Here is a 114,760-nt window from a genome sequence, read left to right on the forward strand (position 1 = left end):
CGCCGCCGTCACCGGCGCCGCGGAGAAGCAGGCGCCACAGGACCACGTGGTGCCGAAGCCGAGCCACGCCACCACCGGCAGGCCGGTGCGCCCGTAGCGCTCCCGCGAGCGGTGCCACGCCAGGCGCAGCGCATCGAAGACGGCCGCGGCGCCCGAGCCCTCCGACTCGTGGATGGTGAACACCGGCCGCTCGGCCAGCGACCGCCGGGAGCGGGACCAGCTCCAGATGCGCGCCGACGCGCCGGGCACCGCCGGCACGCGCTGAGCGCCGGACAGCGCGGGGTCCGCCACCGCGTACTCCACCGCGCCGGTGCTCCCTCGTCCGGCCGCGTAGACCACGATGCGGTCCTCGTCCTCCCTCCTGGCCGGCACGCGCACCGTGAACCGCCCGTCGGCGTCCGTCACGCCCAGGTCCAGCAGCCACTCGCCCCGGAAGGAGGCGACGAGGAAGCCCCTCGCCGGCACCAGCTCCGCCTCCGGCGTCCAGCCCTGGTACGCGGCATCGGGCCCGCGGCGCGCGTAGCGCACGCTGCCGCTCAACGTCGTCCCCGGCCCGCCACACCAGCCGCGTTGCCCTTCCTCCACGCAGCCCGCCTCGCACTCGCGCGGACGCCAGCGTCCATCCGTGCACACCTCCAGGAGCGAGCCCGAGCAGCGCGTGACGCCGTCCACGCAGGCCGCGCCCTCCACGCAGCGCGCCGCACCGTCCTCCTCCACGCACGACTCCCCCACGCCGCAGTCCTCGCGCAGGAGCACGTCGAGCACGCACCGCTCCACCACGCGCGTGCCCAGACACCGGCCGCCTTCGGGCAGCGAGGAGCAGTCGAGCGCGGCGCGCATCAGCTCGTTCGTGGCGCCGGCACAGACCCGCTCGCGACAGGCGTCATCGTCCTTCACACACGCGGCATCACACGGCGCGTCCCCCTGCCCGCATGCCACCAGCAGCAGGCCCAGGCACAGCCATGACACATTGAAACGCAACGTCGTGGGCCCCTCCGGCCACCGCCGCGCCCGCGACGGATTCCGGGCAGGACAGCATGCGTCACGTGCCGGACCGCAGGAGCGGGGAGCCCACGGGTCCCCTGCCCGCTTGCTGGGTATTCAGAACCACGGACCTCCCCAGACCCGGGGGGCTGGGGCCCTCTGTCAGCCAGGGATGACAGGCTGCATGAGTCCCGCGCGGTCCAGTAGCTCGTGAACCCGCTTGCCCAGCGCCACGTGCGCGGGGTTGCTCGCTGTGATGCGTTCGGGGGTGAGGACCACCAGCGTCCCCCGCTCCTCTACGGGCTCGATGCGCGCGGGCGCGGGTAGAGGAGGCACCACCCCCCGCCGCCGCGACAGGTACGTCACCCAGCCTACGAATGTGCCGGTATCGCCCTCCCCTGAAAGCAGGTCCCGGTGATCGCGTGACGTCGCCATGGCCCAATCAGGCTCCCAGGCCAGGGCCATGCCGCGCACCACATGGGCCAGTACGGTCGCGGTGAGTACCCGGTCCGCGTTCGGCCCGCCCCAGGGCAGGGTCAATACGCAGTGATTCGGGCTGCTGCCCGCGTAATCACCACAGGTGATTCGCAGGGCCGCACGATCCCTATCGGGCCCGCCGTTGTCGAACCAGAAGGTGAAACCCAAGTCTTCAAAGACGGGCCCTCCCTTCTCGCGGTTGACGCCGCGTCGGAACAGTTCGGTGAGAGTGGGCAGGTCGGGCGGCATGAGCGAGTGCTTGCGCGCATCCTTCTGGGACCTGGTGGGCTTGTACCACTGAGCCAGGAAGGGGTCGGCCGGAGCCAACAGGGTGAGAAAGTGCGCCGTGCGCTGGGCGCATTCCTCAGCCGACTCCTTGCGCGGCCCCCAATAAGCACCCGCGTAGTAGGTTTCCGGGTAGGGCTTGGAACTCACGCCGTGCGCTCCTTATTTCGCGGGGGTGTGGACGACCTTGAATTCCCCCAACCTGGCTCCTGTCAAGAGCTTCTCAATCGCCTTCGCTGCATCGGCTTCGGCCACATGCCACTCGATGCGGAGCCCCATGCCCCGAACCCTCTCGGACTGCCGCCTCGCCTGTTCAATGAGCGCCTTGGCTCCCGAGTTCTGGAACCACCTCTTGGGTTCCAAGCCGTCAAAGAACTTCGCATAGCCGGGGCCCTTGGCCTTCAGTAGGACGCCGTCCTTGAAGCCGTCGAACTTCACACCGCCGGCCTGCGTGCTCATGCCTCCAACCCAGTAGGCTTCATCGGCCGGGTGCCCCGAAATCTGCTCCTGGTAGCGCCGGGCACGTGGCTTCAAGGATTCCTTCGCCGGTCCCCACTGGCCCGGGCCGTTGGAGGGCGCGGAGCCCTGGGTTGCCGTGTTGGCGCGGTGGAGAATGACGGCGGCTCCCGGCCCGCCGCCCAGCACCGCCGCCGCCCGGCCCACGGGCACCGCGACGCGCTCCAGCACCAGTGCGCCTTCCGCCGAGAGTGACAGCACCGGCACGGTGGCCTCCGCGCCCGCCAGGGCCCCCGTCAGCGTGCGCGTGGTGGCCGAAGCGGCGCCCCAGGTAGCAATGAGGTTTGTCAGCAGGCGGGAGACTTCCCTCACCTGCTCGCCCTCCGTCATGTACCGGAAGCGCTCCAGGTACTCGGGCGAGGAGGCCACCAGGGCGGCCAGTCCCGAGGGCAACTGGCGCAACGCGGCCCAGGTGTCAGCAGGGTGCGTGGTGAGAAGCTGGCCCACGGCCAGCCCCACGAATGCCTCCTCGGCACCGTCCAGCGTGCGGCTGATGACGTCCGCGTCATCGTAGACCTCCGCCAACAAGCGCCCGTCAGATTCCCGCAGCCCGTCATCCAGCAGGCGGAAGGCCCCGCCCTGGCCGGAGTAGAAGCGACCCATCTCGAAGGGGCCGGCGCGCAGGGCGCCCTCCTTCCACTCCACCGGTCCGACGCGCTGCTGCTGGGTGCGCCCGCTGCGCGTCCAGGCAAGGCAGCCATCCGGGCGCAGCACGGCCACCAGCGAGAAGCGCTCCACCCGGCGCAGGAGTTCCCCGCGTGAGGCCGCGCCGCCCTCCAGCACCTCTCGCAAGAGGTGCCCGGCGGCCATGCGCGGCGGGAAGGTGCCCAGCGTCACCGGGCGTTGCGCCAGCAGCCGCCCCGCATCCCCGGGCGTCAGGGGCTCGTCTCGCGGCGGCAGTGCTTCCGTGTCCTCCAGGCCCGCGCGCACCAGCAACGCCTCGAAGGCGTCCATGTCCAGCAGGCCCAGCTCCACCGCGCGCCGTGTCCGCTCCTCCGCACGGAAGGTGAGCACCACCGTGCTGGGCAGGCGGGAGGCCCTTCGGTGGCGGCTGCGCGCCTTTTCACCTGTCACCGCGCTGGCCTGTGATGAAGCGGGCGCGGGGTGTCCATTCTCCGCCAGCCCCGGCGAGGCGGCGCGCTGGTGCAGAATCAGCGTTCCAGCAGGGAGTGAAGGCGCGTGCAGCGAAGCGCATCCAGTGGCCAGGAGCACCACACCCAACAGCAGGGCCTCAGCGCGCATCGTCCAGCCCCAGGCCAAACGGCGGAGAGGGAAACCGTGTAGCGCTGGCGTTGGCGGGGTCGGCCGAAAAGGGCGTGCTCCACGTCCACCTCCACCTCGGCGCCCATGAGGCGCGCGCCCAGCACGTCCGAGGTGAAGGCTTCCACATAGAAGGGTGCCGCCCAGCCGGTGAGGAAGGCGCCCGCCGGGTGGTAATCGGGATTCATCCGGTTGGAGTAGCGGCGCACCAGGTGCGCGGAGAGGAGGCTGTAGCGCTCCAATGCACCCACCCAGACGCCCAGCGGCGCGTGGTCGGAGCCCAGCTTGAGAGCACGCACCACCTGCCCGAAGTCCGAGAGGCTGTCCCAGTCCTCCCGCCGCACCCAGCCGCCGTTACCGCCCCACAGCCGCAAGCGCAGCGGCGCGCCCACGTTGACACCGAAGTCCTCGTCCCGCTCCACCACCAGCAGGGGCGCCACCTGCAAGTACCCGGCGTCTTCGCCCGAGCCCCGCCGGGGCAGCAGTGCCAGCGTGCTGGCCTCCAGTCGCATCAAGTGGCCCCACCGGGGAGTGGGCGCAGAGACAAGCAGGGGCGTCGCGGCGCCAGACGGCGCGGTCTCGACCGGTCCACTCGTACTCCCGTCCTGGAGCAGCACGCTCGCCGCTGCTCGGCCCGGTTGCAGCAAGAATGGCAACCCCAGCAGCACGGCCCCACAACGCTTCATGCGCATACACGTCCCCTGGGCAAGCCCCCGAGCAGGGAGAAGAGGACGGATGCTCCCCCGCCGGTCCGACGCCAAGGCACCGAGGGCGGGGGCGTTGCCCCCTTCCAGCTCGCGCGCTGCCGCCTACGGCGCGGGCCCGGCCAGGGCGTGACGGGCGGACGGTGCTACCGCGGTCGCGGCGGGCGCCGGGGTTGGAGCCTCACGCCCGCTGCTTCCCGGGGGCCTTTGAGGGCGCCGTTACGCCTCACAGCTTCCGGGGGAAGGCTCGGTGGAAATGTCGTCCGGATGCAGGACACGCCGCGCGCCGTACTCCTCGGCGGCCAACGCTTCTCCGGCTTCCTCCAGCGCCGCTTGCAGCTCCGCCGCCGCTCTTGCGTGGCCGTAATCGTCGCGCTCGTGCAGCAGCTTGCGCATCCGGTCCTCCGCTTCCGCTGCGGAAGCGAAGCGCTCTGCGGGGTTGCGACGTAGCAGCTTGAGAAAGAGGGCCCGCACCGGCTCGGACAGGTTCTCGGCTGCCTTGGCCACGTCCGCGGGCGTGAAGGTGGCGGCCCGCAGCACGATTTCGCCCATGTCGGGTTCTGCCCAGACATCTTGCGCCCGCCCGATGGCATGCCCAAGTCGCTCCCGTTCCGCTTCCGGAAGGCGCGCCCACACCTCGCGCGGTAGCAGGTCCGGTGGATTGAGCAGGTGGCGGCCGGTGGCGAACTCCAGCAGCACCAACCCCAACACGAACAAGTCGGAGCGCGCGTCCTCGGGCTCTCCCAGCAGTGCTTCCGGGGACGTGTAATAGGCGTCCCCTCTGGGACGCGGCACGCGCACGGTGCGCCGCCCCGGAAGGTGCGCGGAGGCCAACCCGAAGTCCATCAGCTTCGCCTTGCCGCTGAGCTTCACGCGGATGCGGGTGGGGTCGATGGCCCGGTGGACGATGTGCAGCGGCTGGCCCTTCGTGTCTCGGCGGCCATGCGCGTGGGCCAGCGCGCTCGCCACCTGCGCGCCCACATGGAGCATGAAGGATTCCGAGAAGTAGCGCCCGCGCCCATGCGCCAGGGTGAGAAGACTTTCCAGGGAGCGACCGCTGACGGCCTCCATGATGACGTGCAGGGCCCCTCTGACCTCGTGCAGTCCGTGGACGCGGGCGATATTCGGATGCTGGAGGAAGGTGGCCAACTGCACTTCCTCCTCGAGCCGCTTCCGCGCCTCCTGCGTGGCGCGGGTGAGAACCGGGAGCGCCAGCGTCTTGACAATGACCCGGCCCAGGTCCTTCCCGCTCCTGTCACGTTTCAGGGCCAGGACGATGCGCTCGCCATGGCTGCCCGGCCCCAGGTCTTGAACCAGCTCGTAGGCGATGCCATCACGGCGAAAAAGGACATTGCCCGGCGGGAACGCCGGGGGGCGCGAGAACACCATTCGGGAAGCCTCCACCTTGCGCGCGGGAGCGGGGCACCGCGTGACAATGACGGAAAAGGTAGCGCGGGGTTGGGTCGCGAATGAAGGACGTTCAAGGTCAGATGCCGAGCCTGTTGCAACAAGACTGCAAGAAGCCCCATGGCCTACCTTGATGGTGGGTTTTGCAAAGCGCCTTTACGTGAAGTGCACATGCTCACCGCATGAAGTCACGCTGGCTTGAATCGCTTGGCGACACGAGGCGCCATGGCGCACAGGGACGAACGACCCATGGGACTCCGGCTGCCGCACGTACCACCCCAACAAGCGGCGCGCGTGAGTTGAACAGGGCCGCCGCTCCGGGTGCGGCGGAAGCACGCTCGTGGCGGGCGCCGTCTGGTACGGTCCAACACAGGAGGTCATCCCCGAGTGTCACAACTTCCCGGGCTGGGTCTGGCGCTGCTATCCCTCGTGGCGTGGACTGCGGCGGCGCAGCCGCCTTCCGAGCGCACGGTACGTGTGCGCCGTGTCCCGCTGACCGGAGCGCCCGTTGACGTGCGCGTGGCTCCCGGCATCCCCACCACGCTCAACTTCGACGCGGACATCAACCCGGGGACGGTGGAGCTGGGCGACTCGGGGCATGTGAGAGTGCTCGACGTGGGCGCGAGGTCCATCACGCTGACTCCCGGGACCGAGCTGGGCGAAGCGGTGGCGTTGCGCGTGCGCTTCGCGGACGCCTGCCTCCCCCTGGAGCCCGTCCTCTCGCTGCGCGCGGACGCGGCGGAGGTGGACGCGCAGGTCACGGCCTACCGGGACGCACGCGCCCCGGAATGGCTGCGCGCGCAAGTGGCCGAATTGGAAGCGCGCAATGCCACATGTCAGGCGGAACTGGCCGCCCTGCGCGAGCGCGGCAGGGCCACCAGCCCGGCCGCCCTGGTGCTTTCGGGCCAGCTCGAGAAAGGTGTCCAGGTGGACCGGCCGAGGTGCGAGCCGGCCATCCTCGAGGGCGGGTTGGCGTGCGACACGGAGCGGCGCCACCTCGCGGCGACGTGGGTGGTGGTGTCCGTGCGGCTGCGAAACCCGCCGGGGCAGCCGGTGTGGCGGCCCGGCGCGGCGTGGCTGGTGAGCGAATCCACCCGGGAGCGTTTCCCGGCGCGAATGGTGGCCCTGGAGCCCGAGGCGCCGGCGCCGGGCACGGAGGGAACGGTCGCGCTTGAATTCGCGCGCCCGCCCCGGCGCCCCGGGGAAGTCTTCCGGGTGGAAGCGCGGGAGGCGGAAGGCACCCGGCACCTGTCCGTCAGGGGCGTGAAGGTGCAAGATGCGGACCGGCCCGCACCGAAGAAGGACGAACCATGACTGCGGCGCAACCCTTCGGCTTCCTCAAACCCGGCGCACGCATTGACTCGTTCCGTGTCGTCAAGGCGCTCGGGGAGGGCGCGAACGGGTTGGTGCTGCTGGTGAAGCGGCGCGGCCGGCAATTCGCCCTCAAGCTGGCCCGGCACCGGGAGGTCAGCGACGACGCCGCGAAGACCAGCCAGCGCATGACGCGGGAACTGGGCTGCCTCATCCATCTGGAGCACCCCAACATCATCCGCGCCCGGGCCTGGGGCCGCTTCCCCGACCTGATTGGGGATTACTCCTACCTCGTGCTGGACTACGTGGACGGCTGGACGCTGGCCGAGTGGCTGGAGAAGACACGGCCCACCTTCAAGCAGGTGGCGCGCGTGTTCATGAAGCTGGCGGACGCGCTGGACTACATGCACCGCCAGGGCGTATTCCACCGGGACATCTCCCTGTCCAACGTCCTCATCCGCAAGGACGACGGGGAGCCCTTCATCGTGGACTTCGGCGCGGGCGACTTCGCCAACGCGCGGGATTTGACCGAGGGGCCCCTGCCCCCGGGCACCAACCGCTTCCGCGCACCCGAGGCCGTGACTTTCTGGAACGACCACCGGCTGGACTTCAGCGCGCGCTACCCCTTCCAAGCGAAGGATGACCAATACGCGCTCGCGGTGTGTCTGTACGACGCGCTGACGGACGCGGAAGCAGCGAAGGAGCCGGAGCAGCGCGCCGCGCGGCGCATCACCATCAACAGCCCCGCCATGGGCCCACCTCCCGCGCCCCGGGCGGTGAACCCGCGCGTCCCCGAAGCCCTCAGCGCCCTGGTGAGCCGGGCGGTGGAGCACGACACCGCGAAGCGGCTGCCCACGCTGGAATCCCTGCGCAGCGGGCTGGAAGCCATGGCCGACAACGGAGGTGAGGAATGGGAGGCGCCGGTCTTCGCGCCCGCTATACCGGCGCCAAGCGCACCCCCGGAGGATGAGGGCGCACGAGCGAGGGCCCGGAGGCAGCGTGCGGTAGCGGCGGCGGGCGCGGTGGTGGTGGGGGCCGCCGCGACACTCGCATGGCTGCGTGACGCACCCACGCCGCGTGAAGCGTCCGCGCCCGGCCTCTTGGTGCCCGCTGGCGGTCCTCCCGCGCGAGCGCCCGACGCGCCACCTCCTTTCCCCGCTGCGCCGCCCGCTGGTGAAGTACCGTCGTCGGCCCCCGTGGCCCCTGCAAAGAAGGAAGCTCCCACCGTGAGTGTTCCCAAGCCGCCTCCGCGTCCGCCCGCCCCGAAGCAGTCCAAGCCCGCTCCCCGCCCCACCTTCACTCCCGAGTTCCTGGCCAAGTGCGCCGGACTCGGACTGGCAGCCAAGATGCAGTTGGGTTGCCCGGCGGCCCAGGTGCAGCCGGAGCGGGAGCGTTGCCCCCAGGAAGCTCGGGAGTGGATGGCCAAGATGGGGGCGGACCATGACCTCGGCTTCGACCTGGCGCCCGACGTGAACCAGCCCGGGACGAGCAGCGGGCGGGGCGTGTACCGCACCGGGAGATACGTGGGCCGATTCATGGAGGACGTGGGCGACTTCAAGGAGGGGTGGCAGGTCGAGGGGTACATCTGGACGGAGGGAGAGAGGGTGGTTGGCCGGTACACCACGGTGTTTCCTCCGGACGGAGCCAGGGCTGGCACCGGCGACCTGTTGCCGCGCGAGGTTCCCGTCTGCATCGTCCCTGGCAACCGATACGACTACGGCTGGGAGAAGAGTGAGGGGTCCAAACCCGGGGCCGTGGTGCTCCGGACCACGGACGCGGCCCGGTTCATCTGGGATGAGTGGCCACAGCCCTGACGGAAGCAGGAGAGGGAGGCGCCACGCGATGCGAGGCGGTCTGCCCGCTCTTCGTGCGTCCCACGGCATGGGCCGACCTCTCACTCCGGTCATCCGCCGTGCTCCAGGCGAGCATTACCGGCCGGGCCCCTGTCCCCTTCGCGGGCTTGCCGTGGCTGTGCTCCAGGCCCGCTGGCCCGTGCCCCGGTGCGAATGCCCGCGTGCATGGAAGGCAGCAGCGCGGGCGCGACATGTGGTGGGGCAAGTGGCCCGGTCTCAAGACGACGACAGCTTTCCTGGCCCGCCGCGTGAACACCGTGCTGACGACTTGCAGGGTTGTGCGGTCCTGCTGGAGCCAATACGTTGCACGGGATGGGAGACTCCTTTCAGATCATCGTCGACAAGGACGTGTCCGCGGAGGACGCGCCGCGCCTCGCGGGGCAGGTGCGCGAGTGGCTTGTCGCGCGGCGCATCATCGAGCCCGAGCTGACGGACTCCGCGTTGGGGAGCCCAGGCCATCGGCCGGGGGCCGCTCACACGGAAGCGTTGAAGACGCCCGACTCCAGCGCATTCCTGGGCCTGGCGACGAATGGCCTCGCAATCGACGTGGGACGGACCGTCTTCTTCACCATCGGTGGTGAGCTGACATGCCGGGCCTGCGGGGCACAAGTAGAGCCCGAGGACGAGTGGACCGAGGCAGTGGACGCCTGGTACGAGGGTGATGACGGCGTGATGTTCGCCTGCCCTGAATGTCGGCAGCCTGAGCGATTGACGGAATGGAGCGGAAGATTCCCATGGGGCTTCGGCAAGCTGGGATTCAAGTTCTGGAACTGGCCGCCGCTGTCAGAGCGCTTCGTTCAAGAAGTCGCGGAGAAGCTGGGGCACCGGATTGTCGTGGTGCGCGGAAAGCTGTGAGCGGCGCGGCGAAATGCCCCGACGCGACGGGCCGCCCGGGTACTGTCGCGGAGCAGGACTGAAGTCGCTGCGGGTCCGCTGCATGCGCTCCGAGCGGGTGTCACGGCTCGGGGCGCCGACGGGCGCGCAAGCGGGCTCCTGGCGAACGCAACGGCGCGGGCTGCTCTCCGCGCGCCGGACGGCCCCACGCGGTGCCGCCGCACTCCGGGCGAGCGCACCACTGGCTGGTGCGGCCTGGGGTGTTCTTCACCCGACATGGGTCACTCAGCCGCGCCTGATTGCCTGCCCATGCAGGCACCCGTTCGAGACGCAACGACGACGCGAAGAGTCAATGTCTGGCAGCCAGTGAAAGCCCTGGGGTGCATTCGCGAGGACCCGCCTGGTTGCTACAGTCGGCGGGCTTCTCTCCGGGCAGGCAGGAGCCCATCCATGACCAGGACCGACACGAATGCCTCGCGGGTGGACCCGAGGCTGGACCTCCCGAGTCTCGCGGTGCACGCGCTATGGGCCGCGTGGCTGGTAGCCACCGTCGTGCTCTGGGGCGGTGCGTCCGTGCCGGCGCGCGTGGGGGCCATGGCGCTCGGCTGGGCGGTGATGTTCTGGAACTACGCCGTGCTCCACAACCACATGCATGTGCCCATCGCGAAGCCGAAGGCGCTCAAGTGGCTGGTGTCCCGCACGCTGGGGCTGGCGTGTGGCTTCGCGTACCGCGGCTACTACCTCCACCACTTCAACCACCACCGCTACAACGACGGCGAGGGTGACTGGGGACGGCGCCACCCGGGCGAGGGGGCGCTGCGCTACTGCGTGCGCTGGGCCCTCACCCCGTGGCTCTGGCCCTTCGACACCGTCGTCAAGGTGTGGAGCGCGTGCAAGACGCGCGGGCAGAAGGTGGAGCTGCTCCTCGACTTCGCCGTGGTGGACGGCACGCTGCTGGCGCTGACGCTCTGGCAGCCGTCGCTCGGCCTGTCGCTGCTGGGCACGCTCATCGTCACCCAGGCCTGCATCCACTACCTCAACCTCGCGGCGCACCTGGGCTCGGACGCGCGGGAGCGCTCGCGGCTCGCGGTGACGTCCACCTCGCGCTTCTACAATCGCTGGTTCTTCAACGCCGGCTACCACCAGGCCCACCACCTGAAGCCGCAGACGCCGTGGCGCGCGCTGCCCGAGGTCACCGCGGCGCTCGACGGCCAGGGACAGCTCCCCGCCGAGCTCCAGACGGACGTGTCGCCCATCAGCCCCGTGTGGGCCGCCCAGGTGGTCTCCCGCATGGGCGCCGCGCCCCGGCCCAGCCCCGGGGCGGGCGCGTAGCCAGCGGCCCTATCGCTTCACCCGCGCGAGGAACGCCGCGAGCAGCTCGCGCCGCTCCGCCTCGTCCGTCACGCGGTCGAGCGTGGGGAAGAGGTACGTCTCCTCCCGCAGTTCGTGGTGGTGGGAGAGGTGCTTGAACGTGGTCTCCGCGTCCAGCAGCCGCAGCACTCCGCGACGGAGCCCCGTGGAGCCCGGCTGGAGTGAGGCGAGCTCCGAGCGGAAGCGCGCGAGGAACTCCAGCAGCCGCTGATGCTCACTGGTGAAGAGGTCCGGGGAGGCGCCGCGGATGCGCTCCGCCCGCGAGAAGACAGGGAGCAGGAGCGCCTCCTCCGCCTCCAGGTGGAGGCGCTGCGCCGCCTCGAAGCGGTCGAGCCGCTCCGCCGCCAGCGGCAGCTCGAGGTCGAGCAGCGCGTCCTGGTGCTGGAGGAACAGCTCCTCCAATTCGCGGTGGAGTGCGGCCAGGCTGGCGAAGTCGGAGAAGGGCGGGCTCATGGGGGAACCACGCCGCACCTTCGCCGGAGGCTCGCGGCGCCGCAACCCCGGCGGCTCCGCCGACCGCCAGCCCGGCGCACAGCGTGGAGAACCCGTGCTCATGCCTGGAGGAACAGCAGGGACGCATCCTGGCGTACCGCGCGCTGCCTCCCCGCCATCAGGTGCCACGCCGTGAGGGCCACCACGCCCGTGGCGAAGAGGCCCAGGTACAGGCTGCCCAGGAGCGGGTAGCTGGCCGTGGTGAAGTTGGCGATCTGCTTCGTCCCCAGCAGCACGGGCATGAAGGGCTCCACCTTCACGGGCGCCGTCGGCGACAACTCATGTCCGAAGACGTAGAGCTTGTAGGCGAAGCGCCCCAGCCCGAAGAGGGACACGTAGGCGGTGAGGACGGCCAGGTCCATCAGCGAGCGCACGTTGCCGAGCGCCGCCACGCGCAGCGCCAGCAGCACCAGGCCCCCCACCGCGAAGGGAAGCCAGTCCAGGTCTGACAGCGCCGCGCGGTCGATGGGGCGCATGCCGATGTAGTGGTTGAGGGTGTTGATTTCCTGGATGTGCTGCCCGTCCCCGCCGCCCTCCAGCTTGTAGGACCAGATGTCCATGAAGAGCCCATCCGGGTACTGCGGGGCGCTCAGGTCGATTCTCCACAGCGGCGCCGTGAAGGTGAGCAGCAGCGGGACGACGAGCAGCGCGAGCGCCACCCGGGCCCGGGGGAAGAGCGGCTGGTCGAGGAAGGCGTAGAACTTCCTGAGAGGTTGTCGCATCGCGTTCTCCTCACCACGGGTCATACGAGGTCACTCCGCTGGAAGCGGCGCAGCGCATGGGCCCAGGCCCCGAGCCCCACCGCCACGGGCCAGAGCGTCCCCACCGCGAAGAGCCCCGCGCCGCCCAGGCGGTGGGCGAGGAAGAAGCCCACCGGCCCGAGCACCGCCAGGTCCGGCGTCACGCCCGACAGCAGCGCCATGCGCGCCGCCTGCACCGGGTTGAGGGCGGCCAGCAGGAACACCGTCCGGGGGTCCAGCCGCCACTGGAGCATCAGCCCCACCAGCCCGAAGTCGATGAGCGCCACGCCCAGGGCCCACAGCGTGAGCAGCCATATCATCGCCCGCGCCTGACTTCGCACCAGCGTGCTCACCGCGATGCCCAGCCCCACGAAGGCCAGCAGCAGCGCGGCGCTCACCGCCACCGCCCTCAACAGGAAGCCCCAAGGCACCTCCTGCCCGAAGGCGAGCCGGCCCAGCACGGCCATGCCCAGCATCAGCACCACCAGCGGCACCACCAGCGCCGCGTAGCGCACCGCGCTCACCGCGATGAAGAAGGCCCCACGGCGCACGGGCAGGCTGAAGAGGAGCTCCAGCGTGCCGTCCTCGCGTGCCCGGTTCACCACCTGCCCCGTCGCGGTGAGCGCCAGCAGCGGCAGCAACAGCACCAGCGCGTGACAGAAGGACAGCAGCACCCGCCCCATGCCGGAGAAGCCCAGGAGCGACGACTCCCTCAGTCCCACCAGCACGAAGGCCCCGGCCAGCAGCGCGTACACCGCGCCGCAGAACACCATCCACCGCGAGCGCAGCACCTCCGCCAGGTCCAGCCGGGCCACCGAGGCCACCTCTCGCGCGAGTGAAGTCATGGCGTGCCCTCCCGCCCTTCCCGCATGCCGGTCATTCCAGCCAGCACCTCGGCGGGAGCACGAGCCCCCGGCGCCCCCGCCTCCACCGCGCCCACCCCGTAACCCATGGGCGTGGGGCTCACCTGCACGAAGGCCACCCGCGCGCCCGGAATCCACCGGTCCTCCCGCACGTGGCGGAACCAGGCCGCGTGCACCGCCGGCCGGGCCTCCGCCTCGTAGCGCAGCAGGCACCCCGGGTCGTCGAAGTTCAGCACCCGTCCGTCCGCGAGCTGGAGCTGGGCCGCGAAGGCCGGCTCGCCCACGTGCATCCGGCAGTGCGCGCAGGCCTCGCGGTCCCACGCCACGGGCACCGGCCCCTCGGGCAGCCGCTCCGTCCAGGCGAGCGCGAGCCCCAGCCCGCCCCCGGCCCCCAACACCACCGCCCCGCGCGCCAGCCACCGCCACGGGCTCCTAGTTGCCGCCATGGGGCACCTCCACCGTCTCCAAATCACGCACCAGCAGGTCGCTCATCCGGGGCCCCAGCTCGCGCGCCAGCTCGGGGACCAGCTCCCGCTTCTCCGCCTGCGACAGGGTGCGCACCCACCAGCCGCGCAGGCCCGTGCGGAAGCCGCGCGCCTGGAGCCAGCCCGCGGCCTCCAGGGACGTGGTGGCCACCTCCACCACCGCCAGCCCCCGCCCCCCGAGGAAGTCGCCCGCGGGCCCGTCGTACGTGACGCGTCCTTCCTCGAGCGACACCACGTGGCCGGCCAGGTGCCGCAGCTCCTCCAGCCGGTGTGAGCACAGGACGAGCGTCCTGCCCGGAGCCAGCTCGTCGCACAGCGCGAAGAAGCGCTCACGCGCCCTCGCGTCGAGGCTGGCCGTGGGCTCGTCCATCACCAGCAGGCTGGCGTCCGCCGCGAGCGCGAGGGCGATGAGGAGCTTCTGCTTCATGCCCCCCGACAGCGCGCGGAAGGGACGGCCCCGCAGCGCCTCCACGTCCAGGTCCAGCCGCTCGGCGAGGCGGACGATGGCCGCGGGGGCCAGCTCCCGCGTCCGCGCCACCAGGGACACCACGTCCTCCACCGAGGCACCGAGCTGCGGCGCCACCTGCGGCACGTAGGCCAGCCGGCGGGCCACCTCGCGGCGGTCGTCGAAGGGCGAGCGTCCGTCGAGCCGCACCTCGCCCTCGCACTCCACCAGTCCCAGCAGCGAGCGCAACAGGGTGGACTTCCCGCTGCCGTTGGGTCCGATGAGGGCCACGCGCCGCCCGGCCGGCACCGACAGGTCGATGCCCTTGAGCACCTCCGCCGCGCCGAAGCGCTTGCGCACCGCTCTCAGCTCAATCCGCATGACCCGGCTCCAATTCGAGAGGCGCCATGCGCGGCGCCGCGTCCCGCATCACCGGCTTCGGCGAGAAGAGGGGCAGCAACTCGCCCGCGGCACGCACCAGCGACAGCGTGGGCGAGCCCCGGAAGAAGGCGAGGTCCGGGTAGCGGGCCACCAGGTCGCCGGACAGGCTGCGCAGCTCGTAGGGCACGTCCCCCACGCCGTCGGCGTCCAGGTCGTAGCCCGCGTAGTCGTCGAAGTCGTTTCCGCGCCACTCCACCGCCAGCGCGTCGCCGCCGCCCTCCACCTGCACCTGCGCGTGGTTGTCCCGGAAGCTGTTGGCGCTGAAGGTGTTGCGCCGCTCGCTGCTGTGGAACACCACGCCCACGTCACCCAGGCGGAAGTGGTTGCCCTCGAAGAGGTTGGTGTCGCCCTCCTGCAGCGGCGACGTGTCCAGGTAGAGGCCCACCGTGTTGTGGACCAGGAGGTTGTCCACCGCGGTGACGTTGCCGCTCTCCTTCAGGCCCAGGCCGATGCCGGCCGCGCCCGTGGCCCCCGCGAGGACGTTGCGCCGCAGGGCGATGCCGCGGCTGTACATGACGAAGATGCCCACCTCGTTTCCGGCGTAGCGGTTGTCCTCCACCACGTTGTCGTGGCTGTACATGAAGTGGGTGCCGTACCGGCCGCCGGTGACGGTGTTGCGGCGCACGGCATTGTGGCTGGAGTACCAGACCACCACGTCGCGCCCGGCCTCCACGAGGTTGTCCTCGACGCGGGAGTGCTTCGTCTCCCACAGCCGGATGGCATCCCCGCGCATGCCCAGGGCCGCCCCGCCCGAGCCCACGACGTGGTTGCCTCGCACGGTGACGCCTTCCGTCCGCTCCACCAGGATGCCGAACACCGCGTTGCGCACCGTGACGCCCTCCACCAACGCGCCGTGCCCGCGCACGTGGACGGCGGCGTCCAGCGTGTCGAACCGGCCGCCGCTGCCGTCCACGGTGAGCCCGAGCAGCCGCGCGCCCTCCCCCTCCACGCGCACCGTGGTGCCCTCGCCGGAGGAGCGCACCACCGCCCCGCGCGGCCCCCACAGGGTGACGTGCGGGGGAAGGCGCAGCGGGCCCGGATACGTGCCCGGCGCGAGGCAGAGCGCATCCCCCGCTCGCGCCGTGTCGAGCAGGGGCTGCACGGCGGTGCCCGCCTCCACCGGCCGGCACCCGGTGGGGCGCGCGGGCGTCGCGAGGACGGTGCCCTGACGCTCCCCTCTCGCGGGAGCGGGCCGGGCACAGCCGGCGAGGGTGAGTCCAACCGCGAGGACGGCACCGGCGGGAATGTGGGGAAGGAAGGCCATGGCGTGGGGTGTGGGAAGAAGTTGGCGCCCGGGACGGGGGGTGGTTCGTCCCGGGCGCCGGGAGGGTCACTTCGGCTCAACGAGGAAGTAACCCGCCATCTCGAGGTGCAGCGCCGAGCAGAACTCCGTGCAGTACATGGGGTACACGCCCGGCCTGTCGGCCACGAAGGTGACGTTGGCGTGTTTGCCCGGCTCCAGGCTCAGGTGGATGTTCTGCGAGCCGATGGTGAAGCCGTGCGTGGCGTCCTTCGCCTGCTCGATGTTGGTGATGTGCAGGTGGACCGTGTCCCCCTCCTTCACGCGGACGATGTCGGGCGTGAAGTGGCTGCGCACCGCCGTCATGTAGACGTGGACACCGTCCGCCGCGCGCACGATGCGCTCCTTGCCCCCCTCCACCGCGTGCTCGTCCTTCTGGTGGGTCAGGGCATTCGTCCCGGCGGGCTTGTAGATGTCGACGGCCTTGATTTTGTCGGCCTTGATCATCTGCGCGTAGTGAGGCTCGCCCAGGGGAATGGGGCTGTCGTAGAGGAGCTGCATCTTCTGCCCGGTGGTGTCCACGAGCTGGAAGTTCTGCGGCAGCAGCGGGCCCACCGGCGCGAAGCGGTCGATGGCCCACTTGTTCATCGCCACCAGGAACTTCCCGTCGGGCGAGACGGTGTCTCCCTCGGCCGCCGCCAGGTGGCCGATGTTGTAGTGCGTGGGCAGCTTGTCCACGAGCTTCAGGTCCTTGAGCGACCACTTCGCGACCTTCGACTCGATGAAGACGGACGTGTACGCGTAGCCCTCGTTGTCGAACTGCGTGTGCAGGGGCCCCAGGCCGATTTCACACTGGCCGCGGATGGCGTCCTGGAACGGGAGGATGGGCACGCCGTACGGGTCCTTCCCCGCCACCGTCCCGGCGGAGATGAGGGCCTTTATCTTGTCGATGCTGAAGACGGTGGCGTGTGTGTCCAGCTTGCCGCCGACGATGATGTCCTTGCCGTCCGGGGTGACGTCCACGCCGTGCGGGCTCTTGGGCTCGGGCACGAAGTAGAGCAGCCCCTCCGCCACCGCCGTCTCCAGGGGAATCACGCGCATGCCGGCCACCGTCTCCGTCTTGCCGGCCTTCACCACCGCCTCCGCCTTCCGCCAGGGGATGACGTGGAGGTAGTCCATGTCGTTCTGGGATACGCCGGACTCCAGCGGCGGGTTGCCCTCCAGGTTGCCGCCGTACGCGCGCTCGGTGTTGATGGAGTTGATGAAGATGTAGCCGTCGCTGGCCAGCTTCCCCGCGTCCGCCAGGTCCTGCATGTACGGCGGCAGCTCCATGGCCCACGACTCCTCGGGGACGATGCGGCCCTTCGCGCGGTCGAACTTCCAGAAGATGACCGCGCCCCGGTACTCGTCGTTGAACTGCTTCACGTCCGCGAACCGGCCCCCCAGCGGCGTGGGGTACTGGCTCGTCTCGATGACGTACTCGGTGTCGGGGGTGACGAACGTGGCGCCGTGCTCGCTCTCGATGAGCTCGCTGGCGACAATCTGCGTGGTGGTGAAGTCCTTCAGGGACACCACGGCGATGCGCGGGTTGGCCTTGTCGTTGACGAAGATGTACTCACCGTCGTAGTCGCCCTTCGTCTCGGAGAGCGCCGGGTGGTGCATGTCCCCCCAGGTGAGCATCTTCCCGTCGCGGCTGCCCTGCTTCAGCAGCGCGTTGGTCTGGTCTCCATAGCCGTAGCCCTGCCAGGGCTCGGGCGTGAAGACGCCGATGTACTTGAGGATGCGCATGCTCGGCACCCCCATGACGATGAGGTTGCCCCCGTGCCCGCCCGAGGCGAAGAGGTAGTACTCGTCGTGCTTGCCCGTGGGCGTGTACGTCTTGAGCGCGGCCACCACGTCCGCCTCGGACAGCCCGCGCTTCTCCATCATGTCCCGCAGCCCGCCGCTCCCCAGGCTCGCGGACGCCGTGCCCGGCGGGCTCGCGCCGCCGCCGTTGGAGCCATTGCAGCCCAGTGCCAGCAGCACCGCGGCTCCGCACATCCACTTCGCTCTCCCGCTCTTCATGGCCGTGCCCTCGCTCCCGCTCACGTGCCCGCGGCTACTTCGCCGCGAGCCCTCGGATGTGCTCGCGCAGCCCGCGCACCACGGGCTTGTCCGCCAGGTCCGGGTTGGGTGGCATCGCCGGGCTGCGGCCGACCGCGCCTCCGCCGTACGCGATGATTTTCTCGATGTGCTCGTCACTCACCGCCGTCTGCCAGGACGTGTCCTGGAAGTTGCGCGGCGGCGGCGTGAGGCCCGCGGAGGCCGCTCCGTCTCCCGCGCCCCGAGGCCCGTGACACACCGCGCAGCGCGAGTTGAAGACCTCCTCCGCCTCCTTGAGCACGGCGGGCGAGAGCGCCTCACCGCCCTTCGCCGGCGCGGCCGCCACCGCCGTCCCCGAACCCGGCGGCGCAGCGCCCTTCTCGTTACACGCCATGCCGCTCCATGCGGCGCCCACCACGAGCACCGCGGCCCCAAGCTGCCTTCGTAAGGCGTTGCCCCACATCACGGACCTCCCGTTCCAAGCTGACCGACGAGGGCCCCTGCTGCGACAGACGTGCCAGGACACCTCGCCGCCTCGCGCCACTCGGTGAGGAAACGGGAACGGGCTAAAACAAGCATTCTAGATGCATCTTTTGCGCGCTCCGGGGGCCGGGAACGCACGGACTGCGGCCCGCGCGGCGGGGAGCGCGGGTGCACCGGGAGGAAGCGCGCGTGGAACGCCCCTTGCTCAAGGGGTGGCCAGAAGCCTCACCGCCACACCCCCTTTGCTGGAGCCGCTTCCATGAAACACAAGAAGCTGTGGGCGCTACTGGGCGCCGTCATGCTCGTATCCTTCTTCGTCCTCGGCCGGGAGGGCGTGCACATCTCCCGGACGCTGCCGCCCATCCCCGAGCGGGTGACGACGCCGGACGGCACCCTGCTCCTCGAGGGTGCGGCCATCCAGCGCGGACAGAACGTGTGGCAGTCCATCGGTGGGCAGCAGGTGGGCTCCATCTGGGGCCACGGCGCCTACGTGGCGCCGGACTGGAGCGCGGACTGGCTGCACCGCGAGAGCCTCTTCATCCTGGACGCGTGGGCCCGCGCGGAGGGCCTGGCTGGCTACGAGGCGGCCCCGGCGGAGCGGCAGGCGGCCCTGCGCACGCGGCTCCAGGGGGTGATGCGCACCAACACCCATGACGCGGCCACGGGCACGGTGACGGTGGACCCGCTGCGCGCCGAGGCCTACCGCGCCAACGCCGCGCACTACACGGACGTCTTCTCCAAGGGACGGCAAGCCTACGCCATCCCCGAGGGCGCGCTGACAAACGCCGCGAAGCTGGAGGACCTCAACGCCTTCTTCTGGTGGACGAGCTGGGTGGCGTCCACGAACCGGCCCGGCGACACGGTGAGCTACACGCAGAACTGGCCGCACGAGCCGCTGGTGGGCAACGTCCCCACGGCGGCCGCGTATATGTGGACGTTCATCTCCGTGGTGCTGCTGCTGGCGGCGGTGGGCGCGCTCGTCTGGTACGTGAGCCGCAAGGCCGAGGAGCCCGAGGAGACGCCGCCCGCGAAGGACCCGTTCCTGGGCATGGTGCTGACGCCGAGCCAGCGCGCCACGGGCAAGTACTTCCTGGTGGTGGTGGCGTTGATGCTGGTGCAGGTGGTGCTGGGAGGCGTCACGGCGCACTTCGGCGTGGAGGGTGACGGCTTCTATGGTGTGCCGCTGGCGAAGTACCTGCCCTACGCGGTGACGCGGAGCTGGCACACGCAGCTCGGCATCTTCTGGATTGCCACCGCGTGGCTGGCCACCGGCCTGTTCGTGGGCCCGGCGGTGAGCGGGGTGGAGCCGCGCTTCCAGCGCTTCGGCGTCAACTTCCTCTTCGTGTGCCTGGTCATCATCGTCGCGGGCGCCATGGTGGGCCAGTGGGCCAGCGTGCAGCAGCGGCTGGGCGGGGACCTCTGGTTCTGGTTCGGCCACCAGGGCTACGAGTACGTGGACCTGGGCCGCTTCTGGCAGCTCTTCCTCTTCGTGGGCCTCTTCGTCTGGCTGTTCCTCACCGCGCGCTCCATCTGGCCCGCGCTGAAGAAGCCGTCGGAGAACCGGCCCCTCATCCTGCTGTTCGTCCTGTCCTCGCTGGCCATCGCTTCCTTCTACGGCGCGGGGCTGATGTACGGGCAGCGCAGCCACCTGGGCATGGTGGAGTACTGGCGCTGGTGGGTGGTGCACCTGTGGGTGGAGGGCTTCTTCGAGGTGTTCGCCACGGTGGTGATGGCGTTCCTCTTCGTGCGGCTGGGCGTGCTGTCCGCGAAGGTGGCCACGCCGGTGGTGCTCTTCTCCACCATCATCTTCCTGGCGGGCGGCATCATCGGCACGTTCCACCACCTGTACTTCTCCGGCACGCCGTCGTCGGCGCTGGGGCTGGGCGCCACGTTCAGCGCGCTGGAGGTGGTGCCGCTGGTGCTGGTGGGCCGCGAGGTGTGGAGCCACCTGCGCCTGTCGAAGCTGGGGGGATGGATGGAGCGCTACCGCTGGCCCATCCTCTACTTCGTGGCGGTGGCCTTCTGGAACCTGGTGGGCGCGGGCGTGTTCGGCTTCCTCATCAACCCGCCGGTGGCGCTCTACTTCATGCAGGGCCTCAACCTGACGCCGGTCCACGGCCACACGGCGCTGTTCGGCGTGTACGGCATGCTGGGCATCGCGCTGATGCTCTTCACGCTGCGGATGGCGCGGCCGGAGGCGCGGTGGCGCACGCGCACGCTGGCCTGGAGCTTCTGGTGCCTCAACGGAGGCTTGGTGCTGATGGTGGTGCTGTCCATGCTGCCCATCGGCATCCTCCAGACGCAGGCGGCCATCGAGCAGGGCACGTGGTGGGCGCGCAGCGCGGAGTTCCTCCAGACGCCGCTGATGGACACGCTGCGCTGGCTGCGCGCGCCGGGTGACACCATCTTCGCCCTGGGCGTGGGCTTCCTGGCCTGGTTCGTGGTGGGGCTGAAGACGGGCTGGTCGCTGGAGCCCGCCGCCACGTTCCACCCGGAGCCCCTCCCGTCCGAGGCCACGCCCCCGCTGGGCATCGCCGCGCCCACCGCGCTGCGCCGGCGGTGAGGAGGCACGCGCTCTCAGCGCGAAAGGGGCGCCCGTCCCGCGGGGAGGAATCGCGGCGCTTCTCAGTGGACCTTCACGCGGGCGGAGGACTCGCGCGCGATGCGGGGCTTGGGCGTCACCATGCGGGCGATGCCGTAGAAGAGCTGGTCCTCGGTGTAGACCTTGCGCACGCGGCGGTGGGTGCCGGGGACGTAGGCATGGCCGGGGCGCTCCAGCCACTGGAGGACGCGTACCTCGCCGGAGTAGGCGAGGGCGGCCAGCAGCTCCGGCGGGCACAGCTTGAGGTAGCGGCGCACCAGCGGCCGCAGCTTGCGGGAGAAGGACTTGCCCAGCACCGCGTGGCGCCGGCCGGAGTGCAGCGTCCCGTCGAAGCGGCGCGACAGGTGGAAGAGCTCGTGCAGCACCGTCTCCACGCGGGCTCGGGCGGTGGAGCCCCGGAAGAAGAGCGGGCGCAGGGTGATGGCGTAGAGCATCCGCTTGCCGCGGATGCGGATGACGGGCTTGCGGCGGCCGGTGCGGTCCGTGCTCTTGCCGCCCCGGAAGCACAGCGGCTTCACCGTGCCCCGCGAGGCCCGCCGTGCTTCCCCGGCGACGACCAGGATGCGGCCCGACTTCACATGGGCGAACTCCGGCATCTTCTCGGAGATGTCCCGGATGAGGGCGCGAACCGTCTTGTTGAAGTTGGGGCGGCGTGGGACCACGAGTGGTGGACAGTCTAGCGGAAAAGTCCTTGGGGCGGCCCCGGTGCTGGCGACAATGTCCATCGTGATGCGCTCGACCTCGCCCTTGTTCCGTCTGGCCGCCCTGCTCGCCCTCGGCCTGGGGTGCGCCTCGGCCCCCACGAAGCCCTCCGGCCCCGCCGTCCTCACGTCCCAGGACACCACCGTGGTGTCCCAGGGACTCACCGAGGCCACCTTGCGCTACCGCGCCCAGGTGGCCAGCCCCGCCCCCGCAGTCCTGGAGCGGGCCGACTACGAGCTGGTCTCCGATGGGCAGGTGCTGAAGACGGGCACCGCGAAGCTGGACGTCCCGCTGGAGCCCGGCGTCCCGGCGGACTTCTCCTTCGAGGAGCACGCTCCCTATGTGAAGAGCGAGGAGGACCTGGCGCGACTCAGCGCCCAGGGCGGCACCCTGCTGCTGGCGCTGCGCGGCACCCTGGTGGTCCGCTCGGGAGACCAGGAGGAGAAGCTCCCCTTCGCCGCCAGCCGCGCGGCCCGCGTGCCCCGGCTTCCCAAGGTGGTGGTGGCGGAGCTGGACGGGGCCCGCTACTCCCCCGAGGAGGTCCAGCTCAACCTCCGGCTGGGTGTGCAGAACCCCAACCCCTTCCCGCTGAAGCTGGACAAGCTGACGTGGCAGGTCTCCGTGGCGGGGAAGACGCTGGACAGCGGCACGCTGGCCCAGGCGGACAGCGTGGATGCGTCCGCCACGGGCGTGTACCCGGTGGAGGTGGCGGTGACGAAGGACACCTGGGGGCCGGACGTGAATGAGCTCATCTCCAAGGGCGTCCTGCCGTACGGGGTGACGGGCGAGCTGACGGGCCTCCTGCTGCGCGTCCCCTACTCGCTGTCTGGAGAGGTGAAGCTGAACGTGTCCCGGTAGAGTGGTGTCTCGTGCCCATCTACCTATTGAGTGACGAGCACCCGGAGCTGTTTCCTCCTCCGGAGCGTGCGGACAAGAGCGGCGTGCTCGCGGTGGGAGGAGACCTGCGGCCGGAGCGGCTCCTGGCCGCGTACTCGCGTGGCATCTTCCCCTGGTACAGCGAGGGGGACCCCATCCTCTGGCACTCGCCGGACCCACGCTTCGTGCTGGAGCCGGACAAGCTGCACGTGGGCCGCTCGCTGCGCAAGACGATGGCCCGCGGCGCCTACGAGGTGCGCTACGACACGGCCTTCGCGCGAGTCATCACCGAGTGCGGCCGCGTGCCACGTCCCGGCCAGTCCGGCACGTGGATTACCGACGAGATGCTGCAGGCCTACGTCACGCTGCACGAGCTGGGCTTCGCGCACTCGGTGGAGGCCTGGGCGGAGGGCGAGCTGAAGGGAGGCCTCTACGGCGTGTCGCTGGGCGCGGCCTTCTTCGGTGAGAGCATGTTCGCCCTGGCGCCGGACGCGTCGAAGGTGGCCTTCGTCACCGCGGTGGAGCGCTTCAAGACGTGGGGCTTCCAGCTCATCGACTGCCAGGTGGAGACCGAGCACCTGGCGCGCTTCGGCGCGGAGTCCTGGCCGCGCAAGCGCTTCCTGACGGCGCTCGCCAAGGCGCTGAAGGAGCCCACCCGCCGCGGAAAGTGGACGGAGGCGGCGTCCCCCACGGCGTGAGGGCACGCGCAGCTCACGGGCCGAGAAAGTCGCGAGGCTTCAGTGCCCGGACGCGACGGAGGCGGTGGTGAACTCCTCGGTCATCTGCCAGGTGAAGGCGAAAGCGGACCGGGGGCGCGCTGAAGCGAGCGCCTTCGCCTGGGGCCTGCACGCCTGAGCGGCCCTCCAGCCGAGCACGCCCAGGGATGCGAGCCCCAGGAGCGTGGGCCCGAGAGCGAGCGCTCGCACGCGGCGGGGCCTCGGCGCGACGAGGCCATAGGAGGACACCACCAGAAGGACGGGAACAGCGCGCGGGCTCGAGCCGAGCCAGGAACGCAGCTTCGCGGGGAGGGAGAGGGGGCTCATGGCCTTCAACGGTAGGGCACGCGCACGCGCCCGGCGGATGGCCGTGCATGCCCGCCGGTGGGGCGTGCTGGAGGACGGGCCCGGGCCTTCAAGTCCCGAGAGACCGCCTGCCTCAGCGCTTCTTGCACGGAGACAGCGTGCGCTTCGCGGTCAGCAGGTCCTCTTCCGTGGGGCTGGCGTAGCGGATGGCCTTGGGCGCCGCATTGGGCTTCGCCACGTCATGGGCGTAGAGCACGCCCAGGTGGCGGCTGAGCACCGTGCGTGGGCCGCTGGCGTCATAGAGGGTGCCGAAGTAGGAGCCACCGCCCTTCAGCGGCGCCGGGGCCAGCGCTCCGGGCGGGCGCAGCAGCAACAGGGTGAGGTCCTCCGTGGCCCAGTCGCACGGGTCCTTCTTCCCCTTGCGCTCCATCCACGACACCGTGAGGTCATGGACCGCGCTCCCGTCGGTCCACTGGCTGCTGAAGCGCTCCCACAGGCGCACGCACTCGGGCGCCTCGCACTCACGCACGGGCACGAAGTCCACCAACTCCAGCGGCAGGCCCATGCCCGCCTTGCCCGTGCTGTTGTCGTTGGCGCGGCGCAGCTTGCACCCGGTGGGCGCGTCCTTCTGGCGCACCGCCACCGGTGTGCCGGACAGGCGGCCCGGAGGCAGCACGTCGCACTCCATCTGCAGCTCCGCCATGAGGTACGTCTTGCGCTCCTCGTCCGTGCCCATGCGCACCGCCCACCACGTCGTGGGCACCGCGCGGCAGGGCGCCGCGTCCGCCTTGCCGAACACCCACAGCGGCACGCTCGGGTCCGGCGCGCCCAGCTTGCGCACGTCCACCTCCGACGGCACCAGCTTCACGCCGGGACGCTCGGCCTCGACGCCCGGGAAGAAGGTGTCCTTCTTGTCGGGGATGACGGCCTGGTGGACCACCCAGCCCGCGCCGGGCAGCCCCACCACGGAGCGCGAGGTGAAGGGCACCAGGTCCGGCCGCGCGGGGCAGCCGCGCTCCGGCTCCAGGTCGAGCGTGGGCACCGCCTCGCCCTCATCCTGCGCGAGCGCTCCCACGGGCACGAGTAGCGACAGGCCCAGCACCAGCGCCTGCGAAGTCAGCCGGACCACGGACATCATCGGGCTCCTCCCCTCGAAGACGCCGCCGTCATACCTCAAGACGCCGACGTGAGCGCAGCGCGAGCCACACGGCTCAGCGCTTGCGATTCCGCTTCGGCGGCGGAGGCAGCACCTCCACCGGAATGGGCGCCTCCGCCTTCACCGCCGGGCCCGCGTCCGGAGCCGGGGGGGGAGGCTCGGGCGCCTTCACCTCCACCCGGTCCTCCAGGGGCACCCGGCCCACGGAGCGGCGGAACAACTCCCACAGCGCGCGGCGGTGGACCTCCGGCGTGGCCGTGCCCGACAGCACCAGCCCCGCCCCGCTGTAGCGCGCCTCCAACCCCAGGGGTTGGAGCGCCGCCCCCACCGAGGCGAGCTGCTCCTGGAGGACGGGCACGTCGAAGGTCAGCTCCAGCTCCCGCGCCACGTACGCGTCCGTGCGCAGGTACTCCAGGAGCACCGCGCGGCACCCGGCGTCCTTCACGGTGGCGGACAGGGCGCGCTCGGCGCCCTCGGTGGCCTTCAGGTCCGGACACGCCTTGCGCGCCGCGGCCAGCCGGGGCGCGGGGTCCTCCGGCGGCGGCGTGCCCACCGTGAGGCGCCACACGGCGAAGCGCCCCTCGGCATACAGGAGGAGGAGCGTCCGTCCCGTCGACTGCCCGGTGAGCAACAGTTCGTTGCTCCCGGGGAGCAGCTCGGCGGTGGCCACGGAGGCGTCCTCCACCTCCACCCAGTCCACGGCGGCCAGCTTGTGGAACCGCTCCTTCCCGGGTTCCAGGGAGACGGCCAGGTCCACGGGCCAGGCGCCGGCCAGGGCCGGGACGAGGAGGGCCAGGAGTGCTCCAACGGAATACATTCGAGCGGGCATCAGGGCTCCGGCGCAGTGGTACGTACCCCTAGCACGGGATAAGAGAGTGGCTCTATGCCTACCTGGACCCTCTGGGTCGCCTGCCTGGCGCTGTGCTTCGTCCGGGCCCTGGTCGCCGCCGCGGAGTCCGCGCTCTACGGAACGTCGGACCTGCGCGCCCAGGAGCTGGCGGAGTCCCAGCCGGGCTCGGCCAGCCGCCGGGTGTACCGCCACAAGACGAACCGCGAGGCCACGGCCACCGCGCTGCGCCTGGGCACCCTGCTCAGCGGCTTCCTCGCCGCCGCCATCGGCGCCTTCGTCCCGCCGCGCATGCTGGACATGACCCGGTATGGCGAGGCGGCCTGGCTGCCCGTGGCCACCGTGGCCGCCGGCGCCCTCTTCGTGGGCGTGCTCGCCAGCCTCATGGAAGTCACCATGCGCGGCCTGGCCAACGCCAACCCGGAGCGCTGGGCGCTGCGGCTGTCCGGCCTGGTGTCGCTGCTGGTGGCCGTGCTCTACCCGCCCATGCGGCTGACGCTGGGGGTGCTCAACCTGATGGCGCGCACCTTCGGCCGCACGCTGCGCTTCGAGCCCCCGCCCCCGCCGCTGGAGGAGCTGGAGAAGCTGCTGGCCGCGCAGGCCGCGAAGAACGAGGTGGACAAGAGCGCCCCACAGCTCATCCGCTCCATCTTCGAGCTGTCCGACAAGCGCTGCCGCGACGTCATGGTGCCGCGCACGGACGTGGTGACGGTGGACAGCACCGTCTCCACCGAGGAGCTGCTGCGGCTGCTCGCCGAGGAGAACCACTCGCGCATCCCCGTCTACCGGGACGACGTGGACCACATCATCGGCGTGCTGCACGCGCGCGACATCATCCCCCTGCTCCAGCACCCGGAGCTCATCGTCCTCCACGACATCATCCGCCCCGCGCACTTCGTCCCCTGGCTGAAGCCCATCGGCGACCTGCTGCGGGACATGCAGAAGCGCAAGATTCACATGGCCATGGTCGTCGACGAGTACGGCGGCTTCATGGGCATCGTCACGCTGGAGGACATCCTCCGCGAAATCGTCGGCGACATCGGCGACGAGTTCGAGGTGGAGGAGAAGCTGGTGGAGAAGCTGGCCGACGGCAGCTTCCTGGTGGACGCCGCGCTGGAGGTGGACGCCTTCACCCAGGCCTTCGGCTTCCCCCTGCCCGAGGGCGAGTTCGACACGCTGGGCGGCTACCTGTCGTCGCTGGCGGGCCACCTGCCGGACGTGGGCGAGCGCTTCACCTACAACGGCTGGCAGTTCGTGGTGGCCACCAAGGAGGGCCCGCGCATCGACCGTGTGCGGATGACCCGCCTGAAGTCCGCCGCCACCAAGGACGGACGGGAGCCCCGGGACGGCGCCTCGCGCGACAGCGGCAGTCAGCCCGCGGCCCGGGACACGCGCCCGGAGCCGGCCTCCTCCGCCAAGGGCTGAAGCCTCAGTCCGCGTCCGGCCCCTGGGGCGGGGGCACCCAGTCCAGGCGCAGCCTGCGCTCGTCCTGGAAGGGGGCTCGCCGCTCCGTACCGCCGAAGCGCAGCACCACCCCGCCCCGCACCGTGACGTTCCGGAGCGCCGGCGCCCCGGCGTCCGCCCCGGCGCCGGTGACGGGGTCGGTGGCCAGCGGGAAGAGCACCCGCAGCGGCAGCCGCGCGTCCGGCCCCAACGCCGAGGCCACCTGCTGCGAGCCCACCGCCACGCGCCGCCCGTCCACCCGCAGCTCGAAGTCCACCGAGGCCAGCGTGGCCGCGTCCGAGGAGGGGTTGCTCACCTCCAGCGCCAGGTCGAGCACCCCGGAGCCTTCCGGCCGGAAGTCCACGGCCACCGACTCCACGCGCACCGCCTCGTCATAGGCGCGGGGCCGGAAGGGCACCGAGCCCAGGCACCCGGACAGGACGCCGCCGCACAGCAGCGCCAGCACGGCCCGGCGCGCGCGCATCAGCCGCCCAGCAGAGGCTGGAGCGCCTCGACCGTCAGGGGCCAGCCCGCGCGGCGCGACAGCGCCTCCAGCGCCTTGATGAACTCCGCGGCCGTCTGGAAGCGCCGCGCCCGGTCCGCGAAGAGCGCCTTGCGCACCACCTGCACCGCGTAGTCCGGCAGGTCCGGCGCCACCGTCGACAGCAGCGGCACCCGCGCGTCGCGCACCTTGTGCATCAGCTCCGCCTCGTTGTCGCCCGAGTGCAGCCGGCGGTTGGCCCACAGCTCCCAGAGGATGACGCCCACCGCGTACAGGTCCGAGCGCGCGTCCACCGGCATGCCCAGCACCTGCTCCGGGCTCATGTACGGCACCGTGCCGCGCAGCGCGCCCGAGTCGCCGCGCATCATCCCCTCCACCTCCGCCACGCCGAAGTCGGTGAGCTTCACGTCACCGTTGACGCCCAGCAGCACGTTGGCCGGGTTGACGTCGCGGTGGACGATGGTGGCGCCGTTCTCCCCCACCTTCGCCCGGTGGATGTAGTCCAGCGCCTTGAGCAGGCACCAGGTGATGTAGAGGGCGGACTCGGGCGGCATCGCCGCGCCGGCCTTCAGCAGCAGCTCCTGCATGTAGCCCAGCGTCCGGCCACTCACGAGCTCCTGCACCATCAGGTAGTCCGGCCCCGCCTTGAAGAGGCGGAAGGTGCGGACGATGTGCGGATGGCGCAGGCGCACCGTCAGCTTCGCCTCGTCGACGAAGGCCTTCACGTACGCGGTGTCGTTTCGGAACGACGGGTGCAGCCGCTTGATGACGACTTCGTCCGGCTCACCCGGCGACCGCTGCGTGGTGGCCCGGGCTCTCGCCTGGTACACCTCCGCCATGCCGCCGACCGCCAGTCGGCCAACCACCTCGTAACCGCCCAGGTCCGGAGCTTCCGCCACGGCGCAAGCCTACTGCGAATTTCCGTCCGCACCCACTATTCAGCGCGGAGGCCGGTATAGAGGGCCTCGTATTTCCGGGCGGAGGCGCTCCAGGAGAAGTCCTTCTCCATGCCCCGGCGCCGGAACTCGCCCAGCCGGGGCGGGTCCGCGTAGAGGGCCAGGGCCCGGCGGAGGGCGGCCAGGAGGGCGGCCGGGTGGAAGGCCTCGAAGAGCAGGCCGTTGCCCTCCAGGCCCCCCTCCACGGTGTCCACCAGCCCCCCCGTGGCCCGGACGATGGGCACGGTGCCGTAGCGCAGCGAGTACATCTGGTTCAGCCCGCACGGCTCGTAGCGGCTGGGCATGAGGAAGAAGTCCGCCCCGGCCTCCACCAGGTGGGAGAGCGCCGGGTCGAAGCCGATGTGGACGGCCATCTGCTTCGGGTAACGGGCCTGCAACGCGCGCAGGCCGTCCTCCAGGTGGCCCTCGCCGCTGCCCACGCCGACGAAGCGGATGTCCGCCTGGAGCGCGGTGGGCAGCACGTCCAGCAGCAGGTCCATGCCCTTCTGCCACGCCAGCCGGCTGACGATGGCGAATACCGGCGCGTCCCCGTCCGGCAGCCCGAAGCGCGCCAGCAGCTCGCGCTTGCACACCGCCTTGCCCTCCAGCTCGCGCGGGCCGTAGCGCGCCGGGAGGAAGGGGTCCGCCTGGGGGTCCCACTCGTGCGCGTCGATGCCGTTGAGGATGCCGTGGAGCCGGTGGGAGCGGCGGCGCAGCAGGCCGTCCAGCCCATAGCCCTGCTCCGGCGTCTGGATTTCCCGGGCGTAGGTGGGCGACACGGTGGTGAGCGCGTCGGAGAAGACGAGGCCGCCCTTCAGGAAGTTGACGGCGTCGTAGAACTCCAGGCCGCCCTCGGCGACGAACAAATCCCACGGCAGGCCCAGGTCGCCCATGACGTCCTTGGGGAACTGCCCCTGGTAGGCCAGGTTGTGGAGGGTGAAGACGCTCTTCGCGCGGGCCAGCGGGGTGGAGCGGAAGCCGCGCTGGAGCGCCACCGGGACGAGCCCCGTCTGCCAGTCGTTGGCGTGGATGATGTCCGGGACGAAGCGCAGCCGCTGCGCGGCCTGGAGCGCGCCCACGGAGAGGTACGCGAAGCGCCGGGCGTTGTCCCCGAACTCGCCCCACGCGTCGCCGTACAGGCCGTGCCGGTTGCCGAAGAAGAACTCGTTCTCCAGGAAGAGCACCTCCAGGTTCTCCGACAGGCGCGCGGAGAGGATGGCCCCGGACATCTCCCCGAAGGGGAAGCGCACCACCAGCGACTGGCCGGTGGGGGTGAGCCGCTCCGCCTCGCGCAAATCGCGATAACGCGGGGTGACGACCTTCACGTCATGGCCCAGGGAGGCCAGCGCGGCGGGCAGCGCCCCGGCCACGTCCCCCAGGCCCCCCGTCTTGGAGAACGGGGCCACCTCCGAGGAGATGAAGAGAATCTTCATGTGTCCACATTGACGGTTGGCACGGACGAGTCAACCGCGAACGTGCGCCTGGGTCGGACGTCCCCTATGTTCCGCCCGTGCAGATTCCACCGGACCCCATCCAGCGTTTCGCGGCCCTCTTCGAGCGGGCGAAGAAGGCCATTGCCGTGGACCCCAATGCCATGGTGGTCGCCACCGTGGGAGACGACGGGCGCCCCAGCGCGCGCGTGGTGCTGCTGAAGGACTTCGACACGCGCGGCTTCGTCTTCTTCACCAACTTCGAGAGCCGCAAGGGGCAGGAGCTGCTGGCGCACCCGCACGCCGCGCTCTGCTTCTACTGGCAGCCGCTGGAGGAGCAGGTGCGCGTGGAGGGCCGCGTGGAGCGCGTGTCCGATGCCGAGGCGGATGCCTACTTCCAGAGCCGGCCGCGCGGCAGCCAGGTGGGCGCGTGGGCCAGCCTCCAGAGCCGTCCCCTGCCGTCCCGGGACATCCTGGACACGCGGGTCGCCGAGGTGGAGCAGCGGCACGCCGGAGGCGAGGTGCCCCGCCCCCCGCACTGGTCCGGCTTCCGCGTGGTGCCGGACCGCATCGAGTTCTGGCACGCCCGCCCCAGCCGGCTTCATGACCGGCACGTCTACCTGCGCGATGGCGCCGGCTGGCGCACGGAGATGCTCTACCCGTAACCCGCCCGGCGGCTACCAGGGCAGCTCCGAGCCCTGGTAGTCGTAGAACCGGCCACTGTGCTCCGGCCCCATCCCGTCGATGACGTGCAGCATGCCGCGCACGGAGTCCTGCGCCGGCAGCGGCGCCTGCGGGCCTCCCATGTCCGTCTGCACCCAGCCGGGGTGCAGCATCACCGTGATGAACCCCTCGCCGCGCAAGTCGTGGGACAGGGAGCGCACGCCCATGTTCAGCGCCACCTTGGACATGCGGTACGCGTAGGCACCACCGTCGGTGTTCTCCGCCAGCGAGCCCATGCGCGAGCTGACGTGGGCCACCTTCCGCAAGGCACCCCGGCGCAGCGCGGGCAACAGCGCGTTCGTCACGCGCAGGGGCCCCAGCGCGTTGATGGCGAAGGTGCGCGCCATGTCCGCATAGTCCACGTCCGGAAAGGCACACCACAGGCCGGGCACACCCGCGTTGTTGATGAGCACATCCACCGGCTGAGAACAGACATCCGCGGCAAACGCGCGAATGCTGGCATCGTCCTCCACGTCGAGTGCGTGGATGCGCAAGCGATTGCCCACCTCCCGTGTCAGTGGCGCCAGCCGCCGCGCTCCCTCGGGAGAGCGCACTCCCGCGTCGACGGTGTCCCCTCGCCGCAAGAGCTGCTGGACGAATTCGAGACCAATACCCCTGCTCGCTCCGGTGATGACGTAGCGCATGAGAGGCATTAACGCGCCGAATGGACCGCGCAGGCAAAACGCGCCTGTTGACGAGTGGCGACTGCGGGTGGGGAATGCATGGTGGTAACCGGAAGCAGTGCTCGCGGGTGAGGCTTGCACAATGACGCTCGAATGCAGTGCCCACGGAGGAACAACCCGATGAAGGTCGCTGTCGTGGGAGGAGGAATTTCCGGGCTGGCCGTAGCGCACCGGTTGCGGTCGCGCGGTAGGGATGCCGTGCTCCTGGAGTCCTCGGCGCGGCTCGGTGGCGCGGTGGGGACACACGCGCGTGACGGGTACCTCGTGGAGCAGGGGCCGAACAGCTTCCTGGACCGCGAGCCGGCCACGCGCGAGCTGGCGGCGGCGCTGAACCTGGAGGGCCGCATCCGGGCCGCGGACGCGGCGGCGAAGCGTCGCTATGTGTACACGCGGGGCCGGCTGCGGGCCGTGCCCGCGTCACCGCCCGCGTTCCTGGGCTCGGACATCCTTCCGCTGGGCGCGAAGCTGCGTGTCATGGGCGAGCTGTTCACCGGCCGTGCGCCGGAAGGTGTCGACGAGTCGCTGGCGCAGTTCGGCCGCCGTCACCTGGGCCGCATGGCCACGGAGGTGCTGCTGGACGCGGTGCAGACGGGCATCTACGCGGGCGACGTGGAGCGGCTCAGCGTGGCGGCCACCTTCCCTCCGCTGGTGAAGCTGGAGCGCGAGCACCGCAGCCTCATCCTCGGAGCCATCCGCACCCAGAAGGCGCAGCGCAAGGCGCTGCCCGCGGGCACCGGCGTGACGGGAGGCACCGCGGCGCCGCCGAAGCTGAGCGGCGCGCTGAGCTCGTTCGAGGGAGGCCTGCAGGCTCTCATCGACGCGCTGGCCTCGTCGCTGGGAGACGTGGCCCGCGTGGGCGCGAAGGTGGAGGGGCTGGAGCGGGTGGAGGGCGGCTGGCGGCTCATGGTGGAGGAGCACGGGCGTCGCTCGGAGTTGACCGCGGAACAGGTGGTGCTGGCGGTGCCGGCGCACGTGGCGACGCGGCTGCTGCAACCCCTGGACGCGACGCTCGCGGCGAAGGTGGGCGAAATCGAGTACGCCCCCATCGCCGTGGTGCACCTGGGCTTCGACCCGGGGACGACGCCCGCTCCGGACGGCTTCGGCTTCCTCGTGCCCCGGGTGGAGAAACGGCGACTGCTGGGCTCCATCCACGTGTCCACCACGTTCCCCTTCCGCGTGGAGGGCGGGCGGGTGCTCTACTCGTGCATGGTGGGCGGGGCGCGACAGCCGGACCTGGTGAAGCTGGACGAGGCGGCGCTCGTGGCGCTGGCCCGCGAGGAGCTGAAGGCGCTGGCCGGGGTGACGGCGGCACCGTCCTTCACGCAGGTCTTCCGCTGGCCGGCGGGCATCCCCCAGTACAATGTCGGACACCTGGAGCGCGTGGCCGCCATCGACGTGGCGCTCCAGCGCTGGCCCGGCCTGCACCTGACGGGCAATGCCTACAAGGGCATCGGCATCAACGACTGCATCCGCAACGGGGCCCTGCTCGGGGATGCCCTGGCGTCGGAGACATGAGTCCGAAATAGACGGGGCGACCGCTCGTTGTCAGGTAGCGACCGCTCGGGCCGGGGGCGTCAGCAAAGCGCGGGAAGACACGTCAGACTGGCAAGGCATGCTTCCCGGAGTCAGGAGCCCACCATGTTCACCCTCCCCTCCCCCCTGCTCGTCCTCGCCGCCATCCTCCTCTTCCCCATCGTCCTGGTGGGCAGCATGGTGCTCGACGTCTCCGAGACCGAGCTGGAGCAGGCCCCCGCGCGGTAGCGGCCCCTCCGGTGTAGGCTTCCGCCGGAGCATGTCGGAGCCGCCGGAAGCCTCCATCGTCCGAGCCACGCTGAGGGCCCTCGTGGAGCCCCGGCGGCTGTTGCCCATCCTCCTGGTCGCCACGCCGCTCGTCGCCGCCCAGGTGCACTTCAGCCGCGAGCCGCTGGCCCTCTACCTGGGCATCCTGATGTGCCTGCTCTTCGTGGGCGTGGCGCCGGTGTCCTACCGCGTCCTCTTCCCGGAGGGCCTGGACCTGAGCCACGGCGGCATCCGCCTGCTCCTCTACGCCACCGTGGGCAGCGGCGTGGTGCTCACCTCCGGCTTCGTGCTGCCGAAGCTGCTGGGCATGGGGCCCACCTTCCTCACCCAACGCTTCAACCTCGCCATCTGCGGCGCCCTCTTCCTCGTGGGGGGATGGGGCCTGGGCCGCGACATCGGCTTCGAGGAGAGCCTCACGAAGGAGCGCGCCCGCGCCGCGCGGCTCGCGCTGGAGGCAGAGCAGGCGCAGCTGCTCGCCCTGCGCAGCCACCTGGACCCGCACTTCCTCTTCAACACCCTCAACGCCATCGCCGAGTGGTGCCGCGAGGACGGCGCCGTGGCCGAGGCCGCCGTGCTGCGGCTGTCCACCATGCTCCGCTCGGTGCTCGCGGGCGTGCGCAGCGCCACCTGGCCGCTGTCCCAGGAGCTGGAGCTCATTCGCACCCTCTTCGACCTGCACCTCTTGAGAGACCCGGACCTCTTCCAGCTTGGAATGAACGTTCCTTCCACCGGCCTGGGGGACGTGCCCGTCCCCCCGCTGGCGCTGCTGCCGCTCGCGGAGAACGCCGTGAAGCACGGCCCCGCCGCCGGCCACCGCGGCCGCCTGACACTGGACGTCGCCGTGCGCGACGACGCGGTGGAGGTGGCCATTGAAAACCCCGGCGCCTCCAAGGGCCCCCGCGAGGGCAGCGCCGGCCTGCCCACCGTGGAGCGGCGCCTGGCCCTGGCCTATGGCGGCCGGGCCCGGCTCGCGCTCGCCAGCACCGAGGGCCGCACCCGCGTCACCGTCACCCTGCCCCGCTCGGGTCCCCTGCCTGGAGTCCTCACGTGAGCCCGCCCCTGCGTGTCCTCGTCGCCGACGATGAGCTGCTCGCCCGCAAGCGCCTGTCGCGCCTGCTGACCGCCCTCCCCGGCGTGGAGGTGTGTGGCGAGGCCGCGGACGGCGAGGCCGTCCTCACCGCGGTGCGCGCCGGCGGCGTGGACGTGGTGCTGCTGGACATCCACATGCCCGGCCTCAGCGGCCTGGACGCCCTGGCCCTGTTGCCGGAAGGGCGCCCGCGCGTCATCCTCTGCACCGCCCACGCCGAGCACGCCGTGGACGCCTTCAACCATGGCGCCGTGGACTACGTCCTCAAGCCCGTGGAGCCCGCGCGCCTGCAGAAGGCGCTGGAGCGCGCGCGCTCGCGCATGGAGGCCGCGCCGGCCCCGAGGGAGTCCGCGAAGGCCGAGGCACAGGCCCCCGCCGAGCGCCCCGGAAGCGGCACCGTGGCGCGGGGGCTGGCGCGGCTGCCCATCCCCACGCGCCAGGGCATCGTCCTGGTGGACCCGGAGACGATTTCCCACGCGGCGCTGGAGGACGAGCTGGTGACGGTGTTCACCGGACAGGGCGACTTCCTCACCGACTTCACCCTCAACGAGCTGGCGGAGAAGCTGCCCCCGGAGCGCTTCCACCGCGTCCACCGCCGCGCGCTGCTCAACCTCTCGCACGTCACCCGGCTGGAGCCGCTGGAGACGGGCGGCTACCTGGCGCGCACCGCCCGGGGCCACACGGTGGAGGTGAGCCGCCAGTCCGCGCGCGAGCTGCGACGCATGCTCGGCCTGCGCAAGAGCGCCGAGGACGAGGGCTGAGGCCCCACCACGCACCCTGTCGGGAGAGTCCCCGCGAGCGGGGCGTGAAGCCGGCCGCGGCGTGAGAGGGCCTCCGTTGCCCCTCTCCTCGGGCGCCCGCGCTCCGCTGCTTCCGCGCTGGCCCGCCTGCGGCCACTTCACTTCACTTCATCCTGCTTGCACTGCCGTACCGCCAGCCCCCGCCGCGACCGGCCTCGCGGCCCGCGCGTCACCTCAGTCCACGCTCACTTCGATGTAGATGACCTTCTCGCCCTCGTTGCGCGCGAAGACGACGGTGCCGTTCTCCGTCCACCGCGGCGAGTGCCCCACACCCAGGCTGTACGCCGACTGCACCTCGAGCGAGCGGCTGAAGTCGATGACGCGCACGTCGCCGTTGGTCAGGCTGGTGGTGCTGTAGACGATGAGGCGGCGCTGGTTGTCCGGCGACCACTGCACCGTGCCGCTCGACGCGGGGTTGGGAACGAGGGACGCGCCCTCCACCTGGACCTGGGCCCCGTTCGTCAACTGATGCAGGCCGGTGCCGTTCTCCCGCACCGCCCAGAGCGACGGCGTCCCCGAGCGCAGCGTGGACTGGAACAGCAGGCTGCGCCCGTCCGGCGTCCAGACCGGCTCGACGTCGTCGTAGCCGCGCGTCAGCTGCTGGACGAGGCCGGACTTCAGGTCGAACACGTGCAGGTCCGCGCGCACCACCGGGTCACCCGCCTTGTACGTGTCCGGCAGCTTCGAGTACGCCACCTGGCGGCCATCCGGAGACATCACCGGAGCGCCGCTGCGCTGCGCGAGCATCCGCGTGCTCCCGTCGCTGGCCACCGCGTACAGCGTCAGGGACGTCGTCTGATACACGATGAGACGGCGCTCGGCGACGAGGGCCTCGTCGGACGACGACGCGTTCAGCTGCCGCGACTCCACCGCGTACGGCTCGGCGGCTCCCTGGGCTTCCGTCCCCCCCGGCTCGCCGCAACCCGCGAGCGCCAGAGAAGAAGCCATCCACATCGCGAGGGTCCTTCGGGTGAGGCGACTACGGACTTCGGTTGGATGCATACGGTCCTCTGGGTGGAAATGTCGTGGGTATTTCACGTCAGATTTCCCGAACAATCCATACAGTCTCGAATGACACCGGCACCTGGCCAACGCACGCCGCACACCGCGTCATTGTGACGCGAAGAGCGATGGCACCCGCGCCGCATCATCCCCAAGGATTTCCGACAGAACCTGGTAAGCAGGAGTAGGGAGCGTGGTGCCCGCGCGTGCACAGCGGGCCGCGTCATCCAAGGTGAGTGCGGGCGTGGAGCAGTAGGACTCGCGCCAGTGCTCCACGAGCCGCTTCGAGAAGAGCGCGCCCATGGCCTCCACCCGCGCATCGGCCCAGGCGTGGGGTGGTGTGAAGCTCACCCGCTTCGGCGTGACGTGGGCGTCATGGAAGGTGACGTCGTGCTCGTAGCCGGACTCGGAGAACTGGTCCTCCAGGACGGCGGTGACGGGGCCGCGCCGCGAGTCCAGCACCCCGGAGGAGGACAGGGCCAGCCGGTGGTCCACCGACAGGCGCAGCGCGCGGTACTCGAAGGTCCTCGCCACGTCGCGGTACTTCGTGACGGGCACGGTATAGGTGCGGGTGTACTTGCGGACCTTCTTGACGGTGCGCGTCTTCTTCTCGCCCTTGCTGTCCGTGTACTCCTCCTCCTCCGTGTAGGGCTCTTCAATCGTCTGCGTGCGTTCCTCGTGGTCCGTGTACGGCACCTTCTCGGTGTACGGCGCGGTGAGCTCCACGTTCTGACTGTCCTTGCGCGTGGAGAAGCGCCCCGCCAGGGAGAAGTCCACCCGGGAGGTGGCGCCGGGAGAGAACCAGGGCGAGGACTCGAAGGCCCGCGTCAGCCTGTCGCGCAGGAGGTCCAGTTGCGCGGGCCCGAAGCCGTCCACGTCGCCGGAGAACCCGGGAGGGCCGAAGAGCTCCGGAGCCGGAGGGGGCTGGGGCGCGTACTCCCGCCAGCGGCCGCAGTAGCGGAAGACCAGCTCCTTCCAGTGCGGGGCATCCTCCGAGGAGACGCCCCTCAGCCGCTGGCAGGTCTCCTTGCCGCTCTGGAGCACCACGCTCTCCATCTCCCGCTGGATGACGGCCATCTCCCGGTGCGCCAGCAGCGGCCGCTTCCGGACGAGGGCGTGCTCCGCCGTCAGTGCCAGCCCCTGCCGGGCCGGGGCGCCGATGAGCTGGCGCAGGTGCTGGTGCGTTCCGCCCATCTCCTCCAGCAGGGAGCTCTCCAGCGCGCCGTTCAACTTGGAGTTCCACTCGGCCCGGTGGTCGAGGAAGCGCAGCAGATGGTCCTCCGCGTTCTCGTCCTTGCCCTCCATGCGGTAGCGCCGGGCGTTGCCCAACAGCTGCTCCAGCGCCTTCCAGCGCAGGTCATCGCGGACGGTGACCAGCTCCTGCTCGTAGGGGCTCTTGCGGACGAGGTCGTCGTAGAGGGCGGCGGCCTCGACGAACTGGCCCTTGCGGGCCAGGTCATCGGCGCGGCCGCGCAGGGTGGTGCAGGCGCTCAACAGCAGCAGGGGCAGCAATCGGAGGAGTCGGACCATGCGTGGCCGGGAGGTCATTCGGGTCGGAGCAGGTGCACAGCCAGCCCGCTGACGCACCCGGCGCGCGGATATTCACCGCGATGCGCAATCCGCCGCAATCCGCTTCGTGACGGAGGACGCGGCCTACTCCACCGGCCAGGTATGGACGGGCTCTCCCGAGTCCGCGTGGCGCAGGTAGCGCTCCAGCATGGCCGCCAGCGCGTCCCACCGGGGCATGTGGGACTCCAGGTGGGCCAGCATCCGCCACTGCCAGCGAGCCCCCGTGCGCCGCAGGGCCACGCGCCGCTCGATGACGGCCAGCAGGGCGTCCGCCTCGGCCGCGTCCACCCCGGCCGCCACCAGTCCCCGCCGCGCCACCGGCAGCAGCCGGGGCACCAGCTCCACCACCGGCACGGGACGGGGGCTGGGCGCCGCGTCCGCGGGCCACAGCAGCTCCGCGTCCAGGCCCTGCCGTGCCGCGCGGATGAAGTTGCCGGAGGCATGGACGAAGGGCAGCGCGGGCAGGAGCGCGTCCACCTGCTCCGCCAGCGCCAGCGTCAGGCCGTACAGGAAGGCGCCGTTGGCCACCATGTCCACCACCGAGGGCCCCGCGGGCAGGGCACGCAGCTCGATGCGCAGGTGGCCGGAGTCCTTGGGGTCGTAGATGGCCCGGTTCCACGTCCATACGGTGCTCTGGTGCAGCCGCAGCTCGTCCAGCCCCGGAAGCCCGCCCGCCTTCACGCACTCCAGCGGCGACTCGCGCCCCAGCACCGGCAGCAGCGGCGGGTGCAGCGCCACCGACTCGGCGAACAGCTCATGGGCGCCCTCGCGCACCCAGCCGTGCCCGAAGGACACGCGCGCGTGCGGCTGGAAGCCCCCCTCGCCCGGCTCGCCCCGGTCATCCACCGCCTGGCGGAAGAGCGCCACCCGCGTCTCGTCCCACAGCCGCCGTCCGAGGAAGAGCGGCGAGTTTCCGGACACCGCCAGCACCGGCGCCGTGGCGAGCTGCGCCGCGTTGTACGTCCGCGCGAAGTCACCGGGTGCGACCCGCAGGTGGTACTGGAGCGACGTGTTGGCCCCCTCCAGCGTCACGTTGTCCCAGCTGAGCGCCAGCGAGTCCTCCGGCCCATGGATGGACACCTGGAAGGGCGAGGCGCGGCGGGCGCGGATGGCGGCCGACAGCGCGCGGTAGCGGGGCAGCCCCGTCAACGCGCCGCTGCCCAGGTCCGCCTCGCGCAGCGTGGGGAGGATGCCGATGACGGCCACCCGCGCGCCCTGCGTGGCCGCCGCGCGCCGCACCTCGCCCAGCGTGTCCTCGAACTCCGCGCGCAGCGCGGTGAAGGGCTGGCCGGCCAGCGGCCCCGGGCGCAGGTTGACCTCCAGGTTGAAGCGGTCCAGCTCCAGCGTCACCCGCGGGTCCATCGTCCGCGCCAGCACCTGCCGGTTCACCGGCAGCGGGAAGCCCGCGGCGTCCACGAGATGCAATTCCAGCTCCGCGCCGATGGTGCACCGGCCCACCCCGAAGCCCGGACGCGCCAGCAGCACGCGCAGCGCCTCCAGGCTCTCCTTCAGCCGCCGGGCGAAGCGCTCGTAGTCCTCCGGATGGAACTCCTCCTGCTGGATGGCCAGACCCATATGGGCTCACGTTGCGCATGGCCGCCTGCCCATGCACCGCGACGAAGGGGCTCGCCGGCCCGCCCGCCCCCCTCTCCCTTCAGGTATGCCGCCCCCGGACGGCAGATGCACGCCCGCCGGGTGTGTTATCTCCGTCCATGGCCATGCCGTCCGACACGCCCACCAACCTGTACGACCTGACGCGCCCCGAGCTGGGCGAGCTGCTCTCCGGCTGGGGATACGGGCCCTACTACCGCGACCTGCTGTGGACCTCGCTGTACCGCGAGCAGGTGCGCTCGCTCGACGAGGTCGAAGGGCTGCGGCCGGACCTCCAGGACACCCTGCGTGAGCGCGCCCGCCTGGGACACCTCGCCACCCACCGCGAGGTCTTCAGTGGTGACGGCCACACCCACAAGCTCCTGCTGCGCCTGGACGACGGGCAGACGATTGAAACGGTCCTCATGCGTTTCAAGGGCCGGGCCACCGTGTGCGTCAGCACCCAGGCCGGCTGCGCCATGGGGTGTGTCTTCTGCGCCACCGGACAGATGGGGCTGTCGCGTCACCTGACGCCCGGCGAAATCGTGGGCCAGGTGCTCCACGTGCAGCGCCTGCTGCGCGAGTCCGGCGAGTCGCTGCGCAACGTCGTCCTCATGGGCATGGGCGAGCCGCTGCACAACTACGAGCACACCATGGCCGCGGTGGACGTCATGGTGGACGCGCTGGGCATGGCGCTGGCGCCGCGCTTCATCACCCTGAGCACCGTGGGCGTGGTGCCCGGCATCCGCCGGCTCGCGGACGAGGAGCGGCCCGTGCTGCTCGCCGTCAGCCTCCACGGCGCCACCGACGCCGAGCGCGCCGCGCTGGTGCCCGCCGGCCGGCGCTGGCCGCTCGACGAGTTGATGGACGCGTGCCGCTACTACAGCGAGAAGCGCAAGCGCCGCATCTTCTTCGAGTGGACGCTCATCTCCGGCCGCAACGACACGGCCGAGCACGCGCACACGCTGGGCGCGCTGCTGCGCGGCATGGACGCGCACGTCAACGTCATTCCCCTCAACCCCACGGTGGGCTACGACGGCGGGCCCAGCCGGCCCGAGTCCGTGCGCGCCTTCCAGGACGTGCTCGCCTCGTACGCGGTGCCCAGCACCGTGCGCCAGCGCCGGGGCATCGACATCGACGCGGGCTGCGGCCAGCTCAAGGCCGCCGTGGAGCGGCCCTCGCGCCGTTCACTTCCCACCAGCCCATGAGTCCGGTGGCGCGGAGCGCGTTGGAAGCCCACGCGCGTGTCACCCGCCTCCGTTAACGTCCGCCGCGGCGCGCGCAAGTGCGGGTCCGGCACCACACCCGCCACGTGTGGGCGTCCTGTCGGCGACGGACGTCCGGGGTGAAAGCGGCGGGCCCCCCTTGCACGCGACATGGACGTGGGCACATTCTTTCCATCGGCTTCCCCGGGGAGGTGGGCGATGCTTTCCATTCAGGAGCACGCGACGCTGGATGAAGCGAGCAGCGACCTGCTCGACTTCATCCTCGAGCCGGCCAACTGGCTTTCGGTGGCACAGACGGACCCGGCCGCATGGCCCGGTCAGAACGCGGTGTACCAGCGCCGCGTGGGCACCCTGCGCATCTGCGCCTCGGTAGACGTGGGCGCCACGCTGGACGTGTTCCTGCACATCGCCTTCCGCGCACCGGGCCTCACGCCGGTGAAGGCGGCGGACCACCTGGAGGGCTTCCTCAAGCAGCGCCTGCCCCTCACGCCCAACTCCGAGTGGCAGGTGGAGGTCGACGAGCGCCGGTGGATCCACTTCTCCCGGCGCTACGCGGCCCCGCACCTCAAGGCTTGAGCGGCATCAACTGGTAGTGGCGCAGCGGCTGCGCCACGTTCTTCACGGGCGTCTCCGTCAGCGGTCCGAAGCGCAGGCCCTGGAAGAAAGGCTCGCGTGAGCCGCTCAGCACCTCGCGCACGCTCTCCATCACCAGCGTCTCCCGGAAGCCCGCCAGCGACTGCAGGCGCGCCGTCTGGTTCATGCCGCTGGAGAAGGCCGTGTACTGCCGGTTCGGCCCGAAGAGGCCGCAGTTGGCGTTGGCCAGGTTGACACCCACGGCCACACCCAGCCCGGGCAGCTTCACCCGCTGGCACAGCGCGGCCACCTCCTCGCGCGCGCCGAGCGACGCGGTGAAGGCCTGGATGTCGCACGCCGCGCGCACCGCGGCCTGCGCGCGCTCCAGCCGGGTGGACTTGAAGAAGGGCGGGCCGAAGAGGCCGATGACGCAGTCGCCCACCATCTTGTCGAACACGCCGCCGTGCTCCCAGATGCAGCCCACGGCGCGCTGGCTCCACTCGTCCACGAAGCGGCCGATGTTGCGCGGGCTGTCGAAGCCCTGCTCGCAGATGCGGGTGAAGCCGTTGATGTCCGCGAAGAGGATGCCCACCTCCTGGTCCTGCGCGCGCAGATGCTGGGCGTAGTTCGGGTCCTGCAGGAGCGCGTCGATGGCGGCGTTGGGGAAGAACTGCGACAGGTGGATGCGCTCGCGGTTGTAGTCCAGCAGGCGCTGGCTGAGCGTGGAGGCCAGCACCCGGATGAGGTCCATGGCGTAGGCGGAGAAGCCCTCGTCGCTCCAGATGACGATTTTGCCCAGCGGCTCGCTGGTGGCCGCGCCGGAGATGAGCACCGCCTCGGTGGTGCGGCCGCCGAAGAGCTGCCTCAAGGAGGACTCCTCGCCCGCCAGCAGCCGGGGGCCGTGCTGGCGGATGGCCTTCTCCAGCAGCGGGCTGGGCTGCTCCCCGCTCTCGAACTCCAGATGTCCGTTGCGGTACGTGCGGTAGTGCAGCAGGTGGGGCTGCACCGCGTCGCGGTACAGGAGGAGGAAGCCCGGCAGCCGCACGCGCTGCGACAGCGTCAGCACCGCCTGGTCCATGCCCGCCTCGAAGACGGGGTTGGCCAGGTGCGCGTTGCACTGGAGGATGAGCTGGTGCTTCTCCGACGCGGTGTGGACGAGGCACAGCACCGTGTCGAGCTGCTCGGCGATGGTGTCCAGCACGCGCAAGAGCCGCGCGGAGGCCTCGGGCGAGGTGTGGTCTCCCGCGAAGAGCATGCCGAAGGTGCCCACGCGCGTGCCGGCCACGTCCAGCGGCTGGGTGACGAGCGTGTCCTCCCCCAGGCGCCGCGCGCCGGAGAGGCCCTCCAGGAGCGAGCCGGGGAAGCAGTCTCCCCAGTCACCCTCGCTCCACGTCCGCTCCACCAGCTCCTCGTCCCGGGTGGTGACGGCCATGGCCCGCGCGCCGGCCAGCTTGAGGACGGGCGGGAAGCAGCGCCGGAAGGACTGGCTGAGGTTCTCCCGCTCGCGGAGGCTCTCCTCGAGGAGGTCGTCCACGGCGCGCTGGAGCGTGCGGAGCGCCTTGTACTCCTCCAGGGTGATTTCGGCGGGCGACGGGTGTGGGTGCGGCGCGGTCGGCATGGCGGCGTTTCTACCGCCGCCGGGCCGGTGCTGTCACAGGGCGGGTGTGTGCGGCCGGCCACCCACCACCTGCCCCCCGGCCACTTCGATGAGCCAGTAGCCCTCGTGGCCGGCCTCGGTGGAGGAGCCGGCGCCGAAGAGGTGGGGGCGGTCGGCGGTGGCCGGGTGGTGGTAGCGCTCGTGGATGTGGCCGTGGAGGACGGCGAAGCGCGGGCCGGGGAGCAGGCGCAGCAGGGCGTCCGCGTCCCGGAGTCCGTGATTCCACCGGTCCGCGCGACCCTTGCGGGTGCGGGGCGCGTGGTGGACGGTGACGAGCACCGCGCGGCCGTCCAGGCGGGGGTCCTTCAGCATGGCCGCCAGGCCTTCGAGCTGGGCCTCGCCGATGACGCCGTAGGGGAAGGCGGGCAGCGGGGCCCTCCGGGTGGACAGCAGGCCCACCACGGCGGCCTCGTCTCCAACGAGCCGGACGAAGGGATACGCGCCCTCCCGGCGGTACTCGGGCATGTCGCTCTGGAGCAGTTGGCCGAAGTGGCGCGCGAAGCGGTCCCTGCGAATGCTGCCAGGGGTGAAGACGTCATGGTTGCCGGGGACGATGGTGCAGCGGCTCGGGTCCTCCGCCAGCGGGCCCAGCGCCCGCCGGGCGCCCGCGAACTCGCCGTCGAGGGCGTAGGCGGTGAGGTCGCCGGAGAGGACGACATGGTCCACCCCGTGCGTCTCCGCCTCGTGGGCGATGGTGGAGAGGACCTGGGGCGCGCGGGCGTACCGCTTCGCACGGCCGCCCGCGGTCAGCTCGACCAGGGCAAACCAGCGCCGCCAGCCGAGCCGAAGCAGGGAGAGCGCACGATAGTCCTCGGTGATGTGGACGTCGGAGCAGTGGAGGATGTGCATCGAGATGTTCCGGCTGGGCAACGGCCGGCCAGGGGCCGACATTCTCCCAGATGCCGGACGGGGGGAAGCGATTCGTCAGGGGCCCGCTACATCACTCCCGGCATCGGGCATCGGGAATGAAGCAGGGATGCCCGCGTCCCCCGGGACGGGTGCTGAAAGCACTCCACGGACTCGCAGGCTCGCCGTGCTCCCGTCACGCGCATGGAACCTGAGCTCCGCCTCGATGCACGTCACCTCCGGTCCGTTGAGCCCTTTCGATGAGCCGCCTGTCCAGGAGGAGGTTGCCTTCCTCGGAGGTCACCAGCAGCCGGCCGTGGAGTGTTTGTCCGTCGAAGCGGACATCCTGAAACTCCATCCGAGCCCTCGCGGAAGGGGCGGCACCTCCATCCAGGCGCTCAGACGCGCCCGCTCCTTCCGCCGCGTTGTCAGTGACGTCTCGCCGAGGCCGAGACGCCCCCGCACAGGCCATCAGCAACATGAGCGTGGCCGCAGTGATGACAGACGGGTTCATTCGCATGGGAGGTATCCATCGTCCCCGGGTACGCCGAGTCCCTGGTGGTGACGCCACCCGCAGGAATGCGCGAGTTCATGAACCATGGCCCTGGCGCGGCAAACTCGCGATGCCGGCTGTTCACACCAGTTGCTCTCCTTGGAGGGAGGGTCGCAGGAAACCGGCCTGTCAGAGAAGCGGACGACATACCCCAACGGAACGATTCCCTCTGCCTCAGCCGCCTCCCTTCACTTCCTCTGGCTCTCCTCGCTACCGCAGTTGACCTTGACTCCAGCGCACTGCATCTCCACGCACGTCCGGAGGCACACGTCGGAAATCCCCCCCGCGGCGGCCTGGCACTCCTCCACCGTGGGCAACTCGCGAGTGCGGAATGAGCCCACGCATCGAGGGAGAGGCGATGGAGACACGAATGCGTGCATAGCACCCCCTCCTGAAGGCAGGTAGGCGGGCGTAGCACCGCCACATTCCACCAGGGTCCATGGCCTCGGTTATTGTCCTCCTCGACGATGAATCGAATCGCGCTCCTGCTCGCCCTCCTCCTCGCCGCCCTTCCCGCCGCCGCGCAATCCGCCGCGCCCCGGAAGGCACATGCGCGCGCGGTGAAGGTCGCGGTGCTCCCCTTCCAGGCCGTCTCCGCCGGCGTGCCCGCGCGCGCCGGGCTCCGCGCCACCGCGCGCCTCGTCTCGGAGGTCCACGTCACGGAGGGCCTCGCCCTCGCCGAGCCTCCGCCCCCTTCCGCGGAGACGCCTCCACCCGAGCCCCTCGCCGCCGCGCGCGAGGCGGTGAAGGAGGCCACCGCCGCCCGGGAGTCCCGCGACTTCGCCCGTGCGGACGCCGCGCTGACCCGCGCCCTGGAGGCGTACGCCGCCGGGGCCGCGCAACTCCAGGACGCCTCCGAGCTGGCGGACGCGTACGCCCTGCGCGCCGCCGTGCGCTACGCCACCGGCCGTGATGAAGAGGCCGCCGCCAGCCTCACCCACGCGCTCGCCGTCGCTCCCGGGCGCGCCGTCCCGCTGGCCTCCACGTCTCCCCTCTTCGCGAAGACGGTGGAGCGCGTGCGCGCCTCCCAGCAGGCCCAACCTCGCGGCGGCGTGCGCTTCGAGTCCGTCCCGCCGGGCCTCGCGGTGACACTGGACGGCCAGCCCGTGGGCACCGCACCCGTGCGCGTCACGGAGGTGCCTCCCGGCGCGCACCTGTGGCGCGCGGTGCTGCCCTCGGGCGACGCGGTGGGAGGCGTGGTGGAGGTGACCCCAGACCAGCAGGCCGTGGTGAAGGTGCGCCCCGCCGGCACCGGCCCCGACGCGGCGCTCGCCCTGGCCCTCTCCGGCAACCGGCTGGACACCGCCGCGCTCGATGCCGCGTCGGCGCTGGGACGCGCGGCGGGCGCGGACCTCGTGGTGCTCGGCACCGTGTCGCGTGCGGGCGCGGGGCTCGCCCTCGACGCCTTCGTCCTCGCGCCAGGAGACAGGTCCCCGCGCCGCCTGCCGCGCCTGTCCGTGGACGCGGACCTGCTGGAGGCCGGCGCGCCGCTGCGCGGGTGGGCCGCCGCCCTGGCCTCGCGTGGCGTGGAGGCCGGCGTCACCGAGGCGCTCCCCGCCGAGCCCGCCGCGGACGTGGCCTTCGCCTCCCTGCCCGCGCAGGTGGTGTATCCGGCGAGCGCAGAGCGCGCCCCGGCCGGAGAGAAGCCCGCCGCGCCGGCTCCGGACCGCAAGCCCCTGGCCCCCAACCGCAAGCCGCTGGTCCGCCCGTGAGCCCCTTCCGTGGACGCTTCGCGCCCAGCCCCACCGGGCGCATGCACCTGGGCAACATCCGCAGCGCGCTGCTCGGGTGGCTCCAGGCCCGCGCCGCGGGAGGCGCCTTCCTGCTGCGCATCGAGGACCTGGACCGCGCGCGCTGCAAGCCGCAGTACGTCGACGACCTGATGCGCGACCTGGAGTGGCTGGGCCTCACCTGGGACGAGCAGCCCCTCTTCCAGAGCCAGCGCGACGACGTCTACCGCGACGCGCTCGCGAGGCTGGAGCGCGAGGGGCTCGTCTACCCGTGCTTCTGCACGCGCGCGGAGATTGCCCGCGCGGCCAGCGCCCCCCACGGCCTCTCCGAGGAAGGCCCCCGCTACCCCGGCACCTGCGCGCACCTCACCGCCGCCCAGGTGGCCGAGCGCGCCCGCACCCGCGCGCCCGCGTACCGCTTCCGCGCGCGCCCGGGCGAGGTGCGCTTCGTGGACGAGCTGCTGGGCCCCTACTCCCAGGACGTGGAGGCCGTGGTCGGCGACTTCGTCGTGCGCCGCAATGACGGCGTGGCCAGCTACCAGCTCGCGGTGGTGGTGGATGACGCCGCCAGCGGCATCACCCACGTGCTTCGCGGTGACGACCTGCTGTCCTCCACGCCCCGGCAGCTCCAGCTCTACGCCGCGCTCGGCCTGACCGCCCCGGCCTTCCTCCATGTCCCGCTGGTGCTCGGGGAGGACGGCAAGCGGCTGGCCAAACGCGAGGGCGCCTTCGCCCTGGCGGAGCTGCGCGAGCGGGGCCTTCCTCCCGAGCGGGTGCTGGGTCTGCTCGCCGCCTGGAGCGGGCTGGGTGACGGCGGCCCCGTGACGCTGGATGCGCTGGTGCGCAGCTTCCGCGTGGAGTCGCTGCCTCGCGCCCCCGTGGTGGCCCGCGAGTCGGTGCTCGTCGAAGCCCTCGGCTTGCGCTGAAGCCCTCGCTGTCCCGCCTTCCCCTCCGTCTTTCCGAGGAGGCGGCCGGACAGGTGGGAATCGTGTGCCCGTGGACACATGCCCATCTTTGCCTCGGACTTGAGCGCCCCCGCATTCAGGGCGCTCCCTGAATCGCGAGAGGCAACACCATGGCCGAAATCGTGGAGAAAGAAAGACCCGGCGTCGTCCCAGCTGTCGCGGGAGTTCCCTTCAGGCTGAGCTGGAGCGCCATCCTCGGGGGCACCTTCGTCGCGCTCGGCGTGTGGATACTCCTCTACTCGCTCGGCCTCGCGCTCGGGCTGTCCGCCATGGACCCGGCGGACCCGGGCAGCGCGCGCTCGGCGGGCATCGGCACCGGCATCTGGAGCCTCGTCGCTCCCCTCATCGCCCTCTTCGTCGGTGGCTTCGTGGCCGCGCGCACCGCGGGGGTGCTGGACAAGGGGGGCGGCGCACTGCACGGCGCGGTGCTGTGGGGCCTGACGACGCTGCTGGGCACCATCCTCATGGGCATGGCCCTCACCTCGCTGATTGGCACGGTGTTCCGCACCACCGGCGCCGTGGTGGGTGCCGCCGGCCAGGCCGTGGTGGGCGCCGCGTCCCAGGGTGGAGAGGCCGCGCAGGCGTTCGGGTTGGATGCCGACGACGCGCTCGCCCCCATCAACCAGCGGCTGAGCCAGGAGGGCAAGCCAGCCATCACCGCGGACCAGTTCCAGGCGGCCACCCGCGACGTCATCAACACCGCCATCCGCACCGGCAAGCTCGACCGGAACCTGCTCGTCACGTCCATCGCGGAGAACACGAACCTCTCCCGCCAGGACGCGGACGAGGTCGCCACCCGCGTCGAGCAGCAGTTCAACCAGAGACGGGCCCAGCTGGGTGAGCAGGCCGGCCAGCTTGGCCAGCAGGTCCAGCAGGGCGCGCTCAAGGCCGCGGACACCACCGGCCGCGTCTTCTGGGGCATCTTCGGCGCCCTGCTGCTCGGCCTCGTCTCCGCGGTGCTCGGCGCCACGCTGGGCGTCAGCCGCCGCCAGCGCGTCTACGCGGAAGGCGCCGTGACACCCGGCCCCCGCCGCGAGGTGTACCCATAAGGCCGCGGCGCAGCCTCCCCCACTCCGGACGACGATGGTCCGCCACGCCGCCGTCCGGAGGTCTAGGCTCCAGGTGACGATGCCGAGCCGCGCCACCATCCGCTGGATTCTCATCCCCGGGCTGAGCCTGGGCGTCCTCGTGCTGAGCGCCGCCCTCTCCTTCTGGCTCACGCGGCCCGGAGACGTCGCCTCTCCTCCCCGGGACATCCCCGAGGCCCCCGGCCCGGCCCCGGAGCCCCTCCCGGGCACGCCGCCCTCCTCCCTCTCCCCGCCCACCGTCGGACAGCCCCCGGTGGTGCCGCCCCCCGCCTTCCCCTCGCCCCGGAGCCAGGTCCCGGTGCCGCCCGCCTCGGAGCCCGCCGGGGCGCGGCGGGTGGTGGAGGCCGAGCCCGTCATCGAGTCCACCACCGGCCGCATCGACCCCGAGGACGTCCGCGTCGCCATCCGGGCGGTGACTCCGCTGGTGCAGCAATGTTTCGAGGACGCGGCACAGCGAAACCGGGGTCCCCAGACAGTGCGGCTGCGCTTCACCGTGGAGCCGGGGGGCGAGGGGGGCCGGATGAGCGCGGGGGAGCTGCTGGAGAGCACCATCCCGGACCCGATGGTCCAGGCGTGTGTGCTGGATTCGCTGCTGGACGCCCGGTTTCCGGCCCCGCCGGGTGGGGGAAAAGCGACGGTCGTCTACCCCTTCCAGTTTCGCGTACTGGGGGAGGCTGGCCGGTAGGGCCGGGTTTTGCGTAAGGTGCCTGCTGCCCCCCATCGTTCATGCCCGTCACCGTCGAACAGCTTGGTTCCCAGGACGCGGAAGCGCTGCGGGCGCTGCTTTCGAAGGACCCCATCCACAACCTCTACCTGCTGGGGTTGCTGGAGGAGTTCGGAGTCGCGCCACGCGGGCGGGTGTCCTTCGCCTTCTACGGGCGCTTCGACAACAAGGTGCTCACCGCCGCCGTCTTCGTGGGCGGTGACGGCGGGCTGGTGGTGCCCAGCGCCAGCGACGCCACCGCCACCAGCGTCATCGCCGACGCGCTGGCGTCCTCCCTGAAGCTGCGCGGCACGGTGGGAGACAAGGCCGCGGTGGACGCGCTGGTGCGCAGCCTGTGCCCGGGCAAGCCGCGCCTGTCGCGCACGCAGCGGCTGTTCAGCGTGTCCGCGGACGACCTGGGCCCCTTCACCAACCCGCTGCTGCGGCTGGCGCGCGAGGAGGACCTTCCCCGGCTGCTTCCGCTCGCCCAGGGCTACGTGCGCGAGGCCATGGAGAGAGACCCGCTGGCGGAGGACCCCCGGGGCTACGAGGCCCGCGTCATCCAGCGCGTGCGCCAGCGCCGCACCTATGTCCTGGAGGAGGCCGGCGGGCTGGTCTTCAAGGTGGATATCGGCAGCCGCTCCCAGTACGGCGCGGAGCTGGAGGGCATGTACACCCTGCCCGCCGAGCGGAAGAAGGGCCACGCCACGCTGTGCCTGGGGCAGATTTCCCGGCACCTGTTGTCCTCGCTGCCGCGCCTGACGATGCGAATCGACGAGCGGGACGAGAGCACCGCCCGCATGGCGCGCAAGGTCGGCTACCTGGCGGGCCGCACCCAGCGGCTCGTCCTGGTCGAGTAGCCGCGCCTGCCCTACAGTCCCGGGCGTCCATGAGCCGTCCCACGCCTTCCCGCCGTCCCCTCTCTGGAGAGGGGCCCGTCATCCTCCACGCCGCCACCGACCCCCGCTGGCTGCCGCTGGCCCTCGAGCGTTTCGACGAGGTGCTGGTGGACCACGCCCACTGCGAGAAGAAGGCCGCGGCCAACGCGCTGTCGCTGCTCCAGGTGTACCCGGACCTGCCGGGGCTGCCGTCGCAGATGGCGCGGCTGGCGCGCGAGGAGAGCGCCCATCTGGCCAAGGTGCTGGAGTTGATGGAGGCGCGCGGCCTCACCCTGACGAAGGACTCGGGCGACCCGTACGCGCAGGCCCTGCAGAAGCTGGTGCGCAACTCGGCCGCCGAGCGCCGCATCGACCGGCTGCTGGTGGCCGCCATCATCGAGGCCCGCTCGTGCGAGCGCCTGTCGCTGCTCGCCGAGGGACTCACGGACCCGGCGCTGGCCCGCTTCTACGGAGAGCTGGCCCAGTCCGAGGACGGGCACCAGTCCCTCTTCTTCCGGCTGGCCGTCACCGCGGCCGGGGGCAACGAGGCCACCGTGCGCGAGCGGCTGGAGTGGATGCTCGAGCGCGAGGCCCGCATCATCACCGACATCGGCCTGCGCGCCGCCGTCCACTGAGGGCGCGTCAGGGCCCCGCCGCTCCCACCGGGGCGACGGTGCTCACGGGGGTTCCCCGCGCGGGAGCCTCGGGGCCCTTCGACTGGAAGGGCCATACCCAGGGCACGGCCACCACCAGCGCGGCCACGAGCATCGCGGTGAGCGGCGTGCCCAGGCGGAAGAAGTCCGTGAAGCGGTAGTGTCCGGGGCCGTAGACGAGCACGCAGCTCGGCTCCAGCGGGGTGATGAACGAGCAGCTCGCCGCCAGCGTCACGCCCATGGCGAAGGCCCGGGGGTCCACGCCAAGCTGCTGCGCCGCGTTCAGCGCCACCGGCAGCACCACCAGCGCCGCCGCCTGGTTGCTCATGGGCGCGGACAGCATGATGGTCAGCACCATCAGCAGCGCCAGCACCATGCGCGGGCCGCCGTACGCCCCCAGCCCCGCCACCGCGTTGCCGATGAACCTCCCCGCGCCGCTCTCCTCCATGGCCAGGCCCAGCGCCATCATGGAGCCGATGAGCAGCACCACCCGCCAGTCCACCCGGAAGGCGATGCGCGCGTCCACGCACCCGGTGGCAATCATCGCCAGCATGCCGGTGAGCCCCGCCACCGCCAGCGGCACCAGCTCCAGCGTCCCCGCCCCCAGCGCGCCCAGGAAGAGCACCACCGCCAGCAGCGCCTTGCCGTAGCGCGGCGGCTGGTACTCGCGGCCGCCCAGCACCACCAGGTTGGTGCCCCTCGCCAGCTCCGGCACCTTCTCGCGGGGGCCGCGCAGCAGGAGCACGTCGCCCACCGACAGCGGCAAGAGCGACAGCGAGCGCTCCCCGAAGATGCGCCCCAGCAGCTGCAGCTTGGTGACGCGCTGAATCGCCGGCGCGCGGTGCAGCGCCAGCGCCACCAGGCCGTAGCGCTCCAGGAAGAGCGTCTCCTTCAGGCTGCGCCCCACCAGCGTGCTGCCCTGGGGCACGCTGGCCTCAATCAGGATGGTGTCCCTGTCGCTCAGCTCGACGTCCGACAGCTTCACGTCCGGGCGGATTTCGATGCCCCTCAGGTCCTTCACCCGCAGGATGTCCTCGCGGTTGCCCTCGATGATGAGGCGCTCGTCCCCATGAAGCCTGTACGTGGGCACGGCCGGCAGCGTCTGCCCGTCGCGGATGATGCCGATGACGCGCAGGCCCAGCCCTTCCGTGATGTCCGCCAGCTCCTTGCCCACGTAGCGCGAGTCCGGCGGCAGCATCGCCTCGGTGATGTAGTCGCGCAGCGTCCAGTCCTCCATGGCCCCCTGCCCCTCGCGCGCGGGCAGCAGCAGGGGCGCCAGCAGCACCACCACCAGGATGCCGATGACGGCCAGCGGGAAGCCCACCGGCGCCAGCTCCGCCACTCCGATGCCGGGCATCTCCATGCGCTGCAGCGCCGCGGACACCACCAGGTTGGTGGACGTGCCGTAGAGGAAGATGGTCCCCCCCAGCATCGACGCGTACGCCAGCGGCAGCAGCACCTTGCTCTTGGGCACCTTCGCCCGTTGCGCCGCGCCGATGGCCACCGGCAGGAAGGCCGCCGTCGTCACCGTGTTGGAGATGATGGACGAGAAGGCCGCCACCGCCACCATCATCGCCAGGACGAATGTCTGGTGGCCGAAGCGCGCGAAGAACGCCAGCCGCTGCCCCACGAGCTGCACCACGCCCGTGGAGGCGAGCCCCTGCGTCATCGCCAGCAACGTGAAGATGAAGATGACGGTGTCATTGCTGAACCCCTCGAAGGCCTGCGAGGGCGTGAGCACTCCCGTCAGTGCCAGCAGGCACACCACCACCAGCGAGCTGACCTCGATGGGGATGGTGTCGATGGAGAACAGCACCAGCGCGACGACAACGATGCCGAGGACAATGGCGATGGTCATGGAACCCGCCACCAACCTGTGTGCTCCCACCCGATGCGGTGAGTCCCCTGGCGCACTGCGCCGTCCACTACTGGATGCCCGGTCGCTGATAAGTGGAATTAGGAGAGCCCCGCTCGGAAGGCCGGTTGACTGACGGACGCCAGTTGCATTCCCGGCCTCCATCCAGAAGGTTTGTCGTCTCCCCCGCTGGTAGGTTGCTGCCCCTTGGGGGCGGACGCGGGAATCCCTATTTCGAGACGACGAGGATACTTCGATGGCTTCGACGCAAGTGGCGGCGGTGGGCGAGAAGGCCCCCACCAAGAACCCCACGCTGCTGGCCTGGGTGGCGAAGATGGCCCAGATGACGCAGCCGGATAACATCGTCTGGTGCGACGGCTCCGAGGAGGAGAAGAAGCGCCTGACGGACCAGGCGGTGAAGGAGGGCATCCTCATCCCGCTGAACCAGCAGAAGCGGCCCGGCTGCTACCTGCACCGTTCGAACCCCAACGACGTGGCGCGCGTCGAGCACCTCACGTTCATCTGCACGCCCAACAAGACGGACGCCGGCCCCACCAACAACTGGATGGACCCGGAAGAGGCGTACACCAAGGTCGGCCAGCTCTTCGACGGCTGCATGAAGGGCCGCACCCTGTACGTGGTGCCCTACGCCATGGGCCCCATCGGCAGCCCCTTCACCAAGATCGGCATCGAGCTGACCGACAGCATCTACGTCGTGCTGAACATGCGGATCATGGCCCGCATGGGCAAGCAGGCGCTGGACATGCTGGGCGACAGCGACGACTTCAACCGCGGCCTGCACAGCACCGGCGACGTCAACCCGGACCGCCGCTACATCTGCCACTTCCCCCAGGACAACACCATCTGGAGCTTCGGCTCGGGATATGGCGGCAACGTGCTGCTCGGGAAGAAATGCCTCGCGCTGCGCATCGGCAGCTACCTGGGCCGCGAGGAGGGCTGGCTGGCCGAGCACATGCTCATCCTCGGCGTCACCAACCCCAAGGGTGAGACGACCTACGTCGCCGCCGCCTTCCCGTCCGCGTGCGGCAAGACGAACTTCGCGATGATGATTCCTCCGGCCGAGTACAAGGGCTGGAAGGTCGAGACGGTCGGCGACGACATCGCCTGGATGCGCCCCGGTCCGGATGGCCGCCTGTACGCCATCAACCCGGAGGCCGGCTACTTCGGCGTAGTGCCGGGCACCAACTACAAGACCAACCCCAACGCGATGGAGACCATCGCGAAGGACACCCTCTTCACCAACGTGGCGATGACGCCGGATGGTGACGTGTGGTGGGAGGGCAAGGACGGCGAGGTGCCGGACGAGCTCACCGACTGGCAGGGCCGGCCCTGGAAGAAGGGCAGCGCGGAGAAGGCGGCGCACCCCAACAGCCGCTTCACCGCGCCCATGACGAACAACCCGGCGCTGAGCCCCAAGGCCAACGACCCGATGGGCGTGCCCATCTCCGCCCTCATCTTCGGCGGCCGCCGCTCCAACACCGTCCCGCTGGTCATCCAGGCCTTCAACTGGACCCACGGCGTGTTCCTCGGCGCCACCATGGGCAGCGAGACGACGGCCGCCGCCACCGGCAAGGTGGGCGTGGTGCGCCGCGACCCCATGGCCATGCTGCCCTTCTGCGGCTACCACATGGGCGACTACCTCCAGCACTGGCTGAACATGCAGAAGTCCATCCCCCAGCTGCCGAAGATCTTCCAGGTCAACTGGTTCCGCCAGGACAAGAACGGCAAGTTCGTCTGGCCGGGCTACGGCGACAACATGCGCGTCCTGGAGTGGATCGTGAACCGCGTCCACGGCCGCGTCCCCACCCAGGAGACGCTGCTGGGCTGGGTGCCGCGCGCCGACGAGGGCCTCAACCTCAAGGGCCTGGACATCTCCCCCGAGGCGGTGGCCGAGGCCACCTCCATCAAGGAGGACGAGTGGAAGGCCGAGCTCAAGAGCCAGGAGGTCTTCTTCGAGCAGCTCGGCACCAAGGCCCCCGAGGCCCTGATGCTCCAGCGCAAGCTCCTCATCTCGCGCCTGGAGCACTGAGCCTCCCCCTGGCGACCTGAAGCCCTCTGGGGCCGCCTCCCTCCCGGTAGACCGGGTGTGGGGCGGCCCCGGTGCTTTTTCACGGGAAGTGAAGCACCCGGCTTCGCGGGGCGGGCGGCTCCGGGCTAGGCTTGGGGCACCATGAGATTGGCTTTTGTGTTGTCGGCGGCCCTCGCGCTGGCGCCGCCGGTGGCGCTCGCCCAGCGCGGCGCCAGGAATCCGACGGCCCTCATCCGCGAGGGAGAGCGGCTGTACCAGGCCGGGAAGTACCGCGAGGCGGCGGAGGCGCTGAAGAAGGCGCAGGAGATGTCGCCCAACCCGAAGCTCATCTACAACATCGCCGTCGCCCTGGAGAACGCGGGCGAGCTGCGCGAGGCCCTCTCCTGGTACCAGCAGTACGTCGGCAACACGGAGGGGACGGACGCCACGCTGCTCAAGCGCAGCGCGCGCGGCATCGACCGCATCCAGGTGCTCCTCAAGAAGGAGGAGCAGCAGCAGGCCGCGGCGGAGGCCGAGCGCCAGAAGCTCCAGGGCGAGGCGGAGGCGGCGCGGCGCAAGGCGGAGGAGGAGCAGCTGGCGGCGCGGCGCGCCGAGGAGGAGAACCAGCGCCGGCAGCAGGCCGAGTACGCGCGCGCGCTGAAGTCCTACCAGCGCCAGCGCATCGCCGCCTTCGCCGTGGGCGGCGTGGCGGTGGCCGGCGTGGGCGCGGGCGTGCTCTTCGGGATGCAGGCGCGCGACTCGCGCGAGCAGTTCGACGCCGCCACCCGCGTGGAGGACAAGCAGGCCCGCGCGGACGACACGAAGAGCAAGGCGCTGCTGGCGGACATCGGCTTCGGCGTGGGCCTGGCCGGGGCGATTACCGCCATCATCCTCTACCCGAAGGAAGGGCCGCCCGTGGCGGGTGAGGTGCGGGTGACGCTGGCGCCCCGGGGCGCGGGCGCCGGAATGGAGGTCAGCTTCTGATGCGCGCGCTGGGACTGATGACGTGTGGCGCCCTGCTGCTGTCGGGCTGCAGCTTCACCACGGCGAGCGGGCTCACCGAGTGCGAGACGAGCGCGGACTGCGCCTCCGCGCAGGTGTGCACCGCCGGCTTCTGCCTGCCCCAGCCGGAGGGCTGTGGCGACGTGTTCGGCCCCACCTCGGCGGCCAACCCCATTGCCCTGGGCGCGGCGCTGCCGCTGACCACCACCGAGGGCCCGGACGAGTCGGAGGCCCAGGCGCTCAACGCCATCAAGCTGGCAATTGAAGAGGTCAACCAGCGCGAGGGCATCAACGGCCGGCCCTTCGTCCTCTATATCTGCGACACGCGCGCGGACAAGGACCGGGCCCGGGTGCAGGCCGAGTGGCTGGTGAAGGAGAAGGAGGTGCCCGTCGTCTTCACCTCCGGCAGCGGCCAGACGATTGCCGCCTCCAGCGCCACCATCGCCGCGGGCGCGCTGCTGATGACGCACACCGCGACGAGCGCGGACATCGCCACGCTTCAGGACACGCCCCAGGGCGCCACGGCGGGCCTGGTGTGGCGCACCGCGCCCTCGGACACGCTGCAGGGCCGCGTCATCGGCGACCTGCTCCGGGGACGCATCACCGTGGCGGAGACGACACAGCCCTTCGCCGGCGTGGACCACGTGGCCATCGCCTACGTGGACGACCCGTACGGGCAGGGCCTGTCCGCCGCGGTGGCCCGGCGGCTGGATACCCAGCAGGTGGACACCGGTAAGTACAACCGCAACGGGGACGTCACCCCGGCGGTGACGCTCATCAGCGGCTCCCCGGCCGACATCACGGTGATGGCCGGCTTCTCCGAGGACAACGCGAAGATTGTCAGCCAGCTCGCGGCCCAGGGGCGCACGGGGCTGAAGTGGTTCTTCACGGACGCGAGCAAGGACCGGGGCTTCTTCACCCTGCTGGGCACCTCCAGGAGCCAGGTGGAGGGCGCCTACGGCACCGCCCCGGCCCAGGCCCGTCCCGGGGACGACGTCTACCGGCAGTTCGACCTGCGCTTCCGGGCCGCGTACAACAACACCAGCCCGGGCCAGTTCTCCTACACGGCGCACGCCTATGACGCCATGTACCTGGTGGCGCTGGGCACCGCCTACGCGGCGGGCGCGGACGCCGCCAGGCCGCAGCCCATCACCGGCGCCCGCATCGCCGAGGGACTGGCGCGCATGACTCCGGCGGCGGGAGTCTCCGCGCCGGCCTTCGCCCTGGGCTTCGGGGACTTCATCGAGGCGCGCAACGCCATGCGCAACGGGACGGTCATCGACGTGAAGGGCGCCAGCGGCGAGCTGGACTTCGACGCCACGGGCGAGGCTCCGTCCGAGTACGAGCTGTGGAAGGTGGAGAACGGCGCCTTCAAGACGGTGCAGCTCGTCAACCCGCCGGCGGACTGAGCGGGCCCTCCTCCAGCACCCGCGCCAGCACCTCCACGGCGGCGGCGAACACCTCGGGCTCCGGCAGGAGCGACAGCACGAGGAAGGCGCCGCCGCCGAAGTCGTAGAAGAAGCCCGGCTGCGCCAGCACACCCGCGTCCAGCAGGGCCAGGCACGTGGCCTCCTCGCCGGGCTCCCGTGGAATCCGCAGCACCGCGCTCCACCCGCCGCGCGCGGGCACCACGTCCCACGTTGCCCCCTCCGGGCGCGCGGCCAGGAGGCGCTGGCGGTTGCCCCTCACGCGCTCCAGCACCGCCGCCTGGAAGCGGGGCGCGTGGGCCAGCAGCGCCGGCAGGGCGAGTTGCACGGGCGTGCCCACCGGCAGGTACGTGTCCGCCACCCACTCCAGCCGGGCCAGCGCCTCGTCACGGAGGGAGGCCGGGCCACCCACGTGCGTCCAGGCCAGCTTGAGGCCGGGCAGGCCGGCGACTTTCGACAGGCCGGACAGCGTGAAGGTGAGCGAGGGCAGCGCGCGCCCGGCCACGGTGGCGACGCGGTCCGGCTCGGCGTCCCAGGCGAAGTCGCTGAACACCTCGTCGGAGATGAGCGCGAGCCCGTGGCGCGCGCACGCGTCCGCCAGCGCGGCCAGCTCGCCCTCGTGCAGGTACTGGCCGGTGGGGTTGCCGGGGTTGACCACCAGCACCGCGCGGGTGCGGGCGTCGCGCGCGGCCTCCACCTCGCCCACGTCCAGGCCGAAGCCGTGCGCGAGCGGCAGGCGGTAGGGCCGGGCCTCCACGCCCTCCAGGCGCGCGAGGTGCTCGAAGAGGGGATAGCCCGGCACGGGGACGAGGACGTTGTCCCCCGGCTCGCACAGCAGCTTGAAGAGCCAGCCGTAGGCCTCGCTGGTGCTGGCCGTCAGGACCAGGTGCTCGGGGGAGACGGCCGCGCCGCGCCGCGCGTGGTGGGCGGCGAGGGCGTGGCGGGCGGAGGTGAGACCGAGCGGCTCCGGGGCGTAGCCACAGGCACCGGGAGGGGCGAGGAGGGCCGCGTCCGGCGCGGGCAACCCCACTCGGGTGGGGTTGGACTCGGTGAGGTCCAGCAGGGGGAGCCCGCGGGCGCGGTGCCGGGCGAGCGCCTCGGCCAGCGGATTCGGAGTGCGGGGGAAGTCGGTGCGCGCGGAGAAGCCGCTCACAGGCCCGTCTGCAACATGGCGCTGGCCACGCGGCGGATGAGCTCCCGGCGCAGCTCCTTGCGGCAGTGCTCGATGGCCTTCTCGTGCGGCCGGGGCAGCTCCGGGTTCCGGGCGCGCAGGGCGGTCCGGAGGACCAGCTCGACCTTGGAGGGCTCGATGTGGAAGAGCCGGGGACCTTCCTTCTGCAGGAAGTAGGAGAGTCCCCTCTGGTCGAGGAGCTTGTTGAAGAAGCGTCGGACGTCCGCGTGGAACGTGAGGTCGATGATGTCCGCCATTCGAAAGGCGTTCTCGCGCGGAAAAAACGGCCCGTCCATTTCACGGCCGAGTGACACGAAAACTTGCGCGGCCTGTAGCACCGCCGCGGCGGCGGAAACGCGCCGGAGGCCGATTTTCCGGCCTCCGCGCGCTCACGGCAGCAGCGGCTTCAGGGCCCGGCGGAAGGCGGCGCGGCGGCGCCGCGCATCAGGGATGTACGGCACCGGGCCGAGCACCGGCACGCGGTGGCGCTCCTCCAGGAGCTGGCGGTTGTCGGCCTCGGAAGAATCCTTGCCAGCAGTGCCGCGGGACAGCAGCACGGCACGCACGGGGATGCGGCGCGAGGCGAGCGCCTCGAGCGACAGGGCGGTGTGGTTGAGGGTGCCGAGGCCCGAGCGAGCCACCAGCAGCACCGGCAAGCGCAGGGCGGCGACGAGGTCGATGACGTCGTGCCACGAGTCCAGGGGCACGAAGAGGCCGCCCGCGCCCTCCACCACCACGGGCCCGTGGCGCAGCTTCTCCCAGGCGGCCAGGGTGACGTCCCAGTCCGGCTCCCGGCCCAGGCGGCGCGCGGCCACGCCCGGGGCCAGGGGCGCCTTGAAGCGGTGGGGACAGAGGGCGTCCACGGGCAGCGTGCTGCCCGCCGCCTCGCGCATCGCCAGCGTGTCCGCCGGGGCGCTCAGGAAGGCGCAACCGCTCTCGTAGGGCTTGAAGCCCTGGGGCTTCAGCCCCGCGTCCGCCAGCAGCGACAGCAGCGCGCTGGAGGCCTCCGTCTTCCCCACCCCGGTGTCCGTACCGGTGACGAAAATCTGGAACGGCCTGCTAGCCATGATGGACTCCGGCCCGGCGAAGCGCGTCCAGCGCCAGGTCCACGTGGCCCACGGTGTGGGCGGCGGAGAGGCAGAAGCGCAGGCGGCTGGTGCCCTCGGGCACGGTGGGCGGGCGGATGGCCTTCACCAGCACGCCCGCCTCGCGCAGGCGCCGCGCGGCATCCAGGGCCCGCTCGGGCTCGCCGAGGATGATGGGGAAGATTGCGCCGCGGGCCTCCACGCGCAGGCCGGCGGCGAAGCGGCGGATGTTGCGCCACAGCCGCTCGCGCAACTCCGGGTCGCCCTCCACGCGGTCCACGGCGGCCTCGGCGGCGGCGCACAGCGCGGCGGGCAGCGCGGTGGAGAAGACGAAGGGCCGCGCGCGCGACACCAGCAGGTCCGCCACCCCGCGCGAGGTGGCCACGTACGCGCCCATGCCCCCCAGCGCCTTGCTCAGCGTGCCCATGCGCAGGTCCACCCGGCCCTCCAGGCCCAGCTCCTCGCACAGGCCCGCGCCGCGGGCGCCCAGCACGCCGGTGGCGTGGGCCTCGTCCACCATCAGCGCGGCGCCGTGCGCCTCGCAGGCCTCCACGATTTCGCGCAGCGGGGCCACGTCCCCATCCATGGAGAAGACGGTGTCCGTCACCACCAGCTTGCGCCGCGCGGGCGTGTCCGCCAGGGCGCGCGAAAGCGCCTCCACGTCCGCGTGCGGGTAGACGACGACGCGGGCGCGGGACAGGCGGCAGCCGTCCACGAGGGAGGCATGGTTGAGGGCGTCGGAGAAGACGGCGTCCCCGGGCCCCACCAGCGCGGGGAGGATGCCGGTGTTGGCGGCATAGCCGCTGTTGAAGAGGAGGACGGCCTCGGCGCGCTCGAAGGCGGCCAGCCGCGCCTCCAGCCGGTGGTGCGCGGTGGTGTCGCCCACCACGAGCCGGCTGGCGCCGGTGCCCATGCCGTACCGCTCCAGCGCGGCGGCGGCGGCCGCGCGCACCGACGGCGACGCGGCCAGCCCCAGGTAGTCGTTGGAGGCGAAGTTGACGAGCGTCTCCCCGCCCACCTGGACCACCGGCCCCTGGGGCGAGTCGAGCGGCTCCAGGTACCGCCGCAGGCCGCGCGTGGAGAGGGCGTCCAGGTCCTCCCGCGCCCAGGCCGAGACAACACTCACGTCTACCCCTCCTGCCGGGGCTCCAGCGGGCGGATGCCGGCCTTCTCCAGCAAAGCCATGTCCTGGCCGTACTCGGGGTTGCCGGTGGTGAGCAGCTTCTCGCCGAAGAAGAGCGAGTTGGCGCCCGCCATCATGCACAGCAACTGCGCCTCCTCGCTCATCTGCTGACGGCCCGCGGACAGGCGCACCATGGCCTGGGGCATGAGGATGCGGGCGGTGGCGATGGTACGCACCATGTCCACCGTCTCCACGCGCTGCTGCCCGGCCAGCGGGGTGCCCTCGACGGGGACGAGCGCGTTGATGGGCACCGACTCCGGGTGGTGCTCCTGGTTGGCCAGGGTGCGCAGGAGGTTGCAGCGGTCGTCCACGGACTCGCCCATGCCGATGATGCCGCCGCAGCACACGGAGATGCCGGCGTCACGCACCCGGTCCAGCGTCCGCAGCCGGTCGTCATAGGTGCGGGTGGAGATGATGTCGCCGTAGTGCTCGGGCGAGGTGTCCAGGTTGTGGTTGTACGCGGACAGGCCCGCCTCCTTGAGGCGCCTGGCCTGGCTGTCGGTGAGCATGCCCAGCGTGGCGCACGCCTCCATGCCCAGCGCGCGCACGCCGCGCACCATCTCCAGCACGCTGTCGAACTGCGGGCCGTCCTTCACCTCGCGCCACGCGGCGCCCATGCAGAAGCGCGTGGCCCCGGCGGAGCGGGCCTTCGCCGCGGCCTCCAGCACCTCCGGCACGGCCATCAGCTTCTCCGCCTTCACGCCCGTCTTGTAGCGGGCCGCCTGCGGGCAGTACGCGCAGTCCTCGGAGCAGCCGCCCGTCTTGATGGACAGCAGCGAGCACAGCTGCACCTTGTTGTCCTGGAACACGGCCCGGTGCACCGTCTGCGCCCGGTGGACCAGGTCCAGCAGGGGCATGGCGTAGATGGCGCGCACCTCGGCGAGCGACCAGTCATGGCGCACCTCGACGCCCGGAGGCGGCGGCACGGCCGTGTGGGTGTGGGCGTGGAAGGCCTCGCTGGAGGCGGAGGTGTCGGACATGGGCTCCTCGGCAGGCGTGAGGAGCGCGAAGGTGTCCGGGCGGCGGGGACTTGTCAACGCTGGTGAGCAACGAGGTTGACGACTTTCGGCCCCGCCCCATTCGAAAGAGGCTGCCGCTAGACGTGGACGCGGCGCCTGCGGCCGGCCATGCCCACCAGGAACAGCACCAGCATGGCGCCCAGGACGGAGAACAGCAGCCCGGACGGGTGCCGGTCGAAGATGCGGCCGTCACAGCGGAACAGGGAACCGATGAAACCGCCCACGAAGGAGCCGGCGACGCCCAGCAGCGCGGTGGCGATGAGCCCCATGGACACTGGTTGCCCGGCATCAGCGCGCGGGCGATGAGGCCCGCCAGCAGGCCGATGACCAGGAAAGCGATGATCCCCATGGCAACCTCCCTTGCTCGAGGGGCGCCGCGGGGTGCGACGCCCGGTTGGAAGCAAGGTGGTCCGTCCCTCCCGGCCGTACAACTTGACACGCGGGGGTTGACACCGTGCCTGCCTGCTCTCTGCCCGGGCCTGACAAACCGCGCTCTGCGCCCTCAGTTCGGAACTCGCAGTTCTCGAACGCGCTCAAGCCCGAAATTCGGCACCACAGCATCGTGCAACACCGGCCGTCGCACATTCGACGTCGGGGTAGTCTGTAGGGCGAGCCCGCGCACCTGATTGATAACTTGCAGTTTCATAATGAAGTGGATTGGCGCGACGGGCAAGGAGGATTACAAGTCGCGCGCCCGTTCTTACGCGCCCCATCGACTACGGGTCCTGGCCGCCCCACTCGACGATGCGCCGGCCACCCCTGCTAGCCTGAGTCCACTATGTCCGCAGCAGAGGCCATCCGTACACTCCCACTCGGTTCCCGAACAGGAACTGGTACCGGGTCGCGGGAAATCCTGAAAGAGCACACCGCCAACGAACTGGTGTTCGCCGTCGTTGGCCATGCTGGCTCTGGCACCACGTTCATCGCGAGCACCCTTGCGAGGCTGCTTGCCAGTCCCCAAGGTGGTTCCTACGAGGTCGAACTCCTGAAGGGGCGCGAGGTCATCGTGGACTGGGCGCTTGAGCGCGGGCGACTAGCAGAGCCACCACGACGAGGTGACCTCACGCACACTATCGAGTTACAGAACTTGGGCGATGAACTGCGGAGCACTGACGCAACAGCGGTCGCCCGCCGCATGGCAGTTCTCATCCGAAAGACCCGAGCCAAGATGCAGGGCAAAAAGCCAAGCCCTGAACCGGTCCTGCCAGATGGTAAACCCAGGGCCTACATCATTGACGCCCTTCGGCATCCAGCGGAGGCATATCTCCTTCGAAGCCTCTACCGTAATGCCTTTTCGCTAGTTGGCGTCGTGTGCCAAGAGGAGATCCGCCGTAAGCGACTCCAGCAGAAGTACCCTGATGCAGGCGCCAACTCCATTGCCAAGTTCATGGAGCGCGACGCCAAGGACTCCGAGAAAAAGCACGGCCAGCGAGTCGTAGACACCTTTCACCTTGCGGACTTCTTTCTTGATAACAGCGAAGATCGCCAGGTGGAGGATGGCGGCCAGAAAAAAGAGAATCCGCACTGGAAAGTAGATGAACACCTCCTGCGATTGGTCCGAATCGTCAAGCCCAAGCAAGATACTATCGAGCGGCCTACTGCAAGCGAAACGGCGATGCACGTCGCCTATGGGGCACAAATGCGTAGTGCGTGCCTATCTCGTCAGGTTGGAGCAGCCCTCGTCGATCCTTCTGGGAACGTAGCAGCGACTGGAACCAACGAAGTACCCAAAGCTGGCGGTGGAGTCTACGGACAAGGCGCTGACAGCATCGCGTCGCCCACTGAGCACCGCTGTGCGTTTCGTCCAGATAAGTACTGCAGCAACAATCTTGAGCAGGACGAGATTGCCGAAGAGGTCCTCAATACAGTTCATGATATCAAACCGTTGAGTTCGGAAGAGCGCAAACAACTCAAAAGCATGCTGCGCAAAAACTCTCGCATCGGAGGCCTCCTCGAATTTAGCCGTGCCGTGCATGCCGAAATGGATGCACTACTAGGCGCAGCGCGCATGGGAGTATCCCCCAAAGGATGCCGCCTGTTCGTGACGACATTCCCATGCCACTACTGTGCGCGTCATTTGGTCGAAGCAGGCGTAGATGAAGTTCAGTACATTGAGCCCTACCCCAAGAGTCGTGCTTTGAAGCTCCACGGAGATTCTATCACAGAGCAAGCTCGGGATTGGAGGCCACCAAGCCAAGGTGGCACCAAGGTACTGTTCCGGCCGTTCACAGGAGTAGCGCCCAGGCTCTACTGGCGTGCATTCCTCAAGGATCGCGAACTCAAATCAAGCGACGGACGCATGCAGATTGGCGAGCCTGAGTGGGGTACAGCTTGGGACATTAGCAAGCTGAGCTACGCGGACTTGGAAACAAAGCTCATGGAGACGGAGTCCTCGTATGGCTAGGTCGGGCGCAGTCTCCCATCTCAGGTTGGTTGTTGCTTCCGAGGAAGAAGCTCCATCCACTTCACAAAACACGCAGACGCGCAGGGCGGTTCAGATGCCGCTCTTCTTCCATTCCGACCCAAGATTCCTAGGGTTGGTGGATATGTCTGCGATGACTGCCAGCCCATTTGTTTCTCTTCTGAAAGAACTGCGCCCCCGCTGGGTGATGGACTTGCGACCACTCCCTTTGCTTGATCTGGGAGGCACTAACCGGAGGTGGTTCTTCGATTTCTTCCAGCAACACGGAATACAATATTGTGATGTGTCTGGACGCCTCGGAGTCTCGATGCGCAACGACGCAGCCCTGTGCTCAACGGATGCAGCTGTTGCTATCAATGCTCTGCTTTCCCAAGCGGCACCTGATCAACGCGGATCCATTGGTCCAATAATCGTCCTCCTAGAGGATGCCAGGAGCATTGAAATTGCGGAGCGCATTCTCCCTTCAGCCCTCAAACCTGCTCCGTTGGAAGGCTGGGAAACCTATCTGCTGGATGCTCGGCTCCTATCCCGTTCAGTCCGGAGGGCATGAACTCACTCTTCGCAAGGCATCCGACCGGCCGCTTGGCCCAGTACTTGGCGCCTCGACCTCTGTGTAAGTAAGCAGGCACTAGAGCGAGAGCGGATGTCAGGTGTCTAGTGTACATCCCTCACCCATGGCGAAGGCGAAGACGCACTACACCTGCCAGGCGTGCGGGTACCAGACGGCGAAGTGGCTCGGGAAGTGCCCGGACTGCGGCGCGTGGAGCTCGCTGCTGGAGGAGACGGAAGCGAAGGCGGACGAGAAGCGCCCGGCATGGGGCGCCTCGGGTGGGGCCGCGCGGCCCATGCTGCTCAAGGACGTGAGCGGCGAGACGGAGGTGCGCCGCCGCACCGGCATCGCCGAGTTCGACCGTGTGCTGGGCGGGGGCGTGGTGAGCGGCTCCGTGGTGCTGCTGGGCGGAGACCCGGGCATCGGCAAGTCCACGCTGCTGCTGGCGGCCCTGGACAGGCTGGCGCGCCACGGGCCGGTGCTCTACGTGTCGGGTGAGGAGAGCCTGCGCCAGACGAAGATGCGCGCCGAGCGGCTGCGGGTGGAGGCGGAGGCCATCCACCTGTTCGCGGAGACGGACGCGGAGCGGGTGCTGGCGGCCGCCGAGTCGCTCAAGCCGCAGGCGCTAGTGGTGGACTCCATCCAGACCATGTACCTGCCGGAATTGGGCAACGCGCCGGGCAGCATCACCCAGGTGCGCGAGGTGGCGGGGCGGCTGATGGCGTACGCCAAGCGCACGGGGGTGCCCACCTTCATCGTGGGCCACGTGACGAAGGAGGGCTCCATCGCGGGCCCGCGCGTGCTGGAGCACATGGTGGACACCGTCCTCTACTTCGAGGGCGAGCGCGGCCACCCGTTCCGCATCCTCCGCGCACACAAGAACCGCTTCGGCTCCACGAACGAGATTGGCGTCTTCGAGATGAAGGGCGCGGGGCTGGTGGAGGTGTCGGACCCGTCCGCCCTCTTCCTCTCCGAGCGGCCGGTGGGCAAGTCGGGCAGCGTCGTCACCAGCACGCTGAACGGCACGAGGCCCCTGCTGGTGGAGGTGCAGGCGCTGGTGGCGCCCACGGGCTACGGCACCGCGCGGCGCACGGCCATTGGCGTGGACGGCAACCGCGTGGCGCTGCTGGCGGCGGTGCTGGAGAAGAAGGAGGAGATTCCGCTGGTGGGCTGCGACCTCTTCGTCAACGTGGCGGGCGGAATGCAGCTCAGCGAGCCCGCCTGTGATTTGGCGGTGTGCGCGGCGCTGGTGAGCAGCCTGCAGAACCGGCCGATGGACCCGCACACGCTGGTGCTGGGCGAGGTGGGCCTGGCGGGCGAGGTGCGTGCGGTGGGCCAGGTGGAGCCCCGGCTGGCGGAGGCCGCGAAGATGGGTTTCCAGCGCGTGGTGATGCCGGCAGGCAGCGCGCGGCGGCTGGAGAGCGCCGGGAAGATGCGGGTGGTGGGCGTGGAGACGCTCAGCGAGGCGCTGGCGGCGATGTTCGACTGAGAGGTCCGGACACCGCGCGCCAGCTCGGGGGGCGCGGGACTCAGCCCTTCGCGGCCATGAAGTCGCGCAGTGCGCGGACGACCTCCTTCGGCCGCTCCAGCGTGAGCCCGTGGCCGCACTCGGGGAACTTCCGGAGGGTGAAGTCCTTCACGTACTGCTCCAGCCCGACGAGGCCGTCCTGGAGGAGGTAGGGGTCCTGCTCTCCCCACAGGATGAGCACGGGCACCTTCACCTGCAGTTGCTCGGGAGAGAGCCCGTCCACCAGGTTTCCGCCACCGGGGTTGCCCTGGCCGTCCGGCGGGCCGAGCCGCGCGGCGCGGTAATAGTCGAGCCCCGCCTTCATCGCCCCGGGCTGGCGCCACGCCTCCAGCCAGTCGTTGATGTCCCCCTCACTCAGGTCCGCCCCACGTGAGCGCACGTCCGCGAAGAGGGCCTGCCGTCCGAAGGCGAAGTCGTTGGCCATGAGCGTGGCCTCGGAGCCCGGGGCGCGGAAGGCCAGCATGTACTGGCTGGCCTCCTGCTGCCGCGGGTTCTCCCGCAAATCACGCAGGAAGAGCGCGGGGTGCGTGATGTTGATGGCGGCGAAGCGCTTCACCGTGTCGGGGTGGCGCAGCAGGTAGCTCCACCCCAGCAGGGCGCCCCAGTCCTGGCACACCAGGGTGACCTGCTTCACCCCCAGGTGGTCCACCAGCCCGCGCACGTCCGCCACCAGGTGCTGGATGCCGTAGGCCTCCACGTCCTCCGGACGTGACGTCCGGTTGTAGCCGCGCAGGTCCGGCGCGATGACGCGGCAGTCCTTCGCCAGGTCCGCCATCACCCGCTTCCACACGCCCCAGTACTCCGGAAAGCCGTGCAGGAAGAGGACGGGCTCGCCCTCCCCCGCCGTCACGTAGTGCATGCGGATGCCATTCACGTCCGCGTATTCGTGCTTCATGTCCGTGCTCCTCGTGCTCCCGGTGCGGGGGCAGGTCTCCTCGAGACATACGGAGCCTGGCCACCCGGCTGGCGATGGAGCCCGGCACTGTGCCCTACGGCGCCGTGGTCGTCGCCGGTCCAGTGCTCCTTCGGGTGTTGCATCTCCGAGAAGATGTCGAGCCGCATGTCCCCTCCTGGGTGGAGTGAGCCTGGGACAGTCCCGGCGGCAAGCCTGTATCGCCTGCAATCCAGTGAATCACCGGGCAAGGATGTTTTCGAGCGCGGACCGCTGTCTTGTATAATTGAAACTCCATGCTTCGCATGCAGCCGGCCGTGCGCCCCGCGCCACGAAGGCAGGCACGCCCACCTTGCGAGACATTGCTCCTTCCCGCCCTTCCCAGGCGCATGTCCCTCGGGGACCAGGGGCCTGTTCCTCCGCCAACCCCAGACACTGATAACCGTTCTCGGTGCTGAAATACCTCACCCCATGCCTTGAATGGCGATGGAGAGTCCTGCTGTTTGTGGCGCCACCCGCCAGGCCCCCCCTCGACTCGACCTGGCGGCTGGAGCCCCATGAAAAAACAGCTCGCGTGGTTCATGTTGGCGGTCGGAGCGCAGCTCACCGCGTGCGGTGGCGCGTCCGACCTCGAAGGCACGCTTCCGGAGGGCTCCGCCCCGGAGTTTCCACCTCAAGAGGCTTCCCCGCCTCCCGTCCCCGTTGACGTGACACCCGCCGCGGTGGGCGACACCACCCTCTACGCGGACGCGCTCGGCTCGGGCTGGGCGGACTGGTCCTGGGCCACGCACAACCTCGCGGTGACATCCCCCGTTGCCTCCGGTACGCGCGCCATCTCCGCGACGTTCGGCCCCTGGACGGGCCTCTACTTCCACAACGCGGGGGTCCCCACCGCGGGGCTCCAGTACCTGGAGCTGCAGGTCCACGGCGGCGCGACGGCCAACCCCGCCCTCACCGCGTACGCCACCGTCGCCAACCAGGCGCGCCCCACGGTGAGGGTCAACCCGTACTGTGATGGCGGCATCATCAGGGCCGGAGCCTGGACGCGGTGCCGCGTGCCCCTGTCCGCGCTCGGCGTGGCCAACGTCACGCTGGACGGCATCGTCCTCCAGGAGGGCGCCGGCCGCTCGCTGCCGGTGATGTACTTCGACAACCTCCGCCTCGTCGCATCCACGGCACCCACGGTGAGCATCACCGTGAGCCCCACCAGCGCGTCGCTCGCGCCGGGCGCCACGCGGACCTTCACGGCTTCCGTGACGGGCAGCACCCACACGGCGGTGACCTGGTCCGTCCAGCAGGGCCCGGCCGGCGGCACCATCACCTCCGGCGGCGTGTACACCGCGCCGCAGACGGCGGGCACATACCAGGTCATCGCCACCAGCCAGGCGGACACGACGAAGAAGGCCACCGCCACCGTCACCGTCACCGCGCCCACCCCGGGCGGCACCGGCAAGTGGGTGTCGGGTTATTACACCGGCTGGAACGCGGACATGTACCCGCCGGACAAGGTCGACTTCAGCGCGATGACGCACATCATGGTCGGCCGCGCCACGCCCCGGCCGGACGGCACCGTGAGCGCGGCCTTCGACAATGACAACGGCCCGCAGATTGCGCGCACCCTCGCCACGCGGGCCCACGCGGCCGGCCGCAAGGCCCTCATCATGGTGGGCGGCGCCGGTGAGCACGACAACTGGGTGGGCGCCGCCAGCAACGCCAACCGGGCGAGGTTCGTCCAGAACCTGCTCGCCGCCATGGACAGCCTCGGCTACGACGGCCTCGACCTCGACTGGGAGCCCGTCGAGACGGCCGACAAGCCCAACCTGCTCGCGCTGGTGAAGGAGCTGCGCGCGGCGCGCCCGGGCATGCTGCTCACCTTCCCCATCGGGTGGATCAACATCAACATGCCCACGGACGCGGACCCCTGGTTCGCCAACCTCGTCCCCTACGTGGACCAGATCAACGTCATGTCCTACGAAATGGTGGGCCCGTGGGACGGCTGGCAGTCCTGGTACACCTCCGCGCTCCAGGGACACTCCGGCAACCGCCCGACCTCCGTGTCCGCCAGCCTCAACGGCTGGGTGGGCGCGGGCATCCCCAAGGCCAAACTGGGCATGGGCATCCCCTTCTACGGAATGGCCTGGCGCAACATCACCGGCCCGTACCAGGACTTCACCCACTGGTCCGACTACGTGGGCAGCGACAACTCCTTCCCGTACAAGAAAATCCTGCAGCTCTCCGCGTCGGGGACGTACCACTGGGACGCGGTGGCCGCGGCCAGCTACCTCACGTTCAGCACTCCCGTGGAGGACGGCACCGTGCGCTGGATTTCCTACGACAGCCCGCAGGCCATCGCCGCCAAGGGCGCATACACGCGCGACAACGGCTTCGGCGGCACCATCATCTGGTCCATCAACCAGGGCTGCACCGACCCCACCACCGGCGCCAACCCACTGCTGGACGCGGTGAGGAGCGCCTTCCTTCAGTAGCGGGGAGGGAGCACGGCCGGTGACACCCGAGCGGCGTCACCGGCCCCTTCCGGGCTCGGGTCAGGTCGCCGGAGGCATCTCCGGGAGGAGCGCGGGATTCGTCCCCGGCGCGCCCTCGGGCAGGACGGCGTAGCGGAGCAGCACCACGCCGTTCTTGTAGACCTTGGTGGACAGCAGCTCCAGGCTGCTCACGTTCCGCAGCCGCGTGACGAGCGGAACGCCCGAGCCCAGCAGCAGCGGGTTCAGCTTGAGCACCACCTCGTCGACGAGCCCCGCTTCCAGCAGCATCGACGCGAAGTTCGCGCCGCCGGCGAGGTAGATGTCCTTGCCCTGCTGCTCCTTCAGCCGCCGGATGACGCCAATCGCGTCCTCGGAGACGAGCTTCACGCGAGGGTTGGGACTCTCCTTCATGGTGCGCGTGAAGACATACGTCTCCATCATCGGATAGGGGTCCGTCACCCCCATCTTCAACCCGGGCTCGTAGGTGCGCCGGCCCATCACCACCGTGCCATAGGTGGAGAAGGACGCGCTGTAGTCGGCGATATGCTCGCTGTCCTTCACCAGGCGCTCCTGCAAGAAGGCGCCCCAGGTGTCGTCCTCGTGGGCGATGAAGCCGTCGGTGGTGGAAGCAACGTGGTACTTGAGCTTACGCATACGGATATCTCCTGAGCTGCGCATGCGCCCGGCGCACCGGGCGGACGGTGAATGGGATTCGCGGCGGGGACTCGGTCAGGCCAACGCAGGGGACGGCAAGCCTTGACGCACCACGGCCGGGATGCCGGGGCGACGAGGGCGGTCACTCAATGCGTTGTCAGCGAGAGGAGGTCATGGGACGACGCCGTGAGGCGCCGATGCCCCGTATACGCCTGCCTTCCGTGCATTTGCAACCCTGCCTCATCGGACCGGGGGCGGGCAAAGCACGGAACAGGACATCCGCCGCCTCCATTGCCAGGAGCCCGGTCATCCTCTCGGGAGGGCGCCGGGCTCTTCGCGCCCGAGGCCTGGCGGCCGTCCGGTCACGAAGCACATCGGCGCGCTCCCCCCACGAGGGGGGCACTGTGCCTCCCCCGGAATAGGAGAAGCCATGCCTGAACAGGAAACGTACATGCCAACGCCGGGCCGGGCCCCCAAGGCCGACCCCATCCTCAAGGAGGGCTCGAGGGGAGACGCCGTCAAGGAGCTACAGATGCTGCTCGCCAGAGCCGGGTTCAGCGCGGGAGCGGCCGACGGAATCTTCGGGGCGATGACGAAGACTGCGGTGATGAACTTCCAGCGCGCTCGAGGGCTGACGGTGGACGGCATCGTCGGCCCGGCCACCTGGGCCGCGCTGAGGGGGGCCATCACGCCCGAGCCCACGCCCGTGAGCGAGCTGCGCACGAAAATCATCGCGGAAGCGCAGTGGGGCATCTCGAACACCAGCTCCATCCACTACAAGCAACTGCGCCCCATGGACGGCATCAACCAGCGGCGCAAGCTGCCGCTCAACACCGACTGCTCCGGGTTCGTCACGCTCTGCTACAAGTGGGCGGGCGCGTCCGACCCCAACGGCCTGGGCTACAACGGCCAGGGGTACACGGGCACGCTGCTGAGCTACCTCAGCCGCATCTCGCAGTCCCAGGTGCAGGCGGGGGACCTGGTCCTCTGGGCCCGTAACGGCAAGGGAGAGCACGTCGCCCTGGTCCTCGAGCCGGGCAGCGACCCGATGCTCGTGTCCCACGGCGAGGAGTCCGGTCCCTACAAGGTCCGGTTCTCCTCCTCCAACCGCTACCACTCGGGCGCGGACGTGTACTGGTTGAGGCTGTCCTCCGTCGACGGCGTCACCCGCGAGGCCCCACCCGAAGCGCTCCGGGCGCCACCACCCCAGGTCATCGGCGCAACGGACGCGCCCAGCGAGGTCGGACTGTCGCGCGAGGCCGTGCCCCCGCCTGGCAAGCACTGACGGCCTGACGCGAGGCCTGCCGGGGCGCCGGGGCTCGGCTAGAGTCCGCCGCGCCCATGGCCGACACAGCCCGACACGCCTCGCGGTGGAGGGACGCACTGGGGTCGCTCCCGGTGCGGCTGCTGGTGGCGTTCCTCGTGCCCACGCTGCTCTTCGTCGCGGTGGCGGGCACGGCGGTGTACCAGCTCGCGCGCGCCATCCTCGAGGAGGAGCTGGGCACCAGCCTCTCCGCCATCGCCGCCGCCACCGCCAGCCAGGTCAACGGCGAGCGCATGCTGACGGTGGAGCCCGGGGACGACGTGGCCGGCACCCGCACGTGGCGCAACCTGGCGCGGCTGCTGGAAGGCATACGCGAGGCCAGCGGCGTGCGCCGCGTGTATGCCGTGGACGTGCAGGGCCGCGTGCGCGTGGACGTGGGCGGCGGACTGCCGGTGGGCGTGGAGGTGCCGGAGCTGGCCCGGGACAGGCTGGAGCTGGCCCGCGTCTTCGCCGGGGAGCGCGCCGCCAGCCAGGTGCTCTTCACCGGCACCGACGGGAATCTCTACAAGACGGGCTATGCCCCGGTGCGCCATGAGGGCCACGTGGTGGGCGCCGTGGCGGTGGAGGGCAGCGCCGACTTCTTCGGCCCGCTGCAGCGGCTGTCGCGCACCTTCGCCATCATGGGGACGGTGGCGCTCGCCGCGCTGGCCGTCATCGCGCTGCTCACCGCGCGCGGGCTGGCCCGGCCGCTGCGGCGGCTCATGGACTCCGCGCTGCGCATCGGCCGGGGTGACCTGACCACGCCCGTTCCCTCGGAGCCCACGCGCGAAATCGGCGTGCTGGCGCGCGAGCTGGAGGTCATGCGCGGCGCGCTGGAGAGCCGGGACAGGCAGCTCAAGATGATGCTGGCCGGCGTGGCCCACGAGGTGCGCAACCCCATTGGAGGCATCGCCCTCTTCTCCGGACTCCTCCAGGAGGACCTCCAGGCGGGCGCCCACTCCGAGGCCGGCGAGCACGTGGCGCGCATCCAGCGAGAGGTGGCCTACCTCCAGCACATCGTCGAGGACTTCCTCGCCTTCGCCCGCGAGCAGCCGCTGGCGCGCGCCCCGGTGGAGGCCCCCGCGCTGCTGTCCGGCGCCTGCGAACTGCTCGCCGCCGAGGCCGCCGCCCGCGGCGTCGCCGTGGAGGTGGAGGCCGCGCCCGCGGCGCTGGAGGCGGACGGCAGCCTGCTCACCGCCGCGCTGGTGAACCTGGTGAAGAACGCGGTGCAGGCCTCGCCTCCGGGAGGCCGGGTGCGAGTGTCCGGCGCCGCCACGAACGGCCGCTACACCATCCAGGTGCGCGACACCGGCCCCGGCGTGCCCGAGTCCGAGCGCGAGCGCATCTTCGAGCCCTTCTTCACCACGCGGGAGAAGGGCACGGGCCTGGGCCTGCCGCTGGCGCGCAAGATTGCCCTCGCACACGGAGGCGACCTGAGGCTCGCCTCCGTCCCCGGTGACACCACCTTCAGCCTCACGCTGCCGCTGGGCGCGGAAGGCGCGGGCATCAGCCCGCCGAGGTGAACTGCCGCGCCATCTTCCCCACCTCGCCAGAGACGGTAGACAGGGCGGCGGTGGCCTCCTGCGTGGACTCCAGGCGCTTCAGCGTGGCGTCCATGATTTGCGACAGGTCGCCGATGGCGGTGAAGATTTGCGAGAAGCCGGCGTTCTGCTGCGTCACGGCGGCGGCAATCTGCCGCGCGGCGGTGGAGTTCTCCTGGGAGATGCGCGACAGCTCGCGCAGCGACTCGCCCGACTCGCGCATCTGGTCCAGTCCGGTGCCGATGGTCCGCACGCCCTGCTCACCCATCAGCGCCGCGTCGCGGATGCCGGTGCTGATGTCCTGGAGGATGCCGCGGATGCGGCGCGTGGACTGGATGGACTGGTCCGCCAGCCCGCGAATCTCGCGGGCCACCACCGCGAAGCCCCGCCCCTGCTCTCCCGAGCGCGCCGCTTCAATCGCCGCGTTCACCGCCAGCAGGTGCGACTGGTCCGCCAGGTCCTTCACCGTCTCGGTGATGTCGCCAATCTGCGTGGTGCTCTCCGCCAGCCGCACCAACCGCTGCTGGATGCCGTCCACCGCGCGGCGGATGTCGGCCAGCCCGGTGACGCTCTGCTCCACCGCCGTCTCGCCCCTCTGGCCCAGCTCCTCGGCGCGGCGGGCGACATTGAGCACCGCCTCCGCGCGGTCGGCCGCCATCAGCGAGGTGCGCTTGATTTCCTCCGACGTCACCTGCGCCTCGTGCAGCGCCGCCGCCTGCCGGGTGAGGCTCTGCTGCTGCTCGTCGTTGGCCGTCCGCAGGTGGCTGGCCGCGTCGCTGAGCTGCGTCGCGGCGGACTGGAGCGTCAGGGGGAGCTGCCGCAGCTTGGCCAGCACCGCGTTCATGCCCGAGGCCAGCACACCTATCTCGTCCGTGGACACCCACTCGGGCGACGCGGTGCGGCCCTCCGCCAGCGCTTTGATGGCCACGCCCACCGCGCCGGTGCCCTCGGCCTGCCGGCGCGCCAGCATGTACGTGGTGATGGTGGGCAGGATGAGCACCAGGCCGGCCACCCACGCCATGGAGCCGAGCAACTCCGTCAGCAGCGTGCCGCCCAGCTCCTCCAGGAGCTGCGCGGAGGAGACGGCGCCCTGCCCCGCCAGCCCGGCGCGGAGGGAGTCGCGCAGCCCCAGCATCTTCACCGTCATCACACACCCGCTCAAGAGCAGCGTGGAGGCGATGGAGGCCACGAAGGTGAAGGGCAGGAACCAGGCCTGGCGCGGCCAGAAGAAGCCGCCGCCCCGGGGCGTGACGCCCGGGTGCGCGCGCTGCTCCTCCAGCGCCAGCGGGACGAGCTGCTTCTCCAGCCTGAGCGCGATGGGGAACGACATCACCACGCCGAAGCAGAAGGCGACGGTGGAGCCCAGCACCACGCGCAGGACTTCCTTGTCGAACTGGATGCAGACCGGGATGCTGAAGAACAGCCCGCCCAGCGCCCACGCCGCGTACGTGGTGAAGACGGTGCTCTGCCACGGCAGCCGGAGGATGCGGCCCAGCCGCTCTCCGGGCACGTCACCCGGGCGGTGCCGCAGGGCCCGCGAGGCCAGCATCCGCAGCGCCACCCAGGGATAGACGGTGCCGAAGAAGAGGATGAGCCCGGGCGCGATGCGGGTGGTGGCCCACAGGCCCTCCTCGGCGTTGAGCCCCATGGACAGCGCGATGAGGTACGCGCAGTTCATGCCGGGCAAGGCCACCCAGCTGATGAACGTCAGCGCACCACGTCTGGCGAAATCACTGACGGCCTTCTCGTCCACGTTGTCCATGACTCGTGCCCCCCGGCGCGAGCGCGTCCCTCAGCGTGGCTGCCCCCCGGGACGTGGCATGAAACAGCGCACTTCCCCGCCGCCGCGCATGCCCGCGCTCATGGATGCAGCTTAATGAGCAACTCCTCACGGATTCCAGCCACCGGGGCCGAACAAGTGCTCACAAGTGTGAGAAAGAATTGAAATCCACGCATTGCCTGTGTGGATGTAACAATTCAGGAGCACAGTCGCTCAACTGTCATGCGCAGACCACCTGACGGAGCGAGGGTGACGGCGCGGCGCTGGGGTCTCACCTGTGCGTCCATGGGCTTCAGCTCGAAGCGCGAGAGGACGAGCCCCAGCACCACCTTCATCTCGTAGAGCGCCAGGGCCATGCCGATACATCGGCGCACACCGCCGCCGAAGGGCAGATATTCGAAGGGGGAGTAGGCGCGCTCCAGGAAGCGCTCCGGGCGGAAGTCTTCCGGCTCCGTGAAGGCCTCCGGCCGGTGGTGGGCGAGGTAGATACACGCCGCCACCGTGACACCCGAGGGAACCTCGTAGCCCTGCACCCGGAACGGCACCTGCGTGCGGCGCGCCACCACGGGGATGATGGGGTGCAGGCGCAGCGTCTCCTGACACACGGCCTTCAGCCAGGGAGCGGCGCTCCCGGCCAGCGCGGAGGGCGCCGGCTCCGCGCCCAGCCCGCGCAGCTCCTCGCGCAGCCGCGCCAGCGTGCCGGGGAAGGCATGGAGCCAGTGCAGCGCCCAGGCGATGGCAGTGGCCGTCGTCTCGTAGCCTGTCACCACCAGCGTCATCAGCTCGTCGCGCAGCACGGCGTCTTCCAGGGGCGCGCCGTCCTCGTACGTGGCGGACAGCAGCATGCCCAGGATGTCGCCGCGCTCGACGTCCCTCACCGCGCGCCGGTGCCGCACCTCCTCCAGCAGCAGCGCGTCGATGCGCTCCAGGCTCCGCTTGAAGGCGGCCCACGCCTCGGACTGGAGGTCGTCGCGGAGCTGGCCGATGTTGCCGAGGTTGAACTTCGAGTCATTGAGGAAGGCCTGGATGCGCGCGCTCAGCTCCTCCGCGCGCTCGCCGCCCTCCAACCCGAACACGGCCGTGAGGATGACCCGCAGCGACACGCGCTGCATGACGTCCTGGATGATGACGGACTGCCCGGGGCGCCAGTCCTGGATGGCGGCCAGGGTGGCCTCACGCACGAGCGCGCCGTACTGCTCGATGCGCCGCGAGTGGAACGCCGGCCCCAGCATCCGCCGCTCGCGCTGGTGGGGCTTCTCCTCCAGCAGCAAGAGCGAGTGCGCGCCGAGCAGCGGCTTGAGCACCACGTTGCCCTCGCCCGCGTGCAGCACGGAGGGGTCGGCGGTGAAGATGTCCCGCAGCGCGTCCGGGTGCGAGAACATCACGTAGGTGCCGTGGCTGCCGAGGTCGAGCGTGAAGGCGTCTCCCAGCCGCTCACGGCAGCTTCGCAGCAGCTCGTAGGGGCGCGCGCGCCATTGCAGCGACTGCTGCACCGCCGGCAACTCCACGCGGGGCGGGAGCGGAGAATCGGTCTGCATGGGGGACCTCGCGGGGTGCCCTGAGGCTACTCCGACTCCCTCCCCACCCCGTAGGGCCCCTCCCGGGTGGGCAGGGGCCTTCCCGAGGACGCCTGAGGGAACGCACCCTGTGCACCCTGGGCGCCGCCACACCTACCCGGGTGTCTGACAATGCTCATTAACAAGAAATTGATAAAAATCTGCGCCACCCCTCTTCTCATTTTCGGCCGTATCTGTATCTTTTTACCAATCGCTGTTTTCGGGCTGGGTGGGTCGGTGGACGGCACGGTGGGGGGACGTGGCCCGGTGATGGAGCGTGGTGCGGCTCCTGGAGTGACCAACCGGGCCCTTCGCGGGGTCCCCCAGACCGGGGTTCCATGATGCAGACCAGGATTGAAAGCGATTCCGTCCTCCAGGCCGTGGTGGCGGCGACCCGCGCCGCATGCAAGCTGCCACTCCCGGAGGTCATCGACCGGGGCCATTGCTTCGTCACCGACCTGGGCTTCGACTCGATGAGCATTGCCCGGCTGGCGCTGGAGCTGGAGGACCGGGTCCAGCAGCCGGTGCTCCTGGACGACTGGATTGCCAGTGAGCCGGACCCGTCCGCGCTGACCGTGGGCTCGCTGTGCAACTACGTCTCGGCGCTCGGGTAGGTCCTCATGTCCACGAAGCTCTTCGGGATGCAGTGGGTGGGCGACGTCCTGGTGCTCACGCTGGACACGCCGGGCGGTGACTTCAACATCTTCAGCCACGAGGCGGCGGTGCAGCTCCTGGAGCTGCTGGAGGGCGTGGACCGCGAGCGCGTGCGCGCCCTGGTCATCCGCAGCGCCAAGCCGGGCAGCTTCATCAACGGCGTGGGGCTGATGATGGCGGGCACGGCCCAGGCGCCCGAGGACATTCCCCGGATGACGGAGACGGTGACGCGGGCGTACCGCGCGGTGCGCGAGTTCCCCGCCCCCACCATCGCCGCCATCCGCGGCAACTGCTACGGCTGTGGGGTGGAGTTCTCGCTGCACTGCGACTACCGCGTCGCCGCGCACACGTACGAGACCCACTTCTACATGACGGAGATTGCCGAGTACCTGTTCATCCCGGCCTTCGGCAGCACGCAGGACCTGCCCCGCCTCATCGGTCTGGAGAACGCCACGGACGCGCTGCTGTGGGGCGAGCGCTGGTCCGCTCCGGAGGCGGTGCGCCGGGGACTGGTGGACGCCTGCTTCGATGACGCGGACTTCGACGGCAGCGTGCTGCGCTTCGTGGACGCGCTGCTGGAATGCGGCGGCGGCAAGCGCCAGCAGGCGTCCGCTCCGGCCCGCGCGCCGGTGCCGGCGGACTTCGAGACGCGGACCCGCGCCCGCATCGCGAGCCTGCCTCCCGCGTACCAGCCCGTCTATACGGAGTGCCTCGACCTGATGCTGCACGCGGCGCGGCGGGGCCGGGCGGAGGCGCGGGACTACCAGCTCGAGGTGGAGGCCTGCGGGCGCGCGGTGGTGAACCCCATCGCCAAGGCCGCGCTCTCCATCTTCTTCGTGCGGAGGCTCGCGCTGCACCACAGCCTGCGCGAGCACGAGCTGCCGCCGCTCACGCACCTGGTCATCGACGCGGAGGACGCGCGGCTGGCGGCGCTGGCGGAGGACCTGCGCACCCGTCGCGTGCGCGGCCTGTCGGTGGAGGTGGCTCCCCAACAGCCACCGCCGGGGGTTCCGGTGCTGCACGTCACGCGCTACGCCCCCGAGGGGGAGCCCCTGCCCGAGGGCGCGGTGTCGCTGGCGGTGGACCTGGTGAGCGGCCCGCTCCGGCAGGTGTCGGACCTGGTGCTGTACGCCCCGCTGCTGGAGGCCGGCCTGCCCGTGGTGGAATTGCGCGCCGCGGAGGGCCGCCCGCCCGAGGAGGCGCGCACCCTGTTCGCCCTGCTGCACCGCGCGGGGTTCCACCCGGTGATGTCACGCGCGGCGGAGGAGCCCGTCCTCAACGCGCTGCTGGGGGCATACCTGGGGCCGCTGGTGGCCCATGTGCTCGCGGGCGGCGACGCGCGCGACGCCCTGGCCACGGTGCGCGCGTTCGGCTTCGCGCGCTCGCCGGCGGAGCTCATCCGCGCCCTGCCGCGTCCCGCGCTGGCCCTGGCGCTGGCCCCGCACCTGCCGGCCGCGGCCTCGTTCGAGCGCGTCGAGGAGGCCCTGGAGGCACTGGCCACGGCGGAGCCCCGGGGCGCGCATGGCTCGGCTCCGCTCGCGGACGCGGTGCTCATCTCGCTGCTCGGCTTCGCCACCCGCGCGCTGGCGGACCGCACGCTGGGGCACCCCACCGTCGTGGACGTGCTGGCGCGCGAGCTCATCGACTTCCCGCTCGGCTACGGCAGCCTCTGCCGCTACCTCACGCGCGAGCGCGCCGCCCGGCTGCTCACCTCGGACGCGGTGCACGCCCTGCTCCCTGGCGAGCCCATGCAGGCGCTGGACGCGTTCGTCACCCGGGGCCGCGATTTCTATCCACAGGCCCGTCCCGCCGCCGCGCGTGCCCCGGCACAGGCCTCGCCGCCGGCCGTGGCCGCCGCGCTCCCCTCACCCGGGGCGCTCCCCGTGCCCGAGGCGCGCCCCACCCCGCGGAGCCTGCATGTCTGAGCCACGCGTCGCCGTCGTCACGGGGGCGGCGGGAGGCATCGGCCGCGCGGTGGTGCGGCGCCTGCTGCGCGCGGGCCTGCACGTGGTGGCGACCGACTCCGCCGAGGCGTCCCTGCGGGAGCTGGAGGAAGTCCGGGCGGACGCCCCCCGCCTGGGCCTCGAGGTCATGGACGTGGCGGACGTGGAGTCCATCCGCCGCGTCGCCGCGAGCGTGGACGCGGCCCACCACCGGGTGGACGTGCTCGTCACCTGCGCGGGCGTCTTCCAGCAGATGTCCGCGCTGAAGGACGACGCGGCCGCCGTGGAGCGCGTGCTGCGCATCAACCTCACGGGCACGCTGCACACCACCACGCACTTCGGCGCCATCATGTCGCGCACCGGGGGGCGCATCGTCCACGTCAGCTCCATCTCCGGGCTCACGGGCGCGGCGCTCGCGGGGCCCTACGCCGCGTCCAAGGCGGGCATGGTGGCGCTCACGCAGTCACACGCGCGCGAGCTGGCGGCCCACGGAATCTCCGTCAACGCCGTGCTGCCCGGCTACGTCGACACGCCCATGGCCGCCCCCATGCGGGCCACGCTGCAACAGTTCGTCATGCCCCGCGTCCCCCTGCGCCGCTTCGCGCAACCGGACGAGGTCGCCGAGGTCATCGAGTTCCTCGCCACCTGCAAGACGCCCTACCTGACGGGGGCGGCCATTCCCATCGACGGAGGCCTGCATGTCGGCTGAGCCTGTCCACGTCGCCGCGACACCCGAGGCGGAGCATCCTCTCGCGCCGGTGTATTCCGGCCGCGCCGTCGCCACTCCGGACGCGGAGCGGAACCTCGCGCTTGCGAAGCCTGGCCTCACCACCGCGATTCCCGACGCGAAACGGAACCGCGTGCCGGTGGAGCCCGGCCTCGTTGCCACTCCAGACGCGGAGCGGAACCTCACCAGGGAGTCTGCTTCGGCAGAGCCGGGCCTCCCGGCCGGTTCGCCCTCCGCGGCGTGGCTGCCTGACGCGGCCCTCACCTTTCCGGAGGCCTTCTCCCAGCGAATGGCGCTGACGCCCGAGCAGCCAGTGCTGCACGTGGTCAGCTTCGCCGGGCGCGAGCCCCAGGCGCGGCCCTTCACCTACGCGGCGCTCGCGAAGAGCGTGCACCAGGCGGCCGCGCTGCTGGTCCGGGCGGGAGTGGGGCCGGGGGACTCGGTGCTGCTGTGCGTGTCCCGGGCGGACGCGTTCTTCTCCTTCCTCATCGCCACGCAGGTGCTGGGCGCCATCCCCGCCCCGCTGCCGTCGATGGCCGACCTGCAGATGCAGTCGTACCAGGCCCGCCTCCGCTCGGTGGCACGCGACGCGAGGCCGCGCGCGCTGGTGGTGGACGACGCGCGGGCGCGGCAGGCCGTGGCCGGGGCGCTGGAGGACGGGACGCTCGCCGTCGTGGAGCTGGCGGAGCTGGACGGTGAGTCCGTGCCGCTGGAGCGCCCGCTGGACTGGCGGTGCCGTCCGGACGGAATCGCCTTCCTGCAGTACACGTCAGGCAGCACCGGGGAGCCGAAGGGCGTGGTGGTGCGGCATGACAACCTCGTGGCCAACCTCCGCGCCATCATCGAGGGTGGGCGGATGGACGGGCGCGACGTCGTCTATTCGTGGCTGCCGGTGTTCCACGACATGGGGCTGGTGGCCGGGCTGCTGCTGGGCGTGTACCTGGGCATCCCCGCGTGTGTCGCGCCGCTGAAGAGCTTCGTCTACCGCCCGGACTCGTGGCTGCGCGCCATCCACCGCTTCCGGGCGACGTTCAGCCCGGCGCCCAACTTCGCGTATCACCTGCTCGCGCACCGCATCCCGGAGAGCGCGCTGCGCGAGCTGGACCTGGCCTCCTGGCGGCTGGCCTTCGACGGGGCGGAGCCCATCGACCCGCTGACGGCGCAGGCATTCATCCGCCGCTTCGAGCCCGCGGGCTTCCGCGCCACCAGCTTCCGCCCCGCGTACGGACTGGCCGAGGCCACGCTGGCCGTGTCCTTTCCTCCGCCGGATGCGCCCCTGCGCTGTGACAGCGTGGAGCGCGAGGCCCTCACGGCCCGGGGTGAGGCGCGGCCGGTGGAGCCGGGCTCGGCGGACAGCACGACGTTCATCAGCGTGGGCCGGCCGGTGCCCGGGCACCGGGTGCGCATCCTCGCGCCGGAGGACGGGCGCGAGTTGCCCGAGCGGCACCTGGGTGAGGTGGTGGTGTCGGGGCCTTCGGTGACGCCGGGCTACTTCCACGAGCTGCGCGAGGGCGGCGTGGCACGGACGGAGCTTCGTACCGGAGACCTGGGCTATCTCGCGGACGGCGAGCTGTTCATCGTCGACCGGCTCAAGGACCTGCTCGTGGTGGGCGGGCGGAAACATGCGCCGGCCGACGTGGAGCGTGTGGTGGGGGCGCTGGAGGGTGTGCGCGGTGGCGCGGTGGTGGCGTTCAGCGTGCGCGGAGAGGAGGGCACGGAGGAGGTGGTCCTCGCCGTGACTCCGGAAGCAGGCGTGGAGCCGGGGGCGCTGGAGGTGGCGGTGAAGCGGGCCGCCCAGGAGCATTTCGGCTTCCCACCACGGGTGGTGCTCGTCCGTCCCGGCGCGCTGCCCAAGACGTCCAGCGGCAAGCTGCAGCGCTCCGCCTGCCGCGCGCGGTACCTGGATGGGACGCTCCAGCGCTTCGCACGGGAGTAGCGCAACTCAGCGAGTCGGCAGTTCCCGGAACATCACTTCGTCCAAACCGAGCCGCTGGACCGTTTCCACGAACCGCTCCGTGGCGATGATCTTCGTCTGGAAGTTGGCGAGCCGAAAGAGGTCGCGGTCCATCGGCAGGGTTGCCGCATCCAGGAGCGGCTCCGGAGGAAAACTGAATTCCCGCCGGCCACACGTCACACACGGTGGTGGCAGAAACCGCGGCAAACAGTCCCGGTGCAGCAGTCCTCGTGGCTCCACCTGGAGTTCCAGCAACTCGGGCGCGTTCTTGTCGCGGAGCCGTAACTGAGTCTTGCAGCCTGTCAAGCCGCGCAAGCCCTCTGCCTGGAGTTGCTCCAGCGCCTCTTTGCGGATGAGCAACGTCCATGGCTGCATCAATACGAGCTGTGGGAAGGGTCCCCGCCCTCTTCCAACCAGCGGGCCGAATTCCGCGCCTGGCTCGAGGAGCGCACCGGCGGGCGCCAGTGGACGTACCGCTTCTCTCAGGCGGGTGAACTCCGTGAAATCCTCTTCCACGCGCGCCCCGAACTTCCTGCACTCCGGCAGCTCGGAAAGGTCCACGGAGGGGTATGCCTCTCCAATCCCGCCCCCGACTTCATCACAGGTAGCGCAGTGGATGCCGGGCAGACACCACTTGTGGTCTGCCTCGATGCTCCAGGAGTACCGAGGAGAGTGCACATAAGTGAGGTGAAGCCACCGCATGGTCAGTAGATGTCCTCTTCAATGATGGGGAACATGGGAAGGAGGCTCCTCTCGTAGTACGGCACTACGGGGCCCGACAGGTCGAAGCGGAAGATCATCTGCGTCGCGAAGAGATGGATGGCCTGTCGCTTCGCAAGTGGGTTGTCGTCGATATAGCGCCTCCACTCCGCGTTCCAGGGCCCCCCATTCGCCCCACGATGAATCTTCTCGTGAACCTGCTTGTCGAGCACCAGCGTCCACTCGTGGATGTTGATGCCTTGTCGCGTGAACCACTTCTTGAACGCCTGGGGAAATACGTGGTGTCTGACCCAGGTTCGCCTGGGCAGTTCCTCCATCTCCCTCTTGAGGCGAGCCGCGTACTCAGCGCTCGTCTCATTCCAGGGAATGATGAAGATGGGCTCCGCGTCCTCCGGTAGCCCCTGCATGCTTCCCCAGTAGCGCCGGGGATTCGCGGGAGTCGGGAAGGGGCGCGCGACTCCCGGCGCCGGTGCGGGAGGCCGAATGGGCGCCACCGCCTGAGCGCGCACGAGGCGGCCCGGGTCCACGTCCTCGCAAAAGTAGAGGGCGCACGCGCCGACCCCGCAAATGAACAGGGTGCAGCGGTCCGCCCCCGGGTCGTCGCACTCTTCTGCTGCCGCCTCAGCGGCCTCCCACTGCTGCTGGGTGACGTTCGTCGAAGCGCAGGCCGTCAGCAGGGAAACCAGCAGCAGTATCCAGGCTCTCATGGAGGACCTCCTCTACAACGAGCCTGGAAACGCCGGCTGATACCCCACTCAGCGCGCCGAAGCCACCACGCGCCGCGCCTTCTCCAGCATCCGCCGCAGCGGCGCCTCGTCCGCGCGCGCGAGCGCCTCGTCCCACGTGAGCCACTGCACGCCGGTGGACTCGGCCGGGTCATGCACCAGCGCCTCCGGGTTCTCCGCAACCAACAGGAAGCGCACGTCCAGGTGGTGATGCTCCGGCTCGTCACGCCGGGCCGGAATGGTGTGGATGTCCACGTCCAGCGGCCGGGGCGCGGAAGGGTGCACGTGGACGCGGCAGCCCGTCTCCTCGCGCGCCTCGCGCAGGGCCGTGGCCGCCATGTCCCCTCCGTCCGCGACGTCCGCATGCCCGCCCGGCTGCAGCCAGCGCTTCAGCTTGCCGTGATGCAGCATCACCACGCGCCCGCCCTCCGGGTCCACCACCACCGCGCTGCCAGTGAAGTGGGCCGTGGCCTGCGAGCGCGAAAACGGCTGCTCCAGCGTGACGGCGTGGTGGCGCATGCGCTCCAGGTCCTCGCGCTCCTTGTCGTCCGAGGGAGTGTGCCGCGCCAGGAGGGCCTGCAAGGAAGTCGAAGCCGGGGAGTCCATGCCCGTCCACGTACCGCCCCGGATGGCTTCCGCGCCAGCGCCTTTCGCACGGCGGGCGTGCAGGCGGCCACGGCCGGTGTAGGGTGCCACCCCGGGCGTGTTCTCATGCGGACGCACCCGGCCGGCCGGTGCCACTGAAGGTGCATGGAGATTCGAGCAACACCATGGCGCGCATCCTCGTCATCGACGACCACGACACCCTGCGCGAGGGCATGGCCGTCACCCTCACGCGCTCCGGGCACTCCGTCTCCGCGGTGCGCAGCGGCACGGACGGCCTGGCCGCCTACCGCAAGGCGCCCTTCGACCTCGTCGTCACCGACCTGAAGATGGACGGCATGGACGGCATCGAGGTGACGAAGGCCCTCAAGGCGTTGGACGCGGCCGCCGTCGTCATGGTGGTGACGGCCTTCGGCACCATCGAAACCGCCGTGCGCGCCATGCAGGAGGGCGCCTACGACTTCATCACCAAGCCCTTCCCCCCCGACGTGCTGCGCGCCAAGGTGGACAAGGGGCTGGAGCTGGCCTCCACCCGTCGGCAGGTGGAGAAGCTGACCGCGCGCACCGCCGCGCACGAAGCGGACGCGGCCCTCACCCACGGCGCCCTCGTGGGCGACAGCGAGCCCATGCAGAAGCTGGTGGCCCAGGTGCGCAAGGTGGCGCAGAGCGAGGCCACCGTGCTGGTGCGCGGCGAGAGCGGCACCGGCAAGGAGCTGGTCGCCCGCATGCTCCATCAGCTCTCCCCTCGCAAGGACGGTCCCTTCGTCGTCGTGCACTGCGCGGCCCTGGCGGAGACGCTGCTGGAGAGCGAGCTGTTCGGCCACGAGCGCGGCGCCTTCACCGGCGCGGTGAAGCGCAAGCTCGGCCGCTTCGAGCTGGCCGACGGCGGCACCCTCTTCCTGGACGAGATTGGCGAGATTCCCGCCTCCGTCCAGACGAAGCTGCTGCGCGTCCTGCAGGAGAAGGAAATCCAGCGCGTGGGCGGCGAGGAGACACTCAAGGTGGACGTGCGCGTGGTGAGCGCCACCCACCGCGACCTCCAGGCCGAGGTGAAGGCCGGCCGCTTCCGCGAGGACCTCTACTACCGGCTCCACATCGTCCCGCTGCTGCTGCCGCCCCTGCGCGAGCGGCCGGAAGACCTGTCCCTGCTGGCCCGACACTTCGTCGCCAAGCACGCCCCGCGCGTGAACCGCCGCGTCACCGGACTGGACGACGCCGCCCTGCGCGCCCTCACCCGCCACGCGTGGCCCGGCAACGTGCGCGAGCTGGAGAACGTCATCGAGCAGGCACTCGTCTTCGCCGAGGGCGAGGTGCTCACCGAGGCGGACCTGCCCTCGCACCTCACCGGCGGCGCCCCGCGCATGGACGCGGGCCTGCCCGTGCCCCACGGCGACCGTCCCCTTCCCGACATCCTGGAGGACCTGGAGCGGCAGCTCATCGCCCGCGCCTACGAGAAGGCCGGCGGCGTGAAGACGGAGACGGCGCGACTGCTCGGTATCAAGACCTCCGCCCTGTATTACAAGCTGGAGAAATACGGCTTTCTCCCCAAGGGCACGCAACCCGAGGAGGGTTGAGCCTCGAAAATCCGTTACACCCGGACACGCCACCGTGATTTTCCACCGCCGTCCCACCCCCTCCCACTCCCACCCGGCCTCGCCAGGACTCCGGAATCGCTCGGCTTTTTCCGGCCAACCGGCGCCGGGCTGGAAGGCGGGGCTGGCATCCGCCTTGCTCAGGAAGCACCCCCGATGAGCCCCCGCCTCCTCGCCCTGCTGCTGTGCCTGCTGTCCGGAGTGCCCGCCCTGGGCGCCTCCGGGCTGGAGGCCGTGCGCGGGCGGGCCCAGGCGGCACGCACGGAGGTGCGCTCGCTGCGTGGCCAGCAGCAGGCCCTCCGCGACGAGCTGAACGGGCTGGCGGCGCGAATCGAGTCGCTCAAGGCGGAGCGCCAGGGGCGGCTGACGGCGGGGACGGAGCTGGAGGCGGCGCTGCGGCGCTCGCAGGAGCTGAGCGGCTCGCTCACCGGGCTGGCGCAGTCGGTGGCGGCGGCCGAGGGCGAGTCGGAGCGCGCGCACCTGGCGCTGCACACCGCGCTGTCCGAGGAGCTGGCGCGGCTGCGCGCGGCGTGGGACGGGACGGCGGACCGGGGCCAGCGCGCGAAGCTGCTGGAGGCCATGCGCACGGTGCGCGCCGAGCGCGAGGCGGTCCGCGCGGCGCTGCCGGCCTCGCGCGTGCCGGCGCTGGACCGGGCGGCCCCCGCCGGGGATGACCCCGAGGATTTGCTGGAGCAGGCGGACACCCTGCGCGACACCGAGGACAAGGTGCGCGAGCGGCTCAAGGCCCTGCGCGGACGCATCACCGAGGTGCGCGAGGAGCGCGACCTGGACCGGCGCATGAGCGACTTCCTCGGCGAGGAGTCCATGTTCGACGAGCAGGACCGCCGCCTCCGCGTCCGGCTGAGTGGCGACCGGGTGCAGGTGGAGCGCGGAACGCCCCGGGGAGGCAGCCCCTCCTTCCAGGAGGACGGGGCGGGCACGGCGGCCCCGCCGCCGACTGTGGGTACGCCCACTGATGACGGGAGCGGCAGCCCGGGGACCGTCGACGTGCCGAGAGACCCCACCCCGGTGCCCGTCACGTCGCCGTCGCCCCGCGCGAGCGACAGCCGCCCGCAGGTGGAGACGGCGCGCGCCCAGGCGCTGGCGGCCGGTGGGCCGGTGGACCTGGCGGCGATGGAGGCCGAGGCCGCGAAGCTGGAGGCCCTGGCCCGTGAGCTGGACAGCCGCGCCTCCTCGCTGGAGCGCCGGGCCCAGGAGCTGGAGAAGCCCTGAGGGGCGCTTCGGCTACAGCAGCCCGCCCTCCACCTCGAGCGTCACCACCGCCTGCAGGCGCACCTCGCGCTCGGGCATGACGCCGCGGCCGCGGACGATGATGCTCATGGTGGGCGCGGAGACGAAGGGCTGCAGCTCCACGTCGTCCACGTTCAGCGAGAGGACGGGGTTGGGGGTCCGGAGGTTCAGCCGGGAGATGTCCTGCCGCTGGGCGATGCGCTCCTCGCGGTCCCCGGCCCGGGCGTAGAACTCCACCGTGTCCAGGAAGGTGAAGTCCTGGTCATTGGGGCTGAGCACCTTGAGCGTCAGGGACTGCACCTTGACGGACGTCACCTCGTCCTTGGTGACACCCCGGTTCTTGAAGTCCTGGTTCTGGTCGAAGTCCATCCCCGCGAAGCTGCTGATGGCGGGAAAGGCGTTGAGGAGGGTGGTGACGCCAGGAGGGCCCGCGGGCACGGTCGACTCGCCCTTCACCTCGGTGGTGAAGGAAGCGGGAGCGCAGGCGACCAGCCCCACCAGGCCGGCCGCCGCGAATAGAGACGCGAGGCGCATGTATCAATTGTATCGGGCCGCGGGGGGCCCCGTCACCGGAACTGCCAACGGCCAGCCGGGCGGACGGGCCCGCCCTCCCGCGAGTGGGGCGTGCAGGCGCGAGGCCGGATATGGTGCGCGCGTCGTGGCCCGCCTCCGTCCACCCCTGCTGCTCGCCCTCGCCGTGCTCGCCGCCAGCGGTGCGCCCGCGGCCGAGTGGGAGGGTGCGCTGAAGGCCACCGGCCGTGTGCTGGTGGACACCAACGCCTCGCGGGACTTCTCCGACCCCACCAGCACCACCAGCGGCGGCCTGGACCAGGCCTTGAGCCTGCTCGGCTCCGCGGAAGGGCGCGCCACCTTCGAGCGCTCCCAGCTGGTGGGCCGCTACGAGCTGGGGCTGCGCAAGTACCTGGGCTTCACGGACGAGGACACCCTGGTACAGGCCGGCGCGGTGGAGGGCTCCCTGGCACTGGGCGCGGAGCTGGGACTGGGCATGGAGGGGCACGCGAAGGACCGGCGGGGCGGCTCGCGGGCGTACTCGGACCTGGGGGCGAGCGCCTTCGTCGAGTACGCACCAGACGTGCGCCTGGCGCTGCGCCTGCGCGCGGGGGCCCGGCGCTTCGTGTACCGGCCGGACGGCACCGCCAACTTCGGCGGGCCGGAGCTCGGCGTGCTGGGACGCTACCGCTTCAACCGCCGGCACAGCGTGTCCCTCTTCGGCGAATGGGGCTCGCGGGGCTATGGAATCCCAGCGCGGACGCGGCCGGCCGCCCCCGACACGCCCCCCGCCGCCTCCCCGGGCCGGCGCGAGGATGGGGCGCTCACGGCCGGCGTCTCCTACACCTACCGCGGCCCGGTGGCGCTGGGGCTGACGTACGCGTACCAGGAGGTCTCCTCCAACAGCTTCGGGGAGACGGTGCTGCGGCACCGCGTGTCGGGCAACGCCGGGGTGCGCCTGCCCTGGCGGCTGACGCTGCTGGCCCAGGGCTCCCTGGGCTTCACCGCCTACCCGGACGGCATCTACCTGTCCCCGGAAATCATCCTCGTCGAGGAGGACGAGGGACAGAACTCCCTCTCCCTCAAGCTGTCCCGCCCGGTGTCGGAGACGGTGGACGTGGAGGTGTCCTGGGGCCTGTGGAGCACGCGGCTGCCCCGCAACGAGCTCACCTACACGCGCCAGGTGTTCGGCGTGGGCTTCACCTGGCGCGACTGAGGGGCCGGCGGGGCCCTCACCCCAGGTCGGCGACGCGCTCGTCAATCTCCTCGGCGAGGCCGGGGTGCCCCTGGGCCAGGGCGTGCTCCTTCGCGCGGCCGAACACCTCGCGGGCCTTCTGCGTCTCCCCCGCCCCGGCCCAGGCGTCGCCCAGGGCCACCAGGGCGGCGGCATAGGCCGGGTCCAGCCGGACGGCGGCCTCCAGGCTCTGGGCGGCCTCGGCGTACCGCCTCTGCTCCAGGTACAGCTTCCCGAGGGAGAAGTGGGTCATGGGGGAATCCGGGAAGTCGGCCACCATCTTCTTGAACTGCTCCAGCCGGGCGTCGCTCATGGACAACAGCAGATAGAGGACGGCTGCCCCATTGCCAAGGGTGCGGTAGGGTGCGCCGCACATGGCCACGAAGAAGAAGACGAGCACGAAAAAGAGCACCGGCCGGGCACCGGCGCGGAAGAAGACAGCGGGCAAGGCCCCGGCGGGCAAGGCCCCGGCGCGCAAGAAGACGGCGGGCCGGGCCCCGGCGCGCAAGAAGGCGAAGCTGCCACCCGCCCCACAACAGCAGGTGGGCCCGGCGGAGAACCCCCGGGCGAAGGCGATGGCCCAGCGCATCGCCCAGCTCCTGCTCGACAAGAAGGCCCAGGACGTCGTCATCCTCGACGTGCGCGGGATGACGTCCTACGCGGACTACTTCGTCATCGCCTCCGGCGAGAGCGACCGCCAGGTGAGCGCCATGGCGGAGAACGTCCAGGTCCAGCTCAAGACGCCGGAGGAGGGCGGCCTGCGCCCCATCGGCACCGAGGGCCTGGAGACGGGCCAGTGGGTGCTGCTGGACTACGGCGAGGTGGTGGCGCACCTGTTCCTCACGGACCTGCGCGCCCACTATGACCTCGAGGGCCTCTGGGCCGACGCGGCGCGGGAGAAGGTGGCCTGAAGGTCCGCCTCCTCTCCATTGGCAGGGACCGCTCGGGCCTGTACGAGCCCGCGGTCCAGGAGTACGCCAGGCGTCTGGGCCACTACACCCGCTTCGAGCTGGTGGAGCTGTCCGAGGCCAGCGGCAAGAAGCTCAAGCCCGGAGAGGCGAAGGCCGCGGAGGCCGACGCCATCCTGGCGAAGCGCAAGCCGCAGGACTGGATTGTGGCGCTGGACGAGCGCGGCTCGCTCCTCGACTCGGTGGAGCTGAGCCGCTACGTGGGCAAGGCCCAGACGGGCGCGAAGGATTTGCTCTTCGTCATCGGCGGTGACGAGGGGCTGGACGAGCGGGTGCGGGAGGCGGCGAACCTGACGCTGTCGCTGTCGAAGATGACGCTGCCGCACCGGCTGGCGCGCGTGGTGCTCATCGAGCAGCTCTACCGCGCCTTCACCATCCTCAAGGGCGAGCCCTACCACAAGTAGGCAACCAGGCGGGCCGGGCCCTGACGTGAAGGGCCTGGCCTGGAGCACCCGTCAGGGCCGGACGAGGAGTGGCGTCAGCGGGGGCATGAGCACCGCCGCCGAGAATCCCGCCTCTTCCTCCGCGCCCCCCGCGCATGTCCGCGTCATCGCCTCGTCCCAATCGTGGATAGAGGGCGAGGCCGTGCGCCAGCTCGAAGCCATGGCGCGACTGCCCGGCATGCGCCTGGCGGTGGGGCTTCCGGACCTGCACCCCGGCAAGGGGGCCCCGGTGGGCGCCGCCTTCACGTCCGAGGGCTTCCTCTATCCCTACCTCGTCGGCAACGACATCGGCTGCGGCATGGGACTGTGGGACGTGGACCTGCCGGCGCGGAAGGCGAAGCCGGAGCGGTGGGCGGCGAAGCTGGATCTGGAAGGGCCGTGGAGCGGAGACGTCGAGGGCTTCCTGCACGAGCAGGGCGTGAAGTCCTCCGGCTTCGAGATGGCGCTGGGCACGGTGGGCGGCGGCAACCACTTCGCGGAGGTGCAGCGGGTGGACGCGGTGCACGACGCGGAGGCCTTCGCGGCGCTGGGGTTGGCGGTGGACCGGTTGCTGCTGCTGGTGCACTCGGGCTCGCGGGGCCTGGGCGAGGCGATTCTCCGGGCGCACGTGGACCGGCACGCGGCGGGCGGGCTGGTGGAGGACTCGGCGGAAGCGCGGACGTACCTCGCGCGGCATGACCACGCGGTGGCGTGGGGCCGGGCCAACCGGGCGCTGGTGGCGCGGCGGGTGCTGGACGGCATCGGCGCGCAGGGCCGGAGGGTGCTGGACGTCTGCCACAACAGCGTCACCCCCTGTCGCGCCGGAGGACGGATGCAGTGGCTGCACCGCAAGGGCGCGGCCCCCTCGGATGAAGGCCCGGTGGTGATTCCCGGCAGCCGCGGAGCACTGAGCTACCTGGTGGCGCCGGTGGGAGACGGGACGGGCAGCGCGCACAGCCTGGCGCATGGCGCCGGCCGCAAGTGGACGCGCACCGCCGCCCGGGAGCGCATGCGCGAGCGCTTCACCGCGGAGTCCCTCACGCGCACGGCCTTCAAGAGCCACGTGGTGTGTGAGAACAAGGACCTCCTCTTCGAGGAGGCGCCGCCCGCGTACAAGGCCATCGACCGCGTGGTGACGGACCTGGTGGAAGCGGGCCTCGTGCGCGTGGTGGCCACGCTGGCGCCTGTCCTGACGTATAAGACGCGCTCCCAGGGGGAGTGACGGCCTTCCGGTAGCCAGGGTGAGGGGCTGACGCTTTTGTACTCTCCGCCCGGCGCCCGCGTGGTTAGGGTTCGGCCATGACTCCCACGCACAAGGTTCTGCTCTGCATCCTGGATGGCTGGGGCATCCGCCAGGAGCGCGATGCGAATGCCATCCTCCTGGCCGGCACCCCACACCTCGACAAGCTGGCGAGCCCCTACCCCTTCACCGAGCTGCAAACGGCCGGACTGGCCGTGGGCCTGCCCGAGGGGCAGATGGGCAACTCGGAGGTGGGCCACACCAACATCGGCGCGGGCCGCATCGTCTACCAGGACCTGGTGCGCATCAACCGCGCCGCCGAGTCCGGCGAGCTGGCGCAGAACCCCGTGCTGCGCGCGGCCATGGACGGCGTGAAGGCCGACGGCAAGGCGCTACACCTGCTGGGGCTGGTGTCACCGGGCGGTGTGCACTCGTCCATGGAGCACCTGTACGCACTGCTGCGCGCCGCGCGCGACAGGAACGTGCCCCACGTCTACGTGCACGCCTTCCTGGACGGGCGCGACACCCCGCCGCAGAGCGCGCTGGGCTACGTGGAGGAGCTGGAGCGCTTCCTCCACAAGAACCAGGCCGGCCGCATCGCCACGGTGAGCGGGCGCTACTACGCCATGGACCGCGACAAGCGGTGGGACCGGGTGCACCAGGCCTACGAGGCGATGGTGTTCGGCCGCGGCCCGAAGGCGCCGGACGCGCTGAGCGCCATCCGTGCCTCGTACGCGGAGAAGGTGACGGACGAGTTCGTGAAGCCCACCGTGCTGGCCAGCGGTGACGGCACCCCGGTGGGCCGCATCCAGGACGGCGACACCATCATCTTCTTCAACTTCCGCGCGGACCGGGCGCGGGAGATGACGCAGGCGCTGGCGTACCCGGACTTCAAGGAGTTCGACCGGGGCGGGCTGCGGCTGGGCCGCTACGTGTGCATGACCCGGTACGACGAGACGTTCGACCTGCCGGTGGCCTTCGGGCCGGACCAGCCGCAGGACATCTTCCCGGAGCTGCTGTCGCACCAGGGCCTGCGCCAGTTCCGCACGGCGGAGACGGAGAAGTACGCGCACGTGACGTTCTTCTTCAACGGCGGCCGCGAGGTGGTGTACCCGGGCGAGGACCGGCACCTGGTGCCCAGCCCGCGCGACGTGAAGACGTATGACTTGAAGCCGGAGATGTCCGCGCGCGAGGTGACGGCGGAGCTGGTGCGGCGGCTCGACTCGGGGGTGTACGACTTCGCGCTGGTGAACTTCGCCAACCCGGACATGGTGGGCCACAGCGGCCGGCTGGACGCGGCGATGCAGGCGGTGCGGGTGGTGGACGAGTGCCTCGGCGTGCTGGGCAAGGCGTGCGAGCGCAACGGCTGGGTGATGGCCATCTCCGCCGACCACGGCAACTGCGAGCAGATGGTGGACCCGGTGACGGGCGAGCCGCACACCGCGCACACCCTCAACCCGGTGCCCTTCCACCTCATCCACCCGGACTTCCGCGGGCAGAAGCTGCGCCCCGGCATCCTCGCGGACATCGCCCCCACGCTGTGCAAGGTGATGGGGCTGCCGCAGTCGAAGGAGATGAACCGGCAGGGCCTGCTGCCGTGACGGGCCGGGGGCCGCACCGGTGCTGAAGGCGCTGCTGGACCTGCTCTACCCGCCGGCGTGCATCGCCTGCGCGAAGGTGCTGCCGGGCCCCGGCAGCTTCTTCTGCGAGACGTGCGACACGGCGGTGGAGCGGCTGCCTCCGGCGTGCTGCCGCACCTGCGCGGAGCCCGGGACGTTTCCCGGCGGCGCCTGTCCCCGCTGCCGCGCGGCGCCGCCCCCGTTCTCCCGCGCCTGGGCGCCCTTCGCCCATGAGGGGCCCCTGGCGCGCGCCATCCACCGGTTCAAGTACGAGGACCACCCGGAGCTGGCCGCGCCGCTGGCGGAGTTGCTCGCGGACGAGGCCCGAGACTTCCTGGGCCGGGCGCCCGCGTGCGTGGTGGCACTGCCGCTGCACACGCGCCGCTATCACGCGCGCAAGTACGACCAGGCGCAGCTCCTCGCGGGAGTGCTGGCGAAGCGCACCGGCCGCGAGGCTCCCGTGGGCTGGCTCTCGCGCACCCGCGAGACACAGCGGCAGGTGGGGCTGAACGAGGCCGAGCGCGCGCGCAACGTGGCCAGCGCCTTCACCGCCGCCGCCCATGTGAAGGGGCGCGAGGTGCTGCTGGTGGATGACGTCTTCACCACCGGGGCCACCGCCCGCGCCGCCGCCACCGCGCTGCGCGAAGCCGGGGCCGTGCGGGTGGAGGTGCTGACGCTGGCGCGGGCCTTCAGCCTCACCTGAGCCACACGCTTCGCCCCGGATTCCTCACGGCGTGGCTCTCGCCCGGTAAGACTTCACCCATCTCTCTTGGCAGTCTGGTTTTACCCACTACCGTTTCCGCCACTGCTGTGCTTTTGCAACGACTCCCCATCCGCGAATGGAGTCGACAGATGAAGAAGTCCCTGTGGAGCATGTTCGGTCTGGCGGGCGTCATGACGGCCCTGGGTGCGCCGCTTTCCGCCTCGGCGCAGGTTCCTCCTCCCGCCTGGGTGCAGCAGCTCGGGTCGAACCTGGACGAGCAGGCCCAGGCCGTGGCCGTCTCGGGCAGCAGCGTCTACGTGGTGGGCCACACCACCGGCCAGCTCGGCTCGCAGCCGGCGGCGGGCGGCCAGGACGTCTTCGTCGCGAAGTACGACACCGCGGGCGCGCTGCAGTGGGTGCGCCAGCTCGGCACGAGCCAGAGTGACCGCGCCATGGCGGTGGCCACCGACGCGGCCGGCAACGTGTACCTCGCCGGCCATACCTTCGGCGGCTTCGACTTCTACGTGAATGCGGGCGGCCTCGACTTCTACGTCGCCAAGTACGACACACAGGGCAACCGCCTGTGGCTGCGCCAGCGCGGCACCGCCATGGACGACTTCGCCACGGACATCGCCCTGGGCGCGGAGGACACGCTCTACGTCACGGGCTACACGGGGGGCAGCTTCGCCAACGGTGGCAACCCCAACAACTACGACGTGATGGTGGCCCTGTATGACACGGACGGCGCCCCGTACTGGCTGCAGCAGTACGGCACCAGCCGCAGCGACGTGGCGCAGTCCATCGCGGTGACGCCCAACCACGAGGTCTACGTGACGGGCCAGACCTTCGGCAGCATGGACGGCACCACCACCCCGGTGGGCACCGACATCTTCCTGATGCGGCTCAACATCCTGGGCATCCAGCAGTGGGTGCGCCAGGTGGGCGCCGCCGACCTCGACTACGGCACCGGCGTGGCCGTGAGCACGGACGGCGGCGTGTACCTGACGGGCTACAGCTTCGGGACGCTGGATGGGAATCCCCAGTCGGGCCTGGTGGACGCGCTGCTCGCGCGCTACGACAACCAGGGCAACCGCCAGTGGAGCCGCATGCTGGGCAGCGTCCAGGTGGACCAGGCCCATGGCGTCGCGGTCGCCGCGGACGGCACCGTGCAGGTGACGGGCTTCACCGCAGGCGCGCTGGACGGGAATGCCTACGCCGGGCTGAACGACCTGTTCCTCACGCGGTACGACGCGCTGGGCAACAAGCTCGGCACGCGCGTGGTGGGCAGCGGCTTCTCCGACGTCGGCCGGGGCGTGGCGGTGGACGCCAGCGGCAACGCGTACGTGACGGGCTCCACGTACGGCGGCCTCGGCGGCAACACCAGCGCGGGCGGGTACGACGCCTTCCTCATCCGCTTCTGACGCCGAGGAGCGAATACGGGGAGTGAGGCGTGAGCGTCACTCACGCACACGAGGAGGCGGGGCTGGATGGCGGATGCCCCCCTCTCCCGCCCTCCTGCTCCACGCCTCGGGAAGGCGGGATAGCCTCGCGCCATGCGCCGGCCCCTCCCCCTCCTCCTCGCGTTCCTCGCCCTCCACTGCGCCCACGCTCCCGAGCCGCCGCCCCCCACCGCCGGGGCCGTGGCGGCGGCGCCCCGATGGCCCGAGCCCCAGCCTCCCGCGCTGCGGCTGCCCGACACCGTCCGGCCCGTGCGCTACGAGCTGGACCTGAAGCTCCTCCCCGCCGAGCCTGGCTTCTCCGGCTCCGTCGCCATCGTCGTGGAGGTCCGCGAGCCCGTCCACCAGGTGTGGCTGCATGGCCAGGACCTGGAGGTGACGCGCGCCCGCGTCGAGACGGGCTCGCGCACGCTGGAGGCCCGCGCCGTCACCGCCAGCGAGGGCCGGCTCGGCCTGCTGCTGCCCGAGCCGCTCGCGGCGGGAAAGGCCCGCCTCCACCTGGACTTCACGGGCCACGTGGACCGGGAGCGCAGCCGCGGCATCTACGGCGTGGACGAGGGCGGCGAGCCCTACCTCTACACCTTCTTCGAGCCCGTGGACGCGCGCCGCGCCTTCCCCTGCTTCGACGAGCCGGGCTTCAAGGTGCCGTGGCGGCTGCGCTTCACCGTGAAGGCCGGGCACGTGGCGCTGGCCAACCACGCCATCGTCTCGCGCGAGCCGCTGCCGGAGGGACTCGAGCGCGTCACCTTCGCGGAGAGCCGCCCCATGCCGAGCTACCTCGTGGCCTTCATGGTGGGCCCCTTCGACGTGGTGGACGCGGGCACCGCCGGGCGCAACGCCGTGCCGCTGCGCTTCATCGTCCCCAGGGGCCGGGGCCCGGAGACGGCGTACGCGGCCAGCGTCACCCCGCGCATCGTGTCGCTGCTGGAGGACTTCTTCGACCAGCCGTACCCGTACGAGAAGCTCGACGTGGCGGTGGTGCCCCGCTACTGGGGCACCATGGAGCACCCGGGCCTGGTGGCGCTCGGGCAGCCCCTCACCCTCATCCGCCCCGGTGAGGAGACGCTGGCGCGCCGCAAGTGGTACGTCACCATCGCCAACCACGAGCTGGGCCACTACTGGTTCGGCAACATCGTCACCTGCAAGTGGTGGGACGACATCTGGCTCAACGAGTCCCTCACCTCGTGGCTGGACAGGAAGACGGTGGACCCGTTCGACCCGAGCTGGGGCTTCGCGCGGGAGGCCAGCATGAACGCGCTGTCCTTCGCCCTCGACGCGGATGCGCTCGCCGCCGCGCTCCCCGTGCGCAAGCCGGCGGACACGCATGACGACGTGCTCGGCTCCTTCGACAATGGCACCACCTACGCCAAGGGCTCGTCCGTCATCGCCATGTTCGAGGCGTGGCTCGGCCCGGAGCGCATGCGCGACCTCCTGCGCACGCACGTGCGCAAGCACGCCTGGGGCGTGGCGACGTCCGAGGACTTCGCCACCACGCTCTCCGAGTCCGCGGGCCCGGACGTCGCCCGCGCCTTCCGGAGCTTCATCGACCAGCCGGGCGCCCCGCGCATCTCCGCCGGGCTTCAATGCGGGCCCGGCACGCCGGCGCGCCTGAAGCTGTCCCAGGAGCGCTACCTCCCGGCGGGCTCCACCGCCAGCGCCGCCCAGACGTGGCCGGTGCCGGTGTGCGTGCGCGTGGGGACGCGCGGCGGCGGCTCGCACCGGGTCTGCACCCTGCTCACCGAGGCCACGGGCGAGCTGCCGGTGCCCATGCGCACCTGCCCGGAGTGGGTGCTGCTCAACGCGGGCGGCACGGGTTACTACCGCGCCGGCTACACGCGCGAGCAGCTCGCGACGTTGCTGGCCGCGCCTCCGGCGGCGCTGACGGTGGAGGAGCGGCTGGCGCTGCTGGCCGACGTGGAGGCTGAGGTGCGCCGGGGAGACCTGCCGCTCGGCGAGGCGCTGCGGCTCGTCCCCACCACGGCGGCCGACAAGGACCGGAACATCGTCCAGCGGGGCGCTCGGCTGCTCCAGCTCGTGAACGAGGATGGGCTGCCGGAGGCGGACCGCGCGCGCTTCCGGAAGTGGGTGGGCGAGGTCTACGGTCCCCGGGCCCGGGAGCTGGGCTGGGAGCCGAAGCAGGGCGACAGCGACGACGTGAAGCAGGCGCGCTCACGGCTCCTGGAGCTGGCGACGACGCGCGGAGAGGACCCCTTGCTGGTGCGCGAGGCGGGCCGGCTCGCCCGGGCATGGCTGGCGGACCGGAAGGCCGTGCACCCGGAGGCGGTGCCCCTGGTGCTGGCGGTGGCGGCGCGCAATGGGGACCGGGCCCTCTTCGACGCCCTGCTCGCGGAGGCGCGCAAGGCGGAGGACCGGAACGAGCGCGTCCGCATGCTCACCGCGCTGTCCAGCTTCCGCGAGCCGGCGCTCGTGCGCGAGGCGCTCGCCCTGGTGGCGGGCAGCGAGCTGGACATGCGCGACACGCGGCCCATCCTCATCGGCGCCTTCTCCATGCCCGAGACGCGCGGGCTGGCCTGGGCGTTCTACCGGGAGCACTTCGACACGCTCGCGGGAAGGCTCCGCTCCGACGAGCTGAGCGGGTTCATCGGACTGGTGGGAAGCCTCTGCGACGAGCAGCGGCTCGCGGAGGTGGAAGATTTCCTCGGCCCCCGCGTCTCCAGGCTGGAGAACGCGCCTCGCGCGCTGGCCCGGGCCCGGGAGTCCATCCGGCTGTGCGCCGAGTCCGACCGCCTCCACCGGCAGGGCGTGCAGTCCTTCCTGCGCGCGCCGCCGGGAGTGCCCGCGCCGGCCCGGACGCGCTGACGGGGGACGGGACGCAAGACACCCCGCCGCGGAGTGGCCCCTTGTCATCCTCCCGGTGAAGCGGTACGCCTCCGCCACCTGATTCCGGATTCAACGAAAGCCACCTCGGAACCGACCTCATGATGAACGCCGGCACACAGGGGAGAGCCGAGCCGTACCTCCACTTCGTCGTGGGGGGCGAGCACTACGCAGCGCCCACCGCGCGAGTGGCCGAGGTGGTGCCCGAGGCCCGCCTGGAGCCCGTGAAGGACGCGCCGCCCCACGTGCGCGGGGTGCTCGTCCAGGACGGGCAGGCCGTGCCGGTGGTGGACCTGTCCCGCGTGCTGGGCCAGGCGCTGCGGACGGTGAAGGCGCGGCCCACGGTGGTGGTGGCGCAGGTGAATTGCGGTGGCGAGCCGCAGCGGCTGGGGCTCGCGGTGGACGGCGTGGGCGGCCCGCTGGAGCTGTCCTCGCGGGACGTGGTGCCGGCCCCCTCTTTCGGCGCCGCCATGCCGGTGGACTTCCTGGTGGGCATGGGCCGGCACGGCGATGGGCTGGTGCTGCTGATGGACGTCGAGCGCCTCCTCTCCGAGCCCCAGCTCCTCACCGCCCTGAAGCTGACGTCCGGCACCGCGGCCCCCGGCCCGGCGCACCGCCGGAGCTGACCTACCCGCTCCCACCTCGTCCCCTACCGTACCCTCGTGACGTTTTCGGTTGCCTGCCCGCCGCCCGGGGCCCCATGCAGGGGAAGGCCCTGAAAGGGTCACCTGTTCATCGGCGTCGGCGCCCTGCTTCCGGGCTCGGTGCCACCACCGTCAGACGTCAACGAGGAGAACGGATGTCCCGCTTCACATGGCTGGCCGCGGTTTTCGTGCTCACCTGCCCGCTCTGGGCCCAGGCGAGACCGGCGGCGGACGAGACGGCCCGCGCCTACGCGGCCGAGGCGCTGAAGCAGGCCTCCTCCCCCCGGGGCGCCGCCACGCTGCTGCGGATGCACGACCTGGTGGACGACGTGGAGGACCTGACGCCGCTGCTCAGCACCTATGCCCAGGTGGCCTCGCGGCGCTCGTCGGACCCGAACACGCGCGCCACCGCGCAGCTGCTGCTGCTGGACACCGAGCGTGCCCGCGGCCGGCTGGTGCGGGCCAACGAGGTGCGGCAGTGGCTGGGCTTCGTCGGCGACTACTACGTCGTCGGCGGCTTCGACAACGAGGGCAAGGCCGGGTGTGACACGGACTTCGGCCCCGAGGCCGCCAACCTGGACCTGTCCGCCACCTTCCCGGGCGCCAAGGGCCGCGAGGTGTCCTGGCGCAGGCTGACGGCCTCGCCGGCGGACGGCTACGTGGACCTGGCCACCGCGGTGCGGCCCAACCGCGAGTCGGTGGCCTACGCCGTGACGTGGCTGGAGGCGCCCCAGGAGACGCGCGTGGCCATGGGCGTGGGCACCTCCGGCGCGTTCCGCCTGTGGGTGAACGGGCAGCTCGCCGCGAAGGAGGACCGCTACAACCTGCCGCGCCCGGACCAGTCCCGCGTGTCCGTGAAGCTGCGCAAGGGCCTCAACCGCGTCCTCCTCAAGGTGTGCCAGGAGACCGGGCCGCTGGGCTTCTACCTGCGCCAGGAGTCCCCCTCCGTGCGCGCGTCGCTGCCGCCGAAGGCGCCCGCCCTGGAGCGCGGCACCGCCCCCGCGCCCCAGCCGCTGCCCACCCTCACCTCCGCGCTGCGCGCCCAGGTGGAGAAGAACCCCGGCGACGCGGAGCTGCGCGCGGACTACGCCCGCGTGCTGGGCTTCTTCCGCGCCTATGACGAGCGCGAGCACACCGCCACCGTGGAGGCCACTCGCGCGGCCGAGGCCGCACCGGGCAACGCGCGCCTGCAGCTGCTCGCCGCCGGCCTGCAGCGCGACGACCTCAACGAGCGCCGCCGCTTCCTGGAGGCCGCGCTGAAGGCGGACCCGGACTCGGCGGAGGCCCGCGTGGCGCTGGCGGACCACGAGCTGGACCGCGGCCACCCCGAGCGCGTGCCGGAGCTGGTGGCTCCCGTGCTGGAGAAGGACCCGGACTCGGTGCGGGCCCGGCTGATGCTGGCCCGCGCGCTGGAGGCGCTGGGTGAGCGCCCGCGGGCCCACGCCCTGGTGGAGGAGGCCTTCCGCCGTCAGCCCCGCGTGCCCCGCGCGGTGCGGGCCGCGGCGCAGGCGTCCCGGCAGCTCGGCCGCAACCGCGAGGCCGTGGACCGGATGCGCGTGGTGCTGGCGCTGCGCTTCGACGACACCGGCACGCGCCGCACGCTCGCCTCCCTGCTGGCGGACGCCGGCAAGGTGGAGGAGGCACAGCGCGAGTACGCGCAGCTCGTGACGCTCAACCCCTTCGACAACGGCGCGCGCGTGCGGCTGGCGGAGCTGAAGGCCAACAACGGCGCGGTGGATGAGGCGGTGGCCCTCTTCGGCGAGGCCCGCGCGCTGTCCCCGGACGAGCCGGAGGTGTACGAGCGCGAGGGCCGCGCCCTGCTGGCCGCCGGCCGCCGCGAGCCGGCGCTGGCCGCCTTCGAGCGCTCGCTGGCGCTGCGCCCGCAGAACCCGGGCCTGAAGGAGGCCCTGCGCGCCCTCAAGGGCGAGAGCACCGGCGCCGGCATGCAGTACCTGGTGGACTCCAAGGGACTGGACCGGGAGGGCGAGGCCTACGTCCACGAGGACGCCATCTACCTGGTGGACAGCACCTACGTGCGCGTCCAGAAGAGCGGCCTTTCCAGCCGCCTGCACCAGATGGTGGTGAAGGTGCTCAACCAGCGCGGCGTGGACTCGTTCCGCATGACGCCCGTCACCTACTCGCCGGACCGCCAGGAAGTGCGAGTGCTGAAGGCCCGCGTGGTGAAGGCGGACGGCTCCGTGGTGGAGAGCTACGGGGAGAACGACCGCAACATCAACGAGCCGTGGACGGGCATGTACTACGACGCCCGCGCCAAGGTGCTGTCCTTCCCCTCGCTGGCCCCCGGCGACACGCTGGAGCTGACGTACCGGATTGACGACACCGCGCAGGAGAACCTCCTGTCGGACTACTGGGGTGACGTGGAGAGCGTGCAGGGCGTCTACCCGAAGGTGCGCTTCCAGTACCTGGTGGACATGCCGAAGGAGCGGCCCCTGTACTGGAACAAGAGCAAGCTGACCGGCGTGCAGAGCGAGCAGGAGCCGCTGGACGGCGGGCGCGTGCTCTACAAGTGGAGCGCGAAGCACGTGGCCAAGGTGGTGCCGGAGCCGGGCATGCCGGGCTGGGCCGAGGTGGCGCAGAACCTCCACGTCTCCACGTACCAGACGTGGGAGCAGGTGGGCCGCTACTGGTGGGGGCTCGTCAGGGACCAGCTCCAGCCCAACGCGGAGCTGCGGCAGACGGTGGACCAGGTGCTCCAGGGCGTGGACCGCAAGGACGAGCTGGCGGTGGTGCGCGCCATCTACAACTTCGTGGTGACCAACACCCGCTACGTGGCGCTGGAGTTCGGCATCCACGGCTACAAGCCGTACCGGGTGGACCGGGTGCTGGCGCGCCGCTTCGGTGACTGCAAGGACAAGGCGAGCCTCATCCACTCCATGCTGCGCGTGGCGGGCGTGGACAGCCGGCTGGTGCTGCTGCGCATGCGCAACCTGGGCTCCATCGGCGAGGAGCCGGCGAGCCTCGCGGCCTTCAACCACGCCATCGCCTACGTGCCGAAGTACGACCTGTACCTGGACGGCACGGCGGAGTTCCACGGCGCGAAGGAACTGCCCAGCGCGGACCGGGTGGCCAACGTGCTGGTGGTGGAGCCGGACGGCCGGAGCACCTTCCTCACCACGCCGGAGGCGAAGGCGGAGGACAACGCCACGCGGCTGACGCTGGACGTGGACCTGCGCGCGGACGGCAGCGCGGAGGTGGCGGGCGCCAGCACGGTGAGCGGCCAGACGGCGCCGGACTACCGCCGGGCGTACCGGCCGGAGGCCACGCGCAAGTCCACCTTCGAGCGCGCCTGGGCGCAGAGCTTCCCCGGCCTGACGGTGCGCGAGGTGAAGCTGAGCGACACCACGCGGCTGGACGACGACGTGGCGCTGGACTTCAAGATGAACATCCCCCGCTACGCGGAGGTGCTGCCCGGCGCCATGCGCTTCCTGCCCTTCGGCACGGGCCGCACGTACCAGCAGGCGTACGCGTCGCTGGCGGAGCGCCGCTTCGACCTGGTGATGCAGGGCCCGTGGCTGAACAGCTTCACGCTGCGCTACACGCTGCCCGCCGGGTGGACGGTGAAGGAGCTGCCGCAGGCGGTGGAGGAGACCACGAAGTTCGGCTACGTGAAGCTGAGCTACCGGGTGGAGGGCGGCAAGCTGGTGGCCGAGGGCGAGATGGCCCTCACCGCCGCGCGCGTGAAGGCGGATGACTACGCCGCGTTCCGCGAGTTCCTCGGCCGGGTGGACCGGGCCTTCATGCGCCGGGTGCTCATCCAGGCCCCCGGCAGCCGCACCGCGTCCGCGGCGCAGTAGCCCCTACGGGGTGACGAGCTCGCCGAGCAGCTTCCGCACCTCGGCGGGCCCGTTGACGCGGAAGGCCGCGCGCGTGGGCTTGTTGCCCGCATGAATCGTGAGCCCGTCCCCGGGCATGGCCGCGAAGAGGTCCTCGTCGGTCTTGTCGTCGCCGATGGCCACCACCAGCGTGCCCGGCGGCAGGCCCTGGGTGGCCTCGCCCACCACGCGGCCCTTGTGGACGCCCCGGGGCCGCACCTCCACCACCCGGTCTCCGGGGAGGATGTCGAGGGACTCGCCCGCGAACACCTCGGCCAGGTGGAGGCGCAGCTCCCGCGCCTGGATGGCCCCGAACTCCGGGTCCACCATCCGGTAGTGCCAGGCCAGCGACGCAGTCTTCTCCTCCACGAACGAGCCCGGCACCCGCGAGGAGAAGGCGTCCAGCGCCGGCCGCACGCGCTCCTTCCACTCGAAGGACACGCCCTCCAGCATCCGCCAGGGCTGGTCCGGGCGGGCGCGGGACCACAGGCCGTGCTCGGCGTGCAGGCCGGCGGGCAGCGCTCCGAACCAGGCCTCCAGCGTCTCCCGGGGCCGGCCGCTGACGATGCTCAGGGACGTCTCCGGGCGCGCCACCAGCCTCGCCAGCAACGCCCGCAGGGCGTCGTCGGGCGCGGCCAGCTCCGGCCGGGGCGCGAAGCCCACCAGCGTGCCGTCGTAATCCAGCAGCAGGTGCAGCCGGGCCGCCGCCTTCATCCGCTCCAGCGCCTGCGGCGCGCTCCCGGTCTTCCGCTCGGACGCGGCGGGCAGCCCGTTGAGCCGGTCCAGGAAGGAGCCTGTCCACCAGTGCACGTCATGTTCCTTCACCTGGGCGCGCAGGGCCCGCATCCGCGTGCGGCGCTCGTCCTCGGCCATCTCCAGCGCCTGCTCAATCGCGTCCGCCACGGCCTCCACGTCGAACGCGTTGACGATGAGCGCGCTGCTCATCTCCGCGGCGGCGCCGGCGAACTCGCTGAGCACCAGCACGCCGTCCTCGTCCGGGCGCGCGGCGCAGAACTCCTTGGCCACCAGATTCATACCGTCGCGCACCGGCGTGACGAGCATGACGTCCGCCGCCCGGTACAGGCCCACGAGCTGCCGCTCGTTGAAGGAGCGGTAGAGGTAGTGCACGGGCACGTTGTGGACGCTGCCGTAGGTGCCGTTGATGCGGCCCACCAGCTCGTCCACCGTCTCGCGGTAGGTGGCGTACGCCTCCACCTGGGTGCGGCTGGGCACGGCCACCTGGATGAAGCGCAGGCGCCCGCGCCAGGAGGGCTCGCGCTCCAGCACGCGCTGCACCGCCAGCAGCCGCCGCGGAATGCCCTTGGTGTAGTCCAGCCGGTCGATGCCCAGCAGGATGCGCTGGCCCTCGGCCCTCCTGCGGAGGGTGGCCACCTCGTCCAGTACGACCGCATCGTTGGCGAGCGACTCGAAGGCCGTCGCGTCGATGCCCATGGGGAAGGCGCCCACGCGCACCTCGCGCCCCTCCCAGATGACACGGTCGATATCGGTGTCCGGCCCCAGGTGACGCAGCAGCGAGCCGGAGAAGTGCCGCACGTAGCTCACCGTGTGGAAGCCGATGAGGTCCGCGCCCAGCAGGCCCTTCAGCAGGTCGTGGCGGTGGGGCAGCGTGCTGAAGATTTCCGACGAGGGGAACGGGATGTGGTGGAAGTAGCCGATGCGGGCCTCGGGCAGCCGCTGGCGAAGCATGGCCGGCACCAGCATGAGCTGGTAGTCGTGCACCCAGATGGTGTCTCCCGGCCGGTACTGCCGGGCCGTCAGGTCGGCGAAGCGCTCGTTGACCTTGCGGTAGACCTCCCAGTCCCTGTCCTGCCGGGGGATGCGGTCCAGCATGTAGTGGCACAGCGGCCAGAGGACGCGGTTGGAGTAGCCCTCGTAGTAGCGGCTCACCTCGCTGGCGCTGAGGTACAGCGGCACGCAGCGCAGGTCGGCCAGCCGCGACTCCACCTGGGCACGTTGGCTGTCCGACAGGCGGGACACGTCTCCGGGCCAGCCAATCCACACCCCGCCCGAGCGCTCATGCGGGCGGCTCAGGCCGGTGGCCAGCCCTCCCGCGCTGCGCACCACGGAGACGTTGTCCTTCTCCACCTTGACGGTGACGGGAAGCCGGTTCGAGACGAGCAGGAGTCGGGACATAGGCCCCTGACCCTTATTCATTCCCTCCCGGAATGGCCATGGCCGAAACGGGCCGCGTGCCGGATGGTGGACCCTCGACTCCGCCCGAAGGGCTCCAGCCCAGCCGGGACAGCAGCGCCGGCTCGCGGCCCGGCTTCCAGACAAAGGCATCCAGGACGTAGTGCGTGGCCTGAGGCAGCGCCAGCAGCGGCACCACCAGCGCGAGGACGTCCGCCGGCAACTCCAGCGTGCTCGGCCCGAAGAGGGTGGAGCGCTCGTGCCAGATGAGCCAGTCCCAGAGCAGCTCCTCCGCCAGGGCCAGCGCCGCCAGGAACAGCAGGAAGCCCGGCAGCCCCGCGCGCAGGAGGGCACCGCCCACCCCATAACCTCCCTCCGCCCGCCGCCCCCGGGCGTAGCGGAACAGCAGCGCGAAGTACGGCACCCCGTGAAGCAGGACGTTCATCACCGTGAAGGCGAAGTCATCCCGCGCCACGACGATGCCGCCGAACCATGCCACCCACGTGGCAGCGACCAGCAACACCTTGCCCGCCTGCACGCCCTCGCCCCGCGCCACCCGCGCGGCCTGGAAACCGGCCCACGCCGCGAGCACGGCGGCATGGACGGCCAGCGCCACCGTGCCGGCCTCACGGGGCAGGCCGGAGAGGAAGTCCCCTTCCACGAACCACCAGAAGTCGCGGGGGAGGTTCGCGTGCCACCAGACGACGGGCCCCAGGGTGGCGGCGTAGACGGCGGCGGCGTCCAGGCGGCGCTCGGCGGGGGAGGCGCGGGCCTTTCGGCAGTAGAGGGCCACCCAGCCGTACTGCTGGCGGACGAAGTGCGTCAGCGCCACGTACGCGAACAGCGTCCAGAAGGCCTTGGGAGAGACGAGGTAGGCCCCCACGCCCGCGACATAGGCGGCGAGCGGCGCGCCCAGGTAGAGCCCCGGACGGCGGCGCAACTCGTCCGCGTCCAGATACGTGCGGAACAGCGTGGACCAGACGTGCGCCACGTCCACGCAGACGACGAAGAGGACCCAGGCCCACAGCGGCGTGTCCCCCACCGCGCCCAGCCACGGCGCGGCGAGCACGAAGAGCACGGAGATGAGCGCGCTGCCGGCGAAGACGGTCAGGTCCACTCCCGGGCCGAACAACCAGCCCTGGGAGGGGGCGAGAAGACGAGACATCGGAAGCCCCAGGCTATCAGCTTCGGAGCCCGCACCCGAGCCCTCCGGCTGCCCGCCCGGAGGGTTCGGCTCGCGCTGCCCGTGCTACCGCACCACGATGTTGACCACCTTGTCGGGGACGACGATGACCTTGCCCACCGTCTTCCCGCCCTCGAGCTGCCGGACGACGTTGGGCAGCGCCAGGGCCCGCTCACGCACCTCGGCCTCCGGCGTGCCGCGCTCCACCTCCAGGCTGCCGCGCAGCTTGCCGTTCACCTGGACGGCGTACGTCACCTGCGCATCCACCGTGAGCGCCACGTCGAACGGGGGCCAGTCCTGCTCCAGCAGGAAACCCGTGCCGCCGAGCCGCTCCCACGCCTCGTCCCCCAGGTGGGGCGCGAAGGGGCCCACCAGCTTGACGAGCGTGGTGAGGTCCTCTCGCGTGCTCCCCTTCGAGACCAGCTCGTTGGTGTACGTCATCAGCGCGGCGATGGCGGTGTTGAACTGGAGGCGCTCCAGGTCCGCCGTCACGCGCTGAGTCGTCTTGTGGCGCAGCCGCAGGTGCGGGTCGCCCTCGGGGGCGCGGGCCGTCCCGTGCTCCTCGACGAGGCGCCACACGCGGCGCAGGAAGCGGCCGCAGCCCTCGATGGCGCGCGGGTCCCACGGCTTGGACAGCTCGAACTCGCCCATGAAGAGCTCGTACAGACGGAGCACGTCCGCGCCGTGTTCGGCCACCACGCTGTCCGGGTTGACGCCGTTCAGCTTGGACTTCGCCATCTTCTCGACCTGGACCTTGAGCTTCTCGCCCGTGGCGCGCAGGAAGGCGTCCTCACCGCGCAGCTCCACCTCGGACAGCTCGTGGTAGTGGGCCGCCGCGTCCACGTACGTGTACGCCAGCACCGTGCCCTGGTGGCGCAGCTTCTTGAAGGGCTCCTTCGTGGTGACGTGGCCCAAATCAAAGAGCACCTTGTGCCAGAAGCGCGCGTAGAGCAGGTGGAGCACCGCGTGCTCGGCGCCGCCCACGTACAGGTCCACGTTCATCCACTGCCGCTCGGCCTCCTTCGACCAGGGCTCCTTGTCGTTGGCCGGGTCGAGGTAGCGCAGGTAGTACCAGCACGAACCGGCCCACTGCGGCATGGTGTTCGTCTCGCGACGGCCCGGGCCTCCGCACTGGGGGCAGTGCGTCTCCAGCCACTCGGGAATGGTGGCCAGGGGTGACTCGCCGGTGCCGGACGGCTCGTAGCGCTCCACCTCGGGCAGGGTGACGGGGAGCTGGTCCTCGGGCACCGGCACGGCGCCGCACTTCGCGCAGTGGATGATGGGGATGGGCTCGCCCCAGTAGCGCTGGCGCGAGAAAATCCAGTCGCGCAGGCGGTAGCTCACCGTGCGCCGGCCCTGGCCCCGCGCCTCCAGCGTGGCCACCACCCGCTGCTTCACCTCCGCGGTGGGCAGGCCGTCCAGCTCGCCCGAGTTCACCGCGGTGCCCGCCTCCGTGAAGGCCTTGCCGGGCTCGGGCGGTGCTCCGTCCACCGGGCGCACCACCTGCCGGATGGGCAGCCCGAACTTCACGGCGAAGTCATGGTCTCTCTGGTCATGCGCCGGCACGGCCATGATGGCGCCGGTGCCGTAGGTGGCCAGGACGTAGTCGGCAATCCAGATGGGGATGCGCTCGCCGTTGATGGGATTGACGGCGTGGCTGCCCGTGAAGGCGCCCGTCTTCTCCTTCGCCAGCTCCGTGCGCTCCAGGTCGCTCTTGAGCCGCGCGGCGGACTGGTAGTCCGTCACCGCGGTCCGCTGCTCCGGCGCCGTCAGGGACTCCACGAGGCCGTGCTCGGGAGACAGCACCAGGTACGTGGCCCCGTGCAGCGTGTCCGGGCGGGTGGTGAACACACGAAGCTCCGCGCCAGCGGCCGGGCCGTCCGCCACGCGGAACACCACCTCCGCGCCCTCGGAGCGGCCAATCCAGTTGCGCTGCATCGCCAGCGTGGACTCGGGCCAGTCCACCTCGGACAGGTCCTCCAGCAGACGGTCCGCGTAGGCGGTGATGCGCAGCATCCACTGGCGCAGGTCCTTGCGCTCCACCTGGGTGCCGCAGCGGTCACACCGGCCGCCGGCGGCCTCCTCGTTGGCCAGCCCCGTCTTGCAGGACGGGCACCAGTTGATGGGCATCACGCTCTCGTACGCGAGCCCCTTCTTGAACAACTGGAGGAAGATCCACTGGGTCCACTTGTAGTAGCGCGGGTCGGTGGTGTTGACCTCGCGCTCCCAGTCGTAGGCGAAGCCCACGGAGTCAATCTGCCTGCGGAAGTTGGAGATGGCCTGCTCGGTGGTGACACGCGGGTGGATGCCCGTCTTGATGGCGTAGTTCTCGGCGGGCAGGCCGAAGGCGTCCCAGCCCATGGGGTGGAGCACGTTCCAGCCCTGCATCCGCTTCCACCGCGTGAGCACATCCGTGGCCGTGTAGCCCTCGCAGTGCCCGACGTGTAGCCCCGCTCCGGAGGGGTACGGGAACATGTCGAGCGCGTAGAACTTCGGCTTCTTCGGGTCGAACGTCGTCCGATGCAGGCGGGCCTCGCGCCAGCGCGCCTGCCACTTCGGCTCTACCTCACGGGGGTCAAAGGGCATGGTTCCTTTTAGTACGCCCGTGGCGCGGAATTCCTGACCTGACCCGCGGGGTGGGTGTCGCGATATGAACCCCGAATCATGCGTGGCTCCCCGCCCCTTCCGGCGCCCCCCGAGGCTCCTGCACCACCCCCGCCGGCGGCCGGGACAGCTCCCGGTAGCACGCAGGGCGCCCCCTCGCCTCCCCCGCCCCGCTTCCGCCGCAAGCTGCTCGCGGTGATGCTGCTCGCGGGCCTCGTCCCCCTGGTCTTGCTCGGCGTGCTGGCGCAGGGCGCGCTGGAGCGGGTGCTGTCCGTCTCCATCGCCCCTGTGGAGGGCGTGCTGGACGGCGTCTCCGCGGACCTGGAGCGCCGGGGCCTCCCCCAGGACGCGCTGAACGAGGCGCGGCTCAACCTCGCCCAGGCGGAGCTGGCGCGGCGGGCCCTGGTGCGCCGCGTGCCCGCGTTCATCGCCGGACTGGTGCTCGTCTCCGGCGCGGTGCTGGCCCTCGCCGCGGTGCTGCTCGGCCGTGCCCTCACCCGCCCCGTCGCCACCCTCACCGAGGGCATGTGGGCCTATGCGCGCGGAGACCTCACCGTGCGTCTCGCCACCCCGGAGCCCCCACGCGACGAGCTCCAGTTCCTCCTGGGCCAGTTCAACCGCATGGGCCAGGAGCTGCTCGCCCAGCGCGAGCGCCTCAAGGCCGCGGAGCAGATCGCCGCATGGCAGGACGTGGCCCGCGCCCTCGCTCACGAGCTGAAGAACCCGCTCACCGCAATGAAGCTCTCGCTCGCGCGTCTGTCCCGCACGGATGCGAGCACGCCCCCCGACACCACCCGCATCACCGAGGCCGTCGCCCTCCTCCAAGAGGAGGTGGACCTGCTCATGCGGATGACCCAGAGCTTCTCCACCTTCGCGCGGCTGCCCGCTCCGCGCTTCCAGGACGTGGCCCTGCGCCCACTGCTGGCCGAGGTGTGCTCCCTCTACGCGGGCACCTCCCCCGTCCCCGTGGAGCTTGCCCCCGGTCCCGACACCGCGCTGCGAGCGGACCCGGACGGCCTGCGCCGCCTCTTCGGCAACCTGGTGAAGAACGCCACCGAGGCCTCCCCCGTCGGCGCCCCACCCGTGCGCGTCGCGCTGGAGCCCCTGTCCTCGGGCGCCGTGCGGGTCACCGTGACGGACGGTGGCAGCGGCGTCCCCACCGTGCTGGAAGGCCCCGCCCTCACGCGCGGGCTCTTCAGCACCAAGCCGGAGGGCAGCGGCCTGGGGCTGCCCATCGCCCAGAAAATCGTCCACGAGCACGGCGGCACCCTGCGCCTGGAGCCGGCGCCCGGGGGCGGTACGCTGGCGCGCGTGGACCTGCCCCTCGTCCCTCCCGCCTCCGCCCCGGTCACCGCATGAAGCCCGGTCCCCGCATCCTCGTCGTCGATGACGACCCTGGCGTCCTCAAGGCCCTGCGCGGGCTGCTGAGCGACGAGGGCTTCACACCCGTGGAGGCCCGCTCCACCGCCGAGGCCACGCGGCTGCTCGACGCGCCCGAGGGCCCGCCCGCGCTGATGCTGCTGGACATCCGCATGCCCGGCGAGACGGGCCTCGAATTCCTCGCGCGCCTGCCCCGGCCGCTGCCCGTGCCGGTGGTGGTGCTGTCCGGCGAGGCCTCCCCGGCCGAGGCGGTGCAGGCGCTGAAGCTGGGCGCCACGGACTTCGTGGAGAAGCCGCCCTCGCCCGAGCGGCTCCTCACGGCGCTGCGCAATGCGATGGCGCTCGGCGCGCTCCAGGAGGAACGCGAGCGGCTGCTGGACGCGCTGGCCCGCCCCGGACACCTCGTGGGCGACAGCCCGGCCATGGAGGCGCTGCGCCGGCTCATCGCGCGCGTGGGGCCGAGCGACACGGCGGTGCTCATCACCGGCGAGACGGGCACGGGCAAGGAGCGCGTCGCGCGGGCGCTGCACCTGGCCTCGGGGCGCAAGGGGCGGCTGGTCGCGGTCAACTGCGCGGCCATTCCCTCCACGCTGCTGGAGAGCGAGCTCTTCGGCCACGAGAAGGGCGCCTTCTCCGGAGCGGTGTCCCGGCGCGCGGGCCGCATCGAGCAGGCCCACGGCGGCACGCTGTTCCTGGACGAGCTGGGCGACATGCCGCTGGAGCTCCAGGCCAAGCTGCTGCGCGTGCTGGAGACGAAGGAGGTGGAGCGGCTGGGCGGCTCGGTGCCGGTGCCCGTGGACGCGCGCGTCCTCGCGGCCACGCACCAGGACCTCGCCCGCGCGGTGCGGGAGGGCCGCTTCCGGCAGGACCTCTTCTTCCGTCTCAACGTGATGCCGCTCCAGATTCCGCCGCTGCGCGAGCGACCGGAGGACCTGCTCCCCCTCGCCCGCGCCTTCGCCGCGGAGCTTGCCGGGCCCAACGTCCCGCTGGTGCTGGCTCCGGGCGCGGAGGCCGCCCTGCGTGCCTACTCGTGGCCCGGCAACGTGCGCGAGCTGCGCAACCTCATCGAGCGCCTCAATCTGTTGCGCGGCGACGGTCCGCTCACGCTGGGCCCCGAGGCCATCACCGGCCCGCTGGCGCCCGCCGCGCCACCGCGCACCACGTTGGGAGACAAGAGCTACCGCGAGCACGTGGAGGACTTCGAGCGGGACCTCATCCGCGCGGCGCTCCAGCAGGGGGGCAGCATCGCCGGCGCCGCGAGGCTCCTACAGGTGGACCGGGGCAATCTCTATCGCCGCATCAAGGCCCTGGGCCTGCCGGTGTGAACCCTCGCAATCGAAGTAGGCGCCCCCACATGGAGGCCTGATGCGGTCTACCCCAGGCAAGCACCGGCGCGTGGCGGATGTCGTTGCCACATCACGGCTCGACATCCGGATGTGCCCATGACATCGACACGTCTGCCCGCCCCTCGTCCTTTCAAGCACTTGCCTGACACCGCCGGCTGGAACGGCACGTGCTCTCCCGTCCGGACATGAACCGCTTCGCACTCCTTCTCTGTCTCCTCAGCATGACCGCGGCGGCGCAGCCGGCCCCGGATGCCGGCGCTCCCGCCTCACCCACCACGCCCCCCGAACCCGGGCCCCGCGAAGAAGCCCGCGCCGAGGCCTCGGAGGACGAATGGGGAAAGTGCCCCGAGGACTTCGAGGACTTCGAGGACGAGGACGAGCACGAAGCGTCCGTCCTCGCCCCGCTCCAGCTCAGCCTGGACGGGCACCCGCTCACGCCCACGCGCATGGAGCTCCACGGCCTCCGGCAGCTCACGGACACGCAGGTGCGCGCGCTCATCGGTGACTCCCTCACGGGCGCCGAGGGCGAGACTCCGCTGACCGCGGAGCGGGCGCAGACCCTCCTCCGCCGCCTCGCGCGCACGGGCCTCTTCGCCCGCGTGGAGCCGCGGCTCCGAGTCCCCGAGCAGGGCCCCGTGGTGATGGAGGTCCACCTGGAGGAGCACCCCATCGTCACCTCCGTGGAGCTGGAGGGCCTCCAGGACCTCCAGGCCTCCGAGCTGCTCGAGGAGCTGCTCCGCCTGCCCCACCGTTCCTCCGGCAAGGACAAGGATGATGACGAGGACGACGATGACGTCATCGCCACGCTGCGCATCGACTCCCGGCGAGGGACGCTGTCCGTCGTCCGCCATTGCCCTCCGCCACATCCTCCGCTCGAGTGGCTGGCCCGCCTGGAGGACGACACGTTCCGGTCCGGCGTCATCCTGGGCGGCGTGGCGCGGGCGCTGGAGCGCACGCTGGAGGACCTGCGGGGCGACGGCTATCTCCTGGCGAGCCTCACCGCCACGCTGCACCCGGACGGCCGGCTGGTGGTGACGGTGGACGAGGGCCGGCTGGAGGCCGTGGACGTGGAGGGCGTCCCCCCGGAGATGGCGGCGCGGGTGCGCGAGGCGCTCGCCCTGAAGCCCGGCGACGTCTTCCTCCGCAGCGACGCGAGGCGCGCCGTGGAGCGCCTGGAGTCGCGGCTGCCCTTCCTGGTGGCCGCGGACGTGGACGATGAGGACAACGGGCTGCGCCGGAAGGCGCGCATCGTCGAGGTGCGCGAGGCCGACGGCACGCGCAACTACCGGACGGAGGAGGCCCCCCGCAAGAAGCGCCGCCGTGAGCAGGTGGAGTTCGAGCTGAACTGGCGGGAGCTCGTCGAGTGGTGGGAGAGCGAGCGGGACGGCGAGGGCTTCACCCTCGAAGAGAAGCGCCTGGTGGTGCACGTGCGCCCGCGCCGGCCGGACCTGGACCTGGACCTGCTGCCGGTCCACACGCAGGTGACGGGCTTCGCCCCGGGCGTGGCGGGCCACCTGCGCATCTGGGACCCGGGGGATCGGGCCCACCTCACGCTGGACGCGGCCTTCTTCATCCCGCTGCGCCTCGGCGGCCAGCACCTGCCGGACGACCCGGAGGGGACGCGGGAGCAGCGGCAGGTGAACCTGCTGGGCGGGGCGAAGGCGCAAGTGCCGGCCGCGAGGCTCGCGGAGGTGGGCGTCCAGGGCCACGACTTCACCGACACGCTGGACCGCTGGCGGCTGAGCGACATCGACTCGTACATCTACTCGGCCCTCATCAACCGTCCGGACCGCGAGTACTTCCGCCGCAAGGGCTTCACGGCCTTCGCCACCTGGCGTTGGATGGAGGAGTGGCTCGCGGGCGTCGAGTACCGCGCCGACCGCTACGAGTCGATGCGCAGCTTCACCCCGCCCCTCAGCCTCTTCCGCCGCGACTCGCCCCCCTTCCCCAACGCCCCGGTCAGCGAGGGCCACTTCCGCTCTCTCGTGCTCCGGCTGGAGTACGCCAGCGACGCGCCGCCCGGCGCGAACGTGGGCTCGCTCTTCCGCACGCCGGAGACGTCCCTCTTCAGGCGGAACGGCGACTGGAACGCGCGCGCCTCCCTGCGCGGGCTGCTCACGCTGGAGGTGGGCGACGGCCCCGGGGCCTCCGGCGCGGACACGCGCTTCTGGAAGCTGGTGAGCGACCTGGCGCTGGACGTGCCCACCGGCATGAACTCCGGAGTGCGCCTGCGCGTGCGCACCGCCGGCGGTGAGGACCTGCCCGAGCAGAAGCGCGAGGCGCTGGGTGGCTGGAGCGCGCTGCGCGGGTTTGGCTTCAAGGAGCTCCGTGGCGACGTGTCGCTGCTGACCACCGCGGAGTACCGCTGGCACGTGCTCGGCATCTTCGCGGACGTGGGCTCGGTGCGCATGGACGACGCGTGGACGGAGGCGCGGCTGGGTGTGGGCGGCAGCTTCCACTTCGGCGACGACGTGCGGTTCGACGTCGCCTGGCGCACGGACCAGGAGGCCACGGCCACGCCCGAGGCCCGGCTGCTCTTCGTGCGGACCTTCTGACGGCGCATGGGACGGCATGACACACGGTGGGGGCGGAGGCTCGGCGCGGCGCTGGTGGCCGCGGCGGGACTTCTCGCGCCCCGGGCCCACGCGGAGGAGCCACGCGCCGCCTGCACCGCCACCCTCTCCGGGCGGCGCGTGGTGGCAAGGGTGGAGGCGCTCTCGTTCGTCTCGCCGGAGCTGGACCGGCTGGTGCGGCTGGGGCTGGCGGGGAAGCTGGAGGTGGAGCTGACGCTGTGGAAGCGCCGCGCCCTGTGGTTCGACGCGCGGGTGGACGGCGCGCGGCTGACCCAGGTGCTCGCCTTCACGCGCGGCGGCTACGTGCTGGATGGAAGGCCCCTGCCGGCGGGCCCCGGAGCGATTGAATCGGAGCGCGTGGCCTGGACGTTGGACGAGCGCCCCGAGGCGGAGGAACGCTTCGTCGTCCAGGTGGAGGTGCGGCTGCAGGTGGTGACCGCCGCGAGCCTGGGCCGGGTGGCGTCGTGGCTCACGCAGGAGAAGACAACTCCCGCCGAGGAGCGCTCCGCGCTCACCGGCACGCTGCTGCGCTCGGTGGCCGAGGACCTCTCCCGGGGCGCCTCGGCCCGCTGTGAAGTCTCACGCCCTCCCTGAGTCACGGCGGGATGGCGACGAAAGGGTGAAGGGCCACTGGCCGGAGCGGCCCGCCACCCGGCAACGACTGTCTGGAACACCGCCCGTGCCAGCGCGGGCGCATGGACTCATGGACTGCCCGGCCACCTGGCCGAGGCGGGAGGACACCCTCATGCGCTGTTGGATGCCCCTGCTTCTCGTCGTGACCTCGGCGTGCGGCGCCCTGCCCGAGCCGCTGTCTCGCGCACTCTGCTCCGCCTCCTTCACCGCGGAGCCCGTGGCGCGAGCGCAGCGCACCGTGCACGTCTACGTCCCTCCCGATGTCGAGGACGTGGGCGCCCGGGCTCCGCTGCTCTACCTGGGAGACGGCGAGGCCCGCTTCTTCCCCGGAGGCGCGGGAGAGGCCTCGCACTCCGTGGAGCCCGGGCCGAGCGAGCTGGTGACACTGCTGCGGCGCCCGGACATCGTCATCATCGCGGTGGACCGGGAACCCGGCTCCATCGCCCACGCTCCCGGGGAGCAGACGCACTACGTCACCCACGGGATTCCCCGCCCGCCGACATGAGGGGCGAGTCGCGGAGGACGTGCGGGGAGCATGGCTGGAAACCCGTGCCCCGTCCTTCATAGGCTCCCGGCCATGACGAGCCCACACCCCCTCCCCGCCGAAGCGACTCCCGAACCCTCCGCGCACCCGCTGCTGGCCATGGCCGGAGAGCTGTTCCCGCGCCTGTCCGCGCGCTCGGACGAAATCGAGAGCGCCCGCCGGCTCCCACCGGACCTGGCCGCGGAGCTGGCCCGGGACGGCTTCTTCCGCATGATGATTCCCGAGTCCCTGGGCGGCCTGGAGCTGCATCCGGCCGTATCCTTCCAGGTCATCGAGTCGGTCGCGAGGGCGGACGGGTCCACGGGCTGGTGCGTGATGATTGGCGCCGCCACCGCGCTGACCTCCGCGTTCCTGTTCGAGCCGGCGGCCCGCGCCATCTTCAGCCGCCCGGACATCATCACCGGCGGCGTCGCGGCCCCCATCGGCCGCGCCGAGCGTGTCGACGGGGGCTACCGCCTCACCGGCCGCTGGCCGTGGGCGAGCGGCTCACAGCACTGCCAATGGCTGGTGGGAGGAGGCGTGGTGACGGAGGGCGGCAAGCCCCGCATGGTGCGCGAGGGCGTCCCGGAGACGCGCCTGTTCTTCTTCCCCGCGGAGCGCGCGGTGCTGCACGACACGTGGTTCGCCTCGGGCCTGTGCGGCACGGGCAGCGGCGACATGGAGGTGAAGGACCTCTTCGTGCCGGACGAGTACTCCTTCTCACTCGTCGGCCAGCGCCCGCGCATCGACAGGCCGCTCTATGGCTATCCCTTCGGCCTGCTGGGGCTGGGAATCCCCGCGGTGGCGCTGGGCATCGCCCGCCGTGCCATCGACGAGCTGATGGCGTTGTCGCGGCAGAAGACGCTGATGCTGGAGCGCCGCCTGCTGGCCGCGCGTCCCGCCGCGCAGGAGGCCGTCGCCGACGCCGAGGCCACCGTGCGCTCCGCGCGCGCCTTCGTCCTCGAAGCCATCAACAACATCCACGCCGAGTCCACGCGCGGCCCCGTCTCCGTGCGTTCCCGCGCCGAACTGCGGCTGGCCATGACGCACGCCACCCGGAGCGCGGCGCGCGCCGTGGACCGCATGTACGAGGCGGCGGGCGGCACCGCCGTCTTCCGCTCCAGCCCGTTGCAGCGCTGCTTCCGGGACGTCCACACCGCCACCCAGCACGCCATGGTGGCGCCGCCCACGCTGGAGCTCACCGGCGGCCTGCTGCTGGGACAGGAGCTGCCCACCTTCACGCTGTAGCTCGCGCCTCGACGGCGAAGGCCCGGCCCCACCTGGGGGACAGGTGGAAACCGGGCCTCGCGGGACGGCGGCGTCACGGGCTCAG

The 114,760-nt window shown here is 71.2% G+C and carries 96 protein-coding genes and 1 pseudogene (2 of these 97 cut by a window edge); 51 read left to right on the forward strand and 46 right to left on the reverse strand.

What is annotated here, in order from left to right:
- The 5 genes from K8638_RS00685 to K8638_RS00705 all read right to left on the reverse strand — a co-directional run.
- On the reverse strand, positions 1-981 hold the 5' portion of the coding sequence (locus tag K8638_RS00685; RefSeq protein ID WP_223752409.1) for a hypothetical protein. 645 nt of this gene lie to the left of the window's left edge; 981 of the gene's 1,626 nt are visible here — the first part of the coding sequence; its start codon is at positions 979-981; its stop codon lies off the left edge, out of view.
- Between the two features lie 165 nt (positions 982-1,146).
- Positions 1,147-1,896, reverse strand: a complete 750-nt coding sequence (locus K8638_RS45075) for an immunity 52 family protein (RefSeq protein ID WP_223752410.1) — start codon at positions 1,894-1,896, stop codon at positions 1,147-1,149.
- A 12-nt stretch (positions 1,897-1,908) separates the two neighbouring features.
- Complete coding sequence (locus K8638_RS00695; RefSeq protein ID WP_223752411.1) at positions 1,909-3,504, reverse strand: Tox-REase-5 domain-containing protein; 1,596 nt, start codon at positions 3,502-3,504, stop codon at positions 1,909-1,911.
- Positions 3,414-4,037 carry a hypothetical protein gene (locus tag K8638_RS00700; RefSeq protein WP_370643890.1) on the reverse strand — a complete coding sequence of 208 codons (624 nt, stop codon included), beginning with the start codon at positions 4,035-4,037 and terminating at the stop codon, positions 3,414-3,416. Before K8638_RS00700 ends, K8638_RS00695 begins: the two co-directional genes overlap by 91 nt.
- A gap of 408 nt (positions 4,038-4,445) precedes the next feature.
- Positions 4,446-5,615 carry a protein kinase gene (locus K8638_RS00705; protein ID WP_223752412.1) on the reverse strand — a complete coding sequence of 390 codons (1,170 nt, stop codon included), beginning with the start codon at positions 5,613-5,615 and terminating at the stop codon, positions 4,446-4,448.
- A gap of 405 nt (positions 5,616-6,020) precedes the next feature.
- Here K8638_RS00705 and K8638_RS00710 point away from each other — a divergent pair, with 405 nt between their 5' ends.
- From K8638_RS00710 to K8638_RS00725, 4 genes are all read left to right on the forward strand, one after another.
- Positions 6,021-6,947 (forward strand): DUF2381 family protein, encoded by a 927-nt coding sequence (locus K8638_RS00710; RefSeq protein WP_223752413.1) that lies wholly within the window; start codon positions 6,021-6,023, stop codon positions 6,945-6,947.
- Positions 6,944-8,758, forward strand: a complete 1,815-nt coding sequence (locus K8638_RS00715; protein ID WP_223752414.1) for a serine/threonine-protein kinase — start codon at positions 6,944-6,946, stop codon at positions 8,756-8,758. Before K8638_RS00710 ends, K8638_RS00715 begins: the two co-directional genes overlap by 4 nt.
- Before the next feature lie 351 nt (positions 8,759-9,109).
- On the forward strand, positions 9,110-9,652 hold the full coding sequence (locus K8638_RS00720) for a hypothetical protein (RefSeq protein WP_223752415.1): 543 nt from the start codon (positions 9,110-9,112) through the stop codon (positions 9,650-9,652).
- A gap of 429 nt (positions 9,653-10,081) precedes the next feature.
- Positions 10,082-10,963: a fatty acid desaturase gene (locus K8638_RS00725; protein ID WP_223752416.1), complete on the forward strand. Its 882-nt coding sequence runs from the start codon at positions 10,082-10,084 to the stop codon at positions 10,961-10,963.
- Between the two features lie 9 nt (positions 10,964-10,972).
- On the opposite strand, the gene K8638_RS00730 is transcribed toward K8638_RS00725, so the two are convergent.
- From K8638_RS00730 to K8638_RS00765, 8 genes are all read right to left on the reverse strand, one after another.
- Positions 10,973-11,455 (reverse strand): hypothetical protein, encoded by a 483-nt coding sequence (locus K8638_RS00730; RefSeq protein WP_223752417.1) that lies wholly within the window; start codon positions 11,453-11,455, stop codon positions 10,973-10,975.
- A gap of 98 nt (positions 11,456-11,553) precedes the next feature.
- Positions 11,554-12,216 (reverse strand): hypothetical protein, encoded by a 663-nt coding sequence (locus tag K8638_RS00735; protein ID WP_223752418.1) that lies wholly within the window; start codon positions 12,214-12,216, stop codon positions 11,554-11,556.
- Positions 12,217-12,236: 20 nt separating this feature from the next.
- Positions 12,237-13,079 (reverse strand): ABC transporter permease, encoded by an 843-nt coding sequence (locus K8638_RS00740; protein WP_223752419.1) that lies wholly within the window; start codon positions 13,077-13,079, stop codon positions 12,237-12,239.
- Positions 13,076-13,543: a hypothetical protein gene (locus K8638_RS00745; protein ID WP_223752420.1), complete on the reverse strand. Its 468-nt coding sequence runs from the start codon at positions 13,541-13,543 to the stop codon at positions 13,076-13,078. Before K8638_RS00745 ends, K8638_RS00740 begins: the two co-directional genes overlap by 4 nt.
- Positions 13,530-14,408, reverse strand: a complete 879-nt coding sequence (locus tag K8638_RS00750) for an ATP-binding cassette domain-containing protein (protein ID WP_223752421.1) — start codon at positions 14,406-14,408, stop codon at positions 13,530-13,532. The genes K8638_RS00745 and K8638_RS00750 overlap by 14 nt, the downstream gene beginning before the upstream one ends.
- A complete protein-coding gene (gene nosD / locus K8638_RS00755) occupies positions 14,398-15,732 on the reverse strand; it encodes a nitrous oxide reductase family maturation protein NosD (RefSeq protein WP_223752422.1) in 1,335 nt (444 codons plus the stop codon). The genes K8638_RS00750 and nosD overlap by 11 nt, the downstream gene beginning before the upstream one ends.
- 66 nt (positions 15,733-15,798) lie before the next feature.
- On the reverse strand, positions 15,799-17,772 hold the full coding sequence (gene nosZ / locus K8638_RS00760) for a Sec-dependent nitrous-oxide reductase (RefSeq protein ID WP_223752423.1): 1,974 nt from the start codon (positions 17,770-17,772) through the stop codon (positions 15,799-15,801).
- Between the two features lie 34 nt (positions 17,773-17,806).
- Complete coding sequence (locus tag K8638_RS00765; protein ID WP_223752424.1) at positions 17,807-18,253, reverse strand: c-type cytochrome; 447 nt, start codon at positions 18,251-18,253, stop codon at positions 17,807-17,809.
- A gap of 279 nt (positions 18,254-18,532) precedes the next feature.
- Here K8638_RS00765 and K8638_RS00770 point away from each other — a divergent pair, with 279 nt between their 5' ends.
- On the forward strand, positions 18,533-20,836 hold the full coding sequence (locus tag K8638_RS00770) for a nitric-oxide reductase large subunit (RefSeq protein WP_223752425.1): 2,304 nt from the start codon (positions 18,533-18,535) through the stop codon (positions 20,834-20,836).
- A gap of 62 nt (positions 20,837-20,898) precedes the next feature.
- On the opposite strand, the gene K8638_RS00775 is transcribed toward K8638_RS00770, so the two are convergent.
- Positions 20,899-21,537, reverse strand: coding sequence for a hypothetical protein (locus K8638_RS00775; protein ID WP_223752426.1), 639 nt, complete (start codon positions 21,535-21,537; stop codon positions 20,899-20,901).
- A gap of 55 nt (positions 21,538-21,592) precedes the next feature.
- Here K8638_RS00775 and K8638_RS00780 point away from each other — a divergent pair, with 55 nt between their 5' ends.
- Both K8638_RS00780 and aat read left to right on the forward strand, forming a co-directional pair.
- Complete coding sequence (locus K8638_RS00780) at positions 21,593-22,435, forward strand: LEA type 2 family protein (protein ID WP_223752427.1); 843 nt, start codon at positions 21,593-21,595, stop codon at positions 22,433-22,435.
- An 11-nt stretch (positions 22,436-22,446) separates the two neighbouring features.
- On the forward strand, positions 22,447-23,151 hold the full coding sequence (gene aat / locus K8638_RS00785) for a leucyl/phenylalanyl-tRNA--protein transferase (protein ID WP_223752428.1): 705 nt from the start codon (positions 22,447-22,449) through the stop codon (positions 23,149-23,151).
- 39 nt (positions 23,152-23,190) lie between these two features.
- Here aat and K8638_RS00790 read toward each other — a convergent pair whose 3' ends face one another.
- The 3 genes from K8638_RS00790 to K8638_RS00800 form a co-directional block, all read right to left on the reverse strand.
- Positions 23,191-23,496: a hypothetical protein gene (locus K8638_RS00790; RefSeq protein WP_223752429.1), complete on the reverse strand. Its 306-nt coding sequence runs from the start codon at positions 23,494-23,496 to the stop codon at positions 23,191-23,193.
- A 112-nt stretch (positions 23,497-23,608) separates the two neighbouring features.
- Positions 23,609-24,613 carry a hypothetical protein gene (locus K8638_RS00795; protein ID WP_223752430.1) on the reverse strand — a complete coding sequence of 335 codons (1,005 nt, stop codon included), beginning with the start codon at positions 24,611-24,613 and terminating at the stop codon, positions 23,609-23,611.
- A 73-nt stretch (positions 24,614-24,686) separates the two neighbouring features.
- The gene (locus K8638_RS00800) at positions 24,687-25,460 is read right to left on the reverse strand and encodes a hypothetical protein (RefSeq protein WP_223752431.1); all 774 of its coding nucleotides are present in this window, start codon (positions 25,458-25,460) and stop codon (positions 24,687-24,689) included.
- A 54-nt stretch (positions 25,461-25,514) separates the two neighbouring features.
- On the opposite strand from K8638_RS00800, the gene K8638_RS00805 reads away from it, so the two are divergent.
- A complete protein-coding gene (locus K8638_RS00805) occupies positions 25,515-26,903 on the forward strand; it encodes a hemolysin family protein (protein ID WP_223752432.1) in 1,389 nt (462 codons plus the stop codon).
- Positions 26,904-26,907: 4 nt separating this feature from the next.
- Here K8638_RS00805 and K8638_RS00810 read toward each other — a convergent pair whose 3' ends face one another.
- From K8638_RS00810 to glgA, 3 genes are read right to left on the reverse strand one after another with little or no spacing between them, the layout of a single operon-like run.
- A complete protein-coding gene (locus tag K8638_RS00810) occupies positions 26,908-27,405 on the reverse strand; it encodes a hypothetical protein (protein ID WP_223752433.1) in 498 nt (165 codons plus the stop codon).
- Positions 27,405-28,322, reverse strand: coding sequence for a serine/threonine-protein kinase (locus K8638_RS00815; RefSeq protein ID WP_223752434.1), 918 nt, complete (start codon positions 28,320-28,322; stop codon positions 27,405-27,407). The genes K8638_RS00810 and K8638_RS00815 overlap by 1 nt, the downstream gene beginning before the upstream one ends.
- A gap of 35 nt (positions 28,323-28,357) precedes the next feature.
- The gene (gene glgA, locus K8638_RS00820) at positions 28,358-29,791 is read right to left on the reverse strand and encodes a glycogen synthase GlgA (protein ID WP_223752435.1); all 1,434 of its coding nucleotides are present in this window, start codon (positions 29,789-29,791) and stop codon (positions 28,358-28,360) included.
- Positions 29,792-29,868: 77 nt separating this feature from the next.
- On the opposite strand from glgA, the gene pdxH reads away from it, so the two are divergent.
- A complete protein-coding gene (gene pdxH, locus K8638_RS00825; RefSeq protein WP_223752436.1) occupies positions 29,869-30,453 on the forward strand; it encodes a pyridoxamine 5'-phosphate oxidase in 585 nt (194 codons plus the stop codon).
- Between the two features lie 12 nt (positions 30,454-30,465).
- Here the strand turns inward: pdxH and K8638_RS00830 are convergent, their stop codons facing one another.
- Positions 30,466-31,155 (reverse strand): SDR family oxidoreductase, encoded by a 690-nt coding sequence (locus tag K8638_RS00830; RefSeq protein WP_223752437.1) that lies wholly within the window; start codon positions 31,153-31,155, stop codon positions 30,466-30,468.
- 132 nt (positions 31,156-31,287) lie between these two features.
- On the opposite strand from K8638_RS00830, the gene hemG reads away from it, so the two are divergent.
- From hemG to K8638_RS00845, 4 genes are all read left to right on the forward strand, one after another.
- The gene (gene hemG, locus K8638_RS00835) at positions 31,288-32,709 is read left to right on the forward strand and encodes a protoporphyrinogen oxidase (RefSeq protein WP_370643891.1); all 1,422 of its coding nucleotides are present in this window, start codon (positions 31,288-31,290) and stop codon (positions 32,707-32,709) included.
- A gap of 123 nt (positions 32,710-32,832) precedes the next feature.
- The gene (locus K8638_RS44455) at positions 32,833-32,955 is read left to right on the forward strand and encodes a hypothetical protein (protein ID WP_255662292.1); all 123 of its coding nucleotides are present in this window, start codon (positions 32,833-32,835) and stop codon (positions 32,953-32,955) included.
- Positions 32,956-32,986: 31 nt separating this feature from the next.
- Entirely contained in the window at positions 32,987-34,045 is a 1,059-nt protein-coding gene (locus K8638_RS00840; protein ID WP_223752439.1) for a sensor histidine kinase, read from the forward strand.
- Positions 34,042-34,842, forward strand: coding sequence for a response regulator (locus K8638_RS00845; protein WP_223752440.1), 801 nt, complete (start codon positions 34,042-34,044; stop codon positions 34,840-34,842). The genes K8638_RS00840 and K8638_RS00845 overlap by 4 nt, the downstream gene beginning before the upstream one ends.
- A 213-nt stretch (positions 34,843-35,055) precedes the next feature.
- On the opposite strand, the gene K8638_RS00850 is transcribed toward K8638_RS00845, so the two are convergent.
- The 3 genes from K8638_RS00850 to K8638_RS00860 all read right to left on the reverse strand — a co-directional run bounded on the left by K8638_RS00850 (position 35,056) and on the right by K8638_RS00860 (position 39,027).
- On the reverse strand, positions 35,056-35,829 hold the full coding sequence (locus K8638_RS00850; protein WP_223752441.1) for a hypothetical protein: 774 nt from the start codon (positions 35,827-35,829) through the stop codon (positions 35,056-35,058).
- Positions 35,830-35,991: 162 nt separating this feature from the next.
- Positions 35,992-37,413, reverse strand: a complete 1,422-nt coding sequence (locus K8638_RS00855; RefSeq protein WP_223752442.1) for a hypothetical protein — start codon at positions 37,411-37,413, stop codon at positions 35,992-35,994.
- Between the two features lie 123 nt (positions 37,414-37,536).
- Complete coding sequence (locus K8638_RS00860; RefSeq protein ID WP_223752443.1) at positions 37,537-39,027, reverse strand: glutamate--cysteine ligase; 1,491 nt, start codon at positions 39,025-39,027, stop codon at positions 37,537-37,539.
- Positions 39,028-39,170: 143 nt separating this feature from the next.
- Here K8638_RS00860 and rlmN point away from each other — a divergent pair, with 143 nt between their 5' ends.
- Entirely contained in the window at positions 39,171-40,250 is a 1,080-nt protein-coding gene (gene rlmN, locus K8638_RS00865) for a 23S rRNA (adenine(2503)-C(2))-methyltransferase RlmN (RefSeq protein ID WP_223752929.1), read from the forward strand.
- Between the two features lie 216 nt (positions 40,251-40,466).
- The gene (locus K8638_RS00870; protein WP_223752444.1) at positions 40,467-40,844 is read left to right on the forward strand and encodes a hypothetical protein; all 378 of its coding nucleotides are present in this window, start codon (positions 40,467-40,469) and stop codon (positions 40,842-40,844) included.
- Here the strand turns inward: K8638_RS00870 and K8638_RS00875 are convergent.
- A complete protein-coding gene (locus tag K8638_RS00875) occupies positions 40,834-42,459 on the reverse strand; it encodes an adenylate/guanylate cyclase domain-containing protein (protein ID WP_223752445.1) in 1,626 nt (541 codons plus the stop codon). The genes K8638_RS00870 and K8638_RS00875 overlap by 11 nt on opposite strands.
- A 33-nt stretch (positions 42,460-42,492) precedes the next feature.
- Positions 42,493-43,347: a metallophosphoesterase gene (locus K8638_RS00880; RefSeq protein WP_223752446.1), complete on the reverse strand. Its 855-nt coding sequence runs from the start codon at positions 43,345-43,347 to the stop codon at positions 42,493-42,495.
- Between the two features lie 1,017 nt (positions 43,348-44,364).
- Between K8638_RS00880 and K8638_RS00885 the strand changes: the two genes are divergently transcribed.
- From K8638_RS00885 to K8638_RS00910, 6 genes are all read left to right on the forward strand, one after another.
- Complete coding sequence (locus K8638_RS00885) at positions 44,365-45,609, forward strand: PEGA domain-containing protein (protein WP_223752447.1); 1,245 nt, start codon at positions 44,365-44,367, stop codon at positions 45,607-45,609.
- Positions 45,606-46,553 carry a tRNA glutamyl-Q(34) synthetase GluQRS gene (gene gluQRS / locus K8638_RS00890; protein ID WP_223752448.1) on the forward strand — a complete coding sequence of 316 codons (948 nt, stop codon included), beginning with the start codon at positions 45,606-45,608 and terminating at the stop codon, positions 46,551-46,553. Before K8638_RS00885 ends, gluQRS begins: the two co-directional genes overlap by 4 nt.
- Positions 46,554-46,702: 149 nt before the next feature.
- Positions 46,703-47,641 (forward strand): hypothetical protein, encoded by a 939-nt coding sequence (locus tag K8638_RS00895; RefSeq protein WP_223752449.1) that lies wholly within the window; start codon positions 46,703-46,705, stop codon positions 47,639-47,641.
- Between the two features lie 79 nt (positions 47,642-47,720).
- Positions 47,721-48,365 carry an AgmX/PglI C-terminal domain-containing protein gene (locus K8638_RS00900; protein WP_223752930.1) on the forward strand — a complete coding sequence of 215 codons (645 nt, stop codon included), beginning with the start codon at positions 47,721-47,723 and terminating at the stop codon, positions 48,363-48,365.
- Positions 48,366-48,406: 41 nt separating this feature from the next.
- Positions 48,407-49,243: a GNAT family N-acetyltransferase gene (locus K8638_RS00905; protein WP_223752450.1), complete on the forward strand. Its 837-nt coding sequence runs from the start codon at positions 48,407-48,409 to the stop codon at positions 49,241-49,243.
- 29 nt (positions 49,244-49,272) lie between these two features.
- Positions 49,273-49,896: a tRNA-(ms[2]io[6]A)-hydroxylase gene (locus K8638_RS00910; protein ID WP_223752451.1), complete on the forward strand. Its 624-nt coding sequence runs from the start codon at positions 49,273-49,275 to the stop codon at positions 49,894-49,896.
- 7 nt (positions 49,897-49,903) lie between these two features.
- Here K8638_RS00910 and K8638_RS00915 read toward each other — a convergent pair whose 3' ends face one another.
- On the reverse strand, positions 49,904-51,772 hold the full coding sequence (locus K8638_RS00915; protein WP_223752452.1) for an SLC13 family permease: 1,869 nt from the start codon (positions 51,770-51,772) through the stop codon (positions 49,904-49,906).
- A 253-nt stretch (positions 51,773-52,025) separates the two neighbouring features.
- Here K8638_RS00915 and K8638_RS00920 point away from each other — a divergent pair, with 253 nt between their 5' ends.
- From K8638_RS00920 to K8638_RS00930, 3 genes are all read left to right on the forward strand, one after another.
- The gene (locus K8638_RS00920; RefSeq protein ID WP_223752453.1) at positions 52,026-53,819 is read left to right on the forward strand and encodes a phosphoenolpyruvate carboxykinase (GTP); all 1,794 of its coding nucleotides are present in this window, start codon (positions 52,026-52,028) and stop codon (positions 53,817-53,819) included.
- A gap of 141 nt (positions 53,820-53,960) precedes the next feature.
- Positions 53,961-54,782: a tetratricopeptide repeat protein gene (locus tag K8638_RS00925; protein WP_223752454.1), complete on the forward strand. Its 822-nt coding sequence runs from the start codon at positions 53,961-53,963 to the stop codon at positions 54,780-54,782.
- On the forward strand, positions 54,782-56,209 hold the full coding sequence (locus K8638_RS00930) for an ABC transporter substrate-binding protein (protein WP_223752455.1): 1,428 nt from the start codon (positions 54,782-54,784) through the stop codon (positions 56,207-56,209). The genes K8638_RS00925 and K8638_RS00930 overlap by 1 nt, the downstream gene beginning before the upstream one ends.
- Here K8638_RS00930 and K8638_RS00935 read toward each other — a convergent pair.
- From K8638_RS00935 to K8638_RS00960, 6 genes and pseudogenes are all read right to left on the reverse strand, one after another.
- A complete protein-coding gene (locus K8638_RS00935) occupies positions 56,190-57,380 on the reverse strand; it encodes a pyridoxal phosphate-dependent aminotransferase (protein ID WP_223752456.1) in 1,191 nt (396 codons plus the stop codon). The two genes, K8638_RS00930 and K8638_RS00935, sit on opposite strands and share 20 nt — an antisense overlap.
- Positions 57,377-57,655 (reverse strand): hypothetical protein, encoded by a 279-nt coding sequence (locus K8638_RS00940; protein ID WP_223752457.1) that lies wholly within the window; start codon positions 57,653-57,655, stop codon positions 57,377-57,379. Before K8638_RS00940 ends, K8638_RS00935 begins: the two co-directional genes overlap by 4 nt.
- 132 nt (positions 57,656-57,787) lie before the next feature.
- Positions 57,788-58,465: a dethiobiotin synthase gene (bioD, locus tag K8638_RS00945; protein ID WP_223752458.1), complete on the reverse strand. Its 678-nt coding sequence runs from the start codon at positions 58,463-58,465 to the stop codon at positions 57,788-57,790.
- Positions 58,458-59,609, reverse strand: coding sequence for an 8-amino-7-oxononanoate synthase (gene bioF / locus K8638_RS00950; RefSeq protein ID WP_223752459.1), 1,152 nt, complete (start codon positions 59,607-59,609; stop codon positions 58,458-58,460). Before bioF ends, bioD begins: the two co-directional genes overlap by 8 nt.
- Positions 59,610-59,611: 2 nt before the next feature.
- Positions 59,612-60,646, reverse strand: coding sequence for a biotin synthase BioB (bioB, locus tag K8638_RS00955; protein ID WP_223752460.1), 1,035 nt, complete (start codon positions 60,644-60,646; stop codon positions 59,612-59,614).
- A 116-nt stretch (positions 60,647-60,762) separates the two neighbouring features.
- A pseudogene (locus K8638_RS00960) lies at positions 60,763-61,034 on the reverse strand (GlsB/YeaQ/YmgE family stress response membrane protein).
- Between the two features lie 429 nt (positions 61,035-61,463).
- On the opposite strand from K8638_RS00960, the gene K8638_RS00965 reads away from it, so the two are divergent.
- Entirely contained in the window at positions 61,464-63,089 is a 1,626-nt protein-coding gene (locus tag K8638_RS00965) for an anti-phage dCTP deaminase (protein ID WP_223752461.1), read from the forward strand.
- Positions 63,090-63,781: 692 nt separating this feature from the next.
- Positions 63,782-65,146, forward strand: a complete 1,365-nt coding sequence (gene radA / locus K8638_RS00970; protein WP_223752462.1) for a DNA repair protein RadA — start codon at positions 63,782-63,784, stop codon at positions 65,144-65,146.
- Positions 65,147-65,186: 40 nt separating this feature from the next.
- Here the strand turns inward: radA and K8638_RS00975 are convergent, their stop codons facing one another.
- The gene (locus tag K8638_RS00975) at positions 65,187-66,080 is read right to left on the reverse strand and encodes an alpha/beta fold hydrolase (protein ID WP_223752463.1); all 894 of its coding nucleotides are present in this window, start codon (positions 66,078-66,080) and stop codon (positions 65,187-65,189) included.
- Between the two features lie 554 nt (positions 66,081-66,634).
- On the opposite strand from K8638_RS00975, the gene K8638_RS00980 reads away from it, so the two are divergent.
- Positions 66,635-68,563 carry a glycosyl hydrolase family 18 protein gene (locus K8638_RS00980; protein ID WP_223752464.1) on the forward strand — a complete coding sequence of 643 codons (1,929 nt, stop codon included), beginning with the start codon at positions 66,635-66,637 and terminating at the stop codon, positions 68,561-68,563.
- A 60-nt stretch (positions 68,564-68,623) separates the two neighbouring features.
- Here the strand turns inward: K8638_RS00980 and K8638_RS00985 are convergent, their stop codons facing one another.
- Positions 68,624-69,217 carry a dihydrofolate reductase family protein gene (locus K8638_RS00985; protein WP_223752465.1) on the reverse strand — a complete coding sequence of 198 codons (594 nt, stop codon included), beginning with the start codon at positions 69,215-69,217 and terminating at the stop codon, positions 68,624-68,626.
- A 430-nt stretch (positions 69,218-69,647) separates the two neighbouring features.
- On the opposite strand from K8638_RS00985, the gene K8638_RS00990 reads away from it, so the two are divergent.
- Both K8638_RS00990 and K8638_RS00995 read left to right on the forward strand, forming a co-directional pair.
- Positions 69,648-70,502 carry a peptidoglycan-binding protein gene (locus tag K8638_RS00990; protein WP_223752466.1) on the forward strand — a complete coding sequence of 285 codons (855 nt, stop codon included), beginning with the start codon at positions 69,648-69,650 and terminating at the stop codon, positions 70,500-70,502.
- A 56-nt stretch (positions 70,503-70,558) separates the two neighbouring features.
- Positions 70,559-72,043 (forward strand): HAMP domain-containing sensor histidine kinase, encoded by a 1,485-nt coding sequence (locus tag K8638_RS00995; protein WP_223752467.1) that lies wholly within the window; start codon positions 70,559-70,561, stop codon positions 72,041-72,043.
- Here K8638_RS00995 and K8638_RS01000 read toward each other — a convergent pair.
- Positions 72,027-73,823, reverse strand: coding sequence for a methyl-accepting chemotaxis protein (locus K8638_RS01000; RefSeq protein WP_223752468.1), 1,797 nt, complete (start codon positions 73,821-73,823; stop codon positions 72,027-72,029). The two genes, K8638_RS00995 and K8638_RS01000, sit on opposite strands and share 17 nt — an antisense overlap.
- A 215-nt stretch (positions 73,824-74,038) precedes the next feature.
- Entirely contained in the window at positions 74,039-75,379 is a 1,341-nt protein-coding gene (locus K8638_RS01005; protein ID WP_223752469.1) for a cytochrome P450, read from the reverse strand.
- 356 nt (positions 75,380-75,735) lie between these two features.
- Here K8638_RS01005 and K8638_RS01010 point away from each other — a divergent pair, with 356 nt between their 5' ends.
- From K8638_RS01010 to K8638_RS01025, 4 genes are read left to right on the forward strand one after another with little or no spacing between them, the layout of a single operon-like run.
- Positions 75,736-76,011 (forward strand): hypothetical protein, encoded by a 276-nt coding sequence (locus K8638_RS01010; protein WP_223752470.1) that lies wholly within the window; start codon positions 75,736-75,738, stop codon positions 76,009-76,011.
- A gap of 6 nt (positions 76,012-76,017) precedes the next feature.
- Positions 76,018-77,976 carry an enoyl-CoA hydratase-related protein gene (locus tag K8638_RS44780; RefSeq protein ID WP_305071134.1) on the forward strand — a complete coding sequence of 653 codons (1,959 nt, stop codon included), beginning with the start codon at positions 76,018-76,020 and terminating at the stop codon, positions 77,974-77,976.
- On the forward strand, positions 77,969-78,703 hold the full coding sequence (locus K8638_RS01020; RefSeq protein WP_223752471.1) for an SDR family NAD(P)-dependent oxidoreductase: 735 nt from the start codon (positions 77,969-77,971) through the stop codon (positions 78,701-78,703). Before K8638_RS44780 ends, K8638_RS01020 begins: the two co-directional genes overlap by 8 nt.
- Positions 78,693-80,657 carry a fatty acyl-AMP ligase gene (locus K8638_RS01025; protein WP_223752472.1) on the forward strand — a complete coding sequence of 655 codons (1,965 nt, stop codon included), beginning with the start codon at positions 78,693-78,695 and terminating at the stop codon, positions 80,655-80,657. Before K8638_RS01020 ends, K8638_RS01025 begins: the two co-directional genes overlap by 11 nt.
- Positions 80,658-80,663: 6 nt before the next feature.
- On the opposite strand, the gene K8638_RS01030 is transcribed toward K8638_RS01025, so the two are convergent.
- The 3 genes from K8638_RS01030 to K8638_RS01040 are packed head-to-tail and all read right to left on the reverse strand — an operon-like array spanning position 80,664 to position 82,726.
- Positions 80,664-81,377 (reverse strand): double-CXXCG motif protein, encoded by a 714-nt coding sequence (locus K8638_RS01030; protein ID WP_223752473.1) that lies wholly within the window; start codon positions 81,375-81,377, stop codon positions 80,664-80,666.
- 2 nt (positions 81,378-81,379) lie between these two features.
- Positions 81,380-82,102, reverse strand: a complete 723-nt coding sequence (locus K8638_RS01035) for a TIGR02269 family lipoprotein (RefSeq protein WP_223752474.1) — start codon at positions 82,100-82,102, stop codon at positions 81,380-81,382.
- 48 nt (positions 82,103-82,150) lie between these two features.
- Entirely contained in the window at positions 82,151-82,726 is a 576-nt protein-coding gene (locus tag K8638_RS01040; RefSeq protein ID WP_223752475.1) for an NUDIX hydrolase, read from the reverse strand.
- Positions 82,727-82,890: 164 nt separating this feature from the next.
- On the opposite strand from K8638_RS01040, the gene K8638_RS01045 reads away from it, so the two are divergent.
- Together K8638_RS01045 and K8638_RS01050 are read left to right on the forward strand one after the other, a co-directional pair.
- The gene (locus K8638_RS01045) at positions 82,891-84,297 is read left to right on the forward strand and encodes a sigma-54 dependent transcriptional regulator (RefSeq protein ID WP_223752476.1); all 1,407 of its coding nucleotides are present in this window, start codon (positions 82,891-82,893) and stop codon (positions 84,295-84,297) included.
- A gap of 174 nt (positions 84,298-84,471) precedes the next feature.
- Positions 84,472-85,548, forward strand: coding sequence for a TetR family transcriptional regulator (locus K8638_RS01050; RefSeq protein WP_223752477.1), 1,077 nt, complete (start codon positions 84,472-84,474; stop codon positions 85,546-85,548).
- A 12-nt stretch (positions 85,549-85,560) separates the two neighbouring features.
- Here the strand turns inward: K8638_RS01050 and K8638_RS01055 are convergent, their stop codons facing one another.
- Entirely contained in the window at positions 85,561-86,100 is a 540-nt protein-coding gene (locus K8638_RS01055; protein ID WP_223752478.1) for a hypothetical protein, read from the reverse strand.
- Between the two features lie 124 nt (positions 86,101-86,224).
- Between K8638_RS01055 and K8638_RS01060 the strand changes: the two genes are divergently transcribed.
- Positions 86,225-87,292 (forward strand): hypothetical protein, encoded by a 1,068-nt coding sequence (locus K8638_RS01060; RefSeq protein WP_223752479.1) that lies wholly within the window; start codon positions 86,225-86,227, stop codon positions 87,290-87,292.
- 16 nt (positions 87,293-87,308) lie between these two features.
- Here the strand turns inward: K8638_RS01060 and K8638_RS01065 are convergent, their stop codons facing one another.
- Complete coding sequence (locus K8638_RS01065; protein ID WP_223752480.1) at positions 87,309-87,710, reverse strand: tetratricopeptide repeat protein; 402 nt, start codon at positions 87,708-87,710, stop codon at positions 87,309-87,311.
- On the opposite strand from K8638_RS01065, the gene rsfS reads away from it, so the two are divergent.
- The 9 genes from rsfS (at position 87,685) to K8638_RS01110 (ending at position 101,016) form a co-directional block, all read left to right on the forward strand.
- Positions 87,685-88,221, forward strand: coding sequence for a ribosome silencing factor (gene rsfS, locus K8638_RS44785; protein WP_223752481.1), 537 nt, complete (start codon positions 87,685-87,687; stop codon positions 88,219-88,221). The two genes, K8638_RS01065 and rsfS, sit on opposite strands and share 26 nt — an antisense overlap.
- Positions 88,218-88,682 carry a 23S rRNA (pseudouridine(1915)-N(3))-methyltransferase RlmH gene (locus K8638_RS01075; protein ID WP_223752931.1) on the forward strand — a complete coding sequence of 155 codons (465 nt, stop codon included), beginning with the start codon at positions 88,218-88,220 and terminating at the stop codon, positions 88,680-88,682. The genes rsfS and K8638_RS01075 overlap by 4 nt, the downstream gene beginning before the upstream one ends.
- 85 nt (positions 88,683-88,767) lie before the next feature.
- Positions 88,768-89,922, forward strand: a complete 1,155-nt coding sequence (locus K8638_RS01080) for an RNA ligase RtcB family protein (RefSeq protein WP_223752482.1) — start codon at positions 88,768-88,770, stop codon at positions 89,920-89,922.
- Between the two features lie 77 nt (positions 89,923-89,999).
- Positions 90,000-91,541, forward strand: a complete 1,542-nt coding sequence (gpmI, locus tag K8638_RS01085; RefSeq protein ID WP_223752483.1) for a 2,3-bisphosphoglycerate-independent phosphoglycerate mutase — start codon at positions 90,000-90,002, stop codon at positions 91,539-91,541.
- A gap of 19 nt (positions 91,542-91,560) precedes the next feature.
- Positions 91,561-92,262 (forward strand): phosphoribosyltransferase family protein, encoded by a 702-nt coding sequence (locus K8638_RS01090; RefSeq protein WP_223752484.1) that lies wholly within the window; start codon positions 91,561-91,563, stop codon positions 92,260-92,262.
- A 149-nt stretch (positions 92,263-92,411) separates the two neighbouring features.
- Positions 92,412-93,683 carry an SBBP repeat-containing protein gene (locus K8638_RS01095; protein ID WP_223752485.1) on the forward strand — a complete coding sequence of 424 codons (1,272 nt, stop codon included), beginning with the start codon at positions 92,412-92,414 and terminating at the stop codon, positions 93,681-93,683.
- A gap of 132 nt (positions 93,684-93,815) precedes the next feature.
- On the forward strand, positions 93,816-96,539 hold the full coding sequence (locus K8638_RS01100) for a M1 family metallopeptidase (RefSeq protein ID WP_223752486.1): 2,724 nt from the start codon (positions 93,816-93,818) through the stop codon (positions 96,537-96,539).
- Between the two features lie 119 nt (positions 96,540-96,658).
- Positions 96,659-97,183, forward strand: a complete 525-nt coding sequence (locus tag K8638_RS01105; protein ID WP_223752487.1) for a chemotaxis protein CheW — start codon at positions 96,659-96,661, stop codon at positions 97,181-97,183.
- 173 nt (positions 97,184-97,356) lie between these two features.
- Positions 97,357-101,016 (forward strand): DUF3857 domain-containing protein, encoded by a 3,660-nt coding sequence (locus K8638_RS01110; protein ID WP_223752488.1) that lies wholly within the window; start codon positions 97,357-97,359, stop codon positions 101,014-101,016.
- Between the two features lie 3 nt (positions 101,017-101,019).
- Here the strand turns inward: K8638_RS01110 and K8638_RS01115 are convergent, their stop codons facing one another.
- The 3 genes from K8638_RS01115 to leuS all read right to left on the reverse strand — a co-directional run bounded on the left by K8638_RS01115 (position 101,020) and on the right by leuS (position 106,954).
- Positions 101,020-103,188: a bifunctional alpha,alpha-trehalose-phosphate synthase (UDP-forming)/trehalose-phosphatase gene (locus K8638_RS01115; protein ID WP_223752489.1), complete on the reverse strand. Its 2,169-nt coding sequence runs from the start codon at positions 103,186-103,188 to the stop codon at positions 101,020-101,022.
- Between the two features lie 13 nt (positions 103,189-103,201).
- Entirely contained in the window at positions 103,202-104,350 is a 1,149-nt protein-coding gene (locus K8638_RS01120) for a hypothetical protein (RefSeq protein ID WP_223752490.1), read from the reverse strand.
- A gap of 84 nt (positions 104,351-104,434) precedes the next feature.
- The gene (gene leuS / locus K8638_RS01125) at positions 104,435-106,954 is read right to left on the reverse strand and encodes a leucine--tRNA ligase (protein ID WP_223752491.1); all 2,520 of its coding nucleotides are present in this window, start codon (positions 106,952-106,954) and stop codon (positions 104,435-104,437) included.
- A 78-nt stretch (positions 106,955-107,032) separates the two neighbouring features.
- On the opposite strand from leuS, the gene K8638_RS01130 reads away from it, so the two are divergent.
- The 6 genes from K8638_RS01130 to K8638_RS01155 all read left to right on the forward strand — a co-directional run bounded on the left by K8638_RS01130 (position 107,033) and on the right by K8638_RS01155 (position 114,675).
- Positions 107,033-108,331 (forward strand): ATP-binding protein, encoded by a 1,299-nt coding sequence (locus K8638_RS01130; protein ID WP_370643892.1) that lies wholly within the window; start codon positions 107,033-107,035, stop codon positions 108,329-108,331.
- A complete protein-coding gene (locus K8638_RS01135) occupies positions 108,328-109,677 on the forward strand; it encodes a sigma-54 dependent transcriptional regulator (RefSeq protein ID WP_223752492.1) in 1,350 nt (449 codons plus the stop codon). The genes K8638_RS01130 and K8638_RS01135 overlap by 4 nt, the downstream gene beginning before the upstream one ends.
- A gap of 188 nt (positions 109,678-109,865) precedes the next feature.
- Positions 109,866-112,253, forward strand: a complete 2,388-nt coding sequence (locus K8638_RS01140; RefSeq protein ID WP_223752493.1) for a hypothetical protein — start codon at positions 109,866-109,868, stop codon at positions 112,251-112,253.
- 6 nt (positions 112,254-112,259) lie between these two features.
- Entirely contained in the window at positions 112,260-112,865 is a 606-nt protein-coding gene (locus tag K8638_RS44790) for a hypothetical protein (protein WP_305071135.1), read from the forward strand.
- Positions 112,866-113,016: 151 nt separating this feature from the next.
- Positions 113,017-113,409, forward strand: coding sequence for a hypothetical protein (locus K8638_RS01150; protein WP_223752494.1), 393 nt, complete (start codon positions 113,017-113,019; stop codon positions 113,407-113,409).
- Positions 113,410-113,481: 72 nt separating this feature from the next.
- Positions 113,482-114,675: an acyl-CoA dehydrogenase family protein gene (locus K8638_RS01155; RefSeq protein WP_223752495.1), complete on the forward strand. Its 1,194-nt coding sequence runs from the start codon at positions 113,482-113,484 to the stop codon at positions 114,673-114,675.
- Between the two features lie 81 nt (positions 114,676-114,756).
- On the opposite strand, the gene K8638_RS01160 is transcribed toward K8638_RS01155, so the two are convergent.
- Positions 114,757-114,760 carry the 3' portion of a hypothetical protein gene (locus tag K8638_RS01160; RefSeq protein ID WP_223752496.1) on the reverse strand. Its footprint extends 1,811 nt past the window's final position, so 4 of the gene's 1,815 nt are visible here — the last part of the coding sequence; its start codon lies off the right edge, out of view — the gene reads right to left on this strand; it ends in the stop codon at positions 114,757-114,759.

This window comes from Myxococcus sp. RHSTA-1-4, assembly GCF_020037125.1.
Lineage (GTDB): Bacteria > Myxococcota > Myxococcia > Myxococcales > Myxococcaceae > Myxococcus.

Coding starts and splice junctions, on each gene's coding strand:
- K8638_RS01150 (WP_223752494.1), top strand. CDS start 113,017: ATGCGCTGTTGGATGCCCCTGCTTCTCGTCGTGACCTCGGCGTGCGGC.
- K8638_RS01035 (WP_223752474.1), bottom strand. CDS start 82,102: ATGAGAGCCTGGATACTGCTGCTGGTTTCCCTGCTGACGGCCTGCGCT.
- K8638_RS00720 (WP_223752415.1), top strand. CDS start 9,110: ATGGGAGACTCCTTTCAGATCATCGTCGACAAGGACGTGTCCGCGGAG.
- K8638_RS01120 (WP_223752490.1), bottom strand. CDS start 104,350: ATGTCTCGTCTTCTCGCCCCCTCCCAGGGCTGGTTGTTCGGCCCGGGA.
- K8638_RS01095 (WP_223752485.1), top strand. CDS start 92,412: ATGAAGAAGTCCCTGTGGAGCATGTTCGGTCTGGCGGGCGTCATGACG.
- K8638_RS00795 (WP_223752430.1), bottom strand. CDS start 24,613: ATGATGTCCGTGGTCCGGCTGACTTCGCAGGCGCTGGTGCTGGGCCTG.
- K8638_RS01025 (WP_223752472.1), top strand. CDS start 78,693: ATGTCGGCTGAGCCTGTCCACGTCGCCGCGACACCCGAGGCGGAGCAT.
- K8638_RS00805 (WP_223752432.1), top strand. CDS start 25,515: ATGCCTACCTGGACCCTCTGGGTCGCCTGCCTGGCGCTGTGCTTCGTC.
- K8638_RS01010 (WP_223752470.1), top strand. CDS start 75,736: ATGATGCAGACCAGGATTGAAAGCGATTCCGTCCTCCAGGCCGTGGTG.
- bioD (WP_223752458.1), bottom strand. CDS start 58,465: ATGGCTAGCAGGCCGTTCCAGATTTTCGTCACCGGTACGGACACCGGG.
- K8638_RS00925 (WP_223752454.1), top strand. CDS start 53,961: ATGAGATTGGCTTTTGTGTTGTCGGCGGCCCTCGCGCTGGCGCCGCCG.
- K8638_RS00740 (WP_223752419.1), bottom strand. CDS start 13,079: ATGACTTCACTCGCGCGAGAGGTGGCCTCGGTGGCCCGGCTGGACCTG.
- K8638_RS00870 (WP_223752444.1), top strand. CDS start 40,467: ATGCTTTCCATTCAGGAGCACGCGACGCTGGATGAAGCGAGCAGCGAC.
- K8638_RS00900 (WP_223752930.1), top strand. CDS start 47,721: ATGCCGAGCCGCGCCACCATCCGCTGGATTCTCATCCCCGGGCTGAGC.
- K8638_RS01020 (WP_223752471.1), top strand. CDS start 77,969: ATGTCTGAGCCACGCGTCGCCGTCGTCACGGGGGCGGCGGGAGGCATC.
- K8638_RS00850 (WP_223752441.1), bottom strand. CDS start 35,829: ATGGCTTCTTCTCTGGCGCTCGCGGGTTGCGGCGAGCCGGGGGGGACG.
- K8638_RS00910 (WP_223752451.1), top strand. CDS start 49,273: ATGAGCCGTCCCACGCCTTCCCGCCGTCCCCTCTCTGGAGAGGGGCCC.
- K8638_RS00840 (WP_223752439.1), top strand. CDS start 32,987: ATGTCGGAGCCGCCGGAAGCCTCCATCGTCCGAGCCACGCTGAGGGCC.
- K8638_RS00875 (WP_223752445.1), bottom strand. CDS start 42,459: ATGCCGACCGCGCCGCACCCACACCCGTCGCCCGCCGAAATCACCCTG.
- K8638_RS00905 (WP_223752450.1), top strand. CDS start 48,407: ATGCCCGTCACCGTCGAACAGCTTGGTTCCCAGGACGCGGAAGCGCTG.
- bioB (WP_223752460.1), bottom strand. CDS start 60,646: ATGTCCGACACCTCCGCCTCCAGCGAGGCCTTCCACGCCCACACCCAC.
- K8638_RS00800 (WP_223752431.1), bottom strand. CDS start 25,460: ATGCCCGCTCGAATGTATTCCGTTGGAGCACTCCTGGCCCTCCTCGTC.
- K8638_RS01115 (WP_223752489.1), bottom strand. CDS start 103,188: ATGTCCCGACTCCTGCTCGTCTCGAACCGGCTTCCCGTCACCGTCAAG.
- K8638_RS00860 (WP_223752443.1), bottom strand. CDS start 39,027: ATGGGTCTGGCCATCCAGCAGGAGGAGTTCCATCCGGAGGACTACGAG.
- hemG (WP_370643891.1), top strand. CDS start 31,288: ATGCAGTGCCCACGGAGGAACAACCCGATGAAGGTCGCTGTCGTGGGA.
- K8638_RS00985 (WP_223752465.1), bottom strand. CDS start 69,217: ATGCGTAAGCTCAAGTACCACGTTGCTTCCACCACCGACGGCTTCATC.
- K8638_RS00810 (WP_223752433.1), bottom strand. CDS start 27,405: ATGCGCGCGCGCCGGGCCGTGCTGGCGCTGCTGTGCGGCGGCGTCCTG.
- K8638_RS01100 (WP_223752486.1), top strand. CDS start 93,816: ATGCGCCGGCCCCTCCCCCTCCTCCTCGCGTTCCTCGCCCTCCACTGC.
- K8638_RS01040 (WP_223752475.1), bottom strand. CDS start 82,726: ATGGACTCCCCGGCTTCGACTTCCTTGCAGGCCCTCCTGGCGCGGCAC.
- K8638_RS00725 (WP_223752416.1), top strand. CDS start 10,082: ATGACCAGGACCGACACGAATGCCTCGCGGGTGGACCCGAGGCTGGAC.
- K8638_RS00770 (WP_223752425.1), top strand. CDS start 18,533: ATGAAACACAAGAAGCTGTGGGCGCTACTGGGCGCCGTCATGCTCGTA.
- rsfS (WP_223752481.1), top strand. CDS start 87,685: ATGGCCACGAAGAAGAAGACGAGCACGAAAAAGAGCACCGGCCGGGCA.
- K8638_RS00975 (WP_223752463.1), bottom strand. CDS start 66,080: ATGAAGCACGAATACGCGGACGTGAATGGCATCCGCATGCACTACGTG.
- rlmN (WP_223752929.1), top strand. CDS start 39,171: ATGCCGTCCGACACGCCCACCAACCTGTACGACCTGACGCGCCCCGAG.
- K8638_RS44790 (WP_305071135.1), top strand. CDS start 112,260: ATGGGACGGCATGACACACGGTGGGGGCGGAGGCTCGGCGCGGCGCTG.
- K8638_RS00765 (WP_223752424.1), bottom strand. CDS start 18,253: ATGTGGGGCAACGCCTTACGAAGGCAGCTTGGGGCCGCGGTGCTCGTG.
- radA (WP_223752462.1), top strand. CDS start 63,782: ATGGCGAAGGCGAAGACGCACTACACCTGCCAGGCGTGCGGGTACCAG.
- K8638_RS01080 (WP_223752482.1), top strand. CDS start 88,768: ATGAGCACCGCCGCCGAGAATCCCGCCTCTTCCTCCGCGCCCCCCGCG.
- glgA (WP_223752435.1), bottom strand. CDS start 29,791: ATGAAGATTCTCTTCATCTCCTCGGAGGTGGCCCCGTTCTCCAAGACG.
- K8638_RS00990 (WP_223752466.1), top strand. CDS start 69,648: ATGCCTGAACAGGAAACGTACATGCCAACGCCGGGCCGGGCCCCCAAG.
- K8638_RS01130 (WP_370643892.1), top strand. CDS start 107,033: ATGCGTGGCTCCCCGCCCCTTCCGGCGCCCCCCGAGGCTCCTGCACCA.
- K8638_RS01000 (WP_223752468.1), bottom strand. CDS start 73,823: ATGGACAACGTGGACGAGAAGGCCGTCAGTGATTTCGCCAGACGTGGT.
- K8638_RS00995 (WP_223752467.1), top strand. CDS start 70,559: ATGGCCGACACAGCCCGACACGCCTCGCGGTGGAGGGACGCACTGGGG.
- K8638_RS00745 (WP_223752420.1), bottom strand. CDS start 13,543: ATGGCGGCAACTAGGAGCCCGTGGCGGTGGCTGGCGCGCGGGGCGGTG.
- K8638_RS00790 (WP_223752429.1), bottom strand. CDS start 23,496: ATGAGCCCCCTCTCCCTCCCCGCGAAGCTGCGTTCCTGGCTCGGCTCG.
- nosD (WP_223752422.1), bottom strand. CDS start 15,732: ATGGCCTTCCTTCCCCACATTCCCGCCGGTGCCGTCCTCGCGGTTGGA.
- K8638_RS01030 (WP_223752473.1), bottom strand. CDS start 81,377: ATGCGGTGGCTTCACCTCACTTATGTGCACTCTCCTCGGTACTCCTGG.
- K8638_RS01045 (WP_223752476.1), top strand. CDS start 82,891: ATGGCGCGCATCCTCGTCATCGACGACCACGACACCCTGCGCGAGGGC.
- gpmI (WP_223752483.1), top strand. CDS start 90,000: ATGACTCCCACGCACAAGGTTCTGCTCTGCATCCTGGATGGCTGGGGC.
- K8638_RS00750 (WP_223752421.1), bottom strand. CDS start 14,408: ATGCGGATTGAGCTGAGAGCGGTGCGCAAGCGCTTCGGCGCGGCGGAG.
- K8638_RS00980 (WP_223752464.1), top strand. CDS start 66,635: ATGAAAAAACAGCTCGCGTGGTTCATGTTGGCGGTCGGAGCGCAGCTC.
- K8638_RS00930 (WP_223752455.1), top strand. CDS start 54,782: ATGCGCGCGCTGGGACTGATGACGTGTGGCGCCCTGCTGCTGTCGGGC.
- K8638_RS00730 (WP_223752417.1), bottom strand. CDS start 11,455: ATGAGCCCGCCCTTCTCCGACTTCGCCAGCCTGGCCGCACTCCACCGC.
- K8638_RS00940 (WP_223752457.1), bottom strand. CDS start 57,655: ATGGCGGACATCATCGACCTCACGTTCCACGCGGACGTCCGACGCTTC.
- K8638_RS01155 (WP_223752495.1), top strand. CDS start 113,482: ATGACGAGCCCACACCCCCTCCCCGCCGAAGCGACTCCCGAACCCTCC.
- K8638_RS00965 (WP_223752461.1), top strand. CDS start 61,464: ATGTCCGCAGCAGAGGCCATCCGTACACTCCCACTCGGTTCCCGAACA.
- K8638_RS00920 (WP_223752453.1), top strand. CDS start 52,026: ATGGCTTCGACGCAAGTGGCGGCGGTGGGCGAGAAGGCCCCCACCAAG.
- K8638_RS00895 (WP_223752449.1), top strand. CDS start 46,703: ATGGCCGAAATCGTGGAGAAAGAAAGACCCGGCGTCGTCCCAGCTGTC.
- K8638_RS01110 (WP_223752488.1), top strand. CDS start 97,357: ATGTCCCGCTTCACATGGCTGGCCGCGGTTTTCGTGCTCACCTGCCCG.
- K8638_RS00780 (WP_223752427.1), top strand. CDS start 21,593: ATGTCCATCGTGATGCGCTCGACCTCGCCCTTGTTCCGTCTGGCCGCC.
- K8638_RS44780 (WP_305071134.1), top strand. CDS start 76,018: ATGTCCACGAAGCTCTTCGGGATGCAGTGGGTGGGCGACGTCCTGGTG.
- K8638_RS00855 (WP_223752442.1), bottom strand. CDS start 37,413: ATGGTCCGACTCCTCCGATTGCTGCCCCTGCTGCTGTTGAGCGCCTGC.
- K8638_RS00880 (WP_223752446.1), bottom strand. CDS start 43,347: ATGCACATCCTCCACTGCTCCGACGTCCACATCACCGAGGACTATCGT.
- K8638_RS44455 (WP_255662292.1), top strand. CDS start 32,833: ATGTTCACCCTCCCCTCCCCCCTGCTCGTCCTCGCCGCCATCCTCCTC.
- K8638_RS00705 (WP_223752412.1), bottom strand. CDS start 5,615: ATGGTGTTCTCGCGCCCCCCGGCGTTCCCGCCGGGCAATGTCCTTTTT.
- K8638_RS01055 (WP_223752478.1), bottom strand. CDS start 86,100: ATGCGCCTCGCGTCTCTATTCGCGGCGGCCGGCCTGGTGGGGCTGGTC.
- K8638_RS00830 (WP_223752437.1), bottom strand. CDS start 31,155: ATGCGCTACGTCATCACCGGAGCGAGCAGGGGTATTGGTCTCGAATTC.
- K8638_RS01105 (WP_223752487.1), top strand. CDS start 96,659: ATGATGAACGCCGGCACACAGGGGAGAGCCGAGCCGTACCTCCACTTC.
- leuS (WP_223752491.1), bottom strand. CDS start 106,954: ATGCCCTTTGACCCCCGTGAGGTAGAGCCGAAGTGGCAGGCGCGCTGG.
- K8638_RS00715 (WP_223752414.1), top strand. CDS start 6,944: ATGACTGCGGCGCAACCCTTCGGCTTCCTCAAACCCGGCGCACGCATT.
- K8638_RS00885 (WP_223752447.1), top strand. CDS start 44,365: ATGAATCGAATCGCGCTCCTGCTCGCCCTCCTCCTCGCCGCCCTTCCC.
- K8638_RS01135 (WP_223752492.1), top strand. CDS start 108,328: ATGAAGCCCGGTCCCCGCATCCTCGTCGTCGATGACGACCCTGGCGTC.
- K8638_RS00915 (WP_223752452.1), bottom strand. CDS start 51,772: ATGACCATCGCCATTGTCCTCGGCATCGTTGTCGTCGCGCTGGTGCTG.
- K8638_RS01050 (WP_223752477.1), top strand. CDS start 84,472: ATGAGCCCCCGCCTCCTCGCCCTGCTGCTGTGCCTGCTGTCCGGAGTG.
- K8638_RS00695 (WP_223752411.1), bottom strand. CDS start 3,504: ATGCGCGCTGAGGCCCTGCTGTTGGGTGTGGTGCTCCTGGCCACTGGA.
- nosZ (WP_223752423.1), bottom strand. CDS start 17,772: ATGAAGAGCGGGAGAGCGAAGTGGATGTGCGGAGCCGCGGTGCTGCTG.
- K8638_RS00735 (WP_223752418.1), bottom strand. CDS start 12,216: ATGCGACAACCTCTCAGGAAGTTCTACGCCTTCCTCGACCAGCCGCTC.
- K8638_RS01005 (WP_223752469.1), bottom strand. CDS start 75,379: ATGCAGACCGATTCTCCGCTCCCGCCCCGCGTGGAGTTGCCGGCGGTG.